The 115,343-nt window shown below is 68.8% G+C and carries 104 protein-coding genes and 2 tRNA genes (2 of these 106 cut by a window edge); 66 read left to right on the top strand and 40 right to left on the bottom strand.

Features of this window, described 5'->3' with window-relative positions:
- Positions 1-1,162: the 5' portion of an NAD(P)/FAD-dependent oxidoreductase gene (locus CKW34_RS08890; RefSeq protein WP_059383913.1), read on the bottom strand. The gene continues 80 nt to the left of window position 1, outside the view; the window shows 1,162 of its 1,242 coding nt (coding positions 1-1,162); it begins with the start codon at positions 1,160-1,162; its stop codon lies beyond the left edge, outside the window.
- 159 nt (positions 1,163-1,321) lie between these two features.
- Between CKW34_RS08890 and CKW34_RS08895 the strand changes: the two genes are divergently transcribed.
- The 5 genes from CKW34_RS08895 to CKW34_RS08915 all read left to right on the top strand — a co-directional run bounded on the left by CKW34_RS08895 (position 1,322) and on the right by CKW34_RS08915 (position 5,382).
- Positions 1,322-1,954 carry a mycothiol-dependent nitroreductase Rv2466c family protein gene (locus tag CKW34_RS08895; protein WP_059383912.1) on the top strand — a complete coding sequence of 211 codons (633 nt, stop codon included), beginning with the start codon at positions 1,322-1,324 and terminating at the stop codon, positions 1,952-1,954.
- Positions 1,955-1,991: 37 nt separating this feature from the next.
- Positions 1,992-2,579: a GNAT family N-acetyltransferase gene (locus CKW34_RS08900; RefSeq protein ID WP_059383911.1), complete on the top strand. Its 588-nt coding sequence runs from the start codon at positions 1,992-1,994 to the stop codon at positions 2,577-2,579.
- Positions 2,580-2,770: 191 nt separating this feature from the next.
- Positions 2,771-3,985 carry an SfnB family sulfur acquisition oxidoreductase gene (locus CKW34_RS08905; protein WP_059383910.1) on the top strand — a complete coding sequence of 405 codons (1,215 nt, stop codon included), beginning with the start codon at positions 2,771-2,773 and terminating at the stop codon, positions 3,983-3,985.
- A gap of 116 nt (positions 3,986-4,101) precedes the next feature.
- Complete coding sequence (locus tag CKW34_RS08910) at positions 4,102-4,581, top strand: ribose-5-phosphate isomerase (RefSeq protein ID WP_016691858.1); 480 nt, start codon at positions 4,102-4,104, stop codon at positions 4,579-4,581.
- A gap of 3 nt (positions 4,582-4,584) precedes the next feature.
- The gene (locus CKW34_RS08915) at positions 4,585-5,382 is read left to right on the top strand and encodes an Fpg/Nei family DNA glycosylase (protein ID WP_059383909.1); all 798 of its coding nucleotides are present in this window, start codon (positions 4,585-4,587) and stop codon (positions 5,380-5,382) included.
- Positions 5,383-5,416: 34 nt separating this feature from the next.
- Here the strand turns inward: CKW34_RS08915 and CKW34_RS24465 are convergent, their stop codons facing one another.
- The 6 genes from CKW34_RS24465 to CKW34_RS08945 all read right to left on the bottom strand — a co-directional run bounded on the left by CKW34_RS24465 (position 5,417) and on the right by CKW34_RS08945 (position 11,170).
- A complete protein-coding gene (locus CKW34_RS24465; RefSeq protein WP_059383987.1) occupies positions 5,417-6,211 on the bottom strand; it encodes a hypothetical protein in 795 nt (264 codons plus the stop codon).
- A 56-nt stretch (positions 6,212-6,267) separates the two neighbouring features.
- Positions 6,268-7,374 carry a wax ester/triacylglycerol synthase domain-containing protein gene (locus CKW34_RS08925; protein WP_059383908.1) on the bottom strand — a complete coding sequence of 369 codons (1,107 nt, stop codon included), beginning with the start codon at positions 7,372-7,374 and terminating at the stop codon, positions 6,268-6,270.
- Positions 7,375-7,493: 119 nt separating this feature from the next.
- Complete coding sequence (locus tag CKW34_RS08930) at positions 7,494-8,069, bottom strand: hypothetical protein (RefSeq protein ID WP_059383907.1); 576 nt, start codon at positions 8,067-8,069, stop codon at positions 7,494-7,496.
- 11 nt (positions 8,070-8,080) lie between these two features.
- The gene (locus CKW34_RS08935) at positions 8,081-9,229 is read right to left on the bottom strand and encodes a zinc-dependent alcohol dehydrogenase (RefSeq protein ID WP_059383906.1); all 1,149 of its coding nucleotides are present in this window, start codon (positions 9,227-9,229) and stop codon (positions 8,081-8,083) included.
- 73 nt (positions 9,230-9,302) lie between these two features.
- Positions 9,303-10,520, bottom strand: a complete 1,218-nt coding sequence (locus tag CKW34_RS08940; RefSeq protein WP_059383905.1) for a carboxylate-amine ligase — start codon at positions 10,518-10,520, stop codon at positions 9,303-9,305.
- 576 nt (positions 10,521-11,096) lie between these two features.
- Positions 11,097-11,170, bottom strand: a tRNA-Gly gene (locus tag CKW34_RS08945).
- A gap of 139 nt (positions 11,171-11,309) precedes the next feature.
- On the opposite strand from CKW34_RS08945, the gene CKW34_RS08950 reads away from it, so the two are divergent.
- The 5 genes from CKW34_RS08950 (at position 11,310) to clpX (ending at position 15,831) form a co-directional block, all read left to right on the top strand.
- A tRNA-Pro gene (locus tag CKW34_RS08950) sits at positions 11,310-11,386 on the top strand.
- A gap of 73 nt (positions 11,387-11,459) precedes the next feature.
- Positions 11,460-12,845 carry a trigger factor gene (tig, locus tag CKW34_RS08955; protein WP_346772527.1) on the top strand — a complete coding sequence of 462 codons (1,386 nt, stop codon included), beginning with the start codon at positions 11,460-11,462 and terminating at the stop codon, positions 12,843-12,845.
- Positions 12,846-13,026: 181 nt separating this feature from the next.
- Complete coding sequence (locus CKW34_RS08960) at positions 13,027-13,614, top strand: ATP-dependent Clp protease proteolytic subunit (RefSeq protein WP_006551141.1); 588 nt, start codon at positions 13,027-13,029, stop codon at positions 13,612-13,614.
- Between the two features lie 46 nt (positions 13,615-13,660).
- Positions 13,661-14,323 carry an ATP-dependent Clp protease proteolytic subunit gene (locus CKW34_RS08965; RefSeq protein WP_059383903.1) on the top strand — a complete coding sequence of 221 codons (663 nt, stop codon included), beginning with the start codon at positions 13,661-13,663 and terminating at the stop codon, positions 14,321-14,323.
- A 230-nt stretch (positions 14,324-14,553) separates the two neighbouring features.
- Entirely contained in the window at positions 14,554-15,831 is a 1,278-nt protein-coding gene (gene clpX, locus CKW34_RS08970) for an ATP-dependent Clp protease ATP-binding subunit ClpX (RefSeq protein WP_016691868.1), read from the top strand.
- Between the two features lie 90 nt (positions 15,832-15,921).
- On the opposite strand, the gene CKW34_RS08975 is transcribed toward clpX, so the two are convergent.
- A complete protein-coding gene (locus tag CKW34_RS08975; RefSeq protein WP_059383902.1) occupies positions 15,922-16,665 on the bottom strand; it encodes an SDR family NAD(P)-dependent oxidoreductase in 744 nt (247 codons plus the stop codon).
- A gap of 34 nt (positions 16,666-16,699) precedes the next feature.
- Positions 16,700-17,620 carry a 3-oxoacyl-ACP reductase gene (locus CKW34_RS08980; RefSeq protein ID WP_016691870.1) on the bottom strand — a complete coding sequence of 307 codons (921 nt, stop codon included), beginning with the start codon at positions 17,618-17,620 and terminating at the stop codon, positions 16,700-16,702.
- 203 nt (positions 17,621-17,823) lie between these two features.
- Between CKW34_RS08980 and CKW34_RS08985 the strand changes: the two genes are divergently transcribed.
- From CKW34_RS08985 to CKW34_RS09015, 7 genes are all read left to right on the top strand, one after another.
- Positions 17,824-18,441, top strand: coding sequence for a TetR family transcriptional regulator (locus CKW34_RS08985; protein WP_059383901.1), 618 nt, complete (start codon positions 17,824-17,826; stop codon positions 18,439-18,441).
- A 118-nt stretch (positions 18,442-18,559) separates the two neighbouring features.
- Positions 18,560-19,723 carry a steroid 3-ketoacyl-CoA thiolase gene (locus CKW34_RS08990; RefSeq protein ID WP_059383900.1) on the top strand — a complete coding sequence of 388 codons (1,164 nt, stop codon included), beginning with the start codon at positions 18,560-18,562 and terminating at the stop codon, positions 19,721-19,723.
- A gap of 31 nt (positions 19,724-19,754) precedes the next feature.
- Positions 19,755-21,944 carry an acyl-CoA dehydrogenase gene (locus CKW34_RS08995; RefSeq protein WP_059383899.1) on the top strand — a complete coding sequence of 730 codons (2,190 nt, stop codon included), beginning with the start codon at positions 19,755-19,757 and terminating at the stop codon, positions 21,942-21,944.
- Between the two features lie 5 nt (positions 21,945-21,949).
- Entirely contained in the window at positions 21,950-22,819 is an 870-nt protein-coding gene (locus CKW34_RS09000) for a MaoC/PaaZ C-terminal domain-containing protein (protein ID WP_059383898.1), read from the top strand.
- The gene (locus tag CKW34_RS09005; RefSeq protein WP_059383897.1) at positions 22,816-23,472 is read left to right on the top strand and encodes a PaaI family thioesterase; all 657 of its coding nucleotides are present in this window, start codon (positions 22,816-22,818) and stop codon (positions 23,470-23,472) included. Before CKW34_RS09000 ends, CKW34_RS09005 begins: the two co-directional genes overlap by 4 nt.
- Before the next feature lie 41 nt (positions 23,473-23,513).
- Complete coding sequence (locus CKW34_RS09010) at positions 23,514-24,302, top strand: SDR family NAD(P)-dependent oxidoreductase (RefSeq protein ID WP_059383896.1); 789 nt, start codon at positions 23,514-23,516, stop codon at positions 24,300-24,302.
- Between the two features lie 18 nt (positions 24,303-24,320).
- Entirely contained in the window at positions 24,321-25,502 is a 1,182-nt protein-coding gene (locus CKW34_RS09015) for an alpha/beta hydrolase family protein (protein ID WP_059383895.1), read from the top strand.
- A 9-nt stretch (positions 25,503-25,511) separates the two neighbouring features.
- On the opposite strand, the gene fdhD is transcribed toward CKW34_RS09015, so the two are convergent.
- Positions 25,512-26,342 (bottom strand): formate dehydrogenase accessory sulfurtransferase FdhD, encoded by an 831-nt coding sequence (fdhD, locus tag CKW34_RS09020; protein ID WP_016691878.1) that lies wholly within the window; start codon positions 26,340-26,342, stop codon positions 25,512-25,514.
- A gap of 300 nt (positions 26,343-26,642) precedes the next feature.
- On the opposite strand from fdhD, the gene CKW34_RS09025 reads away from it, so the two are divergent.
- A complete protein-coding gene (locus tag CKW34_RS09025) occupies positions 26,643-27,980 on the top strand; it encodes an ammonium transporter (RefSeq protein ID WP_059383894.1) in 1,338 nt (445 codons plus the stop codon).
- 83 nt (positions 27,981-28,063) lie between these two features.
- On the opposite strand, the gene CKW34_RS09030 is transcribed toward CKW34_RS09025, so the two are convergent.
- From CKW34_RS09030 to CKW34_RS09100, 15 genes are all read right to left on the bottom strand, one after another.
- Positions 28,064-28,711 carry a helix-turn-helix domain-containing protein gene (locus tag CKW34_RS09030; RefSeq protein ID WP_059383893.1) on the bottom strand — a complete coding sequence of 216 codons (648 nt, stop codon included), beginning with the start codon at positions 28,709-28,711 and terminating at the stop codon, positions 28,064-28,066.
- A gap of 128 nt (positions 28,712-28,839) precedes the next feature.
- Complete coding sequence (locus CKW34_RS09035; RefSeq protein ID WP_059383892.1) at positions 28,840-30,030, bottom strand: NAD(P)/FAD-dependent oxidoreductase; 1,191 nt, start codon at positions 30,028-30,030, stop codon at positions 28,840-28,842.
- 58 nt (positions 30,031-30,088) lie between these two features.
- On the bottom strand, positions 30,089-30,649 hold the full coding sequence (locus tag CKW34_RS09040; protein WP_059383891.1) for a HutD/Ves family protein: 561 nt from the start codon (positions 30,647-30,649) through the stop codon (positions 30,089-30,091).
- Positions 30,650-31,879 carry an allantoate amidohydrolase gene (locus CKW34_RS09045; protein ID WP_059383890.1) on the bottom strand — a complete coding sequence of 410 codons (1,230 nt, stop codon included), beginning with the start codon at positions 31,877-31,879 and terminating at the stop codon, positions 30,650-30,652.
- A gap of 46 nt (positions 31,880-31,925) precedes the next feature.
- A complete protein-coding gene (locus CKW34_RS09050) occupies positions 31,926-33,254 on the bottom strand; it encodes an FMN-binding glutamate synthase family protein (RefSeq protein WP_059383889.1) in 1,329 nt (442 codons plus the stop codon).
- Between the two features lie 46 nt (positions 33,255-33,300).
- Positions 33,301-33,999 (bottom strand): GltB/FmdC/FwdC-like GXGXG domain-containing protein, encoded by a 699-nt coding sequence (locus CKW34_RS09055; RefSeq protein WP_059383986.1) that lies wholly within the window; start codon positions 33,997-33,999, stop codon positions 33,301-33,303.
- Between the two features lie 53 nt (positions 34,000-34,052).
- A complete protein-coding gene (locus CKW34_RS09060; RefSeq protein ID WP_059383888.1) occupies positions 34,053-34,940 on the bottom strand; it encodes a class II glutamine amidotransferase domain-containing protein in 888 nt (295 codons plus the stop codon).
- 46 nt (positions 34,941-34,986) lie between these two features.
- Positions 34,987-36,366, bottom strand: coding sequence for a type III glutamate--ammonia ligase (gene glnT, locus CKW34_RS09065; RefSeq protein WP_059383887.1), 1,380 nt, complete (start codon positions 36,364-36,366; stop codon positions 34,987-34,989).
- 215 nt (positions 36,367-36,581) lie between these two features.
- Positions 36,582-37,730, bottom strand: a complete 1,149-nt coding sequence (locus tag CKW34_RS09070; RefSeq protein WP_059383886.1) for an acyl-CoA dehydrogenase family protein — start codon at positions 37,728-37,730, stop codon at positions 36,582-36,584.
- A 32-nt stretch (positions 37,731-37,762) separates the two neighbouring features.
- Positions 37,763-39,121 (bottom strand): MFS transporter, encoded by a 1,359-nt coding sequence (locus tag CKW34_RS09075; protein ID WP_080968373.1) that lies wholly within the window; start codon positions 39,119-39,121, stop codon positions 37,763-37,765.
- Between the two features lie 79 nt (positions 39,122-39,200).
- Positions 39,201-39,995 (bottom strand): MaoC/PaaZ C-terminal domain-containing protein, encoded by a 795-nt coding sequence (locus CKW34_RS09080; RefSeq protein WP_059383885.1) that lies wholly within the window; start codon positions 39,993-39,995, stop codon positions 39,201-39,203.
- Between the two features lie 26 nt (positions 39,996-40,021).
- Positions 40,022-40,771 (bottom strand): enoyl-CoA hydratase/isomerase family protein, encoded by a 750-nt coding sequence (locus CKW34_RS09085; protein WP_059383884.1) that lies wholly within the window; start codon positions 40,769-40,771, stop codon positions 40,022-40,024.
- Complete coding sequence (locus CKW34_RS09090; RefSeq protein WP_059383883.1) at positions 40,768-42,159, bottom strand: amidase; 1,392 nt, start codon at positions 42,157-42,159, stop codon at positions 40,768-40,770. Before CKW34_RS09090 ends, CKW34_RS09085 begins: the two co-directional genes overlap by 4 nt.
- Positions 42,152-42,913 (bottom strand): SDR family NAD(P)-dependent oxidoreductase, encoded by a 762-nt coding sequence (locus CKW34_RS09095; RefSeq protein ID WP_059383882.1) that lies wholly within the window; start codon positions 42,911-42,913, stop codon positions 42,152-42,154. Before CKW34_RS09095 ends, CKW34_RS09090 begins: the two co-directional genes overlap by 8 nt.
- 50 nt (positions 42,914-42,963) lie before the next feature.
- Positions 42,964-45,369, bottom strand: coding sequence for an alpha/beta fold hydrolase (locus tag CKW34_RS09100; protein WP_080968371.1), 2,406 nt, complete (start codon positions 45,367-45,369; stop codon positions 42,964-42,966).
- 175 nt (positions 45,370-45,544) lie between these two features.
- Between CKW34_RS09100 and CKW34_RS09105 the strand changes: the two genes are divergently transcribed.
- The 8 genes from CKW34_RS09105 to CKW34_RS09140 all read left to right on the top strand — a co-directional run bounded on the left by CKW34_RS09105 (position 45,545) and on the right by CKW34_RS09140 (position 52,488).
- Entirely contained in the window at positions 45,545-46,162 is a 618-nt protein-coding gene (locus tag CKW34_RS09105; protein WP_059383881.1) for a TetR/AcrR family transcriptional regulator, read from the top strand.
- Positions 46,163-46,422: 260 nt separating this feature from the next.
- On the top strand, positions 46,423-46,938 hold the full coding sequence (locus CKW34_RS09110) for a dimethylamine monooxygenase subunit DmmA family protein (RefSeq protein WP_231921860.1): 516 nt from the start codon (positions 46,423-46,425) through the stop codon (positions 46,936-46,938).
- Positions 46,935-47,930 (top strand): PDR/VanB family oxidoreductase, encoded by a 996-nt coding sequence (locus CKW34_RS09115; RefSeq protein WP_059383879.1) that lies wholly within the window; start codon positions 46,935-46,937, stop codon positions 47,928-47,930. The genes CKW34_RS09110 and CKW34_RS09115 overlap by 4 nt, the downstream gene beginning before the upstream one ends.
- On the top strand, positions 47,927-48,952 hold the full coding sequence (locus CKW34_RS09120) for a heme-dependent oxidative N-demethylase family protein (RefSeq protein ID WP_080968370.1): 1,026 nt from the start codon (positions 47,927-47,929) through the stop codon (positions 48,950-48,952). Before CKW34_RS09115 ends, CKW34_RS09120 begins: the two co-directional genes overlap by 4 nt.
- A gap of 124 nt (positions 48,953-49,076) precedes the next feature.
- Positions 49,077-50,288, top strand: a complete 1,212-nt coding sequence (locus CKW34_RS09125) for a winged helix DNA-binding domain-containing protein (protein WP_080968381.1) — start codon at positions 49,077-49,079, stop codon at positions 50,286-50,288.
- 9 nt (positions 50,289-50,297) lie between these two features.
- A complete protein-coding gene (locus CKW34_RS09130; RefSeq protein WP_059383878.1) occupies positions 50,298-50,903 on the top strand; it encodes a GNAT family N-acetyltransferase in 606 nt (201 codons plus the stop codon).
- A 119-nt stretch (positions 50,904-51,022) separates the two neighbouring features.
- Positions 51,023-51,475: a hypothetical protein gene (locus CKW34_RS09135; protein ID WP_059384853.1), complete on the top strand. Its 453-nt coding sequence runs from the start codon at positions 51,023-51,025 to the stop codon at positions 51,473-51,475.
- Positions 51,448-52,488, top strand: coding sequence for a DDE-type integrase/transposase/recombinase (locus tag CKW34_RS09140; protein ID WP_226949771.1), 1,041 nt, complete (start codon positions 51,448-51,450; stop codon positions 52,486-52,488). Before CKW34_RS09135 ends, CKW34_RS09140 begins: the two co-directional genes overlap by 28 nt.
- A gap of 59 nt (positions 52,489-52,547) precedes the next feature.
- On the opposite strand, the gene thiD is transcribed toward CKW34_RS09140, so the two are convergent.
- Positions 52,548-53,339, bottom strand: coding sequence for a bifunctional hydroxymethylpyrimidine kinase/phosphomethylpyrimidine kinase (gene thiD / locus CKW34_RS09145; protein WP_059381122.1), 792 nt, complete (start codon positions 53,337-53,339; stop codon positions 52,548-52,550).
- A gap of 124 nt (positions 53,340-53,463) precedes the next feature.
- Here thiD and CKW34_RS09150 point away from each other — a divergent pair, with 124 nt between their 5' ends.
- Positions 53,464-55,458 (top strand): S9 family peptidase, encoded by a 1,995-nt coding sequence (locus CKW34_RS09150; RefSeq protein WP_059381123.1) that lies wholly within the window; start codon positions 53,464-53,466, stop codon positions 55,456-55,458.
- Positions 55,459-55,491: 33 nt separating this feature from the next.
- On the opposite strand, the gene CKW34_RS09155 is transcribed toward CKW34_RS09150, so the two are convergent.
- Positions 55,492-55,857, bottom strand: a complete 366-nt coding sequence (locus CKW34_RS09155) for a hypothetical protein (protein WP_059381472.1) — start codon at positions 55,855-55,857, stop codon at positions 55,492-55,494.
- A gap of 160 nt (positions 55,858-56,017) precedes the next feature.
- Between CKW34_RS09155 and CKW34_RS09160 the strand changes: the two genes are divergently transcribed.
- The 9 genes from CKW34_RS09160 to proB all read left to right on the top strand — a co-directional run bounded on the left by CKW34_RS09160 (position 56,018) and on the right by proB (position 68,283).
- On the top strand, positions 56,018-58,678 hold the full coding sequence (locus CKW34_RS09160) for a valine--tRNA ligase (RefSeq protein WP_059381124.1): 2,661 nt from the start codon (positions 56,018-56,020) through the stop codon (positions 58,676-58,678).
- On the top strand, positions 58,675-60,096 hold the full coding sequence (gene folC / locus CKW34_RS09165; RefSeq protein ID WP_059381125.1) for a bifunctional tetrahydrofolate synthase/dihydrofolate synthase: 1,422 nt from the start codon (positions 58,675-58,677) through the stop codon (positions 60,094-60,096). The genes CKW34_RS09160 and folC overlap by 4 nt, the downstream gene beginning before the upstream one ends.
- Complete coding sequence (locus tag CKW34_RS09170; protein WP_016932615.1) at positions 60,093-60,497, top strand: DUF4233 domain-containing protein; 405 nt, start codon at positions 60,093-60,095, stop codon at positions 60,495-60,497. The genes folC and CKW34_RS09170 overlap by 4 nt, the downstream gene beginning before the upstream one ends.
- A 16-nt stretch (positions 60,498-60,513) precedes the next feature.
- Positions 60,514-60,933, top strand: a complete 420-nt coding sequence (gene ndk / locus CKW34_RS09175) for a nucleoside-diphosphate kinase (protein ID WP_006551181.1) — start codon at positions 60,514-60,516, stop codon at positions 60,931-60,933.
- A gap of 445 nt (positions 60,934-61,378) precedes the next feature.
- On the top strand, positions 61,379-64,687 hold the full coding sequence (locus CKW34_RS09180) for a translation initiation factor IF-2 N-terminal domain-containing protein (protein WP_059381126.1): 3,309 nt from the start codon (positions 61,379-61,381) through the stop codon (positions 64,685-64,687).
- Positions 64,688-64,921: 234 nt separating this feature from the next.
- Positions 64,922-65,233, top strand: a complete 312-nt coding sequence (gene rplU / locus CKW34_RS09185) for a 50S ribosomal protein L21 (RefSeq protein WP_059381127.1) — start codon at positions 64,922-64,924, stop codon at positions 65,231-65,233.
- Positions 65,234-65,269: 36 nt separating this feature from the next.
- Positions 65,270-65,533 (top strand): 50S ribosomal protein L27, encoded by a 264-nt coding sequence (gene rpmA, locus CKW34_RS09190; RefSeq protein WP_006551184.1) that lies wholly within the window; start codon positions 65,270-65,272, stop codon positions 65,531-65,533.
- Between the two features lie 137 nt (positions 65,534-65,670).
- Entirely contained in the window at positions 65,671-67,128 is a 1,458-nt protein-coding gene (gene obgE / locus CKW34_RS09195; RefSeq protein ID WP_059381128.1) for a GTPase ObgE, read from the top strand.
- 51 nt (positions 67,129-67,179) lie between these two features.
- Positions 67,180-68,283 carry a glutamate 5-kinase gene (gene proB, locus CKW34_RS09200; RefSeq protein WP_059381129.1) on the top strand — a complete coding sequence of 368 codons (1,104 nt, stop codon included), beginning with the start codon at positions 67,180-67,182 and terminating at the stop codon, positions 68,281-68,283.
- A 31-nt stretch (positions 68,284-68,314) separates the two neighbouring features.
- On the opposite strand, the gene CKW34_RS09205 is transcribed toward proB, so the two are convergent.
- Together CKW34_RS09205 and CKW34_RS09210 are read right to left on the bottom strand one after the other, a co-directional pair.
- Positions 68,315-69,160 (bottom strand): NAD-dependent protein deacetylase, encoded by an 846-nt coding sequence (locus tag CKW34_RS09205; protein ID WP_059381130.1) that lies wholly within the window; start codon positions 69,158-69,160, stop codon positions 68,315-68,317.
- A 5-nt stretch (positions 69,161-69,165) separates the two neighbouring features.
- On the bottom strand, positions 69,166-70,704 hold the full coding sequence (locus CKW34_RS09210) for an ATP-dependent DNA ligase (protein WP_059381131.1): 1,539 nt from the start codon (positions 70,702-70,704) through the stop codon (positions 69,166-69,168).
- A gap of 134 nt (positions 70,705-70,838) precedes the next feature.
- Here CKW34_RS09210 and ligD point away from each other — a divergent pair, with 134 nt between their 5' ends.
- Positions 70,839-71,786, top strand: a complete 948-nt coding sequence (gene ligD, locus CKW34_RS09215) for a non-homologous end-joining DNA ligase (RefSeq protein WP_059381132.1) — start codon at positions 70,839-70,841, stop codon at positions 71,784-71,786.
- 37 nt (positions 71,787-71,823) lie between these two features.
- Here the strand turns inward: ligD and CKW34_RS09220 are convergent, their stop codons facing one another.
- From CKW34_RS09220 to CKW34_RS09240, 5 genes are all read right to left on the bottom strand, one after another.
- Positions 71,824-72,759 (bottom strand): D-isomer specific 2-hydroxyacid dehydrogenase family protein, encoded by a 936-nt coding sequence (locus CKW34_RS09220; RefSeq protein WP_059381133.1) that lies wholly within the window; start codon positions 72,757-72,759, stop codon positions 71,824-71,826.
- A gap of 49 nt (positions 72,760-72,808) precedes the next feature.
- Positions 72,809-73,207: an ectoine synthase gene (locus tag CKW34_RS09225; RefSeq protein WP_059381134.1), complete on the bottom strand. Its 399-nt coding sequence runs from the start codon at positions 73,205-73,207 to the stop codon at positions 72,809-72,811.
- A 58-nt stretch (positions 73,208-73,265) separates the two neighbouring features.
- On the bottom strand, positions 73,266-74,555 hold the full coding sequence (gene ectB / locus CKW34_RS09230) for a diaminobutyrate--2-oxoglutarate transaminase (protein ID WP_059381135.1): 1,290 nt from the start codon (positions 74,553-74,555) through the stop codon (positions 73,266-73,268).
- A 60-nt stretch (positions 74,556-74,615) separates the two neighbouring features.
- On the bottom strand, positions 74,616-75,122 hold the full coding sequence (gene ectA, locus CKW34_RS09235; protein WP_006551193.1) for a diaminobutyrate acetyltransferase: 507 nt from the start codon (positions 75,120-75,122) through the stop codon (positions 74,616-74,618).
- 216 nt (positions 75,123-75,338) lie between these two features.
- The gene (locus tag CKW34_RS09240) at positions 75,339-77,471 is read right to left on the bottom strand and encodes a RecQ family ATP-dependent DNA helicase (RefSeq protein WP_059381136.1); all 2,133 of its coding nucleotides are present in this window, start codon (positions 77,469-77,471) and stop codon (positions 75,339-75,341) included.
- A gap of 349 nt (positions 77,472-77,820) precedes the next feature.
- Here CKW34_RS09240 and CKW34_RS09245 point away from each other — a divergent pair, with 349 nt between their 5' ends.
- Positions 77,821-79,362 (top strand): acetyl-CoA hydrolase/transferase family protein, encoded by a 1,542-nt coding sequence (locus CKW34_RS09245; protein WP_059381137.1) that lies wholly within the window; start codon positions 77,821-77,823, stop codon positions 79,360-79,362.
- 100 nt (positions 79,363-79,462) lie between these two features.
- Here the strand turns inward: CKW34_RS09245 and CKW34_RS09250 are convergent, their stop codons facing one another.
- On the bottom strand, positions 79,463-80,077 hold the full coding sequence (locus tag CKW34_RS09250; protein WP_059381138.1) for a DUF3515 domain-containing protein: 615 nt from the start codon (positions 80,075-80,077) through the stop codon (positions 79,463-79,465).
- Between the two features lie 144 nt (positions 80,078-80,221).
- Between CKW34_RS09250 and CKW34_RS09255 the strand changes: the two genes are divergently transcribed.
- From CKW34_RS09255 to CKW34_RS09265, 3 genes are read left to right on the top strand one after another with little or no spacing between them, the layout of a single operon-like run.
- Entirely contained in the window at positions 80,222-81,145 is a 924-nt protein-coding gene (locus CKW34_RS09255) for a thiamine-phosphate kinase (protein WP_059381473.1), read from the top strand.
- 45 nt (positions 81,146-81,190) lie between these two features.
- A complete protein-coding gene (locus CKW34_RS09260; RefSeq protein WP_059381139.1) occupies positions 81,191-81,718 on the top strand; it encodes a gamma carbonic anhydrase family protein in 528 nt (175 codons plus the stop codon).
- Between the two features lie 3 nt (positions 81,719-81,721).
- Positions 81,722-82,450: a uracil-DNA glycosylase gene (locus CKW34_RS09265; RefSeq protein WP_059381140.1), complete on the top strand. Its 729-nt coding sequence runs from the start codon at positions 81,722-81,724 to the stop codon at positions 82,448-82,450.
- A gap of 22 nt (positions 82,451-82,472) precedes the next feature.
- On the opposite strand, the gene CKW34_RS09270 is transcribed toward CKW34_RS09265, so the two are convergent.
- Both CKW34_RS09270 and rpmB read right to left on the bottom strand, forming a co-directional pair.
- Complete coding sequence (locus CKW34_RS09270) at positions 82,473-83,288, bottom strand: enoyl-CoA hydratase/isomerase family protein (protein WP_059381141.1); 816 nt, start codon at positions 83,286-83,288, stop codon at positions 82,473-82,475.
- 88 nt (positions 83,289-83,376) lie between these two features.
- Positions 83,377-83,568: a 50S ribosomal protein L28 gene (rpmB, locus tag CKW34_RS09275; RefSeq protein ID WP_006551201.1), complete on the bottom strand. Its 192-nt coding sequence runs from the start codon at positions 83,566-83,568 to the stop codon at positions 83,377-83,379.
- Between the two features lie 233 nt (positions 83,569-83,801).
- Between rpmB and CKW34_RS09280 the strand changes: the two genes are divergently transcribed.
- The 10 genes from CKW34_RS09280 to mutM all read left to right on the top strand — a co-directional run bounded on the left by CKW34_RS09280 (position 83,802) and on the right by mutM (position 95,932).
- Positions 83,802-85,475 carry a DAK2 domain-containing protein gene (locus CKW34_RS09280; RefSeq protein ID WP_059381142.1) on the top strand — a complete coding sequence of 558 codons (1,674 nt, stop codon included), beginning with the start codon at positions 83,802-83,804 and terminating at the stop codon, positions 85,473-85,475.
- Positions 85,476-85,520: 45 nt separating this feature from the next.
- A complete protein-coding gene (gene recG, locus CKW34_RS09285) occupies positions 85,521-87,812 on the top strand; it encodes an ATP-dependent DNA helicase RecG (protein WP_059381143.1) in 2,292 nt (763 codons plus the stop codon).
- A 182-nt stretch (positions 87,813-87,994) separates the two neighbouring features.
- A complete protein-coding gene (locus CKW34_RS09290) occupies positions 87,995-91,396 on the top strand; it encodes a pyruvate carboxylase (RefSeq protein WP_059381144.1) in 3,402 nt (1,133 codons plus the stop codon).
- Positions 91,393-91,959 (top strand): 16S rRNA (guanine(966)-N(2))-methyltransferase RsmD, encoded by a 567-nt coding sequence (gene rsmD / locus CKW34_RS09295; protein ID WP_059381145.1) that lies wholly within the window; start codon positions 91,393-91,395, stop codon positions 91,957-91,959. The genes CKW34_RS09290 and rsmD overlap by 4 nt, the downstream gene beginning before the upstream one ends.
- The gene (gene coaD, locus CKW34_RS09300) at positions 91,956-92,447 is read left to right on the top strand and encodes a pantetheine-phosphate adenylyltransferase (protein WP_059381146.1); all 492 of its coding nucleotides are present in this window, start codon (positions 91,956-91,958) and stop codon (positions 92,445-92,447) included. Before rsmD ends, coaD begins: the two co-directional genes overlap by 4 nt.
- A 139-nt stretch (positions 92,448-92,586) precedes the next feature.
- Positions 92,587-93,345: a DivIVA domain-containing protein gene (locus CKW34_RS09305; protein WP_059381147.1), complete on the top strand. Its 759-nt coding sequence runs from the start codon at positions 92,587-92,589 to the stop codon at positions 93,343-93,345.
- Positions 93,346-93,447: 102 nt separating this feature from the next.
- Positions 93,448-94,062, top strand: coding sequence for a YceD family protein (locus CKW34_RS09310; RefSeq protein ID WP_059381148.1), 615 nt, complete (start codon positions 93,448-93,450; stop codon positions 94,060-94,062).
- 2 nt (positions 94,063-94,064) lie between these two features.
- On the top strand, positions 94,065-94,247 hold the full coding sequence (rpmF, locus tag CKW34_RS09315) for a 50S ribosomal protein L32 (protein WP_006551208.1): 183 nt from the start codon (positions 94,065-94,067) through the stop codon (positions 94,245-94,247).
- A gap of 11 nt (positions 94,248-94,258) precedes the next feature.
- Complete coding sequence (gene rnc, locus CKW34_RS09320) at positions 94,259-95,062, top strand: ribonuclease III (protein WP_059381149.1); 804 nt, start codon at positions 94,259-94,261, stop codon at positions 95,060-95,062.
- A 6-nt stretch (positions 95,063-95,068) separates the two neighbouring features.
- Positions 95,069-95,932, top strand: coding sequence for a bifunctional DNA-formamidopyrimidine glycosylase/DNA-(apurinic or apyrimidinic site) lyase (mutM, locus tag CKW34_RS09325; protein ID WP_059381150.1), 864 nt, complete (start codon positions 95,069-95,071; stop codon positions 95,930-95,932).
- A 36-nt stretch (positions 95,933-95,968) separates the two neighbouring features.
- Here the strand turns inward: mutM and pcaG are convergent, their stop codons facing one another.
- Both pcaG and pcaH read right to left on the bottom strand, forming a co-directional pair.
- Complete coding sequence (gene pcaG / locus CKW34_RS09330) at positions 95,969-96,652, bottom strand: protocatechuate 3,4-dioxygenase subunit alpha (RefSeq protein WP_059381151.1); 684 nt, start codon at positions 96,650-96,652, stop codon at positions 95,969-95,971.
- Positions 96,649-97,380, bottom strand: a complete 732-nt coding sequence (gene pcaH / locus CKW34_RS09335) for a protocatechuate 3,4-dioxygenase subunit beta (RefSeq protein WP_059381152.1) — start codon at positions 97,378-97,380, stop codon at positions 96,649-96,651. Before pcaH ends, pcaG begins: the two co-directional genes overlap by 4 nt.
- Positions 97,381-97,474: 94 nt before the next feature.
- On the opposite strand from pcaH, the gene CKW34_RS09340 reads away from it, so the two are divergent.
- The 15 genes from CKW34_RS09340 (at position 97,475) to trmD (ending at position 114,935) form a co-directional block, all read left to right on the top strand.
- On the top strand, positions 97,475-98,446 hold the full coding sequence (locus tag CKW34_RS09340; RefSeq protein WP_059381153.1) for a LysR substrate-binding domain-containing protein: 972 nt from the start codon (positions 97,475-97,477) through the stop codon (positions 98,444-98,446).
- The gene (locus CKW34_RS09345) at positions 98,439-98,876 is read left to right on the top strand and encodes an OsmC family protein (RefSeq protein WP_059381154.1); all 438 of its coding nucleotides are present in this window, start codon (positions 98,439-98,441) and stop codon (positions 98,874-98,876) included. Before CKW34_RS09340 ends, CKW34_RS09345 begins: the two co-directional genes overlap by 8 nt.
- A gap of 3 nt (positions 98,877-98,879) precedes the next feature.
- The gene (locus CKW34_RS09350) at positions 98,880-99,167 is read left to right on the top strand and encodes an acylphosphatase (protein WP_059381155.1); all 288 of its coding nucleotides are present in this window, start codon (positions 98,880-98,882) and stop codon (positions 99,165-99,167) included.
- A gap of 88 nt (positions 99,168-99,255) precedes the next feature.
- Entirely contained in the window at positions 99,256-100,200 is a 945-nt protein-coding gene (locus CKW34_RS09355) for an SMP-30/gluconolactonase/LRE family protein (RefSeq protein ID WP_059381156.1), read from the top strand.
- Positions 100,201-100,236: 36 nt separating this feature from the next.
- Positions 100,237-103,863, top strand: a complete 3,627-nt coding sequence (smc, locus tag CKW34_RS09360; protein ID WP_059381157.1) for a chromosome segregation protein SMC — start codon at positions 100,237-100,239, stop codon at positions 103,861-103,863.
- A gap of 12 nt (positions 103,864-103,875) precedes the next feature.
- Positions 103,876-105,456, top strand: coding sequence for a signal recognition particle-docking protein FtsY (ftsY, locus tag CKW34_RS09365; RefSeq protein ID WP_059381158.1), 1,581 nt, complete (start codon positions 103,876-103,878; stop codon positions 105,454-105,456).
- A 244-nt stretch (positions 105,457-105,700) separates the two neighbouring features.
- A complete protein-coding gene (locus CKW34_RS09370) occupies positions 105,701-107,008 on the top strand; it encodes an ammonium transporter (protein ID WP_059381159.1) in 1,308 nt (435 codons plus the stop codon).
- A 63-nt stretch (positions 107,009-107,071) separates the two neighbouring features.
- Positions 107,072-107,410, top strand: coding sequence for a P-II family nitrogen regulator (locus CKW34_RS09375; RefSeq protein ID WP_016694628.1), 339 nt, complete (start codon positions 107,072-107,074; stop codon positions 107,408-107,410).
- On the top strand, positions 107,400-109,913 hold the full coding sequence (locus CKW34_RS09380; protein WP_059381160.1) for a [protein-PII] uridylyltransferase: 2,514 nt from the start codon (positions 107,400-107,402) through the stop codon (positions 109,911-109,913). Before CKW34_RS09375 ends, CKW34_RS09380 begins: the two co-directional genes overlap by 11 nt.
- A 128-nt stretch (positions 109,914-110,041) precedes the next feature.
- Positions 110,042-111,610: a signal recognition particle protein gene (ffh, locus tag CKW34_RS09385; RefSeq protein ID WP_059381161.1), complete on the top strand. Its 1,569-nt coding sequence runs from the start codon at positions 110,042-110,044 to the stop codon at positions 111,608-111,610.
- A gap of 13 nt (positions 111,611-111,623) precedes the next feature.
- Positions 111,624-112,739 (top strand): amidohydrolase family protein, encoded by a 1,116-nt coding sequence (locus CKW34_RS09390; protein ID WP_059381474.1) that lies wholly within the window; start codon positions 111,624-111,626, stop codon positions 112,737-112,739.
- 195 nt (positions 112,740-112,934) lie between these two features.
- Positions 112,935-113,381 (top strand): 30S ribosomal protein S16, encoded by a 447-nt coding sequence (rpsP, locus tag CKW34_RS09395; RefSeq protein ID WP_059381162.1) that lies wholly within the window; start codon positions 112,935-112,937, stop codon positions 113,379-113,381.
- Positions 113,381-113,623 (top strand): RNA-binding protein, encoded by a 243-nt coding sequence (locus CKW34_RS09400; RefSeq protein WP_006550954.1) that lies wholly within the window; start codon positions 113,381-113,383, stop codon positions 113,621-113,623. Before rpsP ends, CKW34_RS09400 begins: the two co-directional genes overlap by 1 nt.
- A 10-nt stretch (positions 113,624-113,633) precedes the next feature.
- Positions 113,634-114,224 carry a ribosome maturation factor RimM gene (gene rimM, locus CKW34_RS09405; RefSeq protein ID WP_059381163.1) on the top strand — a complete coding sequence of 197 codons (591 nt, stop codon included), beginning with the start codon at positions 113,634-113,636 and terminating at the stop codon, positions 114,222-114,224.
- 3 nt (positions 114,225-114,227) lie between these two features.
- The gene (gene trmD / locus CKW34_RS09410) at positions 114,228-114,935 is read left to right on the top strand and encodes a tRNA (guanosine(37)-N1)-methyltransferase TrmD (RefSeq protein ID WP_059381164.1); all 708 of its coding nucleotides are present in this window, start codon (positions 114,228-114,230) and stop codon (positions 114,933-114,935) included.
- A gap of 18 nt (positions 114,936-114,953) precedes the next feature.
- Here trmD and CKW34_RS09415 read toward each other — a convergent pair whose 3' ends face one another.
- Positions 114,954-115,343, bottom strand: partial view of a serine hydrolase gene (locus CKW34_RS09415; protein ID WP_231921862.1) — the final stretch only. 597 nt of this gene lie beyond the right edge of the window; the window shows 390 of its 987 coding nt (coding positions 598-987); its start codon lies beyond the right edge, outside the window; the stop codon is at positions 114,954-114,956.

Raw genomic sequence — 115,343 nt, forward strand, 5'->3', positions numbered from 1 at the left:
CGCGGATGTCGTCCCCGGCATCCCAGATGTTGACGTTCATCCCCGCCCGGACCCGCTGCTCGTCGTCGAGCCAGAACGCGAGGAACTGCCGTCCCGGCACGTCGCCGCGGGTGACCACCCGCGCGTCGCGGGGAGCGAGCCCGACGTACTCCATGCCGAGGTCGTACTGGTCGGTGAAGAAATAGGGGAGCCGGTCGTAGGTCGCCTCGCGCCCGAGCATCGTCGCGGCCGCGACGGCCGGCTGGTTCAGTGCGTTCGCCCAGTGTTCGACGCGCACCCGGGTGCCGAGCAGCGGATGCTCCGCCGACGCGATGTCGCCGACGGCCACGATGTCCGGGTCGCTCGTCCGCAGCGATGCGTCGACGAGCACGCCGTCGTCGACCGCGAGTCCGGCATCGCGGGCCAGGTCGACGTTCGGGCGCGCCCCGACCGCGACGAGCACGGCGTCGGCGGGCACCACACTGTCGTCGCCGAACCGGATGCCGCTCGCGCGACCGTCGTAGGCGACGATCTCGCGCACCGAGGTGTTCGTCCGCAGATCGACCCCGTTCGCGCGGTGCAGGTCGGCGAACACCGCACCCATCTCCTCGCCGAGGGCGCCGAGCAGGGGTTGCTTCGCGGTCTCCGCGACCACCACCCCCGCGCCCCGGCCGCGGGCGTTCGCGGCGATCTCCATGCCGATCCATCCCGCGCCGATGACGGCCAGCCATCCCGCGTGGTCGGTCTCGCCCTGGATCGCGGTGAGCAGCGCATCGGAGTCCTCGACGGTGCGCATGACGTACACGCGTTCGGCGTCGGCGCCGGGAATCGGGACCGTGCGGGGCGTCGAGCCCGTGGCGAGCGCGAGCTTGTCGTAGTGCAGCGTCGACCCGTCGGGCAGCGTCACGGTGTGGGCGGCCGGATCGATCGCGGTGACCGTCGTGCCGAGCAGTAGTTCGACGCGGTGGTCGCGGTACCAGTCGCCGTCGTGCACCGTGAAGTCGGCGAGCTGCTTGCGTCCGGCGAAGTAGTCCTTCGACAACGGCGGTCGCTCGTAGGGCAGGTGCTCCTCCGCGCCGATGAGCAGGATGCGCCCGGGAAAGTCGCGGGCACGCAGTTCCTCTGCCAGCTTGGCGCCGGCCAGACCCGCGCCGACGATCAGAAACGTTTCCTCACCCGACATCGTGGTGCCTCCACTGTGATGCGTGCCGGACCTGCTTCCCGGCTCCGACGTTACGGCTACCGCCCGCACTGCGGCCCGGTTCAGGAAGAATCGTCGACGGGGCCGTGTTGAACATGCTCGTAGTTGTCCGGCCCGTACGAACTCTTGTGAGGAGATCTCTTGAGCGACCTGACCGCCGCGTCCACGACCGGCAAGGACACCGCCGACTTCTGGTTCGATCCGTTGTGCCCGTGGTGCTGGATCACCTCGCGCTGGATCCTCGAGGTCACGAAGGTGCGCGACATCGAGGCGCGTTTCCACGTCATGAGCCTGGCCGTGCTGAACGAGGGGCGCGACCTGCCGGAAGAGTACGCCGAGCTGATGACGAAGGCGTGGGGCCCGGTGCGCGTCGCGATCGCCGGGGCGCAGAAGTACGGCGACGACATCCTCTCCCCGCTGTACACGGCGATGGGCACCCGCATCCACAACGAGGGCAACAAGGACTTCGCGGACGTGATCGCCGCGTCGCTCGCCGAACTCGACCTCGACGCCTCACTGGCCGAGGCCGCCGACAGTGACGCCTACGACGAGGCTCTGCGCAAGAGCCACCACGCCGGCATGGACAAGGTGGGCCAGGACGTCGGCACCCCCACCATCCACGTCAACGGCATCGCCTTCTTCGGTCCCGTCCTGTCGAAGATCCCGCGCGGCGAAGAGGCCGGGAAGGTGTGGGACGGCGTGGTCGCCCTCGCGTCCTACCCGCACTTCTTCGAACTCAAGCGCAGCCGCGACGAGGAGCCCGACTTCTCCTGACCGGGTGTGGCCGTGGCGCTCGGTAGAGTGCCACGGCGTGTCGAACGAACATGTGGTCCGGCCGGCGACGGTGCACGATGTCGAGAAGGCGACGGCAACGCTCGGACGAGCGTTCCGCGACTATCCGTTCACCCGCTACACCGTCGACGGCCGGGACCACGAGACCCGCGTCCGCGACCTGCAGGGGCTCTTCCTCGCCGAGATCGGCATGCGGTGCGGCGAGGTGTGGGTCTCCGACGACGTCGACGCGGTGGCCGTGTGGACGACGCCCGGTTCCACCGGGCTCGGGGAGGCGTTCGCATCCGTCGCCGCTCGGGTGACGGAACTGCGCGGTGACCGTGCCCGCGCTGCCGAACTGGCCGAGCAGGCCACCGCGGAGTTGCAGCCGAGCGAGCCCGTGTGGTTCCTGGCCACGGTGGGCGTCGATCCCGCCTCGCAGGGTCGCGGCCTGGGACGGGCCGTCCTCGAACCGGGACTCCGCGCGGCCGAACAGCAGGGGGTCGCGGCGTGCCTGGAGACCTCCTCGGAGGCGAACGTCGCCCTCTACGAACGTCTCGGATTCGTGGTCACCGGTGTAGTGGAGTTGCCGGACGGCGGCCCGAAGGTCTGGGCGATGCGCCGCTGACCTGCCGGGGCGAAGGTCGCAACATCGGGGCTCGAAGGTCGCAACGCTCGGCCCGTACAGACTTGTGCTCACCCCGAATTCAATTCTCGGATTCGGGTCGGGCGCGGACTACCGTGATGCATCATGGCTGTTCCCTGTCCCCGTACCCTGCTCGCCACGACCAGCGCATCGCTCGCGCCGGAGGTGACGCGATGACCACCTCACGCACCGCGACCCGCCTCGCCGACACCGACGAGGCGCTGCGCGTCGCCTCCGCGCTCGCCGACGAATTCGCAGCCGGCGCGTCACGTCGTGATGCCGAACGGGAACTGCCGCGCGACGAGATCCGCGCGCTCGCGGCCTCCGGACTGCTCGCGGTGACCGTGCCCACCGAATACGGCGGCATCGCCGCTCCGTACGAAGTGGTCGCCGAGATCTTCCGGATCCTCGCCTCCGCGGATCCGAGCATCTCCCAGATCCCGCATTCGCACTTCACCTTCCTCGAAGCGATCCGGTCCCAGGGAAGCGACGAGCAGAAGCGTTTCTTCTACGGCGAGGTGCTCCGCGGGGCGCTGTTCGCCAACGCTCAGAGCGAACGCGGATCGCGTGCGGTGAACATCGACAGCACGGTGCTGCGCCGACAGGGCGACGGCTACGTCCTCACCGGACGGAAGTTCTACAGCACCGGTGCGCTGTTCGCCGACTGGATCGCGGTGCGCGCCAGTCTCGCCGACGACCCGGACGCGACCGACGCGTCGACCCCGAAGGCCGTCGCCTTCGTCCGGCGCGACACCGCCGGACTCACCGTCGTCGACGACTGGGACGGCATGGGCCAGCGCACCACCGCCAGCGGCACCGTCACCCTCGACGACATCGAGGTCCCCGACACGGCGGTCGTGCCGTACACGCCGATCTTCGAAGCGCCCACCACCTACGGCGCCCAGGCACAGCTGCTGCACTCGGCGATCGACGTGGGTATCGCGACCGGCGCGCTCGCCGAAGCCGTCGTCCAGGCAGGTCGTGCGCGTCCGCACTTCGAGGCGGATTCGGAACGCGCAGTGGACGATCCGCTGCTCGTCCAGATCGCAGGGGAGGCGACCGTCACCGTCCGCGCCGCCCAGGCATTGCTCGCGGAGGCAGGACGGGCCGTCGACCGCGCACGCGCGAACCCGACCGCGGAGACCACCGCCGCGGCCTCCATCGAGGTCGCGACCGCGAAGGTCGCCGCGACCCGCGCCGCCGTCGAGACGGCGAACATCCTGTTCGAACTCGGCGGCACCCGCAGCGCATCGGGAGCCGCGAATCTGTCGCGCTACTGGCGCGACGCCCGCACCCACACCCTGCACGACGCGACCCGGTGGAAGCTCCAGCACATCGGCCGGTGGACGCTCAGCGGCACCCACCCGCCGCGCTACGGCGTGCTCTGACCCGCCTCCGGCGGGGTGTGCTCTGACCCGCCTCCGGCGGGGTGTGCTCCGACTCGCCCCCTCGCACGGCGAACGGCGCGTGCGGGGAAGCGAACGGGCCTCGTTAGACTCGGCCCATGCGCGTTTACCTGGGAGCCGACCACGCGGGCTTCGAACGGAAGAATGAGATCATCGAGCACCTGAAGAAGAACGGCCACGAGCCGATCGACTGCGGTGCGTTCGAGTACGACGCCCTCGACGACTACCCGGCCTTCTGCATCGAGGCCGCGCGGCGCACCGTCGCCGACAAGGGCAGCCTCGGCATCGTGCTCGGTGGCAGCGGCAACGGCGAGCAGATCGCCGCCAACAAGGTGCCGGGTGCGCGCTGCGCCCTCGCCTGGAGCGTCGACACCGCCAAGCTCGCGCGCGAGCACAACAACGCGCAGCTCATCGGCATCGGTGGCCGCATGCACAGCCTCGAGGAGACCCTCGCGATCGTCGACGCCTTCCTGTCGACCGAGTGGTCGAACGAGGAGCGTCACCAGCGCCGCATCGACATCCTCGCCGAGTACGAGAAGACCGGCGAGGCCCCGGCAGTTCCCGGCGCGCCTGCCTGATCCGTGCCCGAAGGACACATCCTGCACCGGCTCGCCCGGCTGCACCACGAGTGGTACTCGGGTGCGCCGGTGCGGGTGTCCAGTCCGCAGGGGCGGTTCGCCGACGGTGCCGCCGCCGTGAACGGGCGCGTCCTGACCCACGCGGACGCGTGGGGCAAGCATCTCTTCCACCACTACGAGGGCGGTCTCGCCGTCCACGTGCATCTCGGTATCTACGGTGAGTTCACCGACCGCGCGTTGCCGCTCGGCGAACCGGTCGGACAGGTACGGATGCGGATGATCGGCGCGCGCCACGGCAGCGACCTGCGAGGTCCGGCGGCGTGCGAGGTGCTCACCCCCGGCGAGGTCGAGGCGATCGAGGCCCGACTGGGTCCCGACCCACTACGTCCCGACGCCGATCCCGAGCGGGCGTGGCGTCGCATCGGCAGATCACGCACCGCGATCGGGGCGCTGCTCATGAACCAGGCGGTGATCGCCGGGGTCGGCAACGTGTACCGGGCCGAAGTGCTCTTCCGTCACGGCATCCACCCCGAACGTCCGGGAAACAAGCTGTCCCGCAGCGAATTCGACGCGATCTGGGTCGACCTCGTCGAACTGATGAACGTCGGTGTGGAGCACGGGCGCATGCACGTCGTGCGACCCGAACACGACCACGGCTCACCGGCCTACGCCAAGAACAGGCCCCGGACGTACGTCTATCGCCGTGCCGGCGAACCCTGCCGGATCTGCGGGACTCCCGTTCTGCACTCGGTCATGCAGGCGCGAAACCTGTTCTGGTGCCCGGTCTGTCAGCCCAGCTGACCCGACTCACAAGACCCGACTCGGAAGACCCGGATCAGAAATCGAAGCCCCCGAAATCGAATCCGCCGCCGTCTCCGCCACCGAAGTCGCCGCCACCGAAGTCGTCACCGCCTCCGTACTCGTCGCCCCCGCCGTACTCGTCGCCCCCGCCGAAGTCGTCGCCCGTACCTGTCTCCGCCGACGGATCACCGACACCGGATTCGAATGCCTGCGCGTCGTAGGGGACACCGGCCATCCCGGCGAACATCGTCGAGAAGAGCAGCATCGAGCCGACGCCCCACGCGCCCGCCACCAGCGCGGGCTTCCACCACGGCTCCGAATACCAGCCCGCAGGGACGGGCCGGCCCGCGACGCGGCCACCGGGGTAGTAGTTCGGCGTCGCGGAGGACGGTGACGGCGACGCGGCGATGGTGCGGCCCTCGAAATCGACGGTGCGCTTCTCGGTGACCTCGCCGGCGGACTTCTGCCCGTCGAGCGTCGGGATCTCCGGCCCCGGGTCCATGCCCATCGCCAGGCGCGCGGCGCGGATGTAGTACAGACCTTCGAGCGCGGTCTGTTTCGCGAGACGCGCCTGCATCGGCGAGTTCGCCTGCTCGATCTGGGAGCCGGCGGCGGTGAAGCGCTCGGAGGCGTCCGCCAGCGCCTGACGCGAGGCGTCGTCGGTGCCGGTCAGGTTGTAGATCTGGCCGCCGAGACGCTCGATCGCCTGCCGTGCGTCGGCCTTGGCGTCGTCGAGGTTGACGGTGCGGTGACGGGTGGTGCTCTTCTGGGAGCGGGAGACGAAGTACACCACGGCACCGACGGCGGCGAGGATGAGCAGAAGTTCCACGGCCCGATCCTTCCGGTGGGGGAGGGTCCTGTCCTCCAGCGTACCGACGCGGGGAGTCACTCCCCGAGGACGGCGCGCATCCCTTCGTGCAGGCACGAATCGAACGAATCGCGGTTGGGGACGACCGTGGGGTCCACCGCCAGGCCCATGCAGCAGGTGTCGCGGTAGGACATTGCCGACGCGGTCATCATCGCGCAGTCGGCCGCGCCGAAGCCGTAGTACCGCTCGATCTTCGCGCCGCCGACGTAGAGCGGCGCGTGGGAACCGGGGAGCGTGGACACCACCACGTCCCGCGGACCGACGGCGATGTCGGCCTGTGCCCCGGCGGAGGATGGGAACGAGATGTCGATGCGCCGCATCAGATCGACCGGGTCCATCGCCTGGAGGTCGGCCGCATCCTCGGGTGCCATGGGCACCGCCCCGCCGTCCGGTCCGGGGACGACGACGCGCAGGCCGTCGATCGAGCGACCGTGTCGCCGTCGGTACTCGCTGCACGCGAGGAGCATCGCAGCGGAGAACCCGCTTGTCACGCGACAGCCCGCGCGTTCACAGGCGTGACGCAGGGCGCCGAGATCCGCGTCGAGCACGTGCAGTCGCGGGGCGCGGGGTGCGGGTTCCTCGCGGTCGCCGGTACGTCCGAGCAGGGCGTTGATCAGTCCGGTGCCCAGCGAGGTGAACACGTGCGCGGCGGTGCGGAACGACTCGGCGCTCTGCTCGGATACCGATTTCGCCCACGACAACATGGAATCGGACTGCCCGGGAGCCGGCACGGAGTCGAGATAGCGCAGGCGGATCACCAGTGCCGACTGGCCGCCGTCGAGGCCGTCGAGCAGGGTCAGTTCCCAGCGTGGGTGCCGGAGACCGGCGGGGTCGGGTGCGGTCCGGGCGTAGGTGAGTACCTCCTCGAAGCTCGCCGGGGCGGGTAGCTCGACCCGCTCGAGATGCCAGGGCGGATCCGAGTCCGGATGCCCGGTGCGGCGCGGCGGGTCGAGACCGAACGGCAGTTCCACCACGCGGTGCCGGAAGCTGGGCGATTCGTGGTTGCCCGGCGCGAGCACCGCCGCGACCCGATCCCAGTCGGGGGTGGCGTCGAGAAGGACGGCGGCGACGACCGAGGAGCCGGGGGAGCAGTCCCGGGCGAGGTCGTCGGAGGTGTCCTTCACAACAGGGACGGTCTCATATCGTGAACGACCCACACCCGCGCTTGACTCTCGTTTTGCACTATCGAGTCGAAAAGGTGACACGTCGTTGCTGGATTCGGGATGTCCCCACGTGCCGGTCCTCACCTCCGCGGTCGCCCTCTCCAACGTCCGACGGCCACCGCGCCCAGACCCGCCGCGGCGATCCACGGTGCACCGGAGACGAGCGGATCGAGCCACTGGTGATTGACGTCGGCACGCGAACTCCGACGTCGCGACGCCCCACCGTGCGCGGTGATCTCCGCCCGGAGGCCGCTCTCGGTCACCGGATTGTCGGGACGGCCCTGAAGCAGCGCCCGCACCCGGCTCTCGGCGACGTCGATACGGTCGGCGCCGATCAGGAGCAACCAGTGCGCGGCGCGACCCTCGCTGTACCGACGGTAGGCGTGCCTGCGCACGACACCGGACAGTCCCTTCAGCGGCGCCGTGGTGCCGAAGACCGGCGTGACGAAGGCGTGCTCGATCGAACGTTCGCGGGTCTCGTGTCCCGGCTGGCGTTCGGGGAAGTCCCAGTGCGCACCGGTCGCCTCGGGCGCGAAGCGTTCCTTCGGCACCGACGGACGGTCGCGCGGATCCAGATCGACTCCCCACCCGGGGATGCGGGCCCGCAGCTGGTCGGGGGTCTCGGGCGGTTCGGGCTTGTCTGCCGTGTAGGCCATGGTGGTCCTCCTCAGCTCCCATCGGCGACGATGATCGGCTTGATGCACCCGTCGAGCTTCGACGAGAACATGTGGTAGGCCTCCGCGATGTGTTCGAGCGGGACGCGGTGCGTGACGATGTCGTTCGGTTTCAGGTAGCCGTTGCGGACGTGTTCGAACAGTCGCGGCCACTGGCGTTTGACGGGGCACTGGTTCATCCGCAGCGTCAGGCCCTTGTTGAGTGCGTCGCCGAACTTCACGGCACTGAAGATCGGGCCGTAGGCGCCCATCACCGAGATGGTGCCGCCCTTGCGGACACCGTCGATGGCCCAGTTCAGCGCGACCGGCGAGCCCCCCTGCATCTTCAGCTTCGCGGCCGTGACGTGTTGCAGGAAGTTCCCGTCGGCCTCCGCGCCGACGGCGTCGATGGCGACGTCCGCCCCGAGATGACCGGTGATCTTCTTCAGGTGGACGATGATGTCGTCGTACTCCGCGAAGTTGTAGGTCTCGGCGTGCGCGAAGGTGCGGGCCTTCTCCAGCCGGTACTCGAGATGGTCGATCACGATCACCCGGCCGGCGCCCATGAACCAGGCGGACTTCGCCGCGTACAGGCCCACCGGTCCGGCGCCGAAGACCACGACCGTGTCGCCCTCGACGATGTCACCCAGCTGTGCACCGAAGTAGCCGGTCGCGAGGGCGTCGGTGAGCATCAGGGCGTCCTCGCCGTCCATCCAGTCGGGCACGATCGTGGGGCCGACGTCGGCGAACGGCACCCGCACGAACTCGGCCTGGCCGCCGTCGTAGCCGCCGCAGGTGTGCGAGTAGCCGTAGATGCCGCCTACCGCAGTGGCGTTGGGGTTGACGTTGTGGCAGTTGGAGTAGAGGCCGCGCGCGCAGAAGAAGCACGACCCGCAGAAGACGTTGAACGGGACCATGACCCGGTCGCCGGGTTTCAGGCTCTGCACCGACGGACCGACCTCGTGGACCACCCCGACGAACTCGTGGCCGAAGGTCGTACCGACGCGGGTGTCGGGCATCATCCCGTGGTAGAGGTGCAGGTCGGAACCGCAGATCGCCGCCAACTCGACGCGCACGATGGCGTCGTTGGGATGCTCGATCCGGGGAATGTCCTTCTCTTCGACGCGGACCCGATACGGGCCGCGATAGACCATCGCGCGCATACGTGCTCCCTCGTCGTGGCTCGTGTGGTCGCGAATACCCGAGGAAAGGACCTCCAAACGGCAGGTCGCGGGATCAGAGCGCAGGGACGTCCGGGGCGGGGTGGGCGCCGCCGGACAGGGGAGGAGTCTGCGGTCCGTCGACGAACGCCCGGCGCAGGGCACCGACGACGTCGGCGACGGCGTGACGGCGGGCGAACGCGCGTCGCTGCAGCATCGCCCCGGTGCCGCGGGCGAGGATCGCCTCCCACATCGCCACCGCGCACCGGCGGTCGCCGGTCTCCTCGAGTTGTGGGCCGAGGTACCGGAGGAACGCGCGGAAGGACTGCTGCGCGGTGGTGGGCCGCCCGGTGAACACGTCGACGGCACGTCCGGTCGACCCCTCGCGCGCGGCACACAGATAGGCGGCGTGGACGATCTCGTCGGCGACCGGGGGAGCAGCGATGCCCTCCCGGACCTCCCGTTCGGCGGTAGCGACGAGCGCGCGGACGAGCATCGCCAGGAGAACCGTTTCGTCGACCGTCGCCGGGACGTCGCTCACCCGCACCTCGACGGTGGGCAGACGCGCCGAGGGACGCACGTCCCAATAGACCATGCCCGGATCGAGGATATTGCCGCTGTCGATCATCATGGCGACGATCGCGTCGTAGTGCTCCGCCGACGTGAACCGTGGGGGAGGGCCCGCGCACGGCCACCGGGAGGCCATGATCGCCCGCCAACTGGCGTACCCGGTGTCGCGGCCCCGATGGAGGGGCGAGTTGGCCGTCGCGGCCAGCAGGGTGGGCAACCACACCCTGACGTGGTTGCACACCAGAACGGCGGTCTCGTGGTCCGCGACACCGACATGGACGTGGCAGCCGCAGACCTCCTGCTCCTCGACGAGACGTCCGTACCGCCCGGCCATCGTCCGGTAGCGCGGCACATCCGTCACGGACGCGAGCTGTTGGTGCGTGGGCGAGACACCCGAGGCGAGCAGACCCACGTGCGCCTCCCGCGCGGCCGCGGCTGCGATGGTCCGGCCTTCGACGACACGCGCGCGCAGTTCGGTCGAGTTGTGGCAGACCGGCGTGTTCACCTCGACCTGGGTGCGTTTGAGTTCGTAGTCCATGTCGAGTCCGAGTCGGGCAGCGGCGGCCACGACGAGGTCGTTGCTCGCGGTGAGCCGTTCGGAGGTGGGGTCGACGAGGAAGAACTCCTCCTCGACGCCGACGGTCGGAGCGGATGTCGGGAGGCCGTGTCCGGCGCCCGCGGCGGCCGCAGGCGATTCGGGATTCGGTCTGTGCCACCGAGGCATCGTTGCCTCCCTGCATAGCGAGGCGCCGTCGGTACAGCCGGCGCCGTCCGAGACGCCGGCGCTTTCTCGACCGACCGCTGACCTACGGGGGTGAGACGACGATACTCGGATTTCACACCGGAGAACGGCGTTCGGTGGGGGACAGGGGACCGGCCGGAGTCGTTCCCGACTCCGGCCGGAGGTGGGGCGAGGCCGGTCCCTCGACACCCCCTGCGGTGTCATCCGACGACGCCCCACCGGTTCGCGGTCGCGTCCGCTCGAGGGACACGACGGGGATGGGCGACGCGGTGGTACGTGCGGTCGTCGGAATGCGGGTGGGCGGGTCGGGCCGAGACGGGGCCGGACGAGAAGGGCCGAGGGCCGAGGCCGATGCGAGTCGAACCGGAGTGGACTGCAGCCGAGGTCGCATTCGGACGACCTGTGGCGGGGCTGCTTCTCAACCTCGACGGCATGATGACACCCCTCGGGACGATGTGTCCAGAAATGTGCATGTCACCTGCCGGAAACCGGACGTCGGGCGACGCTCCGGAACGACGAAGCCCGCCGGTGCTGTGCGCACCCGGCGGGCTTCCTCCGTGGAGGGGATGACGGGAATCGAACCCGCGTAGCCAGTTTGGAAGACTGGGGCTCTACCATTGAGCTACATCCCCGTTGCGGCTGCGGCGCCGGTGTCGACCGGTGCTGCGGCTTGCGAGATGAGACTGTACCGGACCTCGCTTTGGATTTCATAATCGGGGGGCCGTAGGATTCTGCGATGGGTCCCGCGGTCGGATGCGGTGCCTTCACGACCGGGATGTGGCGCAGCTTGGTAGCGCATCCGCTTTGGGAGCGGAGGGTCGCAGGTTCGAATCCTGTCATCCCGACCAGATCGAACAGCGTCAGCGCGCTCAGTAGTGACACGAACGACCGACAAGAGAGCACGACAGAAGGAGCATGTCCGTGAAGAGCACCGTCGAGCAGCTGAGCCCGACGCGAGTCCGTATCAATGTTGAGGTGCCCTTCGAGGAGCTCCAGCCTGATTTCGACCGCGCTTTCAAGGCCCTCGCCGGCCAGGTCCGCATCCCGGGCTTCCGCCCCGGTAAGGCTCCTCGCAAGATCCTCGAGGCTCGCGTCGGCCGCGGCGCCGTTCTGGACCAGGTCATCAACGAGGCCATCCAGAGCCGCTACAGCGAGGCCGTGACCGCGAACGACGTCAAGGTCATCAGCCAGCCCGAGATCGACGTCACCAAGCTCGAGGACAACGTCGAGCTGGCGTTCACCGCCGAGGTCGACGTCCGTCCCGAGATCACCCTCCCCGATTTCTCCGAGATCGCCGTCACCGTCGATCCCGTCGAGATCACCGACGAGGACATCGCCGAGCAGCTGCTGTCGCTGCGTCAGCGCTTCGGCACCCTGACGGGCGTCGAGCGTCCGGTGCAGGACGGCGACTTCGTCTCCATCGACCTGTCCGCGACGGTCGACGGCAACGAGGTTCCCGAGGCCGCCACCGAGGGCCTGTCGCACGAGGTCGGCTCCGGCCAGCTCATCGACGGACTCGACGAGGCGATCATCGGCCTGTCCGCCGGCGAGTCGAAGGAGTTCACCTCCACGCTGGTCGCCGGCGAGTACGCCGGTAAGGAAGCCGTCGTCACCGTCAAGGTCAACACCGTCAAGCAGCGTGAGCTGCCCGAGGCCGACGACGAGTTCGCGCAGCTCGCGAGCGAGTTCGACACCATCGGCGAGCTCGAGGCCGACCTCCGCGAGCGCGTCCAGCGCGTCAAGCAGGTCGAGCAGGCCGGCCAGATCCGCGACAAGGTCCTCGAGGTTCTCCTCGAGACCGTCGAGATCCCGGTCCCCGAGGCCGCCGTCCAGGCCGAGGTCGACAGCGCGCTGCACGACGCGATCCACGAGCTCGATCACGACGAGACCAAGCTGAACGAGCTGCTCGAGGCCCAGGGTACGAGCCGCGAGGAGTTCGACAAGGAAGCACGCGAGTCCGCCGAGCGTTCGGTGAAGACCCAGCTGCTCCTCGATGCGATCGCCGAGGCGGAGAACACCACGGTCGAGCAGCAGGAGCTGACCGAGCGCATCTTCTTCCAGGCGCAGCGCTACGGCATCCCGCCGGAGCAGTTCATCCAGCAGATCAGCCAGGCCAACCAGCTCGGTGCCGTCTTCGCCGACGTCCGCCGCGGCAAGGCACTCGGCACCGTCGTCGATCGCGCCAACGTGACCGACACCACGGGTGCGACCGTCGACACCGCCGAGCTGTTCGGCACCAAGAAGGACGACGACGCCGAGGGCGAGAACGCCGAGGCGGAGACCACCGAGGACTCGGCCTCCGAGTAGTCGGACGACCCACGGAGATTCGAAACCCCAGGGGCACGAATTTCCGCTTTCAGCGAAGAGGGGCGGCACCGGGCATCCGGTGCCGCCCCGTTTCGTTAGTGTCAGTGTCAGCAACCCACGATCGACGAGAAGGCAGGTACCCGTGACTCCTCAGAATCCGGCGACATCCATCGGTCCCGCGATGACCTCGGCCACCGCTGGGCTGAACCTCAGCGACTCGGTGTACGAACGCCTGCTCCGCGAGCGCATCATCTTCCTGGGCACCCAGGTCGACGACGACATCGCGAACAAGCTGTGCGCGCAGATCCTTCTGCTGTCGGCCGAGGACCCCACCCGCGACATCTCCCTGTACATCAACTCGCCGGGCGGTTCGGTCACCGCCGGTATGGCGATCTACGACACGATGAAGTTCGTCGAGTGCGATGTCGCGACCTTCGCGATGGGCCTCGCCGCCTCGATGGGTCAGTTCCTGCTCTCCGCCGGCACCAAGGGCAAGCGTTACGCGCTCCCGCACGCGCGGATCATGATGCACCAGCCGTCCGCAGGCATCGGTGGTACGGCGAGCGACATCGCGATCATGGCGGAGCAGTTCGCACACACCAAGCGCGAGATGGCCGAGCTCATCGCGGAGCACACGGGCCAGTCGGTGGAGCAGATCACCAAGGACTCCGACCGCGACCGCTGGTTCACGGCGCAGCAGGCGCTCGAATACGGCTTCGTCGACCACGTCGTCTCCCGGGCGCAGCAGGCCGGCGGCACCGCCAACTAGGTCCCGGCCCGATCTGCCCTTACCCCACCGAATTCTTGGAGAAGCGATGACCAACATGTTCGATCCGCGCCAGCTCGGCGGCGCCGCTCCTGCCTCGCCCGCGAACCGCTACATCCTCCCGTCGTTCATCGAGCACTCGAGCTACGGCGTCAAGGAATCCAACCCGTACAACAAGCTGTTCGAAGAGCGCATCATCTTCCTCGGCGTCCAGGTCGACGACGCGTCCGCCAACGACGTGATGGCTCAGCTGCTGGTGCTCGAGTCGCTCGATCCCGACCGCGACATCACCATGTACATCAACTCGCCCGGTGGTTCGTTCACCTCGCTCATGGCGATCTACGACACCATGCAGTACGTCCGCGCCGACATCACCACGGTGTGCCTCGGTCAGGCAGCGTCCGCCGCGGCCGTCCTGCTCGCCGCCGGCACCCCCGGCAAGCGTCTGGCGCTGCCCAACGCCCGCGTGCTCATCCACCAGCCCGCGACGGGTGGCATCCAGGGTCAGGTCTCCGACCTCGAGATCCAGGCCGCCGAGATCGAGCGCATGCGTACCCTCATGGAGAACACGCTCTCGAAGCACACCGGCAAGGATCCCGAGCAGATCCGCAAGGACACCGATCGGGACAAGATCCTCACGGCGGAGCAGGCCGTCGAATACGGTCTGATCGACCGGGTTCTCGAGTACCGGAAGCTCTCGGCCCAGAAGTAGAACGTCGCAGGCGGTTCCGGGAGACACGGTGTCTTCCGGAGCCGCCGACGCCGGGACTGTGATCGTCGACACATGTTGTGCTGTACAAATATGACCGGAAACGCGCAGAACCGGTCGACCTGCGCGCCGACATCCGGGTACGGTCGATCAAAGGGCCCGCTCCCCGGGACCGCCCCGTGTGGTGGTTGCGGGACCGGTTGCACGCACACGAGGAAGTAGGGACCTGACTGATGGCACGTATCGGTGACGGCGGAGATCTGCTCAAGTGCTCCTTCTGCGGAAAGAGCCAGAAGCAGGTCAAGAAGCTCATTGCGGGCCCCGGTGTCTACATCTGCGACGAGTGCATCGATCTCTGCAACGAGATCATCGAGGAGGAGCTGGCCGAGACCAGCGAGGTCAAGCTCGACGAGCTGCCCAAGCCGGCCGAGATCCGCGACTTCCTCGACAACTACGTGATCGGCCAGGACGCCGCCAAGCGCACGCTGGCCGTGGCGGTCTACAACCATTACAAGCGCATCCAGGCCGGCGACAAGGGCCGCGACTCCCGCGGTGAGACGGTCGAACTCGCGAAGTCCAACATCCTGCTTCTCGGCCCCACCGGTTGTGGCAAGACCTACCTCGCGCAGACGCTCGCGAAGATGCTCAACGTGCCCTTCGCCATCGCCGACGCCACCGCACTGACGGAGGCCGGCTACGTGGGTGAGGACGTCGAGAACATCCTCCTCAAGCTCATCCAGGCCGCCGACTACGACGTCAAGCGCGCCGAGACCGGCATCATCTACATCGACGAGGTCGACAAGATCGCCCGCAAGAGCGAGAACCCGTCGATCACTCGCGACGTGTCGGGCGAGGGCGTGCAGCAGGCGCTGCTGAAGATCCTCGAAGGCACCCAGGCATCCGTCCCGCCGCAGGGTGGCCGCAAGCATCCGCACCAGGAATTCATCCAGATCGACACCACGAACGTGCTGTTCATCGTGGCGGGCGCGTTCGCCGGCCTCGAGAAGATCGTCTCCGACCGCGTCGGCAAGCGCGGCATCGGATTCGGCGCCGAGGTGCGGTCCAAGGCCGAGATCGACACCACCGACCACTTCGCCGACGTCATGCCCGAGGACCTCATCAAGTTCGGTCTGATCCCCGAGTTCATCGGTCGTCTGCCGATCCTCGCGTCGGTGACCAATCTCGACAAGGAATCCCTCGTCCAGATCCTGTCGGAGCCGAAGAACGCTCTGGTCAAGCAGTACGTGCGCCTGTTCGAGATGGACGGCGTCGAACTCGAGTTCTCCCAGGACGGACTCGAAGCGGTCGCCGACCAGGCGATCCTCCGTGGCACCGGCGCCCGCGGGCTCCGCGCCATCATGGAGGAAGTGCTGCTTCCGGTGATGTACGACATCCCCAGCCGCGACGACGTCGCGAAGGTCGTGGTCACCGCCGAGACCGTCAACGACAACGTCCTTCCGACGATCGTTCCGCGCAAGGCCGATCGGGAGCGTCGCGACAAGAGCGCCTGATCCGGAGAACCTCCAGGCATGCACGAGCGCCTCGGCACGAAAGTGCCGAGGCGCTCGTCGTCGTTCCGGTCGAATCCGGCCCTTGCTGAATCAGCGTAGTTTGATGGTCCCGCCGTCGACCATGAGTGTCTGGCCCGTCATGTAGGACGCATCCTCACTGGCCAGGAAGACCGCAACACGGCCGATATCGGCCTGTGGGTCGCCGAACCGGTGCATCGGGGTCTTCGCCAGTAGCGCCTCCTCGACGCCGGGGTTGGCCGCGATGTACGCCTCGACGCCCTCGGTCAGTGCCAGAGGCGAGATGACGTTGACATTGATGTCCTCCGCGGCCCATTCGTTCGCCGCGACCCGGCTGATCGCCCTGATCGCTTCCTTGGCAGCGGCATACGAACTCTGCGTGGCGCTCCCGTCGATCCCTGCCCCGGACGCGAAGTTGATCACGGACCCCTTGTTCGCGGCGAGTTGGGGGTGTGCTGCCTTCATCAACCGGAACGTCGGGTAGAAGCCCGTGCCGAACGACAGGTCGAGCATCTCCTGAGTGGTCTCGAGCAGTGGCGCCTGCCGGGACGCGTGCGCGTTGTTGACGAGCACGTCGAGCTTTCCGAAATGCTCGACGGCGGACGCGACGATCGTCTCGGCGCTCGACTCGTCGGAGATGTCCGCGTACAGGAATTTCCCGGCTTCGCCGACCTCGGCTTCGAGGGCTTCACCCGCGGGCCGGTCGATGTCGACGAACAGGACGCGGGCACCCTCGTCCACGAATGCTCTGACGATGCCGCGCCCGATTCCTCCGGCGCCACCGGTGACGATCGCGACCTTGTCTGCAAGCCTCATGGCGTGCTCCCTTCGTGGGTGTGGTGTCAAGCGATCAGTCGACGGCCAGCGCGACCTTCTCGAGTTCCGCGATGCTGTAGGCGGCGTAGGTCTCGTACGGGCCGCGGCCGGTGAAGTACGACGAGAGCTGCTCGTCGAGTTCCTCGACCGTGAATGCCGAACCGGCTGCGTCGAAGCGGTTCTCGACGGTCGGCGCTGCCATGAGCGCGACCATCTTGCCGTACACCACGAACACCTGTCCGGTGATCTCCGAGGACGCCGGTGAGGCGAGGTAACGCACGAGGGTGGCCACGCGCTCCGGCGCCAGGGGATCGAGTCCGGTCGTGGCGCCGGCCTCGCCGAAGGCCTCCGCGGTCATCGCGGTGCGTGCACGGGGGCAGATCGCATTCGCGGTGACGCCGTAGCGCGCCAGGCCCTGCGCCGTGGACAGTGTCAGTGCCGTGATGCCTGCCTTCGCGGCGGAATAGTTCGGCTGTCCGGCGGAACCGAAGAGGAAGGCCTCCGACGAGGTGTTGACGACGCGGCCGTAGACCGGTCCACCCGCAGCCTTGCTCGCCTGACGCCAGTGCACCGCCGCCGCGTGGGAGGTGGCGGCGTGGCCCTTGAGATGGACCCGGATCACGTCGTCCCAGTCGGACTCGGTGAGGTTGAAGATCATCTTGTCGCGGATGATGCCCGCGTTGTTGACGAGGATGTCGAAGGACCCGAACGACTTGACGGATTCCTCGACGAGGCGTCCGCCGAGAGCCCAGTCGGACACGTCGCCGGTAACGGCGATGGCCTGGCCTCCCGACGCGACGATTTCCTCTGCCACCTCGTGCGCCGCGTCGCCCATGTCGTTGACGACGACGGCGGCACCTGCCTCGGCGAGGGCGAGGGCTTCGGCGCGGCCCAGGCCGGCCCCGGCGCCGGTCACGACCGCCGCGCGCCCGGCCAGACTTACGGATTCACCCATGGAACGTCTCCTGTTCGATTGCGGCGGTTCGTCAGTGCACCGCGCCGGAATTAGTATTCATTCTAGTCTCGGGTGGTGGTCGGTCCACCCACGGGACAGGTCCCACTGGCCGGGATCAGGCGGGATACGAGACGTGCCCACCTGGAACGTTCGTCGCCGGCAGTGGTCGATGCGCCACCGGTCGTGAAGGGGAGGAACCGAGCATGCCCAGACTTGCGGAGGCCCGGGACGCCGCAGAACCGAGTTCGGCGGAACAGCATGCGCGATACGGCAGGATCATCGATGCTGCTGCGCACCTGGGCGCGATGAAGGATCTCGAGCGCGTCCGGATGCAGGAGGTCGCCGAACTCGCCGGTGTCGCCATCGGGACCCTCTACCGCTACTTTCCGTCCAAGACCCATCTGTTCGTCGCGGTCATGGTGGATCAGATCGATCGGATGGGAATCCACCTCTCCAGGCGATCGCAGTCGTCCTCGTCGCCTGCCGACGTCGTATACGACGCGTTGCTGCAGGCCACCCGGGCGCTCGTGCGCACTCCGTTGCTGGCGAACGCGATGATCCAATCCGCCGCGTCGTCGAACGCCGCCACCATTCCCGACGTGGCGAAGATCGACCAGCACTTCGACAGACTGCTCCTGGCCGCCGCGGGTATCGCGGAACCCACGGTGCGGGACGCGACCGTCGTGCGGTTGGTCGTGGCGCTGTGGTTCGGTCTCGTCCAGTCCGCGCTCAACGGGCGGATATCGATCCCCGAGGTCGAGTCCGATCTGCGCGTCGCGTGCGACCTTCTGCTGGTCGATCTGCCCGCCGGTACGCGCTGACGGGCAATTCCCGAAGACCGCATTCCGCAAGGCCCGTCCCGCTCGGTGGGACCGTGCAGGAAACTGCGGTCACCGTCACTAGAATAAATTTCAATATCTTCGAGAGCTGGGAGTAGGCATGAGCAATGTCGTCATCGTGGAGGCCGCGCGGACACCGATCGGTCGTCGCCGCGGACAGCTGGCCGGGGTCCACCCCGCGGTGTTGCTCGGTGCCGCCCAGAAGGCCGTTCTCGACCGCACCGGGCTGCCTGCCGACCAGGTCGGTCAGCTCGTCGGGGGCGCCGTCACCCAAGCGGGGGAGCAGTCCAACAACGTGACCCGCCAGGCCTGGCTCCACGCAGGTCTCCCGTACACGACCGCCGCGACGACCATCGACTGCGCATGCAGTTCGTCGCAGCAGGCGGTCCACATGGTGGCCGGACTGATCGCCTCCGGACAGATCGACGCGGGAATCGGATGCGGCGTCGAGGTGATGAGCCGGGTGTTCCTCGGTCAGGCCAACGCACCGGGCACCGGCAACCCCTATCCGGACGACTGGTCGATCGACATGGGTGACCAGTTCACCTCCGCCGAACGGATCGCCCACAAGCGCGGCATCAAGCGTGACGACGTCGACGCCTTGGGGCTCCAGTCGCAGCGGCGCGCCGCGGCCGCGTGGGCCGAAGGCCGGTTCGATCGCGAGATCGTCCCGGTACAGGCGCCGGTGGTGACCAAGGAGGGCGAGCCCACCGGTGAGATCGCGACCGTGACGCGTGACGGAGGTCTCCGCGAAACCACCGCGGAAGGACTCGCCGGCCTCCGGCCGGTCATCGAGAACGGAATCCACACCGCCGGAAACTCCTCCCAGGTCAGCGACGGCGCGGCCGCCGTACTGCTGATGAGTGAGGCCAAGGCGCGCGAGGCCGGTCTGCGGCCACGTGCCCGTATCCTCGCGTCGACGCTCGTCGGTTCGGACCCGTACTACCACCTCGACGGACCCATCGACGCGACCCGAGCCGTGCTCGAGCGCACCGGAATGTCGTTGTCCGACATCGACATCGTCGAGATCAACGAAGCCTTCGCCTCCGTCGTGCTGTCCTGGGCGCAGGTCCACGAGGCGGACATGAGCAAGGTCAACGTCAACGGCGGTGCCATCGCGCTCGGTCATCCCGTCGGTTCCACCGGTTCGCGACTGATCACCAGTGCCCTGCACGAACTCGAACGCTCGGACCGTTCGACTGCACTGGTCACGATGTGTGCGGGTGGCGCGCTGGCCACCGCCACCATCATCGAGCGCATCTGACGCCGGACACCTTCTACCCAAAGGACCCATCATGACTCTGGGATTGAGCGACGAGGACCGCGAACTCCGCGACTCCGTGCGCGGCTGGGCGGCACGACACGCCACACCCGACGTGATCCGCACGGCCGTCGAAGCGAAGACGGAAGCCCGCCCGACGTACTGGAGCTCGTTCGCCGAACTCGGCATGCTGGGATTGCACCTGCCCGAAGAGGTCGGAGGCGCCGGTTTCGGTCTGCTCGAAACAGCAATCGTCGCAGAGGAACTCGGACGGGCCATGGTGCCCGGCCCGTTCCTTCCGACCGTGATCGTGTCCGCGGTCCTCGACGAGGCCGGCCGTCGCAGCGAACTCGACGGGCTCGCGGACGGTTTGCTGTTCGGTGCGGTTGCCCTGCAGCCGGGGGACCTGCGCGTGGAGCGCGACGGCGATTCCGTCACGCTCTCGGGAACCTCCGGTGTCGCCCTCGGCGGCCAGGTCGCGGATGTGTTCCTGCTCGCGGCCGACGACGGTGGTGAGCGGGTCTTCGTCGTCGTGACCCGTGACCGGGTCGAGGTCACGAACCTGCCCAGCTACGACGTGATCCGCCGCAACGCCGAGATCACCGCGAGCGCCCTGACCTTGTCCGACGGGGACGTGCTGAGGTCGGACCCGCATCGGATCGTCGATATCGCCGCGACCTTGTTCGCCGCCGAAGCCGCCGGTCTCGCGGACTGGGCGACCACCACCGCCGCGGACTATGCGCGGGTCCGCAAGCAGTTCGGCCGCGTCATCGGACAGTTCCAGGGTGTCAAGCACACCGTCGCCCGGATGCTCTGCCTCACCGAACAGGCGCGGGTCGTGGCCTGGGACGCCGCGCGAGCGCGGCGCGAGGACGTGCCGGACGACGAGGCGTCGCTGGCCGTGGCGGTCGCCGCGTCCATCGCCCCCGAGGCCGCCTTCCAGGTCACCAAGAACTGCATCCAGGTGCTCGGCGGTATCGGCTACACCTGGGAGCACGACGCCCACCTGTACATGCGCCGCGCCCAGTCGCTCCGAATCCTGCTCGGCTCCACGGCGTCCTGGCGGCGCCGGGTCGCCCACCTCACGCTCGGCGGTGCCCGCCGCGTGCTGAGCGTCGATCTGCCGCCCGAGGCGGAACGGATCCGCGCCGACGTCCGTGCCGAACTCGAGCCGGCGAAGTCGCTGGAGAACGCAGCGCGGAAGGCGTATCTGGCGGAGAAGGGTTACACCGCTCCCCATCTGCCCGAACCGTGGGGCAAGGCCGCCGACGCCGTCACGCAACTCGTCGTCGCCGAGGAACTGCGCGCCGCCGAACTCGAACCGCACGACATGATCATCGGCAACTGGGTGGTGCCGACCCTCATCGCGCACGGCAGTACCGAGCAGATCGAGCGATTCGTCCCGCAGTCGCTGCGCGGGGATCTCGTGTGGTGTCAGCTCTTCTCCGAACCCGGCGCCGGATCCGACCTCGCGGGCCTGTCCACCAAGGCCGTCAAGGTGGACGGCGGATGGAGGCTCGACGGGCAGAAGGTGTGGACGTCGATGGCACGGGTCGCGGATTGGGGCATCTGCCTCGCCCGCACCGACGCGGAAGCGCCCAAACACAAAGGCCTGTCCTACTTCCTGATCGACATCAGGAACACCGAGGGTCTCGACATCCGGCCGCTGCGAGAGATCACCGGCGAAGCCCTGTTCAACGAGGTGTTCCTCGACGGCGTGTTCGTGCCCGACGAGTGCCTCGTCGGCGAGCCCGGGGACGGATGGAAGCTCGCCCGTACCACCCTCGCGAACGAACGCGTCTCCCTCTCGCACGATTCGACTTTCGGTGCCGGCTGCGAGACTCTCATAGCGCTCGCGAACGGTATGCCCGGTGGGCCGGACGACGAACAACTCACCGTCCTCGGCAAGGTTCTCGGCGATGCCGCGTCCGGTGGCCTCATGGGTCTGCGTACCGCTCTACGGTCCCTGGCCGGCGCACAGCCGGGTGCCGAGTCCTCCGTCGCCAAGCTCCTCGGCGTCGAGCACCTCCAGCAGGTCTGGGAGACCGCGATGGACTGGGCCGGTACTGCGTCGTTGCTCGACGACCAGGACCGAACTTCGGCGACCCACATGTTCCTCAACGTGCAGTGCATGTCCATCGCCGGTGGGACGACCAACGTCCAGCTGAACATCATCGGTGAGCGGCTTCTCGGCCTGCCCCGCGATCCCGAACCCGGAAAGTGACGCCCATGCCCATCGATACCGATGTCGCGCTCTCCGCTGCGCCCACCGTCCGCGACGCCTCGTGGACCGAACGCGATGTGATCCTCTACCACCTCGGTCTGGGCGCGGGCGTCGACTCGCTCGATCCCGCCGAACTGCGGTGGGTGTACGAGAAGGACCTGCGGGTCCTGCCGACCTTCGCGATGGTCGCCGGTCAGGGCGTCTCTGCCGGTGCGGTGACACCGGCCGGACTGAGCTTGCCGGGAATCGACATCGACCTGCGCAGAATCCTGCACGGTGGTCAGTCCGTCACCGTGCACGCCCCGATCCCGGTCTCCGGCTCCGCGACCATCTCGTCGCGTATCGCCGACGTATGGGACAAGGGCAAGGCCGCGGTGATCGTGCTCGAGCAGTCCGCAGTGGACGCCGACGGAAACCCGTTGTGGACCAGTGCGATGCAGATCTGGGCGCGCGGTGAGGGCGGCTTCGGCGGAGACGCCGGGCCCGATGTGTCGAACGCAGTGCCGGAACGGGACGCCGACAAGACCCTGGTGTCACCTACGAGCACGCAACAGGCACTGGTGTACCGGCTCAGCGCAGACATGAACCCGCTGCACGCCGACCCCGGGTTCGCGAAGGCGGCCGGCTTCGATCGGCCGATCCTGCACGGACTCGCCTCGTACGGTGTCGTGTGCAAGGCCGTCGTCGACGGTGTGCTCGACGGAGACCCGACCCGGGTCCGGTCGTTCTCGGTCCGCTTCGCCGGCACGCTGTACCCCGGGGAGACGATCGAGACGGCAGTCTGGCGCGACGACGACACCCTCACCCTGCTCGCCACCTGTCCCGAGCGCGACGGGCAACCGGTGCTCACCCACGCCACGATGGAGATTCGATGAGAGTCGACCCGGACACCCACCCCGTCGTCGGACACGCGCCCGACGGCACGGTTCTGACCTCGGCACCGCAGGACACCGCCGTCGACCGCGCCACCGCCGCCGCGCGGCGCGTGGTGGACGCGTTGCTGCGCACCGACCGAGGCAACGCGAACCTCGAGCGGGTCGCCGAAGAACTCGACAATATCGCCGAGCACCTCGAGGAACACGCTCCCGAAGTGCAGGAGCGCTTGGTCGACATGTGGCACGGGGAGGGCGTCACCCGGCACGATCCGGTCACCGGGCCGGAGAACGCGCTCGCTCCGCCGCTGGTGCTCGCCGGTCGCGAGGACGGATCGGTGGAAGGCGTCGTCGAACTGACCTTCCCGTACCAGGGGCCGCCCGGGCACGTGCACGGCGGAGTGTCCGCCCTGCTGCTCGACCACACGCTGGGTGTGGCGAACGCCTGGGCCGGGCGCAGCGGCGCCACCGCACAGCTCAACGTGCGGTACCACCGGCCGACCCCGCTGTTCGAGCCGCTGACGATCACCGGTCGTCTGATCGAGCAGGACGGTCGCAAGATCAACACGGTCGGCGAGATCAGGACCGCGGACGGCACGGTGTGCGTGTCCGTCGAGGCGCTGTTCATCGACAGGACGGTTCCCCGTCCGCGCTGACGGCCTGCACCGCACACGCCGTCGTATCGGAAAGGAACGGCATGGGGAAATTGGACGGGCGGGTGGCAATCGTCACCGGCGCCGGGATGGGAATCGGCCGCGGCGTTGCCGGCGCGCTGGCCCGTGAGGGGGCGAGCGTCGTCGTCGCCGAGGTGGATGAGCAGGCAGGAGCCGATACCGCGCGGTGGATCACCGACAGTTGGGGCGTGGCCGCGCATTTCGTACCGACGGATGTCACCGACCGCGAACAGGTGCACGCCATGGTGGATGCCGCGGTGCGCGAATTCGGGCGTCTCGACATCCTGGTCAACAACGCTTGGCGTTCATTGGGTTTCGCGCGGCTGGAGAACATGCCCGAGGAGAGCATGCAGTCGGGTTTCGACATGGCCGTGATGGCCGCCTTCTGGGCGATGCAACGTGCGTACCCGGAACTGGCCCGACACGGCACCGGTCGGGTCATCAACATGTGCAGTCTCAACGGCGTCAATGCGCACATGTACTCGGTGTCGTACAACGCTGCGAAAGAGGCACTGCGCAGCATGACGCGCACTGCGGCTCGGGAATGGGCACCGAAGCAGTTGTGCTGCAACGTGATCTGTCCCGGCGCGCAGAGCGCGGCATATCAGCGGGTCGCGGAGGCGGACCCGCAGATGGCAGCGACGCAGGCCGCAGCGAACCCGATGGGCCGTATCGGTGACCCGCTCGAGGACATCGGCACGGTCGCAGCCTTTCTCGCGAGCGACGACTCCCGCTATCTCACAGGCAACACGCTGTTCGTCGACGGCGGTAGCCACATCAACGGCGTGCAGTGGGCGCCGAACGTGGACTGAAATCCCAACGGAGGATTCATGCTCTCTCGTACTTCCCGGCGCCTGGTGGCAGCACTCACCGCAACGGCGATGCTCGGTATCACATCCTGCGCGGACTCCGGTGACGACACCGAGGAGACTTCCGGCGGGCCGGGCTCTCTCGTCACCGAACGTACCCTCACCGGTGCGGCGGCGATTCCCAGCGCATCGCGCACGCATCTGATCACCTATCTGTCCGAGGGGGCCGACCGGCGCCCCACGCTCGTGTCGGGCACCGTCGCGATCCCCGACGGTGAGGCCCCCGACGGGGGCTGGCCCGTGATCAGCTGGGCACACGGCACCACCGGGGTCGGTGACGCCTGCGCACCCTCCGCCGACACCCCCGGCGGTCCGGCCCATTCCTACGTCGGCAGGACCACCGCCATGCTCGACCGGTGGGTCGCCGACGGCTACGCCGTGGTCCAGACCGACTACGAGGGCCTCGGCACACCGGGCGGACATCCCTACATGAACGGAGACAGCGCAGCCGACAGTGTCGTCGACATCGTGCGTGCCGCGCGGCAACTCGACCCGGGTGTCGGCACCCGGTGGATCGCGATGGGGCACAGTCAGGGCGGGCACGCCGCGCTGTATGCGGCGGCACGTGGCGAGGACCGCGCCCCCGAACTCGAACTGCAGGGTGCGGTCGCCTTCGCCCCCGGCAGCCGCACGAGTGAAACGGCCGAGTACTACGCGACCGCCGGCCCCGCGATCGGTCCGGCGCTCGGGTTCCTGCCGGTGCTGCTGCTCGGAGCGCAGGCGGCGGACCCGAGCATCGATGCCGACGCGATGCTCACCGACGCCTCGCGCCCCTTGCTCGACGCCGCGCGCACCGGGTGCATGGACGACATCCGCGAGGTGGCGAGCACGGTACCGGTGGATCAGGTGTTCGCCCCGGATGCGGACCTCGAGTCGCTCCGCGAGTACTACGCCGGCCAGGAGGTCGAACCGCTCACCCTGGCGGTGCCGACGCTCGTCGTGCAGGGAAGCGACGACGCGCTGGTACTGCGTCCGGTCACCGACGAGGTGACCGCTGCACTGTGCGACAACGGAGCCGACCTGACCTATCGAGTGTACGAGGGGGCCGACCACCGCGCGGTACTCGAGGAGTCCTTCGGCGACGTGCGGGCGTTCGTCGACGGAGTACGCGCGGGCGAGGCGCAGGACGGCACGTGCGATTGATGCCGTCGATCAGTCGGTCTTGATGCGTTCGGGGACGGTGTAGATGTTCATCGTGTCGCCGCGGAGGAAGCCCACGAGGGTGAGGTCGGACTCCGCGGCGAGATCGACGGCCAGCGACGACGGCGCCGAGACCGCCGCGAGCACGGGGATCCCGGCCATGACCGCCTTCTGCACGAGTTCGAACGAGGCGCGTCCGCTCACCATGAGCACGCTGTGCGAGAGCGGAACCCGGTTGTCGGTCAGGGCCCAGCCGATCACCTTGTCGACGGCGTTGTGCCGGCCGACGTCCTCGCGCAGGGCCAGCAGCGCCCCGTCGGGGGTGAACAGTGCGGCCGCGTGCAGACCGCCGGTCGACTCGAAGACCTGCTGGTGCCGACGCAGGGTGTCGGGCAGTTCGGTGAGGGTGTGCGTGCCGATCGAGGTGGTGCCGGCATCCTTCAACGGATAGCGGGTGCGCGTGCGCACCTCGTCGAGCGAGTTCTTCCCGCACACCCCGCACGCGGAGGTCGTCGTGAACGCGCGTCGCCCCGTCCCTTCGGGGACGGTGACGCCGGGGGCGAGGGCGACGTCGAGGACGTTGTAGGTGTTGGCGCCGCTCTCGTCCACGCCGTCGCAGTAGCGGACGGCGGCGATGTCCTCGCGACTGCCGATCATCCCTTCGGCCAGCAGGAAGCCGTGGACGAGGTCGACGTCGTGCCCGGGGGTGCGCATCGTGATGGTGAGCGACTCACCGCCGACCCTGATCTCGAGTGGTTCCTCGACGGCGAGGGTGTCGGGACGTCGCGTCGCCCTGTCCGCAGTGATGCGCAGTACCGGTCGACGTGTCGTGACCCGTCCCATCGTCTACCTCCCAGATGCGTACAGCGGTTCGAGCCGTCGTTCCCACGGAACCCCGGCAGGGCCGGGGTACCCCGGTGGCACAGGTTGTGCACACCGCGGGACGCGGCGTCTCGTCCTCCATACTGCCTGCCCGGACGCAACGGCATCCCTGTCCGGTGAACTGCGGTGGCGTTACACGAAGTTCACCCGCGCCTCGCAGGGACATTACAGAGTGGGTCCACTCTCAGGGGACGGTGATGAATGCGGGTCACCGACTGACGTAGGGGTCGTGACCCCCGGGATCGAACAGGGTGGACTTATATGGAACAGGCACTCGCGGCCGCCGATACCGCCTGGGTTTTGGCGGCGTTCACAGCAGTCGTACTGATGGTTCCGGGCCTGGCGCTGTTCTACAGCGGCATGCTCGGAGTCAAGAGCGCGCTCAACATGATCATGATGGTCTTCGGCGGATTCGCCGTCACGGCCGTCCTGTGGGTGCTGTTCGGTCCGGCCGCCGTGCTCGGTGACAGCGTCGGGGGCCTCGGCCTCATCGGCGATCCCTTCACCGACATCGGTCTGGGGTCGCTGCTCGAGGAGGACCCGGACGGAGGGATGCCCGCCGCACTGACCGCGGCCTTCCACCTCCTCTTCGCGGGCATCACAGTGGCGATCATCGCCGGTGGTGTCGCGGACCGGATGAAGTTCTCGGCGTGGCTGGTGTTCTCGGGCATCTGGGTCGTCCTCGTCTACTTCCCGGTCGCGCACTGGGTCTTCGCCTTCGACGACGAGGAGGCGGGCACGAAGGGCGGATGGATCGCCAACACGCTCGCCGCCCACGACTTCGCCGGCGGCACCGCCGTGCACATGAACTCGGGTGTCGCGGCGCTGGCACTCGCCATCGCACTCGGTCGCCGCCGTGGATTCCCGCACGTGGCCCGTCCCCACAACCTGCCCCTCGTCGTGCTCGGTGGCGGAATCCTGCTGTTCGGCTGGTTCGGCTTCAACGGCGGTTCGGCGGGCGGCGCCAACCACATGGCCGGTGTCGTCGTCCTCAACACGCTCGTCGCTGCGATGGCCGGCCTGCTCGGCTGGCTGATAGTCGAACGCATCAAGGAGAAGCACGCGACGACGCTCGGTGCCATCTCGGGCGTGATCGCCGCACTCGTGGGCATCACGCCCGCAGCGAGCCTCGTGTCCCCGCTCGGCGCCCTGCTGATCGGCGTGGTCTCCGGTGCCGTCGGCTGCTTCGCCGTGAGCTGGAAGTTCCGCATGGGCTACGACGACTCGCTCGACGTCGTCGCCATCCACCTCATGGGCGGCGTCGTGGGCACCACCCTCATCGCCTTCGTCGCGACGGCCGCCGCGCCGGCCGGTGTCGACGGTCTGTTCTTCGGTGGTGGGATCGACTTCCTCGGACGCCAGGTCGTCGCGATGGCCGCGGTCTTCGCCTACTCGTTCGCGGTGACCTTCCTGATCGCGAAGGCGCTCGACAAGATCATGGGCATCCGGGTCGACACCGAGACGGAGATGCGAGGCATCGACGTCCCGGTCCACGGGGAGACGGCCTACGTGATGGATTCGTTCTCACCGACCGGTCCGTCGACGCTGCGCCCCGAGGTGTTCGCCGAGGATCGCGACGTGATCGTGCCCAAGTCCTGATCGACGGGCTTCGTTGATCGAACGGCAGGAGCCCTCACCGCACGCGAGGTGAGGGCTCCGTTGTGTTCACGGTTTCCGGTCGTTCACGGCTGGTGGTTGTCGGGATACGCCGTGACGGCGAGGAACCGGATGGGCAGCTTCAGCAGCTCGTTCGGTCCGTGCAACCCCTCGCCGTCGAGGAGCAGTGCGTCGCCCGGCTGCAGGTGGTACTCGGAATCGCCGTGGCCGTAGAGCATCTCGCCCTCGAGCATGTACAGCAGCTCCGTGCCGGGATGCTGGAAGAGCGGGAAGACGTCGCTCGCGTCGGTGAGGGTCACCAGCACCGGTTCGAGTCTCTTGTGCTGGCCGCGCAGCGCACCGAGCAGTTCGTAGTGATGGCCCACCCGCGTACCACGACCGACGATCTCGGCGCCGTGCCCGTTCTTGGTGAACACCGCGTCGCGGTGCGCGTCCGCGCCCCGGAAGAGCGAGGTGACGGGGACGTCGAGGCCGGCGGCGAGCCGGGCGAGCGTCGACAGGCTGCACGAGGTCTGGGCGTTCTCGATCTTCGAGAGCATCGCCTTGGAGATCCCCACCTTGGCAGCCATGTCGCCGACGGACAGGCCGCTGGCCAAACGCAACGACCGTACCTGGTGGGCGATCGCGCGCTCGAGATCCACACCCGTCGGGGTGCCGCGCGGGACTTCGCGTCCGGAATCGTCGTACAGGACGGGACGATCTGGGCTGGCCATATCGTCAGCGTAGCGTGTGTCCACCGGTGGTGAACGCCGCAATGCGGACACGGCGGCGCCCTCCACGGATCCGGACGACAGGGATCCGGCCGGGTCCGTGGAGGGCACGAGTGCTGAGCGGGTGGGGATCAGCGCATCTCGCCGGCGCCTTCGTAGGGGTTGAGGCTCAGGAGCAGATCACCCTCCTCGAAGCGGGAGAAACGGAAGTCGTCCGGGTTCACGTTCGGAAGGTCGGTCTTCCCGTCGATCAGCAGGTCGGCGACCAGCTTGCCCACGGCGGGGGAGATCTTGAATCCGTGCCCGGAGAATCCCGTCGCCAGGAACAGACCCTCGACCGGTGCCGGACCGATGACGGGGTTGTAGTCCTCGGTGACGTCGTAGGCACCGACGTAAGAACTGGTGATCCGCGGGTCCGGCATGTCGGGAAGGCGGTTGCCGAGCTTCGTGATGTTCTTCTCGATCGTCGAGTCGTCGGCGCGGTTGACGTACTTGTCGGGATCGATGTACTGCGGCGTCTGGTGATCGGAATTGCCCACCAGGAGTTCACCGTTCGGCTCACGGCAGATGTACTGCAGACCCGCCAGATCGGACAGCACCGGCACCTCCGGGGTCGGGACGCCCTGGTCGACGAGAACCAACTGCGCGCGCTGCGCCCGGACGTCGATGTCGACGCCGACCCCGGCGACGAGTGCCGGCGTCCAGGGTCCCGCCGCGACGATGACCTGCTCGGCGTGCACTTCGGAGCCGTCGGCGAGGGTGACGCCGTAGACGCGGCCGGCGGCGTTCTGCAGCAGCGACACCACCGGGGTGCTCTGCCGGATCTTCACGCCCATCCGGCGGGCTGTCGCTCCGAACGCCATGCCCGCCATGTAGGCCTCGCCGCGACCGCCGAGCGGTTCGTAGGCGAACAGGGCGAAGTCGTCGAGGTGCAGGCCCGGCCACAGTTCGGCCATCTTGTCGTGGGTAATGAGTTCGGTGGCGATACCCAGGCCCTGCATCATCTCGATGTTCGCTTCGAGCGGCTTGACGTTGTTCTCCGCCACACCGACGACGTAACCGCACTGGCGGAACGCCATGTCGTCGCCGAAGATCTCGGTCGCCTTGGTGAAGATGTCGACGCCGTACCAGGACATCGCAGCCAACGACGGGGTGCCGTAGTGACAGCGCACGACACCGCTGGACTTGCCGGTCATGCCGGAGCAGAGGGTGTCGCGCTCGAGGACGAGGACGTCGGTCTCGCCGCGGTCGGCGAGGGAGTAGGCGATGGCCAGGCCTTCGAGGCCGCCGCCGACGATCAGAAACTTGGTCGTGTCCGTCACCTGAGGATCCTTTGTTCGGTCGGCCTCCGAATCGGGGAGGTCGGTGGGGGAGTCGATGTCAGAGGGAGGAAGTCGGTTCGATGCGGACCAGCAGTCCGGTGGCCGACGAGACTCGTAGCGTGATCGCCTCGCCGAGGATCAGGACGCAGTCCCCGGGTGCGGCTCGTTTTATGCCCGCCTGCAGAGACCCCGATCGCACGTAGAAGGCGGTGATTCCGTCTGCGGCGGTGTCGAAGGCCGTGTCGAGCGTGAGATACCCGACGGCCGCGGTGGCAGCCCCACGCGCGGTCATGACATTGAATGCGCGGGTCGCGCCTCGGGGGATGCAGCGGGGTGCGTCCTCACCGGCGAACGGGTGCGGATGCCACGGATCCAGCGAACGAAGTCCGTGGCCCGAGTGGAGGTCGACACCGTGCTCACCGACGACGGTGAAGATGCGGTCCCTGCCGGGGAAGGCCGAGAACTCGCTGGGATCGGATCCCAGATCGGCCACGCTGATCCGCCACAGCGGGCGTCCGGCGGGGCCGCGAGGTCCGGTCGCGACCTCCTCCGTGGTCCCGGCGCCGTTGCGCCAGAGCGTCCGCCGTCGGTCGTCCGAGCGGATCACCTGCACGGCCACCTAACTGCCCGTCGTCCAGTCGGCCATGATGTCGGCCAGCGCCTGCGCTCCGATATTGCAGTCGTCGGCCTCGGCGAACTCGTGCGGTGAATGCGAGACGCCGGTGGGGTTGCGCACGAACAACATTGCGGTGGGCACTTTTTCCGAGAGGATGCCGGCGTCGTGCCCCGCCTGGGTGGGGAGCACCGGGATGTCCCCGAGATGCGACAGCGCGCGGCGCAACCGTTCGCGCGGCCCGGCCGGGAACTCGACGATCGGGGTGATCGATTCGGCGAAGACGTCGAATCCGATCTCGTCCGGCAGGCAGTGCTTGCGGGCCTCGGCCTCGATCTCGGCGACCAGCGTCGTCAGGGTCTCCTCGTCCGCGGCGCGAGCGTCGAGCCAGGCCTTGATCTCGGAGGGAATCGCGTTGGCCCCGTTGGGCAACACCTCGAGCTTGCCGAAGGTGGCGACCGCGCCGGCCGCCGCGGCACACGAGCGGGCGCTGTGCACCGACGAGGCGTAGGCGAGCATCGGATCGCGCCGGTCCACCAGGCGCGTAGCGCCGGCGTGGTTGGCCTCACCGGTGAAGGTGAACTGCCATCGTCCGTGCGGCCAGATCGACGACGCGACCGCGACCGGCGCGTCGACGAGGTCGAGTGCCCGGCCCTGTTCGACGTGAAGTTCGACGTATACCCCGACCCTGTCGACGAGTGTGGGATCGGCACCGATGTGTTCGGGTACGCGACCGGCACGGGTCATGGCCTCGGCCAACGTGATTCCGTCACGATCACGCAGGCCGAGCGCGCGCTGGGGAGTCAGCGCCCCGGTGGTGAGCTGACTTCCCACGCACGCCACACCGAAGCGGGCACCCTCCTCGTCGGAGAACGCGGTGATCGCGATCGGCACGGTCGGGACGATGCCGCGTTCCCTTACCAGGTCCACGGCGGAGAAGGCGGAGACCACGCCCAAGGGGCCGTCGAACGCACCGCCGTCGGGCACCGAGTCCAGGTGCGAACCGGTGACGAACGCGCCGGTCGGATCGCCCGTCCACCCTTCGGGAAGCCACCAGGCCCACAGGTTGCCGTTACGGTCCTCTTCGACGTCCATGCCGCGCTCGGCGGCGCAGCCGCGGAACCACTCGCGGAGAGTGAGATCGGCATCGCTCCAGGCGAATCGGCGATAGCCCCCGGTCATCGGATGTTTACCGACCTCCAGGATCGATGCCCAGAGCGTGTCGAAGGCGGTCATGTGTTGTGTCCTCTCGGGAAGTACGGTGGCAGGCCTGTTGCCACGGTCAGAAGGTGCTGCGGCCGGGGATCCAGTCGGTTCCGGCCAGGGGCACCCGTGCCATCGCGGCGGCTTCCATCGTGACGGCGACGAGGTCCTGCGGTTCGAGATTGCGCAGGTGCGACTTGCCGCACGCCCGGGCGATGGTCTGGGCTTCCATGGTGAGCACGCGCAGGTAGTTCGCGAGGCGACGGCCACCCTCGATCGGATCGAAACGCGCCTGCAGGTCGGGATCCTGCGTGGTGATGCCGGCGGGGTCCTTGCCGTCCTGGAAGTCGTCGTAGAATCCGGCCGCGGAGCCCAGCTTCTCGTACTCCGCCTGGTACTTCGGATCGTTGTCGCCGAGGGCGATCAGCGCGGCCGTGCCGATGGCGACGGCGTCGGCGCCGAGGGCCATCGCCTTGGCGACGTCGGCGCCCGAGCGGATGCCGCCCGAGACGATCAGCTGCACGCCGCCGGGGGTGCGGTGCACACCCATCTCCTGCAGGGCCTGCACGGCCTGGGGGAGCGCGGCGAGGGTGGGGATGCCGACGTGCTCGATGAAGACGTCCTGGGTGGCTGCGGTGCCACCCTGCATCCCGTCGACCACTACGACGTCGGCGCCGGACTTCACGGCGAGCTTGACGTCGTAGTAGGTGCGGGTCGCGCCGACCTTGACGTAGATCGGCTTCTCCCAGCCGGTGATCTCGCGCAGTTCGAGGATCTTGATGGCGAGGTCGTCGGGCCCGGTCCAGTCGGGGTGCCGGCAGGCGCTGCGCTGGTCGATGCCCACCGGCAGGGTGCGCATCCCCGCGACCCGCTCGGTGATCTTCTGCCCGAGGAGCATGCCGCCGCCACCGGGTTTGGCGCCCTGGCCGAGCACGACCTCGATGGCGTCGGCCTTGCGCAGGTCGTCGGGGTTCATGCCGTAGCGCGACGGGAGGTACTGGTAGACGAGGTGCTTGGACTGCCCGCGTTCCTCCGGGGTCATGCCACCGTCACCGGTGGTGGTGGACGTGCCGACCTCGCTGGCGCCACGTCCGAGGGCCTCCTTCGCGCGACCGGACAGCGCACCGAAGCTCATTCCGGCGATCGTGACCGGGATGTCGAGGTGCAGCGGGTACGTCGCGTTGCGGTCGCCGAGGACGACGTCGGTCTCGCACTTCTCGCGGTAGCCCTCGAGCGGGTAACGCGACATGGACGCGCCGAGGAAGAGTAGGTCGTCGAAGTGGGGAACCTTGCGCTTGGCACCCCAGCCGCGGATGTCGTAGATGCCGGTCGCGGCGGCACGCTGGATCTCGTGGATGACGTTGCGGTCGAAGGTGGCCGACTCACGCAGTCCGGGCTGGAAGGTCATGGAAGTCTCCTCGGGGGTCGAGCGGGCGGAAGGACGTCGGGGGCTCTCAGTAGGCCGAAGCGTTGTCGACGTGGAAGTGGTAGAGCTGCCGGGCCGAGCCGTAGCGGGTGAACTCGGCCGGGTCGGCGTCGAAACCGCCCGCGTCGAGCAGTTCCTGCAGTTCGGCGATGTGCTCGGGGCGCATCTCCTTCTTGACGCAGTCCGCACCGAGTGAGGCGACGGTGCCTCGCACGTAGATCCGCACCTCGTACAGCGAATCGCCCAGGGCCTCGCCGGCATCGCCAAGGACGACGAGTCGGCCGGCCTGGCCCATGAAGGCGCTCATGTGCCCGATGTCGCCGCCGACGACGATGTCGATGCCCTTCATCGAGATGCCGCAGCGTGCGGCGGCGTTGCCTTCGATCACCAGCAGCCCGCCGTGGGCGGTGGCGCCTGCGGACTGCGAGGCGTCGCCGGTGACGCGCACGCTGCCCGACATCATGTTCTCGGCGACACCGACGCCGGCGTTGCCGTCGATGGTCACGTGGGCGTGCTGGTTCATCCCGGCGGCGTAGTAACCGACGTGGCCGTCGATGCGGACGTCGATCGGCCGGTTCAGGCCGCAGGCGAGTGCGTGGGCGCCCTGCGGGTTCGCCACCTCGACCGAGGCCGGGGCCTCCGTCGCGTGTAGTGCCGCATTGAGTTCGCGGGTGGTGGTCGTCGCCAGGTCGTAGGTGGCGGTCTGGAGCAGGGTGTCGGTGGTCATGATTGCCTCCGGGGATGAGATCGGGACGGCGGGTTCGGGATTCGCGTGGCCGGTCAGCGTCGCCACACGTAGACCCGGTCCGGTTCGGGTTCGAAGATGCGGGCGTCGGCGATGCCGGGAAGTCCTGCCAGGGCGCGGAATTCCGAGGCCATGGCGACGTAGGCGTCGCACTCGGCGACGATCGCGGGCTTGCAGGCGATCGGATCGCGGACCACGGCGAAGGAATCGGAGGTGGACACCAGCAGGGTGTAGAAACCGTCGAAGCGTTCGCCGAGAAGGCGCAACGCCTTCTCGAGATCTGCGCCCTCCGCCAGGTGCTTGGCCACGAAGCGTGCGCCGACCTCGGTGTCGTTCTCGCTGTCGAACACCACGCCCTCGTCCTCGAGTTCGCGCTTGATCGACAGGTGATTGGAGAACGAGCCGTTGTGGACGAGACACTGGTCCGGGCCGACGGCGAAGGGATGTGATCCGGCTGCGGTGACGGCGGATTCGGTGGCCATGCGGGTGTGGCCCACACCCTGCCATCCGGATGCGGCCGGCAGGCCGAAGTCCTCGGCGAGGACGCGCGGGTCACCGGTGCCCTTGAGGACCGTGACATCGTCACCGAAACCGATGACGGTCGCCGTGGGTGCCAGTGTGCGGACGGTGTCGGCGAGCAGGGTCGCGGGGACGGGGGCGTGCAGCACGGTGGTGGGTGCGAGGTCGAGCGACCCGATGGTCACGCCCAGTGCGTCGCCGACGATCGTAGCGAGGTCCGAGGGTGCGTCGAGTACCGAGACCGACGACTCCCCGGCGGGGGAGAAGACCGGGTTGCCGTAGACGGCGACGCCCGCCGAATCCGGTCCGCGGTCCACCATCTGCCCGAGCATTCCGGTGAGCAGGCTGCCCAGCCGGGGTTCGAGCGAGGTGTCCCGCAGATGAAGTCCGACGATTCCGCACATGGTCGTCTCTCCTGTTCGATGGGGTGGGGAAGTAGGCGAAGATTTCTCAGAAGGCGGTCAGGTAGCTGTCGATCTCCCACGGCGTCACGGTGTTGTGCCAGTGGAAGAACTCCTCGCGCTTGAGGGAGGCGAAGTAGTCGGCGACACTCGCACCCGCTGCGTCGAGGGCGCCGGAGACGACAGGATCGGCCTGGAGGGCGTCCATCGCGTGCAACAGCGTCATCGGCAGGGTCTCCGTGGAACCGCCCGTACCGGGAGCGCCGGGGTCGAGATTGCGCTCGATGCCGTCGAGGCCTGCACCGACGGTCGCGGCGGTAGCGAGATAGGGGTTCGCGGAACCGTCGCCGCCGCGCAGTTCGACGCGGTTGGAATCGGGGACCCGCAGGTAGTGGGTGCGGTCGTTGCCGCCGTAGGTCGCGTAGCGCGGCGACCAGGTGGCGCCGGAGGACGTGCTGGTCGCGCCGGTGCGCTTGTAGGAGTTGACCGTCGGCGCGATGACGCCCTGCAGAGCACAGGCGTGCTCGAGGATGCCGGCGATGAACGAGTAGGCGGTCTTCGACAGGCCCAGGCCGCGCGGGTCCGATGCGTCGGGGAACGCCGAGGCACCGTCGCTCCACAGCGACAGGTGCATGTGCATGCCCGAGCCCGTGCGGTCGGCGAACGGCTTGGGCATGAAGGTCGCGGTCATGCCACGCTGCTCGGCGAGCACGGAGATGAGGTAGCGCAGGGTCACGACCCGGTCGGCGGTGGTCAGGGCGTCGGCGTACTTGAAGTTCTGCTCGAACTGACCGTTGCCGTCCTCGTGGTCGTTGGCGTAGTTGCCCCATCCGAGGGTGTTCATCGCCGACGAGATCGACGTCAGGTGCTCGTACATGCGGGTGACGTCGCGGGCGTCGTAACAGGGCTGACGGGAGGTGTCGAGGGCGTCGGCCGTGCGCAGCGTTCCGTTCTCGTCCTTGTTGACGAGGAAGTACTCGATCTCGGCGCCCACGTTGACCTCGAGGCCGAGTTCGGCGGCCTGTGCCAGCACGGACTTGAGGATCACACGCGGTGCGTACGGCCAGGGCTTGCCTTCGACGTGCGGGTCGCAGTGGACGAGAGCGAGGCCTTCGCGCACGAACGGGATGGGCGTGAACGACGCGGCATCGGGGATGGCGACGAGGTCGGGATCCTTCGGGACCTGGCCCATCGACCCGGCGGCGTAGCCGGCGAACCCGACTCCCTCGGTCCCGAGCTCACCGACGGATTCGACGGGAACGAGTTTGGCGCAGGGTTTTCCGGACAGGGTGGTGAAGACGGCGAGGATGTAGCGGGTGCCGGCGGCATGGGCGAGCTCGGTCAGGGAAGGGGATCCGGAGATCTCGGGGGACCGGCCGTTCGCGGACGGGAGGCGCAGCACGGACGTGTCGGTGGCTTCCAGCGTCATAGGGGCTCCTCGGATTCGACTGGTCGGATTCGACCGGGGGTTTCACTTTATGAATCGGTGTCGAATAGAAGGAAACACTGTACCCATGACAGGAGTGTTACGCGAGGGTGAGATTGCCGTGACGGTTCGCCGGAAACAGCCTGCATGCGAACGGAAAACAGCGGCGGGACGGTCTAAGGACCGTCCCGCCGCTGCAGTGTGGTGGAGAGGGTGTTCTACCGAAGCCCGAACGAGTTCCCGATGATGTCCCGCTGGATCTCGTTGGTGCCGCCGTAGATGGTGGCGCCCAGTGCTGCACGTACGTGCTGGGCCATGTCGAACTCTGTGGAGTAGCCGTAGCCACCCATCATCTGCATGCCCTCGAGGGCAGTGTTCTTCGCGACCTCGGTTGCCTTGAGCTTCGCCATCGACGACGCGCGAGCCAACCCCTGTGGGTCGTCGCCGGCATCCGCGCGGTGCGCGACGCTGTAGACCAGCAGGCGGGTGCACTCGATCTCCGTCGCGAGATCGGCGATGCGGTGCTTGATCGCCTGGTACGAGCCGACCCGGTTGCCGAACTGGGTGCGCTCGGAGACGAACGCCAGCACGTCGTCGAAGGCGCGTTCGGCGGTGCCGAGCATCTGCGCGGCGAGGATCAGCCGCTCGGTGGCCAGGCCGGGCATGAGCTGGGCCCAGCCCTGCCCGACCTCACCGACCACCGAGTCGGCGGGCAGCACGCAGTCGGCGAAGTAGAGGTCGTTGACCTCGGTTCCGTTGAGTGTGTCGATGCCCTTGATCGTCAGTCCCGGCGTGTCGGCCGGCACGTGGAACATGGTGAGCCCGTGGTGCTTCTTCTCGCCACGCTCGGTACGGGCGACCAGGAGGATGCTGTCCGCCTGATGGGCGTTGGTGATCCACGTCTTCTGACCGTTGATCATCCAGCCGTCCGCAGTGTGCTCGGCGCGGCAGGTCAGCGCCGCGACGTCGGAACCGGCTTCCGGTTCGGACATCGCGATCGCCAGCGCGGCACCCTCGGCGAGCCGGCCGAGCACCGATCGCTTGAGTTCCTCGCTCGCGAACTTGGTGTAGATCCCGGCGGTGATCAGGGTCGTGCCGTGCCACGGGACCGGGGCGAGACCGCGGTGAAGTTCCTCGAGCAGGACACACAGGTCGACATGGTTGCCGCCGGCCCCGCCGTACTCCTCGGGGACGTTGATGGCGGCCCATCCGAGTTCGGCGATCCGCCGGTTCAGTTCGAGGCTGTGCCCTTCGCGACCGCAGTCGGTGAGCTTGTCGCGCTGTTCACGCGTGCCCACCTCGCGGCGGCAGAATTCGCGGACTGCCGCCCCGAACTCGCGCTGCTCCTCGCTGAGCATCACAGTCATGAGAATCTCCTGGTCGTTCGGATGGGTGGTGCTCAGGCGGGGTCGCCGACGCGGACCCGCAGGTCGCGGGACTGGTCGTCACGATCGTCGCTCGCCGCCCCGGTGGTGAAATGGCTCCGCATGGAGGCCGCGGCGACGAACGAGACGACAGCGGTGCCGACGAGGATCGCGGCGAGCGGCCACCAGTGCTGCGAGCCGTCGGTCGGCACGAGAGCGGCGGCGACGAGCGGGGTCGGAGCCGCCCACGCGACACCGGAGAACGCGCTGCACAGGGCGACGCCGCTGTAGCGGACCTCGGTCGGGAACAGGTTGGCCGTCATGCTCGAGACCACCGCGTAGGTCGTGGCGTGACCGAGCACGAGGGCCGCGGAGAACGCGACGATCATCAGCCCCATGTTGCCGGTGTTGAACAGGGCGAACAGTGGGAATGCGAAGGCGCCGGTGAAGACCACCCCGCCCACGAAGACCGTCCAGGCGGACAACCGGTCGCAGAGGATGCCGACGCCGACCATCGCGAAGAGGTCGATCGTCGCAGCGATGAGCAGGATCATCAGGGTGTCGCTCTTGGTGAACCCGTGAATGTTGGTCGCCATCGTGAGCATGTATGTGGTGATCAGGTAGAACAGCACGATCACGCTGGCCTGCAGGCCGATACCGGCGAGCACGCGGCTCGGCATCGTGCGCAGGACGGTGGCGATCGGGTTCTTCGTGACGGTGCCCGTCTCCTTCACCTCGGTGAATTCACTCGATTCCTCGACGCCGAGCCGGATGACGAGACCGATCAGGACGAGGACGAAGCCGGCGAGGAACGGGATCCGCCATCCCCACGACATCAGCTGGTCGTTGGGCATGCGGGCCACGAAGTACATGACGACCGTGGCGAGCACGAGCGCGAGCGGACTCGCGATCTGGGGTGCGGAGCCGTAGAAGCGTTCGCGGGTCTTCGGCGCGTTCTCGACACTCATGAGGACGGCGCCGCCCCACTCGCCGCCGACTGCGACGCCCTGCAGGAAGCGGAGGGCGGTGAGCATGATCGGTGCCCAGATACCGACCTGATCCCAAGTGGGGAGCAGACCGATGAGGCCGGTGGCGGCTCCCATCACGGTCAGCGTGGTGATCAGCGTCGTGCGGCGCCCGAGGCGGTCCCCGAGATGACCGAAGACGAACGCGCCGACCGGACGGGCCAGGAAGGCGACACCGAGGGTCGCGAAGGACGCGAGGATGCCGACGTTCGACCCCAGTTCGGGGAAGAAGATCGTCGAGAAGACGAGCGTCGCGGCGGTCGCGTAGATGAAGAAGTCGAACCATTCGACGGTGGTGCCCACGAGGCTGGCGAGAAACGCTCGTTTTTGTTGCTTGGTTCCGAAGCTGGAAGCGGCGTGTGCGGTCATCGGAGTCCCTTTCGGCGGGAACTGCTTGTGGGGCGGAGGATTTCCTTGGGGGTAGAACCGGACATCTGGCAGTACGCGATCAGAAGCTCGCGTGACCGCCGGAGAGCACACCCGTCGTATCGATCCGGGCGTCGAAGTCGACCTCGGTGCCGGACGCCTGCGCGCGGACGGTGAGCGTGGCGTCGGGCAGGACGGGGGCTGCGAAGCGGGCGCGGAGTTCGCGGAGTTCCCACGGCTGGGCTCCGGCGGCCTCGGCGACCGTGCGGGCGGCGATACCCAGCGTGCACAGGCCGTGCAGGATGGGGCGCTCGAAACCGTACCCCGAGGAGACCTCCGGGTCGATATGAACGGGGTGTAGATCACCGGTCAGGCGGTACAGGGCAGGAAGATTCGCCGCGATGTATGTGTCCGCCCGGAACGGGGCGTCCTCGAGATCGACCCGAGGCGTGGAGGGGGCACGTTCCCCGCCCCAACCACCCGAGCCGGGCAGGTGGATCGCGTAGGTCGCGGTGAACTGCTCGCACTCGACAGCGATGTCGACGGTCGCAGCGGATCCCTTGTCCCAGACATCGGTGACGTGGGCGCGCATCTCGATCTTGCCCGAGCGGGGGAACGGTGCGTGGACCGTCAACTGCTGCGCGGCATGGAGCGACTTCAAGCGGTCGTAGGCACCGAGCTCCCCGGCCTCCTCGACCGCCCACAGACCGAGACCCAGCCCGAAGGTCGGCAGCACGTGCAGGTCCCGTTCGTAGACCAGCGGCAACTGACCGGGCTGCGCCCCGACGCACAGTGCGTAGAGGATCGCATCGGACTCGTCGTACGACACGACACGGCTACCGAGGTCGTAGCCCTTCAGGGAGGCAACTGCGTTCATGAACTTTCCTTCGGGTGGAGAGAGGGTCAGGAGGCGGGGGTGCCGTGCCGCTCGGAGGCGGCCGCGACGGCGGCGTTCCGATCGGGGCTGTCCATCAATCGGATCCGGGTTCCCTGCCATTCGACGTCGTCGTAACGACCCTCGTCGAGGTGGTGGAGCAGTGAGTGGGTCGCGGCGAGAGCGTCGCGGGGGAGGCCGGAGAGGCGCTCTGCGAGCGTCAGCCCCTGTTCGCGGGGATCTCCGTCGGCCGTGTGGGTGACCAGTTCGCTGCGGAGTGCGTCGTCGGCGTCGAAGCGTTCGGCGAGCACCAGTAACCGGGTGATCGTCGTGCGGGGGAGCACCGCGTGGATCCGGCGGATCGACGCCGGGTTGTAGAGCAGGCCGAGCTCGACCGCCGGGACACGGAACCACGCCTTCGGACCCGCGATCCGGACGTCGCACGAGGTCGCCAGCTCGACGCCGGCGCCAACGCACGCTCCGTCCACGACCGCGACCACCGGCACCGCGCTGCTCCGGATCGCCGAGCACGCGTCCTCGAGGTCCCGGTCGTAGTCGAGATCCGCGGACGTCCCGGTCAGGTCTGCGAAATCCGCACCGGCACAGAACACCCGGTCCGAACTCGTCAGCACCACTGCGCGGACGTCCTCCGGAAGATGGGCGAAGACCTGCCGGATCTCGGTCAGCAGAGCGCGCGAGAGCGCATTCCGTCGTTCCGCGCGGTCGAGTACGACCTCGAGCACGGATCCGTGCCGCCGGCGGTCGAGCCCGGCGCTCACGGTACGGGCTCCGGTTCGCGGGATTCCACGTCGGCCCAGCGCTCGCGCACCGGCGCGTAGTCGAACGCGAGTGCGGCCTCCAGAGACTCGGCGAGGTTCAGCAGATCCGCGTCGCGTCCCTGCGCCGCCACGAGCTGAGCACCGATCGGGAGACCGTCGTGGACGCCGGCCGGCAGCGAGATCGCCGGAGTGGCGGCCACATTGAATGGGGACGTGAACGGGAAGGCGCCCCACAGCCAGTCCACCTTCTCACCGTCGATGGTCTTCGGCCGCTGGTCGTGTGGGAACGCGACCGTTGCCACCGTCGGGGTGAGAATCGCATCGAAGCGATGGAGGAAGGTATCGATGCGCCGGCGGAAGTCGAGCAGTGCCTGGCGGGCCACGGCGACATCCGCACTGCTCAACCGCATCGCGGCGCGCAGGCTCGCCTGCTCGTACGGGGTGAGCAACTCCGGCCGGTCGAGCAGGTGGGCCCGCTCGCGAAGTTCGTCGTCGAGCACGAGGGGGCCGAAGATCTCGTTCCATCCCTGGATCGGGATGTCGGTCTCGACGACCTCGTGCCCGAGATCGGACAGGGTGGCCGCGATCGACTCCAGGGTGCGGACGATCGCCGGATCGACGGGCCGGCCATCCGGGCGGGGACAGAAGGCGATCCGCCGGTTCGGCGCCGAGGCGCGGGCGAAGCTCGTCTCGGCGAGGACCTCGGTCATGATGCGGGCATCGTCCACCGACCAGGCGAGGGGCCCGGCGGTGACGAAATCCGTCATCGCCCGGAAACCGCGCTCGTCGGCACACAGGCCGGTGGTGGGCTTGTATCCCACGAGACCGCTGAAGGCCGCGGGGATCCGGATGGATCCGCCGCCGTCCGAACCGAGAGCGATCGTCGCGAGGCCGGCGCCGACCGAGGCCGCCGCGCCGCCGCTCGAACCGCCCGGGGTGCGCGTCGGGTCCCACGGATTGCCGGTCTCGGGTCCGAGCAGGTTGTCGCTGGTGGCGGACTGGCAGAACTCGGGCACGCTCGTCTTGCCGGGCATCACCGATCCTGCCGCGCGCAGCCGAGCGACGGCACCGGAATCCGATCGGGCGACGCGCCCACGCTGGGTGAGCGACCCGAGTCCGGTCTCCGTGTCGGCCAGGTGGAAGGCGTCCTTGATGGACACCGGCACCCCGAGCAGGGGTGCACGCTCACCGCGGCGGTAGCGTTCGGCCGCCTCGGCGGCCTGCAACCGTGCCAGATCGGATGTGACGGTCACATATGCGCGCGCCTCCGGATCGAACCGGTCGATCCGGTCGAGGACCTGCTCGGTCACGTCGATCGGGTTCAGGTCGCCGCGCGCGTAGGCGTCGGTGAGCTCCCGGACGGGAAGGTGCAACGGGTTGTCAGCCATGCGGATGCACCCCACCACTGATGCCGTAGACCTCACCGGTGACGTAACCGGCGTCGGGTCCGACGAGGAACGAGACGAGACCGGCGACGTCCTCGGGGCGGCCGACACGACCGACGCGGGAGCGGTTCTCCGCGTAGCCGGAGAAGAACTCGTCCGGGTAGATCTTGCGGAGGAAGTCGTTGTAGATCAGGCCCGGAGTGATGGCGTTGACGCGGATGCCGTGCTTACCGTTCTCGGCGGCGGCGACGCGGGTGAGCGCGAGGACACCGGCCTTGGCGGCGGAGTAGGCGGCGCCGTGCTCGGTGCTGGTCTCGTAGGCGGCGATCGAGCTGATGTTGACGATGGCGCCGGAGTTGTTCTTCTGCATTACCGGAAGCGCGTAGCGCATCGTGTAGAAGGTGCCGTTGAGGTCGACGTCGAGGCAACGCTTCCAGGTCTCCGAGGACATCTCGGCGACCGGCTCGATCTTGCTCCAGCCCGCGTTGTTGACGAGGACGTCGAGACGGCCCTTCTTCGAGGCGATCTCGGACACGACGGCCTCGACCCGGGACTCGTCGGTGACATCGAGTACGTAGTGGTCGAACTCGCGTCCGTGTTCGGCGGCCAGCTTCTCCGCGAGCTCCTGGGTGCGGCGCTCGTGGATGTCGGTGACGACGACATCGAAACCGTCTGCAGCGAGGCGGGTGGCGATCGCGGCGCCGATCCCGGCGCCCGCGGCAGCAGTGACGAGGGCGGTGGGGCGTTCTTGCATCATGGAGCCTTTCGGAAGAGCGGTGTGTCGGAAGTATTCGGTCGCAGTGCTTCTCAGGGGAGAAGGCCGCGGAGGATCTCGATCGACCGTTCCGGCTGATCGACGAGCATCAGGTGCCCGGCGCCGGTGATCTCGTGATAGGTGGCGTGCTCGATCGCGCCGAGGATGATGTCCGCGGCCTTCTTCGGGCAGAAGGTGTCGTGGTCGGCGCCGACGACCGCGACCTCGGTGTCGGGCGCGATGCGGGAGAGCTCGGGCGTCAGCGGCGCGTCGACGAGTGCGGCCATCGCGGTGGATGCGTTGATGTAACCCTGCGCTGCACCGACCGCCTCGAGGCGGAAGTCCGTGACGGCGTCGAGGTCGGAGTCCGGGTTGTGCAGGGCGGCGGCGGTGTCGTCGCGGAGGGCGGAGCGCTGCGCCTCGCCGTCGTCACCGCGGAACAGCTCGATGCGCCCGGCGTAGAAGCCGGCAGCACCGCGGCCGACGACGCTCGAGGTGCCCAGTGCGACGACCTTCGTCACGAGATCGGGGCGCTCGGCCGCGGCCGAGAGGACGACGGTGCCGCCGAGGGAGAAGCCGACGCAGATCGCGGGACCGGTGACCTCCTCGAGGAAGGCGATCAGATCGTCGCGCAGCTGGGCGAGCGTGCCCTCGGGCGAACCGACGGTGGTGCGTCCGTGCCCGCGGAGGTCGTAGGCGTAGGTGGTGACCGGCAGGCCGGCCTCCTGAACGGCGCGCCAGCTGCGGTGATCCTCGGCGAGGCCGTGGATCAGCACGACCGCAGGGCCCTCACCGGCGCGGGTGTAGGTCACGTCGATGTCGCGGAGCGTGACGGTCTGCGTCGTGAGCTCGACGGTGCTGCTGGTCATATCTTCTCCTGACGAGATCAGTTCTCTGAGAACGTTCTTGCGGATCTTCCCGGCGGGGGTCTCCGGCATGCTGGGCAGGACGCGGATCGATTCCGGCCACAGCCGCCGGGGCACGTCGCGCTCCGCGAGCCACCCGACGAGTTCGTCGAGGGTCGGGGCGGTGCCGAGCGGCTGGATCACCGCGCAGATGCGTTCGCCGAGTCGTTCGTCGGGGCTGCCGACGACGGCCACGCGTGCGATCTGCGGGTGTCCGGAGATGGCGTTCTCGATCTCGACGGGGGAGATGTTCACGCCACCGCGGATGATGAGGTCCTTGAGGCGTCCGGTCAGGCGCAGATAGCCGTTGTCGTCGACGATGCCGGTGTCGCCGGTGCGGAACCAGCCGTCGGTCGTGAACGAGTCACGGTAGAGCTGCTCCTGGCCGATGTATCCGAGGAAGAGCGACGGGGTGCGCATGACGATCTCGCCGTCGGTCCCGCGCGGTGCGAGCGTGCCGTCCTCACGGACGACCTCGAGGGTGACACCGGGCATCACCTTGCCGCAGGTGTACGCGACGAGCTCGGTGGAGTCGTCGGGGAGGCTCGAAGTCGCTCCACCCTCGCTCATCGCCCAGATCGCCGCGATACGGGTGTCGGGCATCTGCTCCTGCGCCAGTTCGATGAGGCTCGGGGCGACGGGGGCACCGCCGCACAGGAAGATCCGCATCCCGGCCAGCTTCGGGGTGGTGGAATCCCATGCGGTGTCGACAATGTCCTTGAGGAAAGGAGTTGCGGCGACAGTGATCTCGCAGCCGTGCTGTTCGACGAGTTCGAGGGCGCGGCGCGGGTCCCAGGCGTCCTGGAGGATCAGTGCCGCACCGGTCATCAGCGACATCCGGGCGCCGTGCCAGAAACCCGTGCTGTGGCCGAGCGGAGAGGGCATGAAGATCGGACGCTCACCGGAGACCTCGTAGCGGTCGATGACCATCCGGTTGTAGGCACTCAGACTCGCCTCGGAATGCGCGATCGCCTTCGACTTCCCGGTGGTGCTCGACGAGAACAGGACGTGCACGAGATCGTCCGGGTAGGCGGGGATCGTCGCGTGCGGACCGTCGAAGCTGCGCCAGGTGCGGGTTCCATCCTGGCCGTCGACCAGGAGGATCTGCACCTCACGTCCGAGTTCTGCTGCCAGGACCTCGGATTCGGCGACGAAGTCGCGGCCGCGGTGCGAGCGGGGGAGGACGACGGCCTTCGCGCCGACGAGATTCGCGGTGTAGGCGATGGATCGGGGATCGGTGGTCACCGGCAGGGTCCCGGCGACCATCTCGCCGCGGACCACTCCGAGATAGGCACCCATCCATTCGGTCCAGTTGGGCATGCAGACGATCACCATGTCGCCCCGGCCCAGACCGTGGGCGACGAGTTCGTGCTCGATGTCCGCGGCGAGCTCCCACAGTTCGGCGCGGGTCAGGGAGTGGCCCCGGTCGTCGCGAACGGCGAGGGCGTGGGGGTCGCTGTCGAGGTGCCCGAGGAACAGATCGAGAGGAGTCCGGGCGCCGGCGACGTGGCCGGCCGGCGCTGCGGTGGCGAGTGTGGTTGCACGGGAATTCACAGGGACTCCGTTCGAGGAAACGATGAAGAAGAAGGGCGCTGAGGGTCTGCGCGGTGTTGTTGAGACGATTCTGGGGGAGTAACGTGGCTCACGTCAAGAGAGTGACGTCGCTTTTTTGTTAACTCCGATGACGATCGTGTTGACCGGTTACGATTCCCGCAACGAAAGGAGGGACATGCCGCACCTACCGAACACCACCAAGGGGCGTCGCACCCGGACGAAACTGCTGGAAGCGGCCCGCGCGGTCTTCGCCCGCGACGGCTACGTCGGTGCCACCATGAGTGGTGTGGCGACGGAAGCGGGAATGTCGCTCGGGGGGCTGTACAGGTACTTCGGCGACAAGGAGGATCTGTTCTCTGCGCTGATCGCCGACACGCACGACGACCTGTTCCGTGCCAGTGGGGCAACCGAGCATCGCATCGAGGACGATCCCTACCAGGCGCTGCTCGAAGCGAACACCGGTTATCTGACGCACTACTACGACAACCGCGACATCATGCGCACGCTGGTCGAGGCGGCGAACGTCGATCCGCAGTTCCGGCAGTTCTGGTGGCAGATGCGCAACCGGCACATCGACCGCTTCACCACCGTCCTGCGGGTCAAGTGCGGGATGGACGAGGTCGACGGCGTCGACATCAGGGGCATGGTCGAAGCCGTGGCGTGCATGGTGGAGCAGTCGGCCTATGTCTGGTACGCCCAGGAGGAGATGCAGGCCGTGCCCATGCCTCTCGAACATGCCGCGCAGATCGTGACGCGGATCTGGCACTGCGCGTTCTTCGCTCCGGAGAGCTGACGAATACCTCGTTCGGGCCGTGGACCTCGATGTCCGCGGCCCGAACGTCGTGCCCCGAGAGGAATCGGTTACACGCGTTAACCGAGTGGCAACCCATCGCTGTGTTTCTTCCCATTATCGTCTGTTTCACGTCAGCGATCGGTATCAACCACACCCGGCGTGTCCACGCCGGTCCTCCCGAGGAGTTCTCATGCCCGAGATCGACACCACTGCAACCGCTTTCCTGCCGTTTCGGACTGGCGGAAGGCGCAGGTGATCGCGTGAGCGTCTGTATGGGCACCACCAGCGTCCCGAGGTGGGACGAGGAACGACGCATCGCCGGCGGGGGTCGCTACGTGACCGTCCTGTCCTTCGGTGACGCCGCCCTGGACCGGGCGCGCAGTCTCGTGTCGTCCTTCGGGGGTCGTCGTGTCGACTGGATCCGCCTTCCGGAGGAGTGGGGTGACACCGCCGCACAGATCCTGGAGCGGCAGGCGAGCGCAGCTCGTGTGGGATGGCGCCTCATGCTGGTCGGACCGGAAGCGACAGTGCTCGCGGCACGATCGGCGGCCGTGGCCGCAGGACTCCTCGACGACGAGATCCTTCCCCTCCCCGTGGATTCGGGGACGCGCACCGTCTACTGCGCGCACTGCCATTCGACGCACGTCGCCGACGTCGCGGTCGGACAGTCCAGCACCTGCCCGACCTGCGCCTCGGGACTCGTCGTCCACCACCATGTCTCCCGCCTGCACGCCGCCTATCTCGGCTTCGCCGTCGACGCGGAGGAACGCCCATGACGCTGACATCCGACGTCCCGGTGCGGAACTCGGCCGGCGGAACGGAACTGCAGTTGACGGTCGCGGAGACGATCGCGCTGACGCCCACCGTGCGACACGTCCGCCTCGTGGACCCTGCCGGCCGCACGCTTCCCTCCTTCACGCCCGGTAGTCACGTCGTCCTCACCTGCGGCACCGGACCCGGCGGGCGACCGCGGCGCAACTCGTATTCCCTGACCGGTCCCGCTTTCGAACCCGACCACTACGCGATCTCGGTGCGGCTGGAGGAATCCGGTCGCGGCGGGTCGCAGTGGGTCCACGATCTTCAGGTCGGTGACCGAGTCCCGGTCGGCACACCGCGCAGCGCATTCGCTCCGATCCTCACGGCCCGGCACCATCTGCTGGTCGCGGGTGGAATCGGGATCACGCCGATCCTGTCCCATGTCCGCGCGGCCGTGCAGTGGGGTCGATCGTTCGAGGTGCATTACGCCTTCCGCGACGGCGACGGTGCCCACCTCGACGAACTGCATGACCTGTGCGGACCGCGTCTGTACATCTACACGGCGCGCGAGGTCTTCCGGAAGCGGATGGGGCAGGCGCTGCTGGAGCAGCCCATCGGCACCCACCTCTACATGTGCGGTCCGACCGGTCTCGTCGACGACCTCTGTGAACGTGCGGGTCGCGCGGGGTGGCCCGACGCGCGTGTGCACTACGAGCACTTCCGGGTCGGCGACCTCGACCCGGGAGAACCGTTCACCGCACATCTGACCCGCCGCGTCATCGACGTCACCGTCGACTCGGGCGTCAGCCTGCTCGACGCACTCGAAAGTCGTGGCGTCGCAGTGCCCAATCTGTGCAGGCAGGGCGTGTGCGGTGAGTGCCGGCTGCCCGTCATGAGCGGAGGGATCGACCACCGTGATCTGTACCTGAGCGCTGCGGAGAAGGAAGCGGGAGACTGCGTGATGCCGTGCGTCTCCCGAGCGAACGGCCCACGATTGGAGCTGGATCTGTGAGTACGACAATCGATCTCGCCGTCCGCGACGACGACCTCGGGCTTCCCGATCGGATCGCGCGCTTCCCGTTTCCGTTCACTCGTGACACCTATCGCTACAGCACCAACGTCGAACCCGCCGGGAGTCCCGTTGCGACCGCCGCGGGCGGATGGGGCCGGCATCCCGTCGACATCGACGGCCACTATCTCGACGACCTCACCGAACGAGAGCGCATCCTCGGTGCCGACCCGACCCGGTTCCAGTCCCTGCCGCACATGGAGATCGCGCAGTGGGACGCGATGGTCACGCTCATGCGGATGCTCGCCGACGCGTACCCGGAGACCTTCGCACTCGAACGCGACGGTGAGGCGCGACTGTTCGTCAATCGCGCGCTCGGCGTCGAACAGTCCTTCGTCTTCGGTGATCGGTCGACGCTGCCCGACCCACCGCTGCGGTTCATCGGCAGGCACCTCCAGGAGGACGTCGTCCTGCTCGACCAGCGCGAAGGTGCCCTCTGGGGTGATGCCGGCCTGGTCACTTTCGCGGCCGACTGGTCGCTGCGATTCGACGTCGGCATGAGTTTCCGCCAGATCCACGGGCCGGTCCCGCGCGTCCACACCGAAGGAGTGATCCCGCGCGCCGAGCAGTTCCTCATGGGACTGCAGGCGGGACAGTGCTACCGACGCACGAACTGGTCGCTCAGCGTCGACCGGCGACTCGACCAGTCCACCGAGACCTATCCCGAATGGGGCCGCGACCGCCGACTGCTCGCCGAGGGGCCGCTCGAGGACGTCGGACGACGCCTGCACCTCCGCGTCGAGATCCAGCACCTCGTGCGTCTCGGCGTCTCCGGCGCGATCATGTTCCTCATCCGCACGCACCTGTTGTCGTTCGAGGACATAGCCCGGGTGCCCGAGTGGGCCGCGCGTCTCCACTCGGTTCTCGACGAACTTCCCGACGACATGGCCGATTACAAGGGCATCATGCGTACCCGCGGGCCGGGTCTGCGTTGGCTGCGTACCTACGGCGGCGTCCGATCCTGAACGCAGAACGAGGGGGAGGTTGTGTGCGGAATTTTTGATGGACACGCACCCAACCTCCCCGCAGTTCTCGATTCGGCTCGTCGGTAGCCCTCCTGCGTCGGACACCACCTCTACGATGTCGGCCATGGCTGTGCGCAGGATCGACGCAACCGAACGGCGAGCACGACTTGCCGCCAGGCACCGTCTGCACCCGAAGCACCGCGCGTCCGACGCGGTCGATGCGGCGAGGAGCCTGGTGTGCCTGCACGGCACCGACCCGGCGACCGTCTACCTGTCGGCGTGGGCGCGGGTGGGCGACTTCACTGTGGCCGACCTCGACAGGGCGCTCTACGACGACCGCGCCCTGGTCAAGCACACGGCCATGCGGCGCACCGTTTTCGTTGTCCCGCGCGACACCCTCTCGGTGGTGCAGGCCGGGGCGAGCGCCCGGGTTGCCGCCGCACAACGGCGCACAGTCGTCAAGGACGTCGTGAAGGCCGGATTGCACGACGACGGCGAGAGCTGGCTCGACGAGGTGAGCCGCCACATCCTCGCCGCTCTGGCCGACGGGCGGGAGGCGACATCGAGCGAGCTCAAGGCCGAGATCCCGCTCCTCGACGGCGCGCTGGAGTTCGGTGCCGGCAAATCCTGGGGTGGGCTGGTCACCTTCGCGCCTCGCGTGCTCACGGTGCTCTCCGCCGAGGGGAAAGTGGTCCGGGCGTCGAACAAGGGGTCGTGGCGGGTCTCGCGCCCCACCTGGACGACCACCGAGTCGTGGCTGGGCTCGGCCATCGACCCCGTCGACGAGGCGACGGGTGTGCGTGAACTCGTGCGGATGTGGCTGCGCGCATTCGGTCCCGGCACCGAGGCGGATCTGAAGTGGTGGCTCGGCTCCACCCTCACCGCCGTCCGCGCCGCCCTCGCCGAACTCGACGTGGTGGAGGTCGATCTCGACGGCCGCACCGGTTACCTGCTGTTCGACGACCTCGAACCGCAGGTCGAGGTCGAACCGTGGGGTGCGCTGCTGCCCGGTCTGGACCCCACGGTCATGGGGTGGACCGAACGCGAGTGGTATCTCGGGCCGTACAAGGAGGCGCTGTTCGACTCCAACGGCAACGCCGGTCCCACCGCCTGGTGGGACGGACGGATCGTCGGCACGTGGTGGCAGACCGACACGGGTGGGGTGAGCCTGCACCTGCTCGAGGACATCGGCGCCGAAGGCACCGCGGTGCTGCGCGAGGAAGCCGCCCGCCTCGACGACTGGCTGGGCGGGGTGCGGGTGATGCCGCGTTTCCCCACACCCCTCGCGAAGGAACTGGCCGCAGAAGGCAGGTCGTCGGGCGGATCTTCGTCGTAGGCTGCGGATATGGCCGTCGAACCGAGAACCGCCACGCGCAGCGACATTCCGGTCTTTGCTCGGGTGATCGCCGAGGCATTCTTCGACGATCCGGTCTTCACGTGGATGTTCCCGGACGAGGAGCACCGGATGCGCCGGATGACCCGATTCTTCGCCGCCGACGCCCGGCATCACATGGTGCCGTTGGAAGCCACCGACATCGCCGAGTCCGGCGGGACGGTCGGAGGTGCGGCGATGTGGGCGCCGCCCGGACGATGGCGCACCGATGTGTGGACCTCGCTCCGTCTCCTACCCGGCCTCTACGCCGCGCTCGGTCGCTACATGAAGCGGGGCGCACAGGTCAACGGAACCCTCGACGCGGCGCATCCGGACGAACCGCACTGGTACCTGTCGACGATCGGCACCTCACCCGCCGCGCGGGGGACCGGCCTCGGCAAAGCCCTCATGAAGGCCGGCCTCGACCGCGCCGACGCCGAACACGCTCCCGCCTACCTCGAATCGAGCAAGGAGTCGAACATCCGCTACTACGAGCGGTTCGGCTTCGAGGTCACCCGCGAGATCGTCATCCCCGGCGGCGGGCCGACGCTGTGGGGGATGTGGCGGCAGTCGCGCTGACGGGTATCGATCCGCGATCGAATTCGTCATTCGCTACAGCGATTCGTTGGTTGTCAGGATGGTCGTGAGACATCCTGACAACCAACGCGGGGATCGGAGCGACACAGATGTCCGACCTCATGACCATCCCCGTAGGACGAACCCAACAAGGCCACCGCGCGTTCTCCATGGCCTACAAAATCGAGTTCTTGCGCCGATGGGACACCTGCGTCGAACGCGGCGCCAAGACCCGACTGCTGCGCGAGAACAATCTCGCCCAAGGCACCGTCCGCCGCTGGCTGCAGGCCCGCGATGAGGGACACTTGCAGAAGTCGATGGTCGAAGCAGCAGACAAAGCGAGGGACCGATTGGACAGTCGAGACCGCGCGGAGCTCGCCGAACTCCGCCGCGAAAACGAACGCCTCCGCGACAAAGTCGCCCAGAGCGACGCCGCCGTGGAGATCCTGGGAAAAGCATTCGAGCTCTTGCAGGGGATCCACAAGACCTCGACCGACGAGACCACCGAGATCCCGCCGGCATTGATGAGCGCACGCGAGTACGCGCTGTGGCTCGAGCGCAAAGCGTTGTCCTGACCGACATCGTCACCGAACTGACCGAGGCGGGAATGTCGGTCACCCGGGGATGTGCGCTCGTGGGGATCGCCCGGTCGAGCTATTACCGGCGGGCCCACCACTACCGGCACTATCGGCCGGTCACCGATCCGATCCCGCAGCGACAGCGGCAGCAACCAGCGGCACTGTCGCCGGCCGAGAAGGCCACCATCGTCGCGTTGATCCTCGCCGAGGAGAACGCGGATCAGTCTGTGTGTCAAATCTATTGGCGTTCGTTCGATGACGGATTGGTGGACTGCTCGGAGGTCACGTTCTATCGGGTGGCCCGGGCCGAGAAGCTCACCGGGGACCGGCGTCGCAGCCGCACCGGAGGACCGTCGACGCCCCGCTGCGCACCGGTCGTCGAGGCCATCGACGTCGGGGACCTGTGGTCGTGGGACATCACGACACTCAAGGGGCCCCGCACGCAGGACCAGTTTCGGTTGTATCTGGCAATCGATGTGTACTCACGGTTTCCGGTGGCGTGGCGCATCGAATACCACGAGGACAAGGCCAAGGCGGTAGAGATGTTCACCGAAGCGTTCACCGCGTTCGGGGCGCCGGGGGTGTTGCATGCCGACAACGGGGCATCGATGCGGTCGGGGTTGTTGCTCGATGCCCTCGCCGCGGCGGGGGTCGTGTCGTCGTTCTCCCGTCCGCGGGTCAGTGACGACAATCCCTTCTCGGAGTCATTGTTCAAGACCATCAAGTACGACCTGACATGTCCGGATCGGTTCGATGATATCGATCATGCTCGGCGGTGGACCGAAGACTTCATGAACCGGTATGCGCTCGAGCACCGGCACGCAGGGCTGGGGCGGTACACGCCGGTGTCGGTGTTCCTCGGCAGTGCCGCCGAGGAACACCGACGTCGGCAGGAGCGTCTCAACCGGATCCACGAAAAGTATCCGCATCGGTTCCGGCGTCGACCGGCAGCGCCGGCGTTACCGCAACCGACGGGAATCAACACACCTGATCTGTCTCAGACAGGTTGACAACTTCCGGATTGCGGCAGCGGATGACGAATCGGATCGCGGATGCTTCCGCCTTCGGATCAGGCGCCCTGCCAGACCGTGTCGAACGGGGTGTTGGCGGACACACGTCCCTTGATCCCGGCGGTGACGAAATCCTTCGCGCGGGCCGCGGCGTCGGCGACCGACGCGCCCTTCGCGAGTTCGGCGGTGATCGCGGCGGCGAGGGTGCAGCCGGCGCCGGAGACGCGCTCGTTGCCGACCTTCGGTGCCGTCAGGAGGGTGACCTCGGAGCCGTCGAACAGCACGTCCACGGCGTCCTCGCCGTCGAGTTCGACGCCGCCCTTCGCGACGACGTACTGCGGGCCGAGGTCGTGGATGCGACGCGCGGCCTCGATGAGTTGGTCGACCGAGGTGATCTCGTCCATGCCGGACAGCGTGCGCGCCTCGAACAGGTTCGGGGTGACGACCGTGGCGTGGGGGAGCACCTGGGCGCGCAGTGCGTTGTCGGTGTCGAGCGCGGCGCCGGCCTCCTGGCCCTTGCAGATCAGGACCGGGTCGAGCACGACGTGCCGCCAGTCCTGCTTCTCGAGACCCTCGGCGACGACGTCGATCGTGGCGGGCGTGCCCAGCATGCCGATCTTCACCACGTCGAGGTTGTGGGCGGCGGTGGCGGCTTCGATCTGGTCGGCGATCACGTCGGCCGGGACGGGGAAGAAGCGGTGGCCCCAGTCGTTCTTCGGGTCGAACGAGACGATGCACGTCGTGGTGCCCACCCCGTACACCCCAAGCTGCTGGAACGTCTTGAGGTCGACCTGCAGACCGGCGCCACCGGTCGCTTCCGAGCCGGCGATGACGTATGCGAGGTCGACCATGTGAGTGCTCCGTTCGGACTGGGAGACGGCGTTTCCACGGGATGTACCCGCCGAACGACCAGGTTACAGACGTACCCGGTGCCACCTGCGGACCGCCCACCCTCGATCCCGATATCGTCCAGGCATGACGGCCTTCGACGAACTCGACGATTACCTGGCGCTTCCCCGTGTCACCTCCCTCACGATGTCTCCGGACGGGAAACGCCTGGTGATCACGCAGTCGATGCTCGACGAGAAAGCCACCTCGTACACCGGCGCGCTGTGGGAGGTGGATCCCGAAGGAACCGTCCCGGCGCGACGACTCACCCACGGCACCACGGGCGAATCGAACCCGACCTTCACCGCGACCGGCGACCTGCTGTTCACCGCCGCGCGGGGCAAGGACGACCCGCCGGTGTCGCTGTGGCGACTGCCCGTGGCGGGCGGCGAGGCCGAGCGCGTCCGGTCCCGCAAGGGTGGATTCGCCTCGGTGTATGCGGCGTCCGAGGCCGACCGGATCGTCCTCGTCGCGTCCGTCCTCGGCCACAGCGAGTCCGACGACGAACGGATCCGGGACGCCCGCAAGGACGGGGCCGTCACCGCAGTGCTGCACACGGGCTATCCGGTGCGCTACTGGGATCACGATCTCGGACCCGACCAGCCGCACCTGCTCGTCCCGGACAAGAGCGGCGACGGGTTCACCGATCTCACGCCGGGTATCCGGGGGTCGCTGCGTGATGCGTCGGTCGACATCGCCGCGGACGGTTCGTTCGCCGCGGCGACGTGGGTGGTCCCCGGTCCGCTCGCCTCGCGGCGCGTCACTCTCGTGCGCGTCGATCTGGGTACCGGACTGCGCACCCCGCTCGTCGACGACGAGACCGGCGACGTGACGCACCCGTCGATCTCGCGCGACGGGACGAAGCTCGCCTACCTGCACGAATCGATGAGCGACGCGGAGAACCCTCCGCAGATCACCGTCCGCGTCCTGGACATCGCGAGCGGAACCACGACCGTCGAGGCCCCCGAATGGGACAGGCGTCCCACTTCCGTCACCTGGCTGCCCGACGGTTCCGGTCTCGTGCTCGCCGCCGACGATCACGGACGCGCGCCGGTGTTCGTGCAGCGACTCGGGTCAGCACAGCCCGACCGCCTCACGACGGACGACGCCGCCTACACGGACGTCCACATCGCACCCGACGGCAGCACGGCATACGCGCTGCGGGCCTCCTACGAAGCACCGCCGCATCCCGTGCGCATCGACCTCACCGGACCCGACGCCGGCACCGTCACGCCGCTACGTGCTCCCGCTGCGCTCCCGGAACTTCCGGGACGTCTCGTGGAACTGACCACCGAGGCCTCCGACGGCACGCCGGTGCGGGCGTGGTTCGCGCTTCCGCACACAGCGTCCCCCGCCGACCCCGCTCCGATGCTGCTGTGGGTGCACGGTGGTCCGCTGAGCAGCTGGAACACGTGGTCGTGGCGCTGGAATCCGTGGCTTCTCGTCGCCCGCGGTTATGCGGTGCTGCTGCCCGATCCCGCACTGTCCACGGGATACGGCGACGACTTCGTCCGGCGCGGCTGGGGCCGGTGGGGGAGCGAACCGTACACCGATCTGATGTCGATCACCGACGCTGCGGTCGCGCGCGAGGACATCGATGAGGAACGGACCGCGGTGATGGGCGGATCCTTCGGTGGATATCTCGCCAACTGGATCGCCGGGCACACCGACCGGTTCCGCGCGATCGTCACCCACGCGGGTCTGTGGGCGCTGGACCAGTTCACCCCGACCACCGATGTGGCCTGGTACTGGCAGCGGGAGTTGACCCCGGAGATGGCGGTCGAGAACTCACCGCACCTGTTCGTCGCAGACATCGTCACGCCCATGCTCGTGATCCACGGCGACAAGGACTATCGCGTCCCGATCGGCGAGGCCCTGCGCCTGTGGTACGAGCTGCTCGACGAGTCGGGGCTGCCCGCGGAGGACGACGGCACCACCGTCCACCGCTTCCTGTACTTCCCGTCCGAGAACCACTGGGTGTTGAAGCCGCAGCACTCGAAGATCTGGTACCGAACCGTCGAGGCGTTCCTGTCCGAGCACGTGCTCGGCCGCCCGCTCGACCTGCCGGACGAGCTGGGCTGACCGAGGACGTCCTCCCGTGTGGTCGACCGTCCGCTATGCGGGTGGTCGCGGCTGGTCGCCGGGCGAGACCGGCGACCGGGTGAGTTCGTCGGTGGCCGGTGTCGACTCGCTCGCGGAGTCGGAGCCGGCCGACGAGTGCTGACCCGATCCGCCGCGATGGGTGACCTTCTCGGCGAGGCCACCGACCGTCTCCTGGAGGTGGGGTGCCTTCTCCTTCACGACGGTGGCCGCTTCCGTCACCTTGTCCTGAACCGCAGGAATGACCTTTTCCTGTACCGCCGGGTTGTGCCACAGCTCGTTCGAGCGTCCCCGCAATTTGTCGTACGTCTCGCGTCCCGCTCTGGTCCCCGCGACGAATCCCGCGGCTGCACCTGCAGCGAAGATCAATGCCCGCATCATGACGGTGTCCTCCGTCCTGTTCGTTCGGCGTCCGCGCATTCGGCCGCCCGGCACTGCCATACCCGGTCGGAGATAAGGCCACACTCTTCTGTCGCGACCCCTGCCCGGCACTGTCGTGGCCCGTGTCCAGGAGGTTCTCCGCGACGCTTACGATTGACGGGTGACCAGTGCGCCAGAGAACTCCCAGAACCCCGCCGACGCCCTTCCCAAGAGCTGGGACCCCAGCGCCGTCGAAGCGGAGCTCTACCAGCAGTGGGTCGACGCCGGCTACTTCGAGGCCGACCCCACGAGCGACAAGCCCGGGTACTCGATCGTTCTGCCGCCGCCGAACGTCACCGGCAGCCTGCACATGGGTCACGCCCTCGACCACACCCTCATGGACGTGCTCTCCCGCCGTAAGCGGATGCAGGGCTACGAGGTGCTGTGGCTGCCCGGCATGGACCACGCCGGCATCGCCACCCAGACCGTCGTCGAGAAGCAGCTCGCCGCCGACGGCAAGAAGAAGGAGGACCTCGGTCGCGAGGCCTTCATCGAGAAGGTCTGGCAGTGGAAGGCCGAGTCCGGCGGCATGATCCAGGGCCAGATGCGTCGCATCGGCGACGGTGTGGACTGGTCGCGCGACCGCTTCACCATGGACGAGGGCCTGTCCCGCGCCGTGCAGACGATGTTCAAGCGCCTCTACGACGAGGGTCTGATCTACCGCGCCGAGCGTCTGGTCAACTGGTCGCCCGTGCTGCAGACCGCGATCTCCGACATCGAGGTGAAGTTCGAGGAGGTCGAGGGCGAACTCGTCTCCCTGCGTTACGGCTCCCTGAACGACGACGAGCCGCACGTCGTCGTCGCCACGACTCGTGTGGAGACGATGCTCGGCGACACCGCCGTCGCGGTGCACCCCGAGGACGAGCGCTACAAGGACATCATCGGCACCACGCTCGAGCACCCGATCACCGGGCGGCAGATCCCGATCATCGCCGACGAATATGTCGACCCCGAATTCGGTACGGGCGCAGTGAAGATCACGCCTGCGCACGACCCCAACGACTTCGAGATGGGCCTGCGGCACGATCTGCCGATGCCCACGATCATGGACAAGGCCGGCCGTATCGCCGACTCCGGCACCCGTTTCGACGGCATGGACCGGTTCGAGGCGCGTGTCGCGATCCGCGAGGAACTCGCCGCGCAGGGCCGCGTCGTCGCCGAGAAGCGTCCCTATCTGCACAGCGTCGGCCACTCCGAGCGGTCCGGCGAGACCATCGAGCCGCGCCTGTCGATGCAGTGGTGGGTCAAGGTCGACAAGCTCGCCAAGGCCGCCGGCGACGCGGTGCGCAACGGCCACACCGTCATCCACCCGGCGAGCCAGGAACCGCGCTGGTTCGACTGGGTCGACAACATGCACGACTGGTGCATCTCGCGTCAGCTGTGGTGGGGCCACCGCATCCCGATCTGGTACGGCCCGAACGGCGAGGTCGAATGCTTCGGCCCCGACGAGACCGCACCCGAGGGCTGGGAGCAGGACCCGGACGTGCTCGACACGTGGTTCTCGTCCGGTCTGTGGCCGTTCTCCACGATGGGCTGGCCGGAGAAGACTCCCGAGCTCGACAAGTTCTATCCCACCAGTGTTCTCGTCACCGGCTACGACATCCTGTTCTTCTGGGTCGCCCGCATGATGATGTTCGGCACCTACGTGTCGGGCGACGACGCGGTGCACCAGGCGCAGGTTCCGTTCCGGGATCTGTTCCTGCACGGCCTCGTCCGCGACCAGTTCGGCAAGAAGATGTCGAAGTCTCGCGGCAACGGCATCGACCCCCTGGACTGGGTCGAGCGTTTCGGCGCCGACGCCCTGCGCTTCACGCTGGCGCGCGGCGCGAACCCGGGTGGCGACCTCGCCGTCGGTGAGGACCACGCCCAGTCGTCGCGCAACTTCGCGAACAAGCTGTTCAACGCGACCAAGTTCGCGCTGATGAACGGCGCGGTGATCGGCGAACTCCCGGTCCGCGAGCAGCTCACCGACGCCGACCGGTGGATCCTCGACCGCCTCGAGCAGGTGCGCACCGAGGTCGACGCGGCCTTCGACCACTACGAGTTCTCGAAGGCATGCGAGGCGCTCTACCACTTCGCGTGGGACGAGGTCTGCGACTGGTATCTCGAGCTCGCCAAGGTCCAGCTCGCCGAGGGCAGTGCCCACGCCGACGGCACCAAGGTCGTGCTCGGCACCGTCCTCGACCAGTTGCTGCGCCTGCTGCACCCGGTCATCCCGTTCGTCACCGAGACCCTCTGGAAGGTGCTCACCGGCGGCGAGTCCGTCGTGATCGCGTCCTGGCCCGAGGCGTCCGGCGTGGCCACCGACGAGACCGCGGCGCAGCGTGTCGCCGACCTGCAGAAGCTCGTCACCGAGGTCCGCCGGTTCCGCAGCGATCAGGGCCTCAAGCCGTCGCAGAAGGTTGCGGCCCGGCTCGTCGGTGTCGAGGACGCCGATCTCGTCGCGCAGGTGCCGGCGGCGCAGTCGCTCGCGCGTCTGACCGCGCCGGAGGACTCGTTCTCGGCCACCGCGTCGATCGAGGTCCGGCTGAGCCGCGCGACGGTCACCGTCGAGCTCGACACCTCCGGCAGCATCGACGTGGGCGCCGAGATCGCCCGCCTGCGCAAGGATCTCGCCGCCGCGGAGAAGGAGCTGACGGGTACCTCCGCGAAGCTGTCCAACGAGGCCTTCCTCGCGAAGGCACCCGACCAGGTGGTCGAGAAGATCCGCGGTCGCAAGCAGATCGCGGAAGAAGAGATCGCACGGATCACCGCACGACTGAAGGAGCTGGGCGCGGCGTGAGCACCGACACCCCGGGGGCGCCGTCCCCGGTGGACCTGGCCGAACTGACGCTCGTCGAAGCCGAGCTCGACAAGCGCTGGCCGGAGACGAAGATCGAACCGTCCCTGGCGCGGATCGCTGCGCTCATGGACATCCTCGGGTCGCCGCAGAACAGCTACCCGTCGATCCACGTGGCCGGCACGAACGGCAAGACCTCGACGGCCCGGATGATCGACGCGCTGCTCACCCGCATGCATCACCGGGTCGGCCGGACGACGAGCCCGCACCTGCAGCTCGCCACCGAGCGGATCAGCATCGACGGCGCACCGGTCTCGCCGCGCACCTACGTCGACACCTACCGCGACGTCGAACCGTACGTCCGGATGATCGACGACCAATCCGAGGCGGCCGGTGGCCCGAGGATGAGCAAGTTCGAGGTCACCACCGCCATGGCGTTCGCGGCGTTCGCCGACGCGCCCGTCGACGTGGCGGTCGTCGAGGTGGGTCTCGGTGGCCGGTGGGACGCCACCAACGTCGTCACCGGGCAGGTCGCCGTGATCACGCCGGTCGGCATCGACCACACCGGCTATCTCGGCGACACCCTCACGGAGATCGCGGGGGAGAAGGCCGGGATCATCAAGAAGGCACCCGACGACGGTCTCGTGCCCCGCGACACCGTGGCGATCATCGCGCAGCAGGAGCCCGAGGCGATGGACGTGCTGCTGCGGCAGGCCGTCGAGGCCGACGCGGCCGTGGCCCGTCAGGGTTCCGAGTTCGCGGTGGTGCGGCGTGCGGTCGCCGTCGGTGGACAGCAGATCGACCTGCAGGGTCTCGGCGGTCTCTACACCGACATCTTCCTGCCGCTCCACGGCGAGCACCAGGCCCACAACGCGTCTCTCGCGCTTGCCGCCGTCGAGGCGTTCTTCGGAGCGGGTCCCGACAAGCAACTCGACGTCGAGGCGGTGCGCGACGCGTTCGCGTCGGTGACCACCCCGGGCCGGCTCGAACGGGTGCGCAATGCGCCCACCGTCTTCCTCGACGCCGCGCACAACCCGCACGGTGCGAAGGCCCTCGCGGCCGCGCTCGCGCAGGAATTCGACTTCCGCAAGCTCGTGGGCGTCGTGAGCGTGATGGCCGACAAGGACGTCGCGGGTCTGATCGAGGCGCTCGAACCGGTCTTCGACGAGATCGTCGTCACCCACAACGGGTCGCCGCGGGCGATGGACGTCGACGATCTCGCGAACATCGCCGTCGCCCGATTCGGCGACGAACGGGTCGTCACGGCGTCGACGCTCCCGGATGCGATCGAGACCGCGATCGCGATCGCGGAGGAGGTCGGCGAGCCCGGCGAAGCGGTGTCGGGCGCCGGGGTCGTGGTCACCGGTTCGGTGGTGACCGCAGGTGCGGCCCGCAGTCTGTTCGGAAAGGATCCCGCGTGAGCAACGACAAGCCGGAGGAACAGAAGTTCCGGCCGCCGACGACGGACCCCTGGAAGGGCTTCCGCGGCGTGATGGCGGGAACGCTCGTGCTCGAGGCGATCGTGGTGCTGCTGGTGTTGCCGGTGATCGCGACCGTCGGCGGGGGATTGAGCGCGTGGTCGACGACCTATGTCGTGGGCCTCGCCGTTCTCATGTTCCTCGGAGCCGGGGTGCAGAAGAAGTCGTGGGCGATCCCCTTCAACATCACGCTGCAGGTGCTCGCCGTGCTGGGCTTCTTCGTCGACCTCGCATTCGGTGCGGTGGGTGTGCTCTTCGCCGTGGTGTGGGCGTACATCTTCTACCTGCGCAAGGACATCAGGGATCGCGAATCCAGGGGGCTGCTCCCGGGCCAGCGGGACTGACCTCTAGGCTTGTCGCGTGACTGAGCGGACCCTGGTACTGATCAAGCCCGACGGCGTCGCACGCCGTCACGTCGGAGAAATCCTCTCGCGCATCGAGCGCAAGGGGCTGGACATCGTGGCTCTCGAGCTGCGCACCGCGACCGAGGAGGTCGCCGGAGCGCACTACGCAGAGCACGAGGGCAAGCCCTTCTACCCCTCGCTGATCGAGTTCATCACCGGCGGCCCCCTCGTGGCCGCGGTCCTCGAGGGCCCCCGCGCGATCGCGGCGTTCCGGCAGCTCGCCGGTGGCACCGATCCGGTCGAGAAGGCCGTCCCCGGCTCGATCCGCGGCGACCTCGGCCTGGATCCGGGAGAGAACCTGGTCCACGGTTCCGACTCGGTGGAGTCCGCCGAGCGCGAGATCGCCCTCTGGTTCCCCGCCCTGGCTGCGAAGTAACAACCCCGCACCGAGCGGCGCCTGGCGTGTCGCTCGAGATACCTCTCGGGCGTCGCGCTTCGCGCCTCCCGACACCGCCGACGGCGCCCTCCGGGGCGCCGTTGGCGTATCCGTGCATCTCCGTGTGGGATACTGGCAGAGGTTGCCCCGCACACACCGCGTGCGGAGCGGCCGAACGACATCACGGATCGATGCCCGACATCGCTGTGGCCGAGGACGAAGGAGACACCTCGCTCGGCGGCACGCTGGATGTTCCGGCGCTCGACCCGCGATCAAGCCAGGCATTGCTCGGCCGTGCAGTGAAAACGGGCACCGGACGACCGCGCGATGCGAGACCGGAAGGACTCGCGCCCACCCGGCGCGAGTACACAAGCTGCGCCCCCGCGTGGCCGCTCACATCGCTGTTGTCGGTGGTGGACGCGCCCGGGGGCCTTAGGAGACCTACGTGGCCGATCAAGAGCCGCCGGAGAACAACTCGATCGAAGCGTCGGACGCAGGGGGACGGAACCTCCTCGGTCTGCCTGCCAAGATCCGCGTCCATGCCCTCGCCAAGTTGCTGGGGCTGACCAGTAAGCAGGTGATTGCGAAGGCCGCCGAGCGCGGCACCGAGCTGCGCAGTGCGCACTCGACCCTTCCGCGCGACGTCGCGGAGGACCTGCACGCCGCGTTGAGCGACGACACGGGCACGCCCGAGCCTGCCGTGCAGCAAGCCGGAACTGCGCCCGAAACTGCAGAGCAGACGGCTCCCGAGGTCGAGACCGCCCCCGAGCCTGTCGCGGAGAAGGCTGCGGAGAGCACCGAGGCCCTGCCGGTCGAGAGCGACGACTTGCGACCCGCAGAGAAGACTGCGGACGAGACTGCACCGCAGGCACTCGACATCCCCTCCGTCGGAGGACCCACCGGGCTGTTCACGTCGGTGGAGCAGAGCACGCCGCTGTTCGAGATGCCCGAGCCGTCCACCACGGCCGAGCCGATCGTCGCCGCACCGCTGTTCCTCCAGCCCGAGGTACCCTCGCCGGCCGAGGAGGAGGAGACCCGCCCGCGTCGACGTCGCGCACGCCGCGGCAAGGACACCGAGCAGACTCCGGTCGAGGACGAGCAGCAGACCGCCGAGCCGGCCGCCGCCGAGTCCACCGAGGAAGCGCCGTCGCAGCAGGCGGACGAGGACCAGGACGACCAGCCGCGTCGCCGCCGCCGCGGACGTCGCGGTCGTGGACGTGGCCGCGGGGACGGCACGGACACCGATCAGCAGGACGAGACCACCGCGAGCGGCGAGGACTCCGAGTCCTCCGACGCGGAGACGGACAAGTCCGCTGCAGCGGAGTCCACCGCCGCGGAGACTCCTGCGGAGGAGACCGCCGGCGCCGAGGAGAGCACCTCCGACGAGGCCGCCTCGGGCGACGATCAGAGCAGCGACGAGCACGATTCCGACGACGAGCAGGGCGGCGGGACCTCCCGTCGCCGTCGCCGTCGCCGTCGCCGTCGCCGTCGCGGTTCCTCCGACACCGACACCGCGAGCACCGACGACGACTCGGTTCCCACGGTCGTCCACGAGCGGGAGCCGCGTCCCAAGAGCCGCGCCAAGGACGAGGTCCAGGGCATCAGCGGTTCGACGCGTCTCGAGGCGAAGCGTCAGCGTCGGCGCGACGGCCGCGAGGCCGGTCGCCGGCGGCCCCCGATCCTCACCGAATCCGAGTTCCTCGCCCGTCGCGAGGCCGTCGACCGGGTCATGGTCGTGCGCGAACGCACGGGCGGTTCCCACGCGGGCATGACGCAGGTTGCGGTGCTCGAGGACGGCATCCTCGTCGAGCACTTCGTCACGACCTCCGGTTCGGCGTCGATGGTCGGCAACATCTATCTCGGCCGCGTGCAGAACGTCCTTCCGTCCATGGAGGCCGCGTTCATCGACATCGGCCGTGGCCGCAACGGCGTGCTCTACGCCGGTGAGGTGAACTGGGAGGCCGCTGGCCTCGGAGGCAACTCCCGCAAGATCGAGCAGGCCCTCAAGCCCGGCGACCAGGTGGTCGTGCAGGTCAGCAAGGACCCGGTCGGTCACAAGGGTGCGCGTCTGACCACCCAGATCAGCCTTGCCGGACGCTTCCTGGTGTACGTGCCGGGCGGCTCGTCCACGGGCATCAGCCGCAAGCTGCCCGACACCGAGCGCAAACGCCTCAAGGACATCCTCCGCGAGATCGTCCCCTCCGAGGCGGGCGTGATCATCCGTACCGCCGCCGAGGGCGTGAGCGAGGAGGAACTCTCGCGCGACGTCACCCGCCTGCAGACGCAGTGGGAGGCGATCCGCGAGCAGTCCGAGAAGCTGCAGGCCGACGCATCGGGACAGCCGAAGACGCTCTACGAGGAGCCGGATCTGCTCGTGAAGGTCGTGCGCGACCTGTTCAACGAGGACTTCTCCAAGCTCGTCATCGAGGGCGACTCGGCGTGGAACACCGTCGAGAGCTACATCCGGACGGTCGCACCCGACCTGCTGCCGCGCGTCGAGCGCTACCGCTCGGAGAACTCGGTGGACGTCTTCGGTGCGCACCGCATCGACGAGCAGCTCGCGAAGGCTCTCGACCGCAAGGTGTGGCTGCCGTCCGGTGGCACGCTCGTCATCGACCGCACCGAGGCGATGACTGTCATCGACGTCAACACCGGCAAGTTCACCGGGTCCGGCGGCAACCTCGAGGAGACGGTCACCCGTAACAACCTCGAGGCGGCCGAGGAGATCGTCCGCCAGATGCGCCTGCGCGACATCGGCGGCATGATCGTCGTCGACTTCATCGACATGGTGCTCGAATCCAACCGCGACCTCGTGCTGCGTCGCCTGACCGAGGCTCTCGGCCGGGACCGCACCCGCCACCAGGTCTCGGAGGTCACCTCGCTCGGCCTCGTCCAGATGACGCGCAAGCGGCTCGGGACCGGTCTCGTCGAGGCGTTCTCCACCACCTGTGAGCACTGCAACGGCCGCGGCCTCATCGTGCACTCGGAGCCGATCGAGTCGAAGTCCTCGGACGACTCCGGTCGTTCGTCCGGCGGCGGTTCGCGGCGCAAGCGTGGACGCGACAAGAGCTCGCAGGAGCCCGCCGCCGAGACGCACACGACGCCGTCGCCCGAAGAGGTCGTCAAGCGTGCCGCGCACCCCGTCGCGCTCGCGATGGCCGCGCACCACTCGACACCGGCCGCGGACGCTCCGGCCGCAGAGCCGACAGCGACCGAGACCGCATCCGAGGCGGCGTCCGCACCTGCGGGCGACGTCGACCCGGTCAAGGTCACCGAGCCGCTGCGGGCCGTCGAGCCCGAGAAGGTCGCCGCGCCGACGAAGGAGCCCGTCGCGGGGGAGGACGCCACCACGGTGACGACCGCCTCCGACGAGCCCGCCGAGATCGAGGCAGAGGTCGCAGCGGCGGAATCCGCGGTCGCCGACACGGCCGTGTCCGAGGCTCCTGTGGCCGAGACGGCCGTCTCCGGAGCAGGGGAGAGCGCCGACGGTGCGGCTTCCGTCGAGGCCGCAGAACCGGCTCCGCGTCGTCGTCGGGCACGCAGGGTCGCCCGGGCGGCGGCAGCGCCCGCCGGGGACGGTGGGCCTGCAGCCAAGGTGTTCGTCGTCCCCGCGACGACCGGCACCTCGACCGGAACCGAGCCGGACTCCCGGCCGAGCCCACCGGTCGAGACGCCGGTGGAGATCGTGCGGCGGCCGCGTTCGCGGCGTGCCGCAGGGCGCCCCGCCGGACCTCCGGTGGACGCCGAGGCGTGATCCTCCGCTTCCGGGCCGGTCACCACCGGCCCGGAAGCAGGCACTACCGTGCCACCCGGTTTGACCCTGGGAGTCACCTTCCCGTAATCTTGTTCAGTCGCTACTCGGCGATAGTGCCCAGCCGCGTCCGGATTCAGGATGCCGGCGGGACCCGAGTCAGCAACCACACCAGACCAGTCGCGTCCGCAGCACTGTGGCGCGAGCACGTTCGAAGAAGCAAGGGGTAGCCGTCCGATGGCAACGTACGCGATCGTCAAGACCGGCGGTAAGCAGTACAAGGTCGCTGAAGGCGACCTCGTCAAGGTCGAGAAGATCGAGGGTGAGCCCGGCGCTGCTGTCTCGCTTGCCCCGATCCTCGTCGTCGACGGATCCGAACTGACCACCGACGCCGACAAGCTGGCCAAGGTCTCGGTCACCGGCGAGATCGTCGAGCACACCAAGGGCCCGAAGATCCGCATCCACAAGTTCAAGAACAAGACCGGGTACCACAAGCGCCAGGGCCACCGTCAGAAGCTGACGGTCGTCAAGGTCACCGGCATCAAGTAAACCGAGCTTCGAGCTTCAACCCCAGGAGGGTTCGTCATGGCACACAAGAAGGGTGCATCCAGCTCCCGCAACGGTCGCGATTCGAACGCGCAGCGACTCGGCGTCAAGCGCTTCGGTGGCCAGGCCGTCAACGCCGGCGAGATCATCGTGCGCCAGCGCGGCACCCACTTCCACCCCGGCGTGAACGTGGGACGCGGCGGCGACGACACGCTGTTCGCCCTCGCGGCCGGTGCCGTCGAGTTCGGTACCAAGCGCGGTCGCAAGACCGTCAACATCGTTCCGGCTGCGGCAGACGCCTGATCTGCCGTCCGGTAACGGACACCGCGGGAGCACCTCCCGCGACATACTCCCAATAGGGGCGGGCCAGGGTCGCACACCCTGACCCGCCCTTGTTGCGTTGATCACCATGTTTTTTTCGGACGAGAGAAGGTCCACCCATGTCCCGCTTCATCGACCGGGTGGTGCTGCACGTCAGCGCCGGCAAGGGCGGCAACGGCTGCGCCTCCGTCCACCGCGAGAAGTTCAAGCCGCTCGGCGGCCCCGACGGCGGTAACGGAGGCAACGGTGGCGACGTCGTCCTCGAAGTCGACCGCAACGTCCATACCCTGCTCGACTTCCACTTCCACCAGCACGCCAAGGCGACCAACGGTGCCCAGGGCGCCGGCGGCCACCGCAACGGTGCCAACGGCGGCGACCTCGTCCTGAAGGTCCCCGACGGCACCGTCGTGCTCGACCGCGACGGCCGGATCCTCGCCGACCTCGTGGGCACCGGCACCCGCTTCGTGGCCGCGCACGGCGGTCGCGGTGGCCTGGGCAACGCCGCACTCGCGTCCAAGGCACGCAAGGCCCCCGGCTTCGCGCTTCTCGGTGAGGAAGGCGAGGAACTCGAACTCGTCCTCGAACTGAAGTCCGTCGCCGACGTCGGCCTGGTGGGCTTCCCGTCGGCCGGCAAGTCGTCGCTCGTGTCGGTGCTCTCGGCCGCGAAGCCGAAGATCGCCGACTACCCGTTCACCACCCTCGTGCCGAATCTCGGTGTGGTGCAGTCGGGCGACACGACCTTCACCGTCGCCGACGTGCCCGGCCTGATCCCCGGGGCCAGTGAGGGACGCGGTCTCGGTCTCGACTTCCTCCGTCATCTCGAGCGCTGCGCCGTGCTCGCGCACGTCGTCGACTGCGCGACCCTCGAACCCGGCCGCGACCCGATCTCCGACATCGACGCGCTCGAGGCCGAACTCGCCGCCTACCAGCCCGCCCTGTCGGGCGACAGCGGACTCGGCGATCTCGCCGAGCGCCCCCGCATCGTGATCCTGAACAAGGCCGACGTGCCCGACGCGAAGGAACTCGCCGAGTTCGTCACCCCCGAACTCGAGGCCCGTGGCTGGCCGGTCTTCACGATCTCGGCCGTGAGCCGCGACGGGCTGCGCCCGCTGACGTTCGCCCTCGCGAAGATGGTCGACGAGTACCGGGCGGCGCATCCGCCGGCCGCACCGACCCGCCCGGTGATCCGCCCCGTCGCCCGCGACGAGGAAGCCTTCACCGTGGTCCGCGATCCCGAGGTGCCCGGCGGATTCATCGTGCGGGGCACCCGTCCCGAGCGGTGGGTGCGTCAGACGGCCTTCGACAACGACGAGGCCGTCGGTTATCTCGCCGACCGTCTCGCACGTCTCGGCGTCGAGGACAAGCTCGTCAAGCTCGGCGCGGAACCCGGATGCTGGGTCACCATCGGCGAGGTCGCCTTCGAGTGGGAACCGCAGACGCAGGCCGGCGTGGACGTCGTGCCCACCGGTCGCGGCACGGACGCCCGTCTCGACCAGGTCGACCGCATCGGCGCCGCCGAGCGTCGCCACGCGAAGAAGGTGCGCCGCGGTCTGGCCACCGACGACGAGTTCGAGTAACCGGCCCCGCGTACCCACCGTTCAGGAAGCCCGAAGCGTACCGAGGAGAACATGAGCGACACCCGGGAGGTCGTCTCCCACGCCCGCAGCGTAGTGGTCAAGATCGGCTCGTCGGCGATCACGAGCCTGGTGGGCGGGCTCGACCGTGGCCGGCTCGATCGTCTCGTCGACGCCATCGAGTCCCGGATCCGCACGGGCTCGAGTGTCGTCGTGGTCTCCTCGGGTGCGGTCGGTGCCGGGCTCGCACCGCTCGGCCTCACGAGCCGGCCGCGTGATCTCGCGACGAAGCAGGCCGCGGCCAGCGTCGGGCAGCTCACCCTCGCCCACGCCTGGGGCACCTCCTTCGCCCGCTACGACCGCACCGTGGGCCAGGTGCTCCTCACCGCCGACGACATCGGCCGGCGCACCCAGCACCGCAACGCGCAACGCACCCTCGACCGGCTGCGCTCGCTCGGGGCGGTGCCGGTGGTCAACGAGAACGACACCGTCGCGACCGTCGAACTGCGCTTCGGCGACAACGACCGACTCGCGGCACTCGTCGCGCACCTCATCGGCGCCGACGCGCTGATCCTGCTGTCCGACGTCGACGGTCTGTACGACGGGGATCCTCGCAAGGGCTCCGCGAACCTCATACCGGAGGTCCGCACGCCCGAGGATCTCGACGGTGTGGTCGCCGGGTCGGGTGGCGCGCTGGGTACCGGTGGCATGGCGTCGAAACTGTCCGCTGCCCGTCTCGCGGCGGACTCCGGGGTGCCGGTGCTGCTCGCCGCGGCCTCCCAGGCCGATCGTGCGCTGGGCGCCGCCGACGTCGGCACGGCCTTCGCGGCCCGCCCGCAGCGCCTGTCGGCGCGGCGCTTCTGGGTGCGGCACGCCGCTGACGTCCACGGTTCGCTGTATCTCGACGAGGGCGCCGTGCGGGCCGTGATGGAGCGGCGACGCTCACTGCTCGCCGCCGGAATCACCGGCACCAGTGGCGGTTTCCACGCCGGCGACGTGGTGGGCATCGTCGCACCCGACGGCCGCACGGTCGCGCGCGGTGTGGTGGCCTACGACGCGTCCGAACTCGATTTCATGATCGGCTTCTCGACCGGTCAGTTGCCGCCGGATCTCCAGCGACCCGTCGTGCACGCCGACGACCTCGTCCGGGTGGTCTGAGAGTCGTCACCTGCTCGGTGTCCGGCCGCCGTCACCGGCTCGGTGCGGTCACCGCGTCGGCCAGGAAGGTGAGGGTTTCCGAGGTACCCGCCTCGAGCTTGAGGGTCGCCAGCACATCTCCGCGCGTGGGACCACGGTTGATCACCACCACCGGGATGTTCCGCTGCGCGGCGCGCCGTACGAACCGCAGCCCCGACTGCACCGTCAGTGAACTCCCGGCCACCAGCAGTGCGTCGGCCCCGTCGACCACCGAGTAGGCGAGATCGACGCGCGGGCGCGGCACCGTCTCCCCGAAGTACACGATGTCGGGTTTGAGCATCCCGCCGCAGCGGTCGCAGCCGACGACGACGAAGTCCTCGGTGTCGGTGACTACCGCGTCCGCGTCCGGGGCGACCTCGAGACCGGTTGTCGCGCGCATCCGGTCGTCGAATCCCGGATTGGCCGCGCACAGCCGCTCGTGCAGCGTGAACCGCGAGATGCGATGTTCGCACGACAGGCATCGGACCTGCGCGTAGGTGCCGTGCAGGTCGACGACCCGTCGGCTGCCGGCCTTCGTGTGCAGCAGGTCGACGTTCTGGGTGATCACGCCGACGACGGAGCCAACGTGTTCGAGGGCCGCGAGTGCCCGGTGCCCGGCATTGGGGCGGGCGGCGTCCATGTGCTTCCAGCCGACATGGTTGCGCGCCCAGTAGCGTTGCCGGAACTCCGCGTCGCCGACGAACTGCTGGTAGGTCATCGGGTTGCGGGGCGGCGAGTCGGGGCCGCGATAGTCGGGGATACCGGAGTCCGTCGACAGTCCGGCACCGGTGAGAACAGCGATCCGACGGCCGTGCAGGAGCGTGGGCAGGTCGTCGGAACGGAGTGGAACGTCGATCACCCCATCTACGGTAGGCCGGTTCCGGGAACCGGCGCTGCGGGCAGCAGTGCGCGGACCGCATCGATCGTGTCGGCGTCGGCGGCCGATTTGTCGGGCCGGTACCGCAGCACCCGTGCGAAGCGCAGGGCCACGCCGCCCGGATATCGGGTGCTGGTCTGTACTCCGTCGAGTTCGATCTCGACGACGATCGCGGGTCGCAGGTGAACGGTGTGCTCGTCGCGGTGGGTCTCGTAGCGTGGGAATTCCTCTGTCTGCCACTGCAGCAGAGCGTCGGTGAGTCCTTTGAACGTCTTCCCGACCATGATCGGCGGACCACCGTCCGGGTCGCGGGCACCGAGGTGCAAGTTGGACAGGAAGCCGGTGCGGCGCCCGTAACCCCACTCGGCGGCGAGCACCACGAGATCCAGGGTGTGCTCGGGTTTGACCTTCTGCCACGCCCGGCCTCGGCGTCCGGCGGTGTAGGTCGACGTGAGCGACTTCACCATCACACCCTCGTGACCGTTGCCGAGCGAGTCACCGAGATGTGTCTCGGCGCTGTCGGCGTCCGGAGCGACCAGCGTCGGGATCCGGTGTTCACCCGCGACGCGGGCGAGATGGTCGAGACGCACCGACAGCGGTTCGTCGAGCAGGTCGTCGCCGTCGAGGTGCAGGCAGTCGAAGAAGTACGGGTGGAGGAGCAGTTCGCGTTCGGAGCGGGCACCGAACCGGCTCATGGTCTCCTGGAACGGGCGGGGACGGCCGGAATCGGTGAGCGCGAGCGTCTCGCCATCGAGCACGACACTGCGGCACGGCAGCGCCCGGACGAGTTCGACCAGTTCGGGGACCGACGCGGTGATGTCGCGCAGCGTGCGGGTGAAGATCCACACGGCGTCCTCGTGGCGGTGCACCTGGATGCGTGCGCCGTCGAGTTTGTACTCCACGCTCACCGCCCCGTCGAACTCGGTGAGTGCCGCCCCGAGCGACTCGGCGGGCGAGGCGAGCATCGGCCGGACAGGCCGGCCGAGTTCCAGACCGAACTCCGCCAGCGCATCGACACCACCGGCGAAGGCCGCCGCCGCGGCCTGTGCGAGTCGGCCCGACAGCATCACCGCCCGGCGGACCGGCTCGACGGGGAGACCGGCTGCCGCTGCGACCGCATCGGTCATCACTCCTTCGAGCGCTCCCTGCCGCAGCTCACCGCCGAGGAGCGCGACGAGGAAACGCTGCTCGGCGTCGGTGGCCCGGCCGAACAGGTCCAGGAGCAGTTGCTGTCGCGCGGCGGTGGATCCGGGGCCGGAGATGCCGGCGAGCCGGTCGAGGAAGTCGGACACGTCGTCGACGGAGAGCGTCGGCTCGTCGGCGACCGGTGCGGAGAGACCGGCGAGGGTGCGGAAGCCGACTCCCAGACGGCCCTGGGTCATCTCTCCGGACAACCACGAGACCACCGCTTCGACCTCGTGGGGTTCGGCGCGGTCGAGCAGTTCCCGCAGCAGATCGATCTTGGTGCGTCGAGACCGGGTGGCGGCGACGGCGACGGAGGTGTCGACAACCGTGTGCAGCAGCATCGTTTCGACGTTAGCGGCCGGTCGTGCCACGCGGAGGAATTCGTGCGCCGGAGTGTATTTCCGCGCGCGGACGGGAATCGAGAGGCCAGGATGGTGCACAGGACGGGGCGCGAGGGGGAGGACGGGAGACGCGGATGAGCAAGGACTCCGAGGCGGTCGAGCTCGACGTGGACGGTCGCACGGTGCGCATCACGCACCCCGACCGCGTGTACTTCCCCGAGATCGGGGCGACCAAGCTCGACCTCGCGAACTACTACCTGAGTGTGGGGGAGGGGATCGTCCGGGCACTCCGTGAGCGGCCCTGCATGCTGCACCGCTTCCCCGACGGCCTCGAAGGGCAGAAGGTGCACCAGAAGCGGCTGCCCCGCGGGGCACCGGACTGGGTCGAAACGGTGCGGGTGCATTTCCCGCGCTACGACCGCGATGCGGACGAACTGTGCGTCACCCACCTCGCCGACGTTGTGTGGGCCGTGCAGATGTCCACCGTGGAGTTCCATCCGTGGAACTCGCGTCGCAGCGATGTGGAGCGGCCCGACGAGTGGCGGATCGATCTCGACCCGATGCCCGACTGCGATTTCGACCGGGTGCGGCGCGTGGCGACGGTGGCGCACGAGGTGCTCGACGAGCTCGGTGCCGTGGGTTGGCCGAAGACCTCCGGCGGCGACGGTCTGCACGTCTACGTCCGGATCGCACCCGAGTGGGAATTCGACGACGTCCGAAGGGCCGCATGGGCTTTCGCGCGGGAGGTGGAGCGACGCGCGCCCGGCTACGTGACGACGGCTTGGTGGCGCAAGGAGCGTGATCCGTCGGCGGTCTTCGTCGACTACAACCAGAACTCGCGCGATCACACGATAGCCAGTTCCTATTCGGTCCGCGGTGTGCCGGAGGCGACGGTCTCCACCCCGGTGCGGTGGGACGAGATCGACGACCTCGATCCGCGGGACTTCACGATCCGGACCGTGCCGAAGCGATTCGAGGAACTCGGCGATCTGCACGCGGGTATCGACGACGCGGTCTTCGCCCTCGATCCGCTCCTGGAATGGGCGGAACGCGACGAGAAACAGGAGGAGGGGTCCCGGTGAGCGCTGTGGCCCGGCAACCGGGCCCGGTAAGCATGGACTAGTAGCCGGCGCTGGGGTCGACGACCCCGATCGGGACGAGACCGGACGCGAAGCGCGTGACGTTCTCGGTCACGTGCTCGAGATAGGCCGGGATGCGCAACGGGGGCGGATTCGCGTCGTGGGGTGTGATCACCGCGTTGGGAAGCGTCCACAGCGGATGGTCGTCGGGAAGCGGTTCGGGATCGGTGACGTCGAGCCCCGCACCGCCGATCGCGCCGGATCGGAGAGCGGCGACGAGAGCGTCGGTGTCGACGAGATCGCCCCGGGCGACATTGACGATCCACGCGGTGGATTTCATCGCTGCGAGCTCGGTTGCGCCGACAAGCCGCTCGACGTCGAGGGTGGCAGTCGCGGAGATGACGAAATGATCGGCCAGAGTCCATATCTCGTCGATACGTTCGACGGGGAACGTCTCGACCGCCCCGGGTACGGGACGGCCGCTGCGGGTGACGGCGAGAGCGTGCGCGCCCAGTGCGGCGAGCATCGGGATCAGTGCTCGGCCGACACCTCCGGCGCCGATGATCCCGACCGTTGCGCCGCGGAGGGTCCCGATGGCCGGCGCGAGACTCTCGGGTGTCCACGAGGTGGCCGCCAGATGGGCCGGCAGGGCTCGGACGCCGGCGAGCAGGAGCAGGAGCGCGTGCTCGGCGACCGTCGTGGAGTAGGCGGCGGCCGCCGATGTCCAGGTGACGCGGGGGTGGGCCTTGACGACGCCCTGCGACAGCCAGTACTCGACACCGGCGGACGGAAGCTGCACCCAGCGGACGGAGGCGGGAAGGACCTCGGGGAAGTCCTGCGGTCCGGCCGTCCAGACGAGCGCGTCGGGGGTGTCCTCGAGTCCGCAGGACACGCCACCCCCGCCCGAGACCGCCCGGTCGAAGCGGGGGTCGCGCTCGGGGCCGACAGCGATGCGGGGCGCACGCTCGGGAGTCATGGTCTCGACTCTAAGCGTCCGCCCCGCATCGGTCACGTGGTTACCGCACTCAGGCGGGTTCCTCGATCAACGGGTACACACCGTTCTCGTCGTGCACCTCACGGCCGGTGACCGGGGGATTGAAGACGCACAGCATGCGCATGCGCGTCTCGGGGAGCACGCGGTGACGCTCGTGTCCGTTGAGCAGGTACATCGTGCCCGGAGCGAGGTCGTACTCCACATCGTTGTCGAGGTCCTGGAGCTTGCCGGTGCCCTCGACGAGCCACACGGCCTCGACGTGGTTGGCGTAGTGGAACTCGTTGACGGTGCCGGGCTCGATGGTGGTCTCGTGGAACGAGAAGCCCACCTTGTCGCCGGCGAGGACGATGCGCTTGCTGCGCCACTGGCCGTCCTCCGAGACGACGTCGCGCTCGGTGCCGGTGATCTCTTCTGTCGTACGAACGATCATGGGTGTCGAAAGTCCTTCTTCTGCAAGTGAGTTCGGAACGGGCGGAGCGGGGGACCGCTCAGGAACGGACCTTGGCGGTCGCTTCCGCCAGGATGTTCAGCCCGAACTCGAGTTCGTCGTCGGTGATGGTCAGCGGCGGCAGCAGCTTGACGACCTCGTCCGACGGACCGGAGGTCTCGGCGAGCAGACCCTCTTCGAAGGCCAGGGCGCAGACCTTGTCGGCGTCCTCCGGCTTGTCGAAGACCAGGCCCTGGACCAGGCCGCGACCGCGGGTCGAGACGCCGTCGAACATGTCCGACAGGTTCATGAAGGTCTGGCGGATGCGCTCACCCTTGCGCAGGGTGTCGCGCTCGAGTTTGTCGTCGGCCCAGTAGTGCTCGAGGGCGGCAGCCGCCGTCACGAAGGCCGGGTTGTTGCCGCGGAAGGTGCCGTTGTGCTCGCCCGGGCCCCACACGTCGAGCTCACGCTTGAACAGGGTGAGCGCCAGCGGCATTCCGTATCCGCCGATCGACTTCGACAGGGTCACGATGTCGGGCGTGATGCCGGCGATCTCGAACGAGAAGAACGGGCCGGTGCGGCCGCAGCCCATCTGCACGTCGTCGACGATCAGCAGGATGTCGCGTTCCTTGCACAGGTCGGCCAGAGCGCGAAGCCACTCGGGGCGAGCAACATTCACGCCGCCTTCACCCTGCACGGTCTCGACGATGACCGCGGCCGGACGGTTCAGGCCGCTGCCCGCGTCGTCGAGGACGCGCGAGAACCACTGGAAGTCCTCGGTGACGCCGTTGAAGTAGTTGTCGAACGGCATCGGCGTCGCGTGGACGAGGGGGACACCCGCGCCGGCGCGCTTCATCGAGTTGCCGGTCACCGACAGCGCACCCAGGGTCATGCCGTGGAAAGCGTTGGTGAAGTTGATGATCGACTCGCGACCGGTCACCTTACGGGCGAGCTTCAGTGCCGCCTCCACGGCGTTCGTGCCGGTCGGGCCGGGGAACTGGACCTTGTAGTCCAGGCCACGCGGCGCGAGCACGTGCGACTCGAAAGTCTCGAGCAGCTTGCGCTTGGCGACGGTGTACATGTCGAGGCCGTGGGTGACGCCGTCGCTCATGATGTAGTCGACCAGGGCCGACTTGAGCACCGGGTTGTTGTGGCCGTAGTTCAGGGCTCCGGCGCCGGCGAAGAAGTCGAGGTAGTCCTTGCCGTCCTCGCTGCGCAGCCAGGATCCCGATGCCTTGTCGAAAACGGCGGGCCAGCCGCGGCTGTAACTCCGGACCTCGGATTCGAGGTGCGAGAAAATCGAGGTATCGGGCTTACGAGTGGTCTCGGGCTTGTTGTCCAGGATGGTCATGTCGTGGTCCTCCTGTGATTATTCGAGAATTATGAGATGTCGCGCGCACATGCGCTGCGATCATTCGCCGATGGTGTAGAGATCCTCGGCCAGATGTGAATCGGGGAAATCGTCGGGCGCGAACAACTCGGTGCGAGTGATATGCGTTCCGCGGCGACGCGCGAGAGCGGTGAACATTGCGATCGACGCTTCGTTGTCGGGGCTCACCGTCGTTTCCAGACGGGTCACGCCGAGCGGCTCGAGTCGGTCGAGCAGAGCGTCGAGCATACGGCCGGCCACTCCACGTCCACGCTGGTCTGCGTCGACTGCCACCTGCCAGACGAACAGGGTGTTCGGGGAGTCGGGGCGGCGGTAGCCGGTCACGAATCCCACGGGGCGATCGGTGTCGTCCGTTGCGACGACCGATGTGTCGGCGAAATCGCGACACCACAGCACATATGCGTAACCGGAATTGACGTCGAGAACCTGCGAATCACGCGCGATCTGCCAGAGTCGTCTACCGTCGGCGATACGCGGACGCCGGAATTCGATTGCAGCCGGCTCACTACCGGACTCGGTTGCGGCCACGTCCGGAGATGTGGTCGCGGTATTCGATTCAGCCGAGTCGGGGGTCGGGGTACTTCTTTCCTTGACGGGCCTCATATGTCCTTTCAACCTAACAACTTCCGGTGTCGAGATCACGCCCGTGTCCGGAATCGGGATCGGAACCCTGTGGTCCGTGCAGGTCGAGCGCATGTTGTGATGCCGGTCACAAACATGTTACGTCGGTCCTCCTCGTGGCGATTACTTCGGGCTCGCGAGTGCGTACGGCAACACCGCGTCGGCTCCCGCGGCGACGAGAGTTCTCGCCGCCATCGTGAACGTCCAGCCGGTGTCGGTCACCGCATCGACGAGAAGGATCGGACCACTCGACCCGAGGTTGTCGGGTCGCTCCCACGCGTCGATCAGTGCGGCGACCCGATATGCCGAGTTCGCTGCCGTCGGCTCCGTATTCCCGCTTCGGCGTCGCAATACACCTAGATCTCGTAATCGTCCGATTTGTGCCAATCGGGACGCAAGTGACTTGACGAGCAGGGGGTGTGTGGGGGAGTCCATGGCCATGACGGCGGTGGGCCGGTCCTCCCAGTCCCACGCCGCGAGCACCGCGATCGACGCGTCGACCACCGCCTTCGGCGCTTCGCGGTCCGGTCCGTCGAGCAGTTCGCGCAGTCGCGGTCCCCATCCCAGATCCGACAGCCGGCCCAGCACGCGCCCGGGGCGCGGACCGTCCGTGATCCGGCCGGACAGCGGGATCCCGAGGGTCGACATCCCCGTGGGCCACTGCCGGCGCGGCGGCAGATCCACACCGGGGCGTTCGAGCCGGGCGCGGGTCCGGGCGACCTCGTCGTCGCCGACGGACGTCTCCCACCGGGAACCGATGCAGTTGTCACACCGGCCGCAACCGGGGCTCCGGGTGTCGAGATCGGGATCGTCGAGCTGACGGCGGAGGAAGACCATGCGGCATTCGGTGGTGCGCTCGTATTCGAGCATCGCCTCCTGTTCCGCGGCGCGGGCCTCCTCGAGGCGCCCGTAGCGCTCCTCGTCGTACGTCCAGGGCTGCCCGGTGGCGATCCAGCCGCCCTTGACCCTCTTCACCGCTCCGTCCACGTCGAGGACCTTGAGGACCATCTCCAGGCGGGAGCGCGTGAGGTCGACCCGCGGTTCGAGGGCGGGTGTCGATACCGGCCGTTCGGTATCGAGCGCTGCGATCACGCGTCGTACGAGCGCCTCGTCCGGGAAGGCGACCGAGGCGAACCACTGCCAGATCCGGCGGTCCTCCGGGCCGGGGAGCAGAACCACCTCGGCGCGCTCGGTGGAGCGACCCGCACGCCCGACCTGCTGGTAGTAGGAGATCGGGGACGAGGGGGCGCCGAGGTGCACCACGAAGCCGAGATCGGGCTTGTCGAAGCCCATGCCGAGCGCCGAGGTCGCGACGAGCGCCTTGACCTTGTTGTCGAGGAGATCCGCCTCGAGCTGTTCACGCTCGGTCGGTTCGGTCTGACCGGTGTATGCCGCCACTGCATAGCCGTGGTCGGTGAGCAGCGCCGCGAGGTCGCGGGCGGCGGAGACCGTCAGCGCGTACACGATGCCCGAGCCCGGCAGATCCTTCAGATGCTGCGCGAGCCACGCCGCGCGTCGTGCCGGTTCGTCGATCCGCACCACCGATAGGTGCAGCGACGGACGGTCGAGACCGCCGCGCAGTACGAGCGTGCCGCCGGAACCGGCACTGCTGCTTCCACCGAGGTCGCTGCTCCCGCCGACACCGAGCTGGGCGGCGATGTCGGCGACCACCCGGTCGTTGGCGGTCGCGGTCGTCGCCAGCACCGGGATGTCGTCGCCGAGCTCGGCGACGAGGGTGCGGATGCGGCGGTAGTCGGGCCGGAAGTCGTGTCCCCAGTCCGACACACAGTGCGCCTCGTCGACGACCACCAGTCCGGCGTCGCGGGCGAGGGACGGCAGCACCTGGTCGCGGAAGTCGGGGTTGTTCAGGCGCTCGGGGCTGACGAGGAGGACGTCGACCTCTCCCGCCGCGATCCGCTCGTGGATCGCCGACCATTCCGTGACGTTGCCGGAGTTGATCGTGGCGGCGTGGACCCCGGCCCGCTCGGCGGCCGCGACCTGGTTGCGCATCAGGGCGAGCAGCGGCGAGACGATCACCGTGGGGCCCCTGCCCTGGCGGCGCAGCAGCTTCGCGGAGATGAAGTAGACGGCCGACTTCCCCCAGCCCGTGCGCTGGACGACGAGGGCGCGGCGGCGATGCACCACGAGCGCTTCGATGGCGACCCATTGGTCGTCGCGGAGCCGGGCATCGGGGCCTGCCAGCTCGCGGAGAAGGTGCTCGGCATCGTCGCGCAACAGGTCGGTCGAGTTCGTCATGCTGCAATCGTGCCCGACGGCGTTCCGTCACGGTGGCGGTGAACGGTTCTCCGGGGGCGGCGAACGGTACTGATGCGGCGGCGAACGGGGATACCGTAGAGATGGCGGCGGAGCGGCTCGCACGAAAGGTGGTGGCACCCAGTGTCAGTCCGCGTGGCGGAAATCATCGTGTAAAATCTTGCGGAACAACAACTTCCGATTACATCGATCTTGGAGTGCGACTCGTGACACTCTGTGTCCAAATTGGTGACGGCGATCGCCGGTCCGGCCCGAGTGTGACGAGCGGATCATCCGCGCCGCTATGGTCGTCGTCATGTACGCAGCCCTTTCATCCCCCGCAGCACCGTCTGTGGAGTCGGTCGTCGTGACCCCGGCCGAGGCTCGGGTACGTCATGAGACCTACCGCAAGAAGATCGTGTCGGCGCAGGACGCCGTCCAGTGGATCCGCCCCGGCGACACGGTCGCCATCAGCGGCTTCGCGAGCGCAGGCACCCCGAAGGCCGTGACCCCGGCCCTCGCCGAACACATCCGGCGCACGCGGGCGACCGGCGGCGACTTCCGGATCAACCTGCTCACCGGGGCGTCGGTCGCCTCCGACACCGAACGCATGCTCGCCGACGTCGACGGAATCGCGCTGCGTATGCCGTACCAGGCGGAGCCCACCGCCCGCGGACGGATCAACGAAGGCCGCATGGACTACGTCGACATCCACCTGTCGCACGTCGCCCAGCAGGTCTGGGAGGGCTACTACGGACACGTCGACGTCGCAGTCGTCGAGATCTCCGGCATCACCGAGACGGGTGAGCTGATCCCCGCCACCTCCATCGGCAACAACAAGACCTGGCTCGACGTCGCCGAGAAGGTGATCCTCGAGGTCAACTCGTGGATCCCCGCCGCCATGGACGGCGTGCACGACGTCTACTACGGCACCGCACTTCCCCCCAACCGTCGCCCGATCGACCTCACCGACGTCGAGGACCGCATCGGACAGCCCTACTTCCGGATCGATCCGGAACGCGTCGTCGCGGTCGTCGAGACCGACCGTCCCGACAGCGCGACCCCGCTCACGGCTCCGGACGCCACCAGCCGGGCCATCGCCGACCACGTCCTCGACTTCTTCGCGCACGAGGTCGCCGCGGGACGGTTGCCCGCCGACACGCTGCTCCCGCTGCAGTCGGGTGTCGGCAACGTCGCCAACGCCGTGCTCGCCGGTCTCGACAGCGGACCGTACCGGGGACTGACCTGCTACTCGGAGGTCATCCAGGACGGCATGCTCGACCTCGTCAAGCACGGCACCGTCCGGTTCGCCTCCGCGACCGCCCTCGCGCTGTCCGAAGCGGGACTGAACGACTTCGTCGAGAACATCGACTTCTACCGCGAGCACATCATGTTGCGGCCGCAGGAGATCAGCAACCATCCCGAGATCGTGCGCCGACTCGGCATCATCGCCATGAACGGCATGCTCGAGGCCGACGTCTACGGCAACGTCAACTCCACCCACGTGATGGGCACCCGCATCATGAACGGCATCGGCGGCTCCGGCGACTTCGCGCGCAACGGCTACCTGTCGATGTTCCTGAGCCCGTCGACGGCCCGCGACGGTGCGATCTCGTCGATCGTCCCCATGGTGCCGCACGTCGACCATACCGAGCACGACGTGCAGGTCATCGTGACCGAACAGGGTCTCGCCGATCTGCGTGCCCTGTCTCCCCGCCGTCGGTCGCGGGTCGTCGTGGAGCGCTGCGCGCATCCCGACTACCGCGCCGAACTGCTCGACTACATCGAGCGCGCCGAAGCGACTCCCGGAGCAGGTCACACCCCGCACCTGCTCGGTGAGGCGTTCTCCTTCCACGAGCGCTACCAGCGCACGGGGACCATGCACGCGTCCTGATCGACGCGGCGACGAACACGGTCGGCCCCGGCACCACACCACGGTGCCGGGGCCGACCTTCGTTCGTGGGTCGTAGTGAAGACGGCGGGGTCGATCCCGCTCAGCGGATCGGCGCCGGATCGATCTCCTGCTGCGGGAGTGTGGCCGAGATCGTCGCCGTGATGTCCTGCAGCGGGGTGGGCCCGGATCCGTCGGGCACGGTCAGCGCCACGTAGACCGGACGGTCGACGGCGAACCACGTGCTCGCCGGGATACCCTGCTCGGCTCCCGACACCTCGAACCACTGCACGTCGTCGATCACCTGCAGCGCCGCCGCCTGGTCGAACTGCTCGGGCCGGTCGAGACCACAGCGCAGGACGACCTCCTCGCCGTCGCCCGACTGCCAGGCCGCCGCACCCACCGGTGCCGGATCGGCCAGTTCGGCGCGTGTGTAGTCGCCGAGCTCCTCCGGCAGCGCGTCGAGCAACTGCGAGCAGGATTCGGATTCTGCTTCCGGAGCGGGCACGGGACCGAGGCCGACCGGCGTGTTCACCGGTGACTGCGACACGATCACGGCCGCGACCACCACGCCGACCAGCAGAGCGACGGGCAGTGCGATCGCCGTGGCGATCAGAGCGGGACTGCGTCGCGTCCCGTCCGATCCGGGTGCCTCGACGGGGGCGTCGTCGGACGGTTCGCGATCGGAAGCAGAGGTGTCGTTCATCGTGTCCAGCATCCGGGCTCGGGGACAGGGGGCGGTAGCGTGATCGAACGTAGCAGGGCACGTGCCGGCTCTCTCCCACCGCCGACCGAGAAAGAGGCGACCGTCACCGTGGCGAACCCGACCGGACCCACCGTCGCCGACATCGGCGAATTTCCCGTGATCGAACGGGCAGTGAGAGCACGGCGGCAACCCGACAGCACACTCGTCGGGCCGGGCCACGACGCAGCGGTCGTGACAGCCGCCGACGGGCGCATCGCGATCTCGACCGACATGCTCGTCGAAGGACGGCACTTCCGGTTCGACTGGTCCGCCCCGCAGGAGGTCGGACGCAAGGCCGTCGCCCAGAACGGAGCCGATGTCGCCGCGGTCGGCGCACGCCCCACCGCCTTCGTCGTCGGCCTCGGATGCCCACCCCACACACCCGTCGCCGTGCTCGACGGCATCTCGGCCGGCATCGGCGAAGCCGCCGAGGAGATCGGCGCCGGAGTCGTGGGAGGCGACCTCGTGCAGGCCGATCAGGTGATCGTCTCGGTCACCGTGCTCGGCGAACTCGACGGACGGCCACCACTGCTCCGCTCCACCGCCCGCCCCGGTGACGTCGTCGCCCTCGCGGGCCGCACCGGTCGGTCCGCGGCCGGCCTGGCGCTGTTGCTGGCCGGCAACCGGGACTTCCCCGACCTCGTCGCGGCGCACCGCGTGCCGACTCCGCCCTATGCGGCAGGTCCTGCAGCGGCCGCGGCCGGCGCCCACGCGTGCACCGACATCTCCGACGGTCTCGTCGCCGATCTCGGGCACATCTGCACCGCATCGGAGGTCGCGATCGACCTGGACTCCGGCGCGCTCGCTCCCGACGCGCTGCTCCGGGAGGCCGGGGAAGCGCTCGCGGCCGACCCGTGGGAATGGATCCTCACCGGCGGCGAGGACCACGCCCTCGCGGCGTGCTTTCCCCGCGAGGTCGCCCTGCCGGACGGATGGCGGTCGATCGGCGTCGTCCTGGAAGGCTCGGGCGTCACCGTCGACGGGCAGCGCCACGACGGATCCGGTGGCTGGGAGAGCTTCGTGGCAGGCGCCGGTCACTAGGGCGACCACCACGGGTGTGGTTCGCTCGAGATAGGTTCTGCAGTCATGGCTGTCTACGCACTCGGCGAGCGTGTCCCCGATATCCATCCCGACGCGTGGGTTCATCCCGACGCGGTCGTGATCGGCAACGTCACCCTCGGTGCCGGTGCCTCCGTGTGGCCCTCGGCGGTGCTGCGCGGGGACTACGGCAGGATCTCCGTGGGGGAGAAGACCAACATCCAGGACGGCACGATCATCCACTGCACCGCGATCGAGGCCACCGTCATCGGCGCGCGGTGCGTCGTCGGGCACAACGCGCACATCGAGGGCTCCACGATCGGTGACGGCGCGCTGATCGGCTCGGGTTCGCTCGTCCTCAACGGATCGGTCATCGGTGCCGGCGCGCAGGTCGCCGCCGGCGCCCTGATCCCGCCGCGCTTCGAACTGCCGCCCCGCCGCATGGCGATGGGCATCCCCGCGAACGTCCGCGAGGGCTACGAGGTGCCCGAGAACAACTTCGACGCCAACGCCGAGATGTATGCGGCGAACGCCGCCTACTACCGGACCGCCCTCCGCCGCATCGACCAGGAGTGACAGGTGGCCGACACCGTCGACACACAGGCCTCGGCCGGGGGAGCGGACGAGCCCCGTTCCGGTCGGCCCCTGTCCGAACTCGTCGATCCGGGCTGGGCACGAGCGCTCGAACCCGTCGCCGACGACATCACCGCGATGGGGCAGTTCCTCCGCGCCGAACTCGCCGCGGGCCGCAATTATCTGCCGTCCGGTCCGAACGTGCTGCGTGCCTTCACACAGCCCTTCGAATCCGTCCGCGTCCTGATCGTCGGGCAGGATCCCTATCCCACTCCGGGTCACGCTGTGGGACTGAGCTTCTCGGTGGCCCCGGACGTCCGGCCCATCCCGCGCAGTCTCGCCAACATCTATCGCGAGTACACCGACGACCTCGGTCTGCCGCAGCCCTCCACGGGTGACCTGTCGCCGTGGACCGAGCACGGCGTCCTGTTGCTCAACCGGGTCCTCACCGTCGCACCGGGCCAGCCGGCCTCGCACCGCGGCAAGGGCTGGGAGGCGGTCACCGGGCAGGCGATCCGCGCGCTGGTCGCGCGCGGTACCCCGCTCGTCGCGATCCTCTGGGGCCGCGACGCGGCGACCCTCGAACCCATGCTCGGCGATGTGCCCACCGTGAAGTCGGCGCACCCGTCCCCGCTGTCGGCCTCACGCGGATTCTTCGGGTCGCGTCCGTTCAGCCGCGCGAACGAGCTGCTCGTCGAGCAGGGCGGCGAACCGGTGGACTGGCGACTGTCCTGACCACCGATCCGCCGCCCGGATATCAGGCGCGGACCGAATCCCAGTCGGGGCGTCGCTTGGCGACGAAGGCGTCGACACCCTCGATGCCCGTGGGCGTCGTCGCGGCCGCGGAGATGGAAGCGGCTTCCGCGTCGAGGTGCTCGGACAGCGATCGTCCCGCCGAGCCCGCCACGAGCGAGCGGATGGCGGCGTAGGACTGCGTGGGGCCGTGTGCGAGGGTCCGTGCGAGTCGCAACCCCTCGCTCTGGATCTCGCCGTCGGCGACGAGCCGGCTCAACAGACCCAGACGCACTGCTTCGTCGGCGCCGATCACGGCGTCGGTCATGATGATCTCCCGTGCCCGCGACGGACCGACGATCCGCGGCAGGGTCCACGACATGCCGCCGTCGGGGGAGAAGCCGATCGACGGGTACGCGGCGCGCATCTTCGTGCCGGGGCCGGCGAGCGCGATGTCGGCGAGCAGCGCCAGGCTCATGCCGGCACCGGCGGCCCAGCCGTGCACGGCGGCGACGACCGGCACGGCCGCCTTGTCGAGCTCGCGCACGAAATCGTGGAAGAGGTTCGCGATGTCGAGCAGATGGGCGCCGCGGTCCTCGGCCGCGGCGAACCCGTGGACGTTGCCACCCGCGCAGAAGTTCGCACCCTCACCGACGAGCAGCACGGCACCGATCTCGGGGCCTGCCGCGCGCAGGGCTGCGATGCCCTGCTCCATCCCTGCGGGGGACAGGGAGGTGCCGTGCTCGGAGGTCGCCACGGCGATCCGCAGGACACGGTCCTCCACGCTCACCAGTGAACGGAGAGAGTCGCTGTCCGGGAAGGAAACTTGGTTCTCGGTCATTCCCGCACGATATCCGGCCGGGGGATCGAACGGCGAAGGCCCCCTGCGCAATCAGCGCAGGGGGCCTTCGCTACGACTCGACCGGGAATCAGCCGCGGACGACCTTGCCGGCCTTGAGGCAGGAGGTGCACACGTTCATCTTGCGGGTGTTGCCCGGTGCAACCTGAGCGCGCACGCTCTGGATGTTCGGGTTCCAGCGACGGTTGGTACGCCGGTGCGAGTGCGAGACCGACTTCCCGAAGCCGGGGCCCTTGGCGCATACGTCGCAGACGGCAGCCATGTCGCGAACTCCTTGTGTCTAGTGGATAGATCTTCTGTCTGTTGTTTCGCCTTGCGAACACGGGGAACGAGCCGCCCGTGCGAGGCAACCCGGCAAGCTTAGCGAACTCGAGGGCGGTTGGCCAAACCGGACGGTGCGGCGGCTCGCGGCTAACCTGTTCGCCAGGGCTCGGCACCGTGCTCGACAGTACCGATCGTAGAGGTCGCCGAAGCCCGTGGGACGAGGCGAAGGGGGTGGAATCGTTGCTCGAAGCCGAGGACACGGTGGACGGGCGGGCGCTGCGCCGGTGGGTCGAGTTCGGTGTGGAAGCGCTCGAACAGCGCCGAGCGGAGATCAACTCGCTCAACGTCTTCCCGGTGCCCGACGGGGACACCGGGAACAATCTGCTGATCACCCTGCAGGCCGCGGCGGCACGGATCGGCGGGCCCGTGGACGGCGCACTCACCGCATCCGACGTCGCCGAAGGGCTCGCGCGCGGCGCCTTCGCCGGGGCGCGGGGCAACTCGGGGATCATCCTGGCGCAGGCACTGCGCGGTGTCGCCGACGCGGTCGCCGGACTGACGACGGTCGGCGCACGTGATCTCGCCGCTGCCCTCTCCAATGCCGCGACGCTCGTGACCGGAGCGCTCAGCGCACCCGCGAAGGGCACCATCGTCAGTGTCCTCGAAGCTGCGGCCGACGGCGCGACCCGCGTCGCCTCGGAGACGGATGCGACCGTGTGCGATGTCGCCGTCGCGAGTGCCGACGCCGCCGCCGACGCGCTCCAGCGCACCACCACCCAGCTCGACGTCCTGGCCGAGGCCGGGGTGGTCGACGCCGGTGGTCTCGGTCTGCTCGTGCTGCTCGACTGCCTGGTGGAGGTCACCACGGGAACCCGTCCGGACCGCCGGATGGTGCTCGCCGGGGCCTCGCGTCCCGTGGTCGAACCCGAGATCGTCGACGAGCGTTCCGACAGCGACCAGCAGGAGTACGAGGTGATGTACCTCGTCGGGAACTCAGACGACGCGCGCATCGACGCCCTGCGGTCCTCCCTCGACGCGCTCGGCGACTCGGTCGCGATCGTCGCCGGGGAGTCGGGGTGCTGGTCCGTGCACGTGCACTGCTGCGATCCCGGAGCCGCTGTGGAGGCAGGTCTCGCGGCGGGCTCGCTGAGCCGCATCGACATCACGTGCTTCGCGCTCGAGTCCGCGCGTCGCGGGTGCGGCGACGGCCCCGTGGTATCCGCTCCGGTCCGCGCCGAGCCGGCGGGGGAGCAGTCCCGGGCGGTCCTCGCGGTGGTGGGTGGCGAGGGCGCCGCAGAACTGTTCGAGGCGGAGGGCGCCCGGGTGCTGCGGGCCGAGGAGATCTCCGTCCACGAACTGCTCGAGGCGATCCGGGCGCTGCCGAGCCGGGACGTCCTCGTGCTGCCCAACGGTGCGCTGTCCGCGCAGGACGTCGTCGCCGTGGGTGCGCGGGCGCGGCGGGACGACCGCGACGTGATGTTCCTGCCGTCCTCCTCCGTGGTCCAGGGGCTGGCCTCGTTGGCCGTGCACGATCCGATGCGCGCCACCGTCGACGATGCCTTCGCGATGTCGGAGGCGGCGGCGTGCGTGCGGTGGGGATCTCTGCGATACGCGAACGAACGTGCGTTGACCTGGGTCGGAACGTGCGAGCCCGGCGACAGTCTCGGACTGGCCGGTCATGATGTCGTAGTGATCGAGCATGATCTGGTGACAGCGGGAGCGTCGCTGCTCGACCGGATTCTCGCCGCGGGCGGTGAGCTCGTGACGATGCTGGTCGGCGCCGACGCCCCCGACGGACTCGTCGAGCAACTGGCCGCTCACCTCGATCGCCGTCACCCGGAGATCGACGTGGTGGTCTACCAGGGCGGTCAGGGCAGCGACCTGCTGCAGCTCGGCGTCGAGTAGCCGGTGCGCCGCGAGGCCACCGCAGGAGTAGCGGAAGGGACGGCAGTGGCGACACTCGCGGACCGGCTCGATCATGTCCTCGGCCGCAAGACCGCGGACGCCCTGCACGACGCGTTCGGGATGACCACCGTCGAGGATCTGCTGAGGCACTATCCGCACCGCTACGCCACCCAGGGTGCCGAGCTCGGCGAGAGTCAGCCCGTGGAGGGCCAGCACATCACGATCATCGCGCGGGTCGAGTCGGCACAGGAGGTGCCCATGAAGTCCCGCGCCGGCAAACGCCTCGCGGTACGGCTGCGCTCCGATCGTCACAGCATCGACGTCACCTTCTTCAACCCGCACCGGGTCAAGCACAACATCAAGCCCGGCGTGCGCGCGATGTTCTCCGGCACCGTGAAGTACTTCCGCGACAAGTGGAGCCTGACCCACCCGAGCTATCTCGTGCTGCCCGAACCGCGCGACGCCGAGGACCTCGTCTCGGCGACACCGGCGCGGGTTCGGGGCGCCGGGGCCCTGGCGGGTCTCGCGCGTACCGCACAGGACGGATCGGGGGTGGACATGTCGGTCTTCGACCGCACGCTGATCCCGATGTACCGCGCGACCCGCGAGGTCGAGTCGTGGACCGTCATGCGCTGCGTACGGCAGGTGCTCGACCAGCTCGACCACGTCGACGACCCGCTGCCCGAGTGGGTGCGCGACGAGCACGGCTTCGTGGGCCTCGACGAGGCGCTCCGCTCGATCCACCTACCCGACACGAAGCAGGAGATCGACCGGGCGCGCGACCGCCTGCGGTTCGACGAGGCCGCCGCGGTGCAGCTCGTGCTCGCCGGACGCCGGCACGACGTCGAGGTGCGCTCGGCGCCGTCCTGCCCGCACCGCGAGGGTGGGATCGCCGACGAGTTCGACCGGCGGCTGCCCTTCGAGCTGACGGCCGGGCAGCTCTCGGTGGCCGACGAGATCGCGGCCGATCTCGCACGCGAGCACCCCATGAACCGGCTGCTCCAGGGTGAGGTGGGTTCGGGCAAGACGATCGTGGCGCTGCGGGCGATGCTGCAGGTGATCGACTCCGGTCGGCAGTGCGCGCTGCTCGCACCCACCGAGGTGCTCGCGGCCCAGCACGCGCGCTCGCTCACGAAGATGCTCGGCGACCTCGCCGCGGCGGGCGAACTCGGCGCCCATGAACTCGCGACCCGCGTGACCCTGCTGACCGGCTCGATGGGTGTCGCCCGCAAACGGGCCGCACTCAACGAGGCGGTGACGGGCGATGCCGGGATCGTCATCGGCACGCACGCGCTGATCGAGGACAAGGTGCAGTTCTTCGACCTCGGTCTCGTCGTGATCGACGAGCAGCACCGCTTCGGTGTCGAACAGCGCGACGCTCTGCGCTCGCGAGGGCGCGACGGGGCGTCCCCGCACGTGCTGGTGATGACCGCGACGCCGATCCCGCGCACCATCGCGATGACGGTGCTCGGCGACCTCGAGGTCTCGACCCTGCGCGAGCTGCCCCGCGGGCGGTCGCCGATCGTCAGCCGCGTGGTGCCGGCGAAGGTGCACCCGAAATGGGTCGACCGCGCCTGGGAACGCATCCGCGAGGAGGTCGCCGACGGGCGGCAGGCCTACGTGGTGTGTTCCCGCATCGGCGACGGCGATTCCGACGACGACGCGCTCTTCGATCCGGACGGGCCCGAGCCGTCGGGATCGGGGAAGGGCAAACAGGCCCCGCCCGAGACCGTCTCGGTTCTCGAGCAGTTCGAGTTCCTCACCTCCGGTCCGCTCCGCGACCTGAGGGTGGGGCTGCTGCACGGCCGCCTCCCCGCCGACGAGAAGGACGCGGTGATGCAGGCCTTCAACGCCGCGGAGATCGACGTGCTCGTGTGCACGACCGTCGTCGAGGTCGGTGTCGACGTGCCGAACGCGACAGTGATGGTGATCGTCGACGCCGACCGGTTCGGTGTCAGCCAGCTGCACCAGCTGCGCGGTCGCGTCGGTCGTGGTGGCCACCAGGGTCTGTGCCTGCTCGTGACCGACGCGAAGCCCGCGACCCCGACGATGATGCGGCTCGAGGCCGTCGCCGGCACCACCGACGGTTTCGAACTCGCCCAGCTCGACCTGCAACTGCGCCGGGAGGGCGACGTCCTCGGTGTCGCGCAGTCCGGCACCGTGTCGACGCTGCGGCTGCTCTCGCTCGTCGACGACGCCGACGTCATCGAGGCGGCCCGCGACTTCTCCCGGACGGTGACGGAGAAGGATCCCGGCCTCGAACACCATCCGGGACTCGCGAACATGGTGCGGGCCGCGCTCGACGCCGAGCGCGTGGCCTATCTCGACAAGTCCTGAGTTACGTTCCGTACACCGTGTCGCAGAACCCGCGGTGAGGTTTCGGTGACCGTGCCCGGCATGTTGACGACGTGTTACGGCGGGGTCGACTGCATCGTTCCAGTCGTGCCATCCGGACACCTTGTCCCACGATGTGGAACGCGCGTCGAAGTCGGCATGTTACGGCGCGGTACCGTCGACCAATGTTCTCGAAAGTGCTTGTCGCCAACCGTGGCGAGATCGCGATCCGCGCGTTCCGTGCCGCCTACGAACTGGGTGCCGGGACGGTCGCGGTGTTCCCGTACGAAGACCGGAACTCCCTGCACCGGTTGAAGGCCGACGAGGCCTATCAGATCGGTGAGGAGGGACACCCGGTCCGCGCCTACCTGTCGGTCGAGAAGATCGTCGAAGCGGCCGTGTCGGCCGGCGCCGACGCGATCTACCCCGGCTACGGCTTCCTCTCCGAGAACCCGGACCTCGCCGCGGCGTGCGCCGAAGCGGGCATCACCTTCGTCGGTCCGTCGGCGGAGATCCTCGAGCTGACGGGCAACAAGGCCCGCGCGATCGCCTCGGCGAAGGCCGCCGGCCTCCCGGTGCTGGCGTCGTCGGAGCCGTCGTCGGACGTCGAGGAGCTGGTCGCCGCCTCGGAAACGATGAACTTCCCGGTCTTCGTCAAGGCTGTCGCCGGTGGTGGCGGACGCGGCATGCGCCGGGTCGCCGAACCCTCCCAGCTGCGCGAGGCCATCGAAGCCGCCTCCCGCGAGGCAGACGCCGCCTTCGGTGATCCCACCGTCTTCCTGGAACAGGCCGTGGTCAACCCGCGGCACATCGAGGTGCAGATCCTCGCCGACAAGCACGGCAACGTCATCCACCTGTACGAGCGCGACTGCTCCGTGCAGCGCCGCCACCAGAAGGTCATCGAGCTCGCCCCCGCCCCGAATCTCGATCCTGAGCTGCGCGACCGTATCTGCGCCGACGCCGTCGCCTTCGCCAAGGAGATCGGCTACCAGTGCGCAGGAACCGTCGAGTTCCTCGTCGACGAACGCGGCAACCACGTGTTCATCGAGATGAACCCGCGTATCCAGGTCGAGCACACGGTCACCGAGGAGATCACCGACGTCGACCTCGTGCAGTCCCAGCTGCGCATCGCTGCGGGCGAGTCGCTCGAGGAACTGGGCCTGTCGCAGGACGGCATCACCATCCGCGGCGCGGCGCTGCAGTGCCGCATCACGACCGAGGACCCGGCCAACGGGTTCCGTCCGGACACCGGTCGCATCACCGGTTACCGCACCCCGGGCGGTGCCGGTATCCGTCTCGACGGCGGCACGTCGGTGGGCGCGGAGATCTCCGCCCACTTCGACTCGATGCTCGTCAAGCTCACCTGCCGCGGCCGCAACTTCGAGACCGCGGTCGCCCGCGCGCGCCGCGCGGTCGCCGAGTTCCGTATCCGCGGTGTCGCCACGAACATCCCGTTCCTGCAGGCGGTGCTCGACGACGAGGACTTCCGCGGCGGCAACGTCAACACCTCGTTCATCGAGGAGCGCCCGCACCTGCTGACGCTGCGCTCGTCCGCCGACCGTGGCACCAAGATCCTGCGGTACCTCGCCGACGTGACGGTGAACAAGCCGCACGGCGAGCGCACCACGACGGTCTACCCGCACGACAAGCTGCCTGCGATCGACCTGAACGCCGAGCCGCCGGCCGGTTCGCGTCAGCGTCTGCTCGAACTCGGCCCCGAGGGCTTCGCCCGTGCGCTGCGCGAGCAGAAGGCGATCGGCGTCACCGACACCACCTTCCGCGACGCCCACCAGTCGCTGCTCGCGACCCGCGTGCGCAGCAAGGACCTGCTGACGGTGGCCGGGCACGTGGCCCGGATGACGCCGCAGCTGCTGTCGATCGAGGCGTGGGGCGGCGCGACCTACGACGTCGCACTGCGCTTCCTGCACGAGGATCCGTGGGAGCGGCTCGCGGCGCTGCGCGAGGCGATCCCGAACATCAACCTGCAGATGCTGCTGCGCGGACGCAACACCGTCGGCTACACCCCCTACCCGGAGGCCGTCACCCGTGCCTTCGTGCAGGAGGCCGCCGACACCGGCATCGACATCTTCCGCATCTTCGACGCGCTGAACAACGTCGACCAGATGCGTCCGGCGATCGACGCGGTGCGCGAGACCGGCACCACCCTCGCCGAGGTCGCGATGTCCTACACCGGCGACCTGTCGAATCCGAACGAGTCGATCTACACGCTCGACTACTACCTGCGTCTGGCCGAGGAGATCGTCGAGGCCGGTGCGCACGTCCTGGCCATCAAGGACATGGCGGGTCTGCTGCGCGCCCCGGCTGCCGCGACGCTCGTGTCGGCGCTGCGCAGCAACTTCGATCTGCCGGTGCACGTGCACACGCACGACACCCCGGGCGGTCAGCTCGCCACCTACCTCGCGGCCTGGCACGCCGGTGCCGACGCCGTCGACGGTGCGTCCGCGGCGCTGGCCGGTACGACGAGCCAGCCCGCCCTGTCGGCGATCGTCGCCGCCGCGGCGAACAGCGAGTTCGACACCGGTCTCGACCTGCAGGCCGTGTGCGATCTCGAGCCGTACTGGGAGGCGCTGCGCAAGGTGTACGCACCGTTCGAGTCGGGGCTGCCCGCACCGACCGGCCGCGTCTACACCCACGAGATCCCCGGCGGTCAGCTGTCGAACCTGCGCCAGCAGGCCATCGCGCTGGGCCTCGGCGATCGCTTCGAGGAGGTCGAGGCCGCCTACGCCGGCGCCGACCGCCTCCTGGGCCGCCTGATCAAGGTCACGCCGTCGAGCAAGGTCGTCGGCGACCTCGCGCTGCACCTCGTGGGCGCGGGCGTCTCGGTCGACGACTTCGCCGCCGAGCCCGGCAAGTACGACATCCCCGATTCGGTGATCGGCTTCCTGCGCGGCGATCTCGGGACCCCGGCCGGCGGCTGGCCCGAGCCCTTCCGCAGCAAGGCGCTGTCGGGCCGCGCCGAGCCCAAGCCGATCACCCCGCTCGCGCCGGAGGAGGAGAAGGCCCTCGGCGGTTCGTCCGACGAGCGTCGCCGCATGCTCAACCGCCTGCTCTTCCCGGGCCCCGCGAAGGAGTTCGAGCAGCACCGCGAGACCTACGGTGACACCACCGAGCTGTCGGCCAACCAGTTCTTCTACGGTCTGCGGCACGGCGACGAGCACCGGGTGCGCCTGGACAAGGGTGTCGAACTGCTCATCGGCCTCGAGGCGATCTCCGATGCCGACGAGAAGGGCTACCGCACGGTCATGTGCATCCTCAACGGGCAGCTGCGCCCGGTGTCGGTGCGCGACCGCTCGGTGGCCGCGGAGACCCCTGCCGCGGAGAAGGCCGACCGCAACCATCCCGGTCACGTCGCGGCGCCGTTCGCCGGCATGGTCACCCTCGTCGTGTCCGAGGGCGACAGCGTCTCGGCGGGCGACACCGTCGCCACGATCGAGGCCATGAAGATGGAGGCCGCGATCACCGCGCCGCGCGGCGGACGCATCACGCGGGTCGCGATCGGACCGGTGCAACAGGTCGAAGGTGGCGACCTGCTCGTCGAGGTGTCCACGGGAGACAGCGCCGAGTGACACGGATCGTCGCCGGCCGGGCCGGGGGGCGGCGCCTGAAGGTGCCGCCCCGCGGAACCCGGCCCACCTCCGAACGGGTGCGCGAAGCCCTGTTCAGTTCGCTCGACGCACGCATGGACATCGACGGGGCCGCCGTCCTCGACCTCTACGCGGGGTCGGGGGCGCTCGGCCTCGAGGCGCTCTCCCGCGGCGCCGAGCACGCGATGCTCGTCGAGTCCGACGCGAAGGCGGCGGGTGTGATCCGCGAGAACATCGCAGCGGTCGGACTGTCCGGTGCGGTGCTGCGCACCGCACCGGTGTCCGCCGTGCTCGCGGGCACCCCCGACCGCGTCTACGACCTCGTCCTGGCCGACCCGCCCTATGCGGTGACCGAGGAGGCCGTCACCGGCGTGCTCGGGACGCTGGTGTCCGGAGGCTGGGTCGAGGACGGCTCGATCGTCGTGGTCGAACGGTCGTCGCGATCACCGGAAACGGTGTGGCCGCAGGGATTCGAGGTCGGCAGGTCGAAGCGCTACGGCGAGACCAGAGTGGAGATCGCCACCTGCTACGGTGCTGGGTCATGAGCCGCGCGGTCTGCCCAGGATCCTTCGACCCGGTCACCAACGGACACCTCGACGTCATCGGCAGGGTCTCGGCCCAGTTCGACGAGGTCGTCGTGACCGTCACGATCAATCCCAACAAGCAGGGGATGTTCACGATCGACGAACGCCTCGAGATGCTCACCGAGGCCACGGCGCACTTGCCGAACGTCACGGTCGACGCCTGGCAGGGCCTGCTCGTCGACTACGCCCGCGAGCGCGGGATCACCGCGATCGTCAAGGGCCTGCGCGGCGCCAACGACTTCGACTACGAGTTGCAGATGGCGCAGATGAACCACAAGCTCACCGGCGTCGACACCCTGTTCGTCGCCACCAATCCGGTCTACAGCTACCTGTCGAGTTCGCTCGTCAAGGAGGTCGCGACCTACGGCGGCGACGTCTCCGAGATGCTGCCGGGTTCCGTGCACGATCGTCTGCTCGCGCGCCTCGCCGAGCGGGCCGCCGCGAAGTAGACGGACCCGTCCCGCACGGCCTGTGACGGCCGTATCCCGACACACCGAGCGCAGGGCACACGAGCGTGCCCTGCGCTGCGGCAGACTGGACGTCGGCGCGACCGCACCGGTCGTGTCGAGCGAGTGATTGGGGTTGGGCGTGTACCGGGTATTCGAGGCACTCGACGAGCTGGTCGCAATCGTCGAAGAGGCACGTAGCGTTCCGATGACGGCGAGCTGCGTGGTACCGCGCGGCGATGTCCTCGAACTGCTCGACGACGTGCGCGACGCGCTGCCGCCCGAACTCGACGACGCGCAGGACGTCCTCGATCACCGCGACAAGCTGATCAACGATGCGCGGGCCCAGGCCGACAAGACCGTCGGGGACGCCGACGAGGAGGCGCGAACCCTCCTCGAGGACGCGCGCGCCGACGCCGATCGCATGCTTGCGGACGCGAAGGCCCAGGCGGACCGCATGGTCAAGGAGGCCCGCGCCCACGCCGAGGAACTCGTGCGCGATGCGCAGGCCGAGGCCGACGAACTCGTCGCCGAGGGCAACAAGCAGTACGAGAGCGTGACCGGGCGTGCCCGTGTCGAGGCCGATCGCCTGGTCGAGTCCGGGCAGGCGTCCTACGAGCGTTCCGTGGCCGAGGGCGAGGCCGAGAAGGCGCGTCTGGTGTCGCAGACCGAGGTCGTGCAGGCCGCGCACGCGGAGTCGGCGCGTGTCATCGATTCGGCCCACGCCGAGTCCGACCGCCTCCGGACCGAGTGCGACGAGTACATCGACGGCAAGCTGTCGGAGTTCGAGGAACTGCTCGGAACCACGCTGCGGTCGGTCGGCCGAGGCCGGCAGCAGCTGCGGCTGTCGGGTGCTCCCGACTTCGCGGAGGCCGACCACCGGGCGAGTCGCCGCCGCTGACCCGCGGGATTTTTGCTCTTGCCGCCCATCGCGTATCATGGAGCGGTTGCCCTATCACGACCGAGTCGTGTCCTGCGTCATCCGAAGAAGGTGAGTTCCTCCGTGTCCACCCGTGATTCCAGCACGTCCCGTCCCGGCCGGGACTCCGGGCTGGTGTTCGACACGCTCTCCCTGGGTCGCCGGCCCGGATCGATGCGTACGGTCGAGCGGAAGGTGCCGTCACCCTCGCGCATCGGACTCGATCTGATCGCGATCGAGGAGAACTCCGAGATCGATCTCGATCTCCGCCTGGAGTCGGTGTCCGAGGGCGTCCTGGTCACCGGTAGTGTTCGTGCCGACGCCGTCGGTGAGTGCTCTCGGTGCCTCGAGTCGTTCACCGAGTCGGTGGACGTGTACCTCACCGAACTGTTCGCCTACCCGAACAGCGTCACGGAGCAGACCACCGAGGACGACGAGGTGTACCGCGTCGAGAACGATCTGATCGATCTCGAACCGGTCCTCGTGAACGCGGTGGGTCTGGAACTTCCGCTGCAGCCGTTGTGTAGTGACGACTGTGCGGGATTGTGCCCCGAATGCGGCATTCGCCTGGCGATTGCAGAATCCGGGCACCGTCATGAGACAATGGATCCTCGCTGGGCTGGGTTGGCAGCCAAGTTCGGCGCGGGCTCCGAAGAACCCAGCAGTCAAATCGACAGCTCGAACAACGAGGAGAAGTAGACGTGGCCGTCCCCAAGCGCAGAATGTCGCGTTCCAACACCCGGTCGCGGCGCAGCCAGTGGAACACCACTGCGCCGACGCTCGTCACCTGCCCGAACCGGGGTTGCGGAGAGAAGAAGCTGCCCCACGTGGCGTGCCCGTCGTGCGGCACCTACAACGGCCGTCAGGTGACCGCGCCCGTCTAATCGGTATTCACGTGACGAGCAAGTCCTCCGAAACAGCTACCGAGGGCGGCGAAGAGAGCCACGAGTCTCTCCTCGCCGCCCTCGGCGTGCCTCTGGACGCAGAACTGCTGTCCTTGGCGCTCACCCACCGCTCGTACGCCTACGAGAACGGCGGGTTGCCCACCAACGAACGTCTCGAGTTCCTCGGCGATGCCGTCCTCGGGCTCGCGGTGACCGAAAAGCTCTACCTCGCCCACCCGGACAAGTCCGAGGGCGAACTCGCCAAGATCCGCGCGAGCGTCGTCAACATGCACGCGCTCGCCGAGGTGGCGCGCGGCCTCGGAGAGGGCGGGCTCGGAGTGCACCTCCTGCTCGGCAAGGGCGAGGAGTTGACGGGCGGACGCGACAAGGCCAGCATCCTGGCCGACGGAATGGAATCGCTTCTCGGCGCCGTCCATCTCGCCCACGGCATCGACGTCGCGCGCGAAGTGGTTCTGCGCCTGTTCGCCGCACTGCTCGAACGCGGCCCGCGCCTCGGTGCCGGTCTGGACTGGAAGACGAGTCTGCAGGAACTCACCGCCGAACGCGGTCTCGGTGTTCCCGCCTACGAGATCACCGCCACCGGTCCGGATCACGACAAGGAATTCACCGCCACCGCCCTCATCGGTGGCAATCCCTACGGCACCGGTGTCGGACGTACCAAGAAGGAAGCCGAGCAGAAGGCCGCGTCGGCCGCGTGGAACGCGCTGACCGAGGGCACTGCTGCCGACGCCGGTGATGCCGGGGCTTCCGATCAGCAGTCCGGATCCGCCGACACGCCCACCGAGGGCAACTGACCGCAGGTGCCCGAACTTCCCGAGGTCGAGGTGGTCCGTCGCGGACTCGCCGCGCACGTCGTCGGCGCGACGGTGGACTCGGTGCAGGTGCTGCATCCGCGTGCCGTCCGCCGGCACGAGCCCGGTCCGCGCGATCTCGCACTGCAGGTGACCGGTCAGAAGGTCGCTTCGGTCGAGCGCCGCGGCAAGTACATGTGGCTCGTGCTCGAACCGGCCGATCTGGCTCTCGTGGTGCACCTGGGGATGAGCGGGCAGATGCTCGTGCAGCCTCCGACCGTTCCGGACGAGAAGCATCTGCGTATCCGCGCCGTCCTCGACAACGGTGCCGATCTGCGTTTCGTCGACCAGCGCACCTTCGGAGGCTGGGCCCTGGCCCCGCTCGTGGAGGTGGACGGTGATCGTCTGCCGCTGCCGGTCGCGCACATCGCCCGCGACCCGATGGATCCCCGGTTCGACCCGGATGCGGTCGTGGCCGTGCTGCGCACCAAGCACACCGAGATCAAGCGTGCGCTGCTCGACCAGACCGTCGTCTCCGGCATCGGCAACATCTACGCCGACGAAGCGCTGTGGCGCGCAAGGATTCACGGCAACCGGCCGACCGACGCGCTGTCGCGTCCGAAGCTCCGGTCGGCTCTCGATGCGGCCACCGAGGTGATGGCGGAGGCTCTCGGGCAGGGCGGTACGTCGTTCGACGCCCTCTACGTCAACGTCAACGGGGAGTCCGGCTACTTCGAACGCTCCCTGAACGTCTACGGGCGCGAGAACGAGCCGTGCCGACGCTGCGGCGCGCCGATCCGCCGCGAGAAGTTCATGAACCGTTCGTCGTACAGCTGCCCGAAGTGTCAGCCACGACCGCGAACGGCCCGGTAGCGCACGCGCATACCGGGCCGTTCGGAACGTGGTGGTTCAGATGTCGAAGAAGACCGTCTCGGCGCCACCGTCCGGGGTGTCCTGCAGCCGGATGTCGATCGTGTAGACGGTGCGTCCGTCGCGCTCGGAACGCGACGCGATCAGGGTGTTGCGCCGCACCTCCCATTCGATGCCCTTCAGGACGGGATCCTCGGCGTTGAGTTCGGCCTCGTCCTCGAAGTAGACCCGCGTGTGCAGCCCGAGGTTGATGCCGCGCGCGAAGATCACCAGCAGGATGTGGGGTGCCGAGACGGAACCGTCGGGATTGGTGACGGCGCCGGGCTTGATCGTCTCGATCGTGAACACGCCGGTCTCGAAGTCGCCGCCGGTGCGTCCCCAGCCGCGGAAGTTCGGATCGAGATCCTTGTCCTGTGCGTCGTCCGGATGGGCGTACCGGCCGTGCGCGTTCGCCTGCCAGCTCTCGAGCAGGGCGTCGCGCACCGGGGTGCCGGTGCCGTCGATGACGCGGCCCTCCAACACGATTCGCTCGCCCTCGGTCTCGTCGGTGACGAGGACGTTGCCGAAGTTGTTGTCGAAGATGTCGAAGCCGGCCTGCTGCGGCGCGAGCCCGATGTGGACGTACGGGCCGCCGGTCTGCGAGGGCGTCTCCGGGAAACGCGTGACCATCGCGCGGGGGAGCAGCGGGGGCACGGGCCGGTAGGGATCGGTGGGCAGGCTCATCGCGGGGCTCCCGGAAGGTCGTTGCTCTCGAAGAAGGTGGCGCGGCGACCGCGCAGGGTGATGTCCCAGCGGTAGGCGCGGGCGTCGAACGGTGCGTTGGAGGCGGGATCCTCCTGGGCGATCAGGCTGCGGAGCTGATCCACGGTCGGGATCGTCCGCGCGATCGGGCACTTCTCGATGAGCGGGTCGCCCTCGAAGTACAGCTGGGTGATCAGGCGCTGCGCCCACCCGCGGCCGAGGATCGACACGTGGATGTGCGCCGGGCGCCAGGCGTTGCGGCTGTTGCCCCACGGATATGCGCCGGGTTTGATCGTCCGGAACCGGTAGTAGCCGTTCGCGTCCGTGAGCATCCGTCCGCAACCGCCGAAGTTCGGATCGATGGGGGCGAGATAGGTGTCCTTCTTGTGGCGGTACCGGCCACCGGCGTTGGCCTGCCACACCTCGACGAGTGCGCCCTCGACCGGATTGCCGAACTCGTCCTTGACGAAGCCGTGGACGATGATGCGCTCACCGATGGGCAGGCCGTCCTTCGAGAAGTTCAGGATCAGGTCGTTGTCGAGGGCGCCGAGCTCGTCGCTGCGGAAGACGGGTCCGGTGATCTCCGACAGGGTCGGCTTCGGCGTGATGAGCGCGTTCCGCGGTGCGCGCAGCACCGACGTGCGGTAGCCGGGGGTGAGCGAGGGTGGGTGCAGTGCGTGGTCGCGCTCGACGTATTCGCCGGTGGACATGCGGTCTCCGATCTCTGAGCTGTGGACACAACCATAAGGTGAAGTAAAACTCATGTAAATTGACAAAACGGCAGTTGATTCATAACTTTCGGTGATGGAATCCGAGTTCGGCCCGTCATCGTCCGTTCCGGACCGGGCGCGACGCATCCGCCTCCGGCATCTGACATGTTTCGTCACGGTCGCGCGCGAGGGTCAGGTCGGCCGGGCCGCCGAACTGTTGCACCTGAGTCAGCCGGCCGTCACGAAGACTCTCAACGAGCTCGAGGTGCTCTCCGGAGCGAAACTCCTCGACCGCGGCCGGCACGGTGCCCGTCTCACCGCGGCGGGGCACCGCTTCCTGCGCTACGCCCAGGACGTCACGACCTCCTTGGACGCGGCGGTGGCCGCACTGGCGGGAGCGGCCGAACCCGCCCGCGAGCCGCTGCGGATCGGAGCCCTGCCCACCGTGGCCGGGTCCGTGCTCCCCGAAGCGCTGGCGGAACTGCGCCGTGTGCGCGCCGATCTCGACATCCGGATCCGCACCGACCCCAATGCCGTCCTGTTGTCGGCGCTCGCCGCCGGCACACTCGACGTTGTCCTCGGCCGCATGGCCGAGCCGTCCCGGATGGTCGGGTTGTCGTTCGAACTCCTGTACGCCGAGACGTTGATCCTCGTCGTCCGGCCCGGACACCCCCTCGCCGAGCGGTCCGTCTCCGTCGCCGACACGCTCGAATACCCCCTGGTGGTCGCGATCAGCGGCACCGTGCCACGCCACGCGACCGAGGCATTGTTCGAACGTCACGGTCTGCGACTGCCGGTCGGGCTGATCGAGACACTCGACCTCGCCGTGGCACGCGGGGTGGTCCGGCGCAGCGACGCCGTGTGGATCACCACCGAACGCGCGGCCCGGGACGACCTCGCCGACGGCGTGGTCCGGCGCCTGGACGTGCCCACTGCGGGCACCGTCGAACCGGTCGGAGTGCTGCGACGCAGTGCCGACGCGTCGTCCGCCGCGGTCGAGGACTTCGTGACCATCCTGCGCGACATCCCCGTCGACGGGACATGGCAGGATTTCCCCCATGGCTGACCAGACTTCCGACCTTCCCGCCACCGAGCTGTGGGTCGAGCGCACCGGCACGCGCCGCTACACCGGACGCAGCTCCCGCGGCGCCGAGGTGCTCATCGGCTCGGAGAGCGTCGAGGGCGTCTTCACCCCGGGCGAGCTGCTCAAGATCGCGCTCGCCGCGTGCTCCGGCATGGCTTCGGACTTCCCGCTGTCCCGCCGGCTCGGCGACGACTACGACGCGACGATCCGCGTCTCCGGTGCCGCCGACCGCGAGAACGAGGTCTACCCGCACCTCGAGGAGGAGATGGTCCTCGACCTGTCGGAGCTCGACGCCGACGCACGGGACCGCCTCATCGCCCTCGTCGAACGGTCCGTCGACAAGGTGTGCACGGTGGGCCGCACCCTCAAGGCGGGCACCAAGGTCTCGCTGACGATCACCCCCGAGGACTGATCGATGAGCGCCCCCGCAGACGTCGAACGGCTCACGGCGTGGGTGCACGGCCGCGTCCAGGGGGTCGGTTTCCGCTGGTTCACGCGTGCCCGCGCACTCGAACTCGGGCTCGTCGGGCACGCGACGAATCATCCCGACGGTCGCGTGATGGTCGTGGCCGAAGGCCCCCGGCCCGCGCTCGAACAGCTCCTCGCGTGGCTGCGATCCGGCGACACCCCCGGTGAGGTGCGGCTCGTCGTCGAATCCTGGGATCCCGCGCGCGGCGACCTCACCGGTTTCGTCGAACGCTGACATCCGTCCTGTTTGTCCGTTCGGCTTGGTATCCTGCCGCGATCGGGTGCAAGCGGCCGGGGGGTCGCGGTCGGCGAGGGGGAGACATATGGGCAGGCGTGCACGTTCGACGATGGTGGCGGTAGTACTCGCCGCTGTGGGAGTGGCGCCCCTGGCCACAGCACCGGTGGCGGCCGGTCCGGCTGCCACAGCACCGGCGGCGGCCGGTCCGGCTGCCTGCGCCCCGCGGTCCGTCACGACGGTCGCGTCGGGACTCGGTGTCCTCGAGAACCTGGCGTTCGACGAGCGGGGCGGTCTGCTCGTCTCGGACACCTCCTTCGTCGGCCCCGGAGCGCTGCGCCGGATCACTCCCGACGGCAGCGTGACCACCGTGCCGGCCGAGGTGACCGGTCCGGGCGGCATCGTCGTCGACGGTCCCACCGTGTACCTGAACGTGGGCAACACGACCGTCTCGGGACTCGCCGGGATCGCCGACGGCACGATCGACACGCTCGACCTCGACACGGGTGAACGCGGCACCCACGGCACCGGGCTGGTCATGCCGAACGGCCTCGGCCGGCTGTCGGACGGATCGATGCTCGCCTCGCGCGATCTCGGCGAGGTCGGACTCACGCTCGTGCCCGCCGGCGGGGGCGAGGCCCGCGTCGTCCGCACCGATCTCGGATCCGTCAACGGCATCGCCGTCGACGGCGACACCGTCTACACGGTGACGACCTTCGAGAACGTCAACCGGCTCCACATCCTCGACGCACGCGACCTCGAAGGACCCGTGCGCAGCATCGACCTGCCCGGGCCGGGGCTGCTCTCGATGCCCGACGATCTCACGATCGGTCCCGACGGCGCGCTGTACATCGCGCTCAACCTCGGCGGCGCGGTCCTGCGGGTCGATCCGGCGACCGGGCACAGCTGCCGCATCGCCGAGGGCATCCCGCTGATGTCCTCGCTCGCCTTCGGTTCGGGACCGGGCTGGGACCCGAACGTCCTGTACACGACCGGTTTCGACGGGACGGTCCGCGCGGTGCACCCGGCCTAGGATAGCGGTCACAACCCGCCGGTAGAGTTCTCACCCATGTACCTCAAGAGTCTGACGTTGAAGGGCTTCAAGTCCTTCGCCTCGTCGACGACTCTGCGTTTCGAACCGGGCATCACCTGTGTGGTCGGCCCCAACGGGTCCGGCAAGTCGAACGTCGTCGACGCACTCACCTGGGTGATGGGGGAGCAGGGCGCCAAGGCCCTGCGCGGCGGCAAGATGCAGGACGTCATCTTCGCCGGAACTGCAGGCCGCCCACCGCTCGGACGCGCCGAGGTCACGCTCACCATCGACAACTCCGACGGCGCGCTGCCCATCGAGTACTCCGAGGTCTCCGTCACCCGCCGCATGTTCCGCGACGGTGCAGGCGAATACGAGATCAACGGCAGTTCCTGCCGCCTCATGGACGTGCAGGAACTGCTGTCCGACTCCGGTATCGGCCGCGAGATGCATGTCATCGTCGGTCAGGGCCGCCTCGCCGCGATCCTCGAATCGCGCCCGGAGGACCGGCGCGCCTTCATCGAGGAGGCCGCCGGCGTCCTCAAGCACCGCAAGCGCAAGGAAAAGGCGCTGCGCAAGCTCGACTCGATGCAGGCCAACCTCGCCCGCCTCACCGACCTCACCGCCGAACTGCGCCGCCAGCTCAAACCGCTCGGCCGGCAGGCCGAGGTCGCACGTCGCGCCCAGACCATCCAGGCCGACCTGCGCGACGCGCGGTTGCGACTGGCTGCCGACGACCTCGTCACCCGCCGCGCCGAACTCGCCGGGCACGACGAGCAGGAAAAGATGGTCCGGGAGCGGCTCGACACCGTGCTCGCGGCGTTCGACGACGCGAACGCCGAACTCGCCCGTCACGAACAGGCCCTCGCACAGCTCACGCCGGGTGCCGAAGCGGCGTCGCAGACCTGGTTCCGCCTGTCCGCGCTCGCCGAGCGCGTGTCGGCGACCGTGCGGGTCGCGCAGGAACGCGCCCGGCACCTGCACGCCGAACCCGAGGACCGCTCCGGTCAGGATCCCGACGAGATGGAGGCCCGCGCCGACCGGATCGCCGCCGAGGAAGCGGAACTGATCGAGGCCGTCGAGATCGCGCACGGAGCCCTCGAAGCGGCTCGCGAGCAGCTCGCCGCGCAGGAGGAGGCCGCAGCGGCCGCCGAACGCGCACATCTGGCCGCGGTGCGTGCCGTCGCCGACCGGCGCGAGGGCCTCGCGCGTCTCGCGGGCCAGGTCGAGACGATGCGCACCCGCGCCGAGTCGATCGACGCGGAGATCGCGCGCCTGACCGTCGCCATCGAGGAGGCCCGCCTCCGCGGCGTCGCCGCACAGGCCGAGTTCGAGACCGCTCAGGCACGCATCGACGATCTCGACGCCGGTGAGATCGACGCCGACGCGCAGCACGAACGAGCCCTGGAAGCGCAGCGACTCGCCGACGAGCGGGTCACCGAACTCCAGGAGGCAGAACGCGCCGCGGGCAAGGAGGTCGCCTCCCTCGGAGCCCGCATCGAGGCCCTGTCGATGGGCCTCGAACGCACCGACGGTGCGGCCTGGCTGATCGACACGCGGTCCGGCGACGGACTCGTGGGGCGCCTCGCCGACCGGCTCCGGGTGTCCCCGGGATACGAGGCCGCCGTCGCAGCCGCCTTCGGCGCCGCGGCCGACGCCCTCGAGGTGGAGTCGGCCGACGCCGCGATCTCGGCGGTCGCAGCGCTCGCCGACGCCGACCAGGGCCGGGTGGCATTCGTCCTGCCCGGCGCGGCCGGCCCCACCGACACCGGCGACCTGCCGTCCGGTGCCCGATGGCTCCGCGAGGTCGTCGAGTGCCCCGCCGACCTGTGCGGAGGCGTCGACGGCCTGCTGGCCCGCACCGTCGTGGTCGACGACCTGCCCACCGCCCTCGGGGTCTGCGCCGCCCGCCCCGACCTGCGCGCCGTGACGCGCGGGGGAGACCTCGCCGGTGCGGGCTGGGTGGTCGGCGGCTCGCACCGCGCCCCGAGCACCCTCGAGATCCAGGCGGCGATCGACACTTCCCGTGCCGGTCTCGAACAGGCCGAACGCCGCTCCGAGGAACTGGCCGCGGCTCTCGCGGGCGCACTCGCGGAGCAGGCCGAACGCGCCGAACACGTCGAACAGACCCTCGCTGCGCTCAACGAGTCCGACGCGGCGATGTCGGCCGTCTACGAACAACTCGGCCGGCTCGGCCAGGCGGCACGCACCGCCCACGCCGAATCCGGACGGCTCGCCGCCCAGCGCACCGAAGCGGAGAAGGAACGCGACGCGGCGCGGGAGAAGCTGGTCGAACTCGAGGAGCGACTGCGCCTGGCCGAGGACGACTCGGCCGGAAGTAGCGACGGTGCCGGCACCGATCACACCGCCGCCGAACGGGAGATGGCCGCGGCCGCCCTCGCCGAGGTCCGGGCCGTCGAGGTCGAGGCGCGACTCGCGGCGCGCACGGCCGAGGAACGCGCCGAAGCGCTTCGGGGCAAAGCAGATTCGCTTCGTCGTGCCGCGCAGGCCGAGCGCGAGGCCCGTGCTCGTGCCGAACGTGCCCGCGTCGCGCGTCGTCAGGCGGCGGCCGTCGCCGCGGCGGTGGCCGAATCAGGGCAGCGACTCGCCGAACAACTCGAGGTGGCCGTGGCGATGGCACTCGCACAGCGCGACGACCTGAACCGGCGCCGCGCCGAATGCGCCGAGCAGCTCGAACGGGCCCGCGAACTCGTTCGCGAACTGTCGGCGCAGCGCGACCAGCTCACCGACGCGGTGCATCGCGACGAGGTGGCCCGGGCGCAGGCCTCGCTCCGGATCGAGCAGCTCGAGCAGACCATCCTCGAGCAGCACGGCATCGCCCTCGACGACCTCGTGGCCGAGTACGGCCCCGACGTGCCGCTGCCGCCCACGCCGCTGGAGATGGCCGAGTACGAGCAGGCACGCGAACGCGGCGAACAGGTGGTCGCTCCGCAACCGATGCCCTACGACCGGGCCACCCAGGAGCGGCGGGCCAAGCGCGCGGAGAAGGATCTCGCGACGCTCGGGCGCGTCAACCCGCTTGCATTGGAGGAGTTCGCGGCGCTCGAGGAGCGGTACAACTTCCTGTCGACCCAGCTCGAGGACGTCAAGAGCGCCCGCAAGGACCTTCTCGCCGTCGTCGAGGAGGTCGACGCGCGAATCCTGCAGGTGTTCACCGAGGCCTACGCCGACGTCGAGCGCGAGTTCGAACAGGTCTTCGCGAAGCTGTTCCCCGGTGGGGAGGGACGGCTCGTGCTCACCGACCCCAGCGACATGCTCACTACCGGCATCGAGGTCGAGGCCCGCCCGCCGGGCAAGAAGGTCAAGCGCCTGTCGCTGCTGTCGGGCGGCGAGAAGTCCCTGACTGCGGTGGCGATGCTGGTCGCGATCTTCCGGGCCCGTCCCTCACCCTTCTACGTGATGGACGAGGTCGAAGCCGCGCTCGACGACACCAACCTGCGACGGTTGATCGGGCTGTTCGAGCAGCTGCGCGAGAAGTCCCAACTCATCGTCATCACCCACCAGAAGCCGACGATGGAGGTCGCCGACGCGCTGTACGGCGTGAGCATGCGGGGCGACGGCATCACCCGGGTCATCTCGCAGCGACTGCGCGGACGCGAGATCGCGACACCGGTCCCCGAACCGGAGGAAGAGCTCCAAGCCTGACAGTATGGGTGCGTGAGTACCGGAGCCTGGATAGTCATCGCCGCCGCGCTGGCGGTCGTTCTCGTCGCGCTCGTCGTCGGTCTGACCCTCTACCGGCGGCGGCAGGTGTCGCTGAAGGCGCCCGAGACCCCGCAGCTCGATTCCGCCGAGACCAAGGACCGCTCGGGCGGTTACAAGGCGCAGAGCGGATTCAGTTTCTCGCAGGGCACGGCCGCGCCACCGGCGCCGGCCCCCCGGCCTGCGCCGAAACCGGCACCGAAGCCTGCGGCGAAGCCGGAGCCCGCGCCCCGCACGGTGCCGTTGCCGGAGGAGATCACCGAAGCTCCGCCGAGCGCACCTGCACCCGCGGAGCCGAAGGCGGAACCGGCGCCTGCGCCGAAGGTCGAGCCCAAGCCTGCGGAGCCGAAGCCGGCCGAACCGAAGCCGGCCGAACCCGAGCCGGTCGAACCCGAGGTCGCCCCGGAGCCGGAGCGTCCCGCTCCCGAGCCCGTCGAGCCCGAGGTCGCCCCCGAACCGGAAGTCGCACCGACACCGGAACCCGAGGTCGAGCCCGCCCCGGCGACGGAGACCGTCGCCGAACCTGAGGTCACCGAACCCGAGGTCGTCGAACCGGAAATCGTCGAACCGGCCGGACCGGCCGCTGTTCCGCCGGCAGCCCCGATCGAGGAGATCGAACCCACCGCGGGTCGCCTCGTCCGCCTGCGCGGCCGTCTGGCCCGCTCGCAGTCGGCGGTCGGCAAGAGCCTGCTCGGTCTGCTCGGTGGCGGCGACCTCGACGAGGACTCCTGGGAGGAGATCGAGGACACGCTGCTCGTCGCCGACCTCGGCGCCGCGACGACCACCAAGATCGTCGACCGTCTGCGTGAGGAGATGGTCGTGAACAACGTGCGCAGTGAGGCCGACGCCCGCGCCGTGCTGCGCAGCGTGCTCGTCGACGAGCTCCGTCCCGAACTCGACCGTTCGATCCGGGCCCTCCCGCACGAGGACCATCCCGCCGTGCTGCTCGTCGTCGGTGTCAACGGCACCGGCAAGACCACGACGACCGGCAAGCTCGCCCGCGTGCTCGTCGCGGACGGACGCCGGGTGCTGCTCGGTGCCGCCGACACCTTCCGTGCCGCGGCCGCCGACCAGCTGCAGACCTGGGCCGAACGTGTCGGCGCCGAGGTCGTCCGCGGCAAGGAGGCCGCCGATCCGGCCGCGGTGGCGTTCGATGCCGTCGCGAGGGGCATCGACAACGGTGTCGACGCGGTCCTCGTCGACACTGCCGGCCGCCTGCACACCAAGACCGGCCTGATGGACGAGCTCGGCAAGGTCAAGCGCGTCGTGGAGAAGAAGGCCGCCGTCGACGAGGTGCTGCTCGTCCTCGACGCGACGATCGGCCAGAACGGTCTGATGCAGGCCCGCGTGTTCGCCGAGGTCGTCGACATCACCGGTGTGGTGCTCACCAAGCTCGACGGAACCGCCAAGGGCGGCATCGTCTTCCAGGTGCAGCACGAACTCGGCGTGCCGGTGAAGCTGGTGGGTCTCGGTGAGGGCGCCGACGATCTCGCTCCCTTCGAACCGGAAGCCTTCGTGGACGCCCTGTTGGGCTGATCGACGCTGCCCTGTTGGGCTGATCCGCACCGCGTCCGTCGTTCCGGCCGCTGTCCGCTCGTGCGGGCAGCGGCCGGTTCCGTCGGTGGGGATGCGGTGTCCGAAAAGTGTGAAACAAGGATGAAACAAGGTCGGTTCCTGCGTTCACGCCCACGAAACAGCGCAGCGCCTCCACGGAAACATCCGGGCAGCAAGCTTTCCCTCGACAACGCGCCGATCGGCGCGGCCTACAGGGAGGTTGCAAGTGGAGGAAGTGGTGAACACCGGCGACGCAGCGTGGATGCTGATAGCAGCGTCGCTCGTGCTTCTGATGACCCCGGGCCTGGCGTTCTTCTACGGCGGGATGTCCCGCTCCAAGTCCGTGCTCAACATGATGATGATGTCCTTCGGCGCGATGGCCGTGATCGGGGTCATCTACGTCCTGTGGGGCTGGTCGATGTCCTACGGCAACGAGAGCGTGCTCGGGATCTTCGCGAACCCGTTCGAGCAGTTCGGTCTGCAGGGAGCCATGTACGGCGAGGACGGTGAGTTCCTTGCAAGTGGTTCGGGCAACTACCCGCAGATCATCGACATCGGTTTCCAGGTGACCTTCGCGATCATCACCACCGCCCTGATCAGCGGTGCGCTGGCCGAGCGCGTGAAGTTCGGTACGTGGATGGCGTTCGCGGCCATCTGGGTCACCTGCGCCTACTTCCCGCTCGCCCACATGGTGTGGGGTGGCGGCCTGCTCTCGGGCTCCGAGGACAGCATCGCAGCGGCCATGTTCGGCACCGTCGAGGACGGCGGAGAGGTCAGCGCCGCGGTGGAGCCGATCGACTTCGCCGGTGGCACGGTCGTCCACATCAACGCCGGTATCGCCGCTCTCGTCCTCGCCGTCGTCATCGGCAAGCGCGCCGGTTTCGGTCGTACCGCCTTCCGTCCGCACAACCTGCCGTTCGTCATGCTCGGTGCCGCGCTGCTGTGGTTCGGATGGTTCGGCTTCAACGCCGGTTCCGCCTTCGCCGCTGACGGTACTGCCGGCCTGGCCTGGGTCAACACCACCACCGCCACCGCCGCCGCCATCCTCGGCTGGCTCCTCACCGAGCGGATCCGCGACGGCAAGGCCACCAGCCTCGGTGCCGCGTCGGGTGCCGTCGCCGGCCTGGTCGCCATCACCCCCGCTGCCGGCTCGCTGAGCCCGGTCGGATCGATCGCCCTCGGCGTCATCGCCGGCATCCTGTCCGCCCTCGCCGTGGGTCTGAAGTACAAGTTCGGTTACGACGACTCGCTCGACGTTGTGGGTGTCCACCTCGTGTCGGGCCTGTGGGGCACGGTCGCCATCGGCTTCCTCGGCACCGAGACCGGATTGTTCTACGGTGGCGATTACAAGCAGCTCGTCATCCAGATCGTCATCGCAGTCGTCGCCCTGGTGTTCACCGCCGTCGTCACCACAGTGATCGCCTTCGCACTCAAGCCCATGGGCTGGCGTGTGAGCGACGAGGAAGAGGCCCGCGGTATCGACGAAGCCGAACATGCGGAATCCGCATACGACTTCGCGCCGGCTCTCAAGTGATAAGAAGACCACGACAGCGAGCAGGGATGACAGCGGCCAGCGGGCTCTGGGAAGGATGAGGATATGAAGCTGATCACGGCGATCATCAAGCCGTTCACGCTCGAGGACGTCAAGGCAGGCCTGGAGCAGGCCGGTGTGCTCGGAATGACAGTCAGCGAGGTGCAGGGGTACGGCCGCCAGAAGGGCCACACCGAGGTCTACCGCGGAGCCGAGTACTCCGTCGACTTCGTGCCGAAGGTCCGCGTCGAGGTCGTCGTCGACGACTCCGCTGTCGACAAGGTCGTCGAGACCATCGTCGAGGCCTCCCGTACCGGCAAGATCGGCGACGGCAAGGTGTGGGTCACGCCCGTGGAAGCCGTGGTCCGGGTCCGCACCGGAGAACGAGGTTCGGATGCGCTCTGACCCCCAGGGGTCCGGCACTCGAGGCCCTGATCCCGCTGCTTCGGCAGCGGGGTCGGGGCCTTCGGTGTCCTCGGCCCGCAAAACCGCACCGGCGGGCGCCGCCGATCTCGCGGCCGCCCGCGACACCCTGCTTTCCGGCGGCCCCCGCAGCCGCCGCCTCGATACCGTGGCTCTGCGTCACGCCCTCGTGGATCTGCACGAATTCTGGTTGACGACGAAGGGCTCCGAACTCGGCATCAAGCGCGAGGGAGGCTTCGCCATCGTCGCCGTCGGGGGTCTCGGACGCCGCGAGATGCTCCCGTACTCCGATCTCGATCTCATCCTCCTCCACGACGACATGGCGCCGTCCGTCGTGTCGAAGGTCGCCGACGAGCTCTGGTACCCGCTGTGGGACGCGCACATCAAACTCGACCACAGTGTCCGGACGGTGCCCCAGGCCCTCCAGGTGTTCTCCTCCGATCTGACGGCCGCACTGGGAATGCTCGAGGCGCGGCACATCGCGGGCGACGCCCAGCTGAGCAATCTGCTCATCGGCGGTGTGCGACGTCAGTGGCGCACCGGCATCCGGTCCCGCTTCGACGAACTCATCGAGATGACCGAGGTGCGGTGGCAGCGCAGCGGGCAGATCGCCCACCGGGCCGAACCCGACCTCAAGAGCGGTCGCGGCGGGTTGCGGGACGTGCAGTTGCTCAATGCCCTGTCCGTTGCGCAGCTCACCGACGGCATGCCGGGACTCGGACCCGACGTCCCGGGTGGCGGTCTCGCGGCCGCCCACCGGCGACTGCTCGACGTACGCACCGAGCTGCACCGCGTCGCCGGCCGCTCCCGCGACCAGCTGCGCGCGCAGGACGCCGACGAGATCGCCGCGGCGCTGCGGATCGGCGACCGTTTCGATCTCGCGCGGGTGCTCACCGAATCGGCCCGCACGATCAGCTACTCCGTCGACGTCGGCCTGCGCACCGCGGCCAATTCGCTGCCGCGCAAAGGTCTGTCGCGGCTGCGTCGCGGACCGGTGCGGCGTCCCCTCGACGAAGGGGTCGTCGAGCACGGGGGAGAGGTCGCCCTCGCACGCGACGCGCATCCGCGTCGCGACCCGGGCCTGATCACGCGGGTCGCGGCGGCCGCCGCGCAGGCCGGACTGCCCGTCTCGGCGGCCACGCTCACCCGGCTCGCCGATCATGCCCCGGAACTGCGCGAACCCTGGCCCCGCGAAGCTCTCGACGACTTCCTGGTGCTGCTCGGTTCGGGACGTCGCGCGGTCGACGTCATCGAGTCGCTGGACCGCACAGGACTGTGGGGGCGGTTGCTCCCCGAATGGGGTGCGGTGCGCGACCTGCCGCCGCGCGACGCCGTCCACACATGGACCGTGGACAGGCACCTCGTCGAGACCGCCGTCTACGCGAGCGAACTGACGACGCGGGTCGCCCGGCCGGACCTGCTCGTCCTCGGCGCGTTGCTGCACGACATCGGCAAGGGACGCGGCGGCGACCACAGCGTGGTCGGTGCCGAACTGGCCCTGCAGATCGGGCGGCGGATGGGCCTGTGGCCCTCGGACCTGGCGCTGCTCACCTCGATGGTGCGGCACCACCTGCTCCTGCCGCACACCGCGACCCGCCGCGATCTCGACGATCCGGAGACCGTGGCCGCGGTCGTCGACGCCCTCGACGGCGATCCGGTGCTGCTCGACCTGCTCCACGCCTTGGCCGAGGCGGATTCGCAGGCCACCGGCCCGGGGGTCTGGGGGGACTGGAAGGCGTCGCTGATCCGGGAACTCGTGCGCCGCTGCCGCATGATGATGGCGGGGGACGAGTTGCCGGCGCCGGATCCGATCGATCCCGCACTCGCGAGCCTCGCCGAGGACGGTGCCCTGCACGTCGCGCTCGAACCGCGCGAGGACGGCCGCAGCTTCACCGCAACCTTCGTCGCGCCCGACGAGCGGGGTGTGCTCTCCGACGAGGCCGGCGTGCTCTCGCTGCACGGTCTGCGGGTGTTGTCGGCGTCCATCGGCAGCCACGCCGGCAGCACGGTCAACACATTCGTGGTGGCCCCGAGATTCGGTTCACCGCCCGAAGCGGCCCTGCTCCGGCAGGAACTCGTGCGGGCGCGCTCCGGCGACCTGGACCTCCTCGATGCCCTCGAGGCCAAGGATCGCGCCGAACGTGAGAGCAGGCTCCCCGAGCGCACGGCCCGGGCGGTACCCGTCAGCGCCGCTCTCGCCCCGCCGCGCATCATCTGGTTCGAAGGATCCGAAGCGGACCAGGTCGTGCTCGAGATCCGGTCGGAGGACCGGATCGGTCTGCTGTGCCGCCTCGCGGACGTCTTCGAGCGTGTCGGAGCCGACGTGCGGTGGGCACGGGTGAGCACGCTGGGTTCGACGGTGATCGACTCGTTCTGCGTCGATCTCGCCGGTGCCCACACCCGTGTCTCCCGGGAACATCTCGAGAAGGAACTGCTGTCGGTCCTGCCTGCGCCCGAGCCGCCCGCGCCCGCCGACAGATCGTGACCGACGGGTCCTGACCGCGCGGGTGGCCCGCCCTGTGGCGTGGCCACCCGCGGTCGCGACGGATCGGGAGCGGTTACCCTGGTTCGCAGCATTGTCCGCATCTTCGTCAGAGCTCAGGAGCGCATTCGGTGTTCGAATCCCTTTCCGACAGGTTGACAGGGGTCCTGAAGGACCTGCGCGGCAAGGGGCGGCTGTCCGACGCGGACATCGACGCGACCTGCCGTGAGATCCGCCTCGCCCTGCTCGAGGCCGACGTCGCGCTGCCCGTGGTGCGCGAGTTCATCAAGAAGATCAAGGTGCGCGCCAAGGGCGCCGAGGTGCACGGCGCGCTGAACCCGGCCCAGCAGGTCGTCAAGATCGTCAACGAGGAACTCGTCGGGATCCTCGGCGGCGAGACCCGTCGTCTGCAGTTCGCGAAGACCCCGCCGACGGTCATCATGCTCGCCGGTCTGCAGGGTGCCGGTAAGACCACCCTCGCGGGCAAGCTCGCGAAGTGGCTCAAGGCGCAGGGGCACACCCCGATGCTGGTCGCCTGCGACCTCCAGCGCCCCGGCGCTGTCACGCAGCTGCAGGTGGTCGGTGAGCGTGCCGGCGTGTCGGTCTTCGCTCCGCATCCCGGCACCTCCATCGGCGGTGGCGAGAACGAACTCGGAGTCACCGCCGCCGACCCGATCGCCGTGGCGGAGCAGGGCATCGCCGAGGCGCGCAACAAGCAGTACGACGTGGTCATCGTCGACACCGCCGGTCGCCTCGGTATCGACCAGGAACTCATGGCGCAGGCCGCGGGCATCCGCGACGCGGTGCAGCCCGACGAGGTGCTGTTCGTCCTCGACGCGATGATCGGTCAGGACGCCGTGAGCACCGCCGAGGCGTTCCGCGAGGGCGTCGGCTTCACCGGCGTGGTGCTCACCAAGCTCGACGGCGACGCCCGCGGTGGTGCCGCGCTCAGCGTCCGCGAGCTCACCGGCCAGCCGATCATGTTCGCCTCCACCGGTGAGAAGCTCGAGGACTTCGACGTCTTCCACCCCGAGCGCATGGCCAGCCGCATCCTCGGCATGGGCGACGTGCTCACCCTGATCGAGCAGGCCGAGCAGGTCTTCGACGCCGAGCAGGCCGAGGCCACCGCCAGCAAGATCGGTTCCGGTGAGCTCACCCTCGAGGACTTTCTCGAGCAGATGATGGCCGTGCGGAAGATGGGCCCCATCGCCAATCTCCTGGGCATGCTGCCCGGAGCCGGGCAGATGAAGGACGCCCTCGCCAACGTCGACGAGAAGCAGCTCGACCGCATCCAGGCGATCATCCGCGGCATGACGCCGGAGGAGCGCGCCAACCCGAAGATCATCAACGGCTCGCGGCGACTGCGCATCGCCAACGGTTCCGGTGTGAAGGTCTCCGACGTCAACCAGCTCGTCGACCGGTTCTTCGAGGCCCGGAAGATGATGACGGCGATGGCCGGCCAGATGGGCATGCCGGGCGCACGCAAGAACCAGCGCAAGAAGGGCAAGAAGGGGAAGAAGGGCGGTCGCGGACCGACGCCGCCGAAGGTGCGGGGCGGTATGCCCGGTGGCTTCCCCGGTCTTCCGGGTGGCATGCCGGCCGGGATGCCCGACCTGTCGAAGATGCCGAAGGGCCTCGACGAGCTGCCTCCGGGTCTCGAGAACTTCGACCTGTCGAAGCTGAAGTTCCCCAAGAACTGAGCCGAGCCGGGTGATGACCGTGACCGAGGGTGATGCGCGTTCCTTCGTCGTGCGGGGCCGGTCGTTGGCCGACGGCGAACCCGTCGAGCTGTACGTCGGGGCCGACGGATCGTTCACGGCCGAGCCCGACCCCGACGCGGAGGTGCTCTGCGCCGACGGCTGGATCCTGCCGGGTCTCGTCGACGCGCACTGCCACGTCGGCATCCGGTTCGGCGGGGGAGCGGAGGACGTGGACGGTCTGCTCGCGCAGGCCGTCACCGAACGCGACGCGGGTGTCCTGTTGCTCCGTGACGCCGGGTCGCCCGTCGACACCCGGGCTCTCGACCAGCGGGCGGACCTGCCTCGGATCATCCGGGCCGGTCGGCACATCGCGTTGCCCAAGCGCTACATCCGCGGGCTGCCCGTCGACCTCGAGGACGAGTCGCAGCTGCCCGAGGAAGTGGCACGTCAGGCCCGGGCCGGTGACGGCTGGGTCAAGCTCATCGGCGACTGGATCGACCGCGAGGCCGGCGACCTCGCTCCGCTGTGGAGCGACGAGATCCTCGTCGAGGCGATCGCCGCCGCCCACCGCGAAGGCGCGCGGGTGACGGCGCACGTCTTCGGCGAGGAGGCCCTGCCCGGACTGCTCGCGGCGGGGATCGACTGCATCGAGCACGGCACGGGTCTGACCGACGAGACCATCGCGATGATGGCTGCCGCCGGCACCGCGCTCGTGCCGACCCTGGTCAACATCGAGAACTTCCCGGACATCGCCGATTCGGCGACGCGATTTCCGGTGTACGCGGCGCACATGCGCGCTCTGTACGCGCGCCTCGACGAGACCATCGGCGCCGCCCACGAGGCCGGCATCCCGATCTACGCGGGCACCGATGCCGGAGGTCAGGTGCAGCACGGGCGCATCGCCGACGAGATCGCGTCGCTCGTGCGCGTGGGTCTCCACCCCACCGAGGCGTACGCGGCGGCGAGCTGGAAGGCCCGCGCGTGGCTCGGGCATCCGAGTCTCGAACCGGGCACGTCGGCCGATTTCGTCGTGTACCGGGAGGATCCGCGCAGCGACCCGGCCGCGGCGCGTCCCGATCTCGTGGTTCTCCGCGGCCGGGTGGTCTCGGGTAGTCCCGCGCGCCTGTAGAGCGGGTGCGCGGGGTCACCGGGTGCCGGTTTCGTCCTGGCTCGCGCGTCTGGCAGAATGGTTCGCTGTCGTCGCATCCGGTTACGTACCGCGCGGCGGTCACAGGCTAGAGGCAAAACCGGGCGTGCCAGAAGGGCGCGTCGTCCGAATTGCACGTGACACGCGCCTCGGCGCACCCCGAAGGAGAACACAGCAGTGGCTGTCAAGATCAAGCTCACCCGTCTCGGCAAGATCCGCAACCCGCAGTACCGCATCGTCGTCGCGGACTCGCGCACCCGCCGCAACGGCCGGGCCATCGAGACCATCGGCAAGTACCACCCGAAGGAAGAGCCTTCGCTGATCGAGGTCGATTCGGAGCGTGCGCAGTACTGGCTGAACGTCGGCGCGCAGCCGACCGAGCCGGTCCTCAACCTCCTCAAGATCACCGGCGACTGGCAGAAGTTCAAGGGCCTGCCGGGTGCTGAGGGCACGCTGAAGAAGGCGGAGGCGAAGCCGTCCAAGCTCGAGCTGTTCCAGGCCGCCCTCGCGCAGGCCGAGAACGAGCCGGCTGCCGAGGCTGTCACGCCCAAGAAGAAGAAGGCTGCCAAGGAAGAGTCCGCCGAGGCGTCCACCGAGGCCGAGTCCACCGAGGCCGCCGAGTAATGAGCGCCGTGGTCGCCGATGCCGTCGAGCATCTCGTTCGTGGAATCGTCGCCCATCCCGACGACGTCCGCGTCGACCTGATCGCGGGCCGTCGGGGCCGCACCGTCGAGGTGCATGTCAATCCCGACGACCTCGGCAAGGTCATCGGCCGCGGCGGTCGCACCGCGACCGCACTGCGGACCCTCGTCACCGGAATCGGTGGCCGGGGTATCCGTGTCGACGTCGTTGACACCGACCGCTAGGCGAGCGTCGATGGAGCTCGTCGTGGGCCGTGTGGCCAAGTCGCACGGCATCCGAGGCGAAGTCGTCGTCGAGGTTCGCACCGACGAACCCGAGGAGCGCTTCGCCGTCGGCGCGGTTCTGCGTGGACGCAAGCCTCGCGACAAGCACCTGCACGAGTACACAGTGGAAGCCGCCCGGGAACACTCCGGGCGGCTTCTGCTGCGCCTGCAGGGCATCGACGGTCGCGACGCCGCAGACGCGCTGCGCGGGGTGCTGTTCGTCGTCGACAGTGCCGACCTTCCGCCGTCCGACGATCCGGACGAGTTCTACGACCACGAACTCGAAGGGCTGACGGTGCGGATCGTCGCAGGTCGCCCCGACGGCGGAAACGAGGTCGGCACCGTCCGCGAGGTCCTGCACACGGCCGCCGGCGAACTGCTGTCGATCCGGCCGACAGGCCAGGAACGTGGAGAGCTGCTCGTCCCGTTCGTCACCGAGATCGTTCCGACGGTGTCGGTGCGGGACGGCGTGATCGAGATCGATCCGCCCGACGGGCTCCTCGACCCCGATTTCGGGGAACCGCCGTCCAAGAAGAAGAAGTCGACCGAGGGGAAGCAGTAGTCCGTGCGGCTCGACGTCGTCACTATCTTCCCCGAATATCTCGAACCCCTGCGGGTCGCCCTGCTCGGCAAAGCAATCGACAAGGGGCTCATCTCCGTCGGTGTGCACAACCTGCGCGACTGGACGCACGACGTGCACAAGGCCGTCGACGATGCGCCCTACGGTGGCGGGCCGGGCATGGTCATGAAACCCACCGTGTGGGGACCGGCGCTCGACGACGTGCTCGCCGGACCCGATGGTGGAACCGACCCCGACGTGCTGCTCGTCGTCCCGACGCCCGCTGGTCGCCGCTTCGATCAGGCCACCGCACAACGCTGGTCGAAGGAGAAGCGGATCGTCTTCGCGTGCGGTCGCTACGAAGGAATCGACCAGCGCGTCTTCGACGATGCCGCGAGGCGCGTGCGCGTCGAGGAGGTGAGCATCGGCGACTACGTCCTCATCGGTGGGGAGGTCGCCGTTCTCGTCATGGTCGAGGCCGTCGTCCGGCTGCTACCCGGTGTGCTCGGCAATCAGCAGTCGCACCAGGAGGATTCGTTCTCCGACGGACTGCTCGAGGGCCCGAGCTACACCCGGCCTGCGGTGTGGCGCGACCTCGAGGTGCCGCCGGTGCTGTTGTCCGGCGACCACGGCAAGGTTGCTCGCTGGCGCCACGAGCAGTCGCTCGAACGCACCCGGGACCGACGACCCGATCTGCTGCCGTCCGACGACTGACGCCGCGCCGGACGGCCCTCAGGGCCGGTGCGCGCTTCCGAGCGTCGTCTCGACCGCCAGCGTGACGGTCTCGCGCGCGTGCTGCGCGCTCCCGTCGTCCGTCGCGTCGTACATCGCCGTGTCGGGCAGGAAACCGGTGTCGTAGAAGGGATCCGACTCGTCGTAGGTGACGGTCTCCCGTGCCGTGACCACGGCCACGTACCGGTGGTCGTCGCCGAAGAATCCGGTGGACAGGTGCAACCATTCACCGGCCAGGCAGCACATCCACCCCTGCTTGACACCCAGATCCGTGGAGTCGCCGAGACCCTCGGGAAGCCCGAAACGCTGGTCGTATCCGTCGACGCCGTCGTCGGTGAACTCCACCAGGTGGCCGACGATCCGGGCCGCACTCTCGTCACCGGAGGCGCT

Origin of the sequence: Rhodococcus rhodochrous (assembly GCF_900187265.1) — a bacterium.
Taxonomy (GTDB): domain Bacteria; phylum Actinomycetota; class Actinomycetes; order Mycobacteriales; family Mycobacteriaceae; genus Rhodococcus; species Rhodococcus rhodochrous.

What these genes read in the sequence shown, in the direction of transcription:
- CKW34_RS08935 (WP_059383906.1), bottom strand. Translation starts at nt 9,229, where the DNA reads ATGCGCGCGATGGTCTATCGCGGCCCGTATCGGGTCCGCGTCGAAGAG.
- CKW34_RS09225 (WP_059381134.1), bottom strand. Translation starts at nt 73,207, where the DNA reads ATGATCGTTCGTACGACAGAAGAGATCACCGGCACCGAGCGCGACGTC.
- CKW34_RS09375 (WP_016694628.1), top strand. Translation starts at nt 107,072, where the DNA reads ATGAAGCTGATCACGGCGATCATCAAGCCGTTCACGCTCGAGGACGTC.
- glnT (WP_059383887.1), bottom strand. Translation starts at nt 36,366, where the DNA reads ATGACGCTGGAAGCCACCGACACGTCCGTGCTGCGCCTCCCGTCCGCG.
- CKW34_RS09135 (WP_059384853.1), top strand. Translation starts at nt 51,023, where the DNA reads ATGACCATCCCCGTAGGACGAACCCAACAAGGCCACCGCGCGTTCTCC.
- CKW34_RS08975 (WP_059383902.1), bottom strand. Translation starts at nt 16,665, where the DNA reads ATGAGGCTTGCAGACAAGGTCGCGATCGTCACCGGTGGCGCCGGAGGA.
- CKW34_RS09060 (WP_059383888.1), bottom strand. Translation starts at nt 34,940, where the DNA reads ATGTGCGGAATCGTCGGACTTCATCTGCGGGACACCTCGCTCGAACCC.
- CKW34_RS08960 (WP_006551141.1), top strand. Translation starts at nt 13,027, where the DNA reads ATGACCTCGGCCACCGCTGGGCTGAACCTCAGCGACTCGGTGTACGAA.
- CKW34_RS09155 (WP_059381472.1), bottom strand. Translation starts at nt 55,857, where the DNA reads ATGATGCGGGCATTGATCTTCGCTGCAGGTGCAGCCGCGGGATTCGTC.
- CKW34_RS09030 (WP_059383893.1), bottom strand. Translation starts at nt 28,711, where the DNA reads ATGGCCAGCCCAGATCGTCCCGTCCTGTACGACGATTCCGGACGCGAA.
- CKW34_RS09075 (WP_080968373.1), bottom strand. Translation starts at nt 39,121, where the DNA reads ATGACCGCACACGCCGCTTCCAGCTTCGGAACCAAGCAACAAAAACGA.
- CKW34_RS09000 (WP_059383898.1), top strand. Translation starts at nt 21,950, where the DNA reads ATGCCCATCGATACCGATGTCGCGCTCTCCGCTGCGCCCACCGTCCGC.
- CKW34_RS08940 (WP_059383905.1), bottom strand. Translation starts at nt 10,520, where the DNA reads ATGCCTCGGTGGCACAGACCGAATCCCGAATCGCCTGCGGCCGCCGCG.
- pcaH (WP_059381152.1), bottom strand. Translation starts at nt 97,380, where the DNA reads ATGTCCACCGGCGAATACGTCGAGCGCGACCACGCACTGCACCCACCC.
- smc (WP_059381157.1), top strand. Translation starts at nt 100,237, where the DNA reads ATGTACCTCAAGAGTCTGACGTTGAAGGGCTTCAAGTCCTTCGCCTCG.
- CKW34_RS08930 (WP_059383907.1), bottom strand. Translation starts at nt 8,069, where the DNA reads ATGGCCTACACGGCAGACAAGCCCGAACCGCCCGAGACCCCCGACCAG.
- CKW34_RS09400 (WP_006550954.1), top strand. Translation starts at nt 113,381, where the DNA reads ATGAGCGCCGTGGTCGCCGATGCCGTCGAGCATCTCGTTCGTGGAATC.
- obgE (WP_059381128.1), top strand. Translation starts at nt 65,671, where the DNA reads ATGTCCCGCTTCATCGACCGGGTGGTGCTGCACGTCAGCGCCGGCAAG.
- CKW34_RS09050 (WP_059383889.1), bottom strand. Translation starts at nt 33,254, where the DNA reads ATGACCTTCCAGCCCGGACTGCGTGAGTCGGCCACCTTCGACCGCAAC.
- CKW34_RS09270 (WP_059381141.1), bottom strand. Translation starts at nt 83,288, where the DNA reads ATGACCGAGAACCAAGTTTCCTTCCCGGACAGCGACTCTCTCCGTTCA.
- pcaG (WP_059381151.1), bottom strand. Translation starts at nt 96,652, where the DNA reads ATGAGCCTGCCCACCGATCCCTACCGGCCCGTGCCCCCGCTGCTCCCC.
- CKW34_RS09095 (WP_059383882.1), bottom strand. Translation starts at nt 42,913, where the DNA reads ATGATGCAAGAACGCCCCACCGCCCTCGTCACTGCTGCCGCGGGCGCC.
- proB (WP_059381129.1), top strand. Translation starts at nt 67,180, where the DNA reads ATGAGCGACACCCGGGAGGTCGTCTCCCACGCCCGCAGCGTAGTGGTC.
- CKW34_RS09080 (WP_059383885.1), bottom strand. Translation starts at nt 39,995, where the DNA reads ATGAACGCAGTTGCCTCCCTGAAGGGCTACGACCTCGGTAGCCGTGTC.
- ligD (WP_059381132.1), top strand. Translation starts at nt 70,839, where the DNA reads ATGAGCAAGGACTCCGAGGCGGTCGAGCTCGACGTGGACGGTCGCACG.
- CKW34_RS08965 (WP_059383903.1), top strand. Translation starts at nt 13,661, where the DNA reads ATGACCAACATGTTCGATCCGCGCCAGCTCGGCGGCGCCGCTCCTGCC.
- CKW34_RS09340 (WP_059381153.1), top strand. Translation starts at nt 97,475, where the DNA reads ATGGAATCCGAGTTCGGCCCGTCATCGTCCGTTCCGGACCGGGCGCGA.
- CKW34_RS08990 (WP_059383900.1), top strand. Translation starts at nt 18,560, where the DNA reads ATGAGCAATGTCGTCATCGTGGAGGCCGCGCGGACACCGATCGGTCGT.
- CKW34_RS09025 (WP_059383894.1), top strand. Translation starts at nt 26,643, where the DNA reads ATGGAACAGGCACTCGCGGCCGCCGATACCGCCTGGGTTTTGGCGGCG.
- CKW34_RS08910 (WP_016691858.1), top strand. Translation starts at nt 4,102, where the DNA reads ATGCGCGTTTACCTGGGAGCCGACCACGCGGGCTTCGAACGGAAGAAT.
- CKW34_RS09090 (WP_059383883.1), bottom strand. Translation starts at nt 42,159, where the DNA reads ATGGCTGACAACCCGTTGCACCTTCCCGTCCGGGAGCTCACCGACGCC.
- CKW34_RS08905 (WP_059383910.1), top strand. Translation starts at nt 2,771, where the DNA reads ATGACCACCTCACGCACCGCGACCCGCCTCGCCGACACCGACGAGGCG.
- rimM (WP_059381163.1), top strand. Translation starts at nt 113,634, where the DNA reads ATGGAGCTCGTCGTGGGCCGTGTGGCCAAGTCGCACGGCATCCGAGGC.
- CKW34_RS09380 (WP_059381160.1), top strand. Translation starts at nt 107,400, where the DNA reads ATGCGCTCTGACCCCCAGGGGTCCGGCACTCGAGGCCCTGATCCCGCT.
- CKW34_RS09015 (WP_059383895.1), top strand. Translation starts at nt 24,321, where the DNA reads ATGCTCTCTCGTACTTCCCGGCGCCTGGTGGCAGCACTCACCGCAACG.
- ectB (WP_059381135.1), bottom strand. Translation starts at nt 74,555, where the DNA reads ATGACCATCCTGGACAACAAGCCCGAGACCACTCGTAAGCCCGATACC.
- CKW34_RS08995 (WP_059383899.1), top strand. Translation starts at nt 19,755, where the DNA reads ATGACTCTGGGATTGAGCGACGAGGACCGCGAACTCCGCGACTCCGTG.
- CKW34_RS09105 (WP_059383881.1), top strand. Translation starts at nt 45,545, where the DNA reads ATGCCGCACCTACCGAACACCACCAAGGGGCGTCGCACCCGGACGAAA.
- CKW34_RS09150 (WP_059381123.1), top strand. Translation starts at nt 53,464, where the DNA reads ATGACGGCCTTCGACGAACTCGACGATTACCTGGCGCTTCCCCGTGTC.
- CKW34_RS09070 (WP_059383886.1), bottom strand. Translation starts at nt 37,730, where the DNA reads ATGACTGTGATGCTCAGCGAGGAGCAGCGCGAGTTCGGGGCGGCAGTC.
- CKW34_RS09010 (WP_059383896.1), top strand. Translation starts at nt 23,514, where the DNA reads ATGGGGAAATTGGACGGGCGGGTGGCAATCGTCACCGGCGCCGGGATG.
- CKW34_RS09115 (WP_059383879.1), top strand. Translation starts at nt 46,935, where the DNA reads ATGACGCTGACATCCGACGTCCCGGTGCGGAACTCGGCCGGCGGAACG.
- CKW34_RS09055 (WP_059383986.1), bottom strand. Translation starts at nt 33,999, where the DNA reads ATGACCACCGACACCCTGCTCCAGACCGCCACCTACGACCTGGCGACG.
- CKW34_RS09045 (WP_059383890.1), bottom strand. Translation starts at nt 31,879, where the DNA reads ATGACCGCCTTCGACACGCTCTGGGCATCGATCCTGGAGGTCGGTAAA.
- CKW34_RS09345 (WP_059381154.1), top strand. Translation starts at nt 98,439, where the DNA reads ATGGCTGACCAGACTTCCGACCTTCCCGCCACCGAGCTGTGGGTCGAG.
- rplU (WP_059381127.1), top strand. Translation starts at nt 64,922, where the DNA reads ATGGCAACGTACGCGATCGTCAAGACCGGCGGTAAGCAGTACAAGGTC.
- coaD (WP_059381146.1), top strand. Translation starts at nt 91,956, where the DNA reads ATGAGCCGCGCGGTCTGCCCAGGATCCTTCGACCCGGTCACCAACGGA.
- CKW34_RS09220 (WP_059381133.1), bottom strand. Translation starts at nt 72,759, where the DNA reads ATGACTCCCGAGCGTGCGCCCCGCATCGCTGTCGGCCCCGAGCGCGAC.
- clpX (WP_016691868.1), top strand. Translation starts at nt 14,554, where the DNA reads ATGGCACGTATCGGTGACGGCGGAGATCTGCTCAAGTGCTCCTTCTGC.
- CKW34_RS08980 (WP_016691870.1), bottom strand. Translation starts at nt 17,620, where the DNA reads ATGGGTGAATCCGTAAGTCTGGCCGGGCGCGCGGCGGTCGTGACCGGC.
- CKW34_RS09125 (WP_080968381.1), top strand. Translation starts at nt 49,077, where the DNA reads ATGGCTGTGCGCAGGATCGACGCAACCGAACGGCGAGCACGACTTGCC.
- fdhD (WP_016691878.1), bottom strand. Translation starts at nt 26,342, where the DNA reads ATGGGACGGGTCACGACACGTCGACCGGTACTGCGCATCACTGCGGAC.
- CKW34_RS09350 (WP_059381155.1), top strand. Translation starts at nt 98,880, where the DNA reads ATGAGCGCCCCCGCAGACGTCGAACGGCTCACGGCGTGGGTGCACGGC.
- CKW34_RS09005 (WP_059383897.1), top strand. Translation starts at nt 22,816, where the DNA reads ATGAGAGTCGACCCGGACACCCACCCCGTCGTCGGACACGCGCCCGAC.
- CKW34_RS09210 (WP_059381131.1), bottom strand. Translation starts at nt 70,704, where the DNA reads ATGCTGCTGCACACGGTTGTCGACACCTCCGTCGCCGTCGCCGCCACC.
- thiD (WP_059381122.1), bottom strand. Translation starts at nt 53,339, where the DNA reads ATGGTCGACCTCGCATACGTCATCGCCGGCTCGGAAGCGACCGGTGGC.
- CKW34_RS09355 (WP_059381156.1), top strand. Translation starts at nt 99,256, where the DNA reads ATGGGCAGGCGTGCACGTTCGACGATGGTGGCGGTAGTACTCGCCGCT.
- CKW34_RS09260 (WP_059381139.1), top strand. Translation starts at nt 81,191, where the DNA reads ATGGCTGTCTACGCACTCGGCGAGCGTGTCCCCGATATCCATCCCGAC.
- rpmB (WP_006551201.1), bottom strand. Translation starts at nt 83,568, where the DNA reads ATGGCTGCCGTCTGCGACGTATGCGCCAAGGGCCCCGGCTTCGGGAAG.
- CKW34_RS09240 (WP_059381136.1), bottom strand. Translation starts at nt 77,471, where the DNA reads ATGACGAACTCGACCGACCTGTTGCGCGACGATGCCGAGCACCTTCTC.
- CKW34_RS08985 (WP_059383901.1), top strand. Translation starts at nt 17,824, where the DNA reads ATGCCCAGACTTGCGGAGGCCCGGGACGCCGCAGAACCGAGTTCGGCG.
- CKW34_RS09290 (WP_059381144.1), top strand. Translation starts at nt 87,995, where the DNA reads ATGTTCTCGAAAGTGCTTGTCGCCAACCGTGGCGAGATCGCGATCCGC.
- rpmA (WP_006551184.1), top strand. Translation starts at nt 65,270, where the DNA reads ATGGCACACAAGAAGGGTGCATCCAGCTCCCGCAACGGTCGCGATTCG.
- CKW34_RS09130 (WP_059383878.1), top strand. Translation starts at nt 50,298, where the DNA reads ATGGCCGTCGAACCGAGAACCGCCACGCGCAGCGACATTCCGGTCTTT.
- CKW34_RS09250 (WP_059381138.1), bottom strand. Translation starts at nt 80,077, where the DNA reads ATGCTGGACACGATGAACGACACCTCTGCTTCCGATCGCGAACCGTCC.
- CKW34_RS09390 (WP_059381474.1), top strand. Translation starts at nt 111,624, where the DNA reads ATGACCGTGACCGAGGGTGATGCGCGTTCCTTCGTCGTGCGGGGCCGG.